We start from the raw sequence: 109820 nt of genomic DNA on the forward strand, positions 1-109820 counted from the left end.
AAAATAAACCCCCCCCCCCCCCGCGGCTTGCCTGGGGGCCCGGGCGGCCCCCCCCCCCCCCCCGGCGGGGGGGGGGGGGGGGGGGGGGGGGGCGGGGGGGGGGGGGGCGCCCCCCCGCGGCGAGTGCTGCGTTCTAATAGTCAGAGCTTGAGCATGAGGTCGCCCCCTCCACCACGCTGGCGCGTGGTCCCCCTCCCCCGCAGGCGGGGGAGGATTGATTTCAGCCGCCCGGTTTGAAAACCCCGCGCAGCCCGACGACCGGCGCAAACCCGCTGTCCAACCCCACCACCGTCTCCGCGCTGCCCAGCACCAAAGCGCCGTGCGGTTCCAGCGCCTGACCGATCTGGGTCAAGGCCGTCTGCTTCCGCTCGCGATCAAAATAGATCAGCACGTTGCGGCAGAAGATCAGATCGAAGCGCCCCAGACCCGCCGTCCCGGCCAGCAGGTTATGCGGCGCGAACCGCACCATCGACCGTACCTGCGGCGACAGCAGCCACTGATCGCCCGCCCGCGTGAACCAGCGCGCCAGCCGCGCCTCGCTCAGGCCGCGCCTCACCTCGAAGTCGCTGTAGAGGCCGATGCGGGCGCGCTCCAGAATGGGCTGCGACATGTCCGTGGCCAGAATCTCGATACGCCAGCCGGGCATCCGATGCTGTTCCTCCATCAGCAGCATGGCCAGGGAATAGGGCTCCTGTCCGCTGGAGCAGGCGGCGCTCCAGATGCGTAAGGATCGGCTCTGCACCCGCGCCGCCAGAAGGTCGGGCAGGATGACGTCGCGCAGCTGGTCGAAGGGCGTCGTGTCGCGAAAGAAGAAGGACTCATGCGTCGCCATGGCGTCGATACAGCGCTGGGCCAGGGCGCCCGACGGCTCGGCGCCGACGCGGGCCAGCATCTGATCCAGACCGGCAAACCCGTCCTTGCGCGCCAGCGGCTCCAGCCGGCTTTTCAGCAGATAGTCCTTGTCCGCCGTCAGAACGAGGCCGGAGCGGTCGAGCACCAGCTTGCGGAAGCTCTCATAGGCGGCGGTCATGCGCAGGCCCTCCGCACCCAGGGCGCGATCTGGTCGAGCGGCAGAACCGCCTCGGCCAGTCCTGTCTTCGCCGCGGCGCCAGGCATGCCCCAGACCACGCTGGTCGCCTCGTCCTGAACAATGAAGCGCCCCCCGGCCTCGGCCACGGCGCGGCAGCCCTCGGCGCCGTCCGACCCCATGCCGGTCAGGATCATCGCCAGCAGGCCGGGGCCATAGACCGCCGCCGCCGAGCGCAGCATGGGATCGACCGAAGGGCGGCAGAAGTGCTCGGGCGGCTCTTGATTCAGGCGGATGACCGGCACCTGTCCGCTCAGGCCCACCGTCATGTGCCAGCCGCCGGGCGCGACATAGATGCGGCCGGGCAGGATGGGCTCGCCGTCGCGCGCCTCGGCGGCGGGGCGTCCGCCCGCGCGCTCCAGCTGCTCGGCCAGCATGGCGGTGAAGGTCGGCGGCATGTGCTGGGTCAGCAGGACCGCCTGCTCCAGCTCGCCCTTGAGGTCGGCGAACAGGCTCATCAGGGCGGGCGGGGCGCCGGTCGAGCCGCCGATGGCCACGACCTGAGGCCGGACGGGCGGTGACAGGGCGGCGGGGCGAACGGCGGGAGCCACAACGGTCGGCGCGCTTACGGGCGAACCCTGCCGACCCAGAGCCTTCACCTTGGCGGTCAGTTCGCGTGCGAAGTCCTCGGCCCCGACCAGGCCGCCCGTCTCGGGCTTGGGCACATAGTCGGCGGCCCCGGCCTGCAGCGCCTGCAGGCTGATGCGGGCGTTGCGCCGCGTCAGGGTCGAGGCCATGACCACCCGCGCCTCGGGGTGCAGCTTCAGGATCAGGGGCAGGGCGGTCAGCCCGTCCATGACCGGCATCTCTATGTCCAGCACCACCACGTCGACGGCGGTGCGCGCCAGTTCGATCAGGGCCGCCTCGCCGTTGGCGGCGCGGGCCACGACGCGCAGCGCCGGGTCGCGTTCCAGCGTCTGCACGATCAGGCCGCGCACGATGGCGCTGTCGTCCACGACCATGACGCGAACGCGGGGATCCCGCGCGGGAGAGGAGGCGGCTTCCGGCAAGGCGAGCATCCTTCAGGTTGAACGCTCAATATAACTCATAGTTGTAAACAAGCTGTCGCCGTGACGCGCGGGGCTGCGGGGCCTATAGAGGCCGCTTCCTTTTCATCGCCGCCCGCCGGGACCTCCTTCGTGACGCCTGAAACCGCCTCGCCCGTCTGCGTCGCCGCCCTCTATCGCTTTGCCCCGATTGCGGATCGCGAAGCCGTGCAGGCGCATCTGCTGGACCTGTGCGGGACCGAGGTACGCGGCACGCTTCTGGTCGCCCACGAAGGTCTGAACGGCACCATCGCCGGGCCGGACGCCGCCGTCGCCCGCGTGGTGGACGGCATCCGCGCCCTGCCGGGCTTCGACCGGCTGGAGCTGAAATACTCGACCGCCGAGGTCACGCCCTTCCACCGCATGAAGGTGCGGCTGAAGGCCGAGATCGTCACCATGGGCGTGACCGACATCGACCCGGTCGACGGCGTCGGCGCCTATGTCTCGCCCCAGGACTGGAACGCCCTGATCGCCGATCCCGACACCATCGTGATCGACACCCGCAACGACTACGAGGTCGAGGTCGGGACCTTCGCGGGCGCGATCCAGCCCAACACGCGCACCTTCCGCGAGTTTCCCGACTGGTTCCGCACCGAGGGCCGCGCCCTGCTGGATCGGCCCAATCCGCCCAAGGTGGCCATGTACTGCACCGGCGGCATCCGCTGCGAGAAGGCCACCGCCTTTCTCAAGGCCGAGGGCGTCGAGCAGGTCTTCCATCTGGAAGGCGGCATCCTGAAGTACCTCGAGACCATCCCCGAGCCCGAGAGCCTGTGGCGCGGCGACTGCTTCGTCTTCGACGAGCGCGTCGCGGTCGGCCATGGCCTGAAGGAAGGCGATCACAGCCTGTGCCGCGGCTGCCGCATGCCGGTCAGCCCCGAGGCCCGCCTGTCGCCCTTGTATGTCGAGGGCGTCTGCTGCGAGCGGTGCCACGCTGCGCGCACCGACGAGCAGCGCGAGGGCTATGCCGAGCGCCACAGGCAGATGGAGATCGCGGCGCGGCTGGGGATCGAGCACGTCGGTGCGGCGCAGAAGCGGGCAGACTAACCCACCCCCGCTCATCCCCGCGGAGGCGGGGACCCAGTGCTTTGGCTATAGCAGCGGGGTTGGCTGGGTGGCTGCTTTCACCCTCAGTGCTTGAGGCTCTCACTGGGTCCCCGCCTCCGCGGGGATGAGCGGAAATAGGGGGCGGGTTTCACCTCTCGCCGCGCCCGTGCCATGCTGGCTCCGAGCCTGAACGGAGCCCGCCCATGTCGTCCTTCCGTCCCGTCACCGACCTCGACACCCACGACGTGACGAACCAGCCGCCGCCGCTGGAGGACGTCAACCTGTTCACCGGCGACCGGGCGCTGCTGGATGCGGTGCGCCGCGCGGGCGGGGGGCAGCACGAAGCCCGATTGACGGCCCTCGGCGCTCGTTGCGGCTCGGCCGAGGTCATCGACTGGGGCGTTCAGGCCAACCGCGTGCCGCCGGTGCTGGACACCCACGACCGCTACGGCCGCCGCATCGACGAGGTGACCTTTCATCCGGCCTATCATCAGTTGATGCAACTCGGGCTGGAGGCGGGGCTGGCCTCCGCCGCCTGGGACGGCACGGCGAACGGCCATGTCCTGCACGCCGCCGTCCTGTTCCTGACGGGGCAGGCGGACTCGGGGACCAGTTGTCCCATGACCATGACCTACGCCTCGGTTCCCGCCCTGGCGGTCGAGCCGGACGTGGGCGCGTCGTGGATCGAGAAGATCAGGGGCGGGCGCTACGACCCCGCCGTCCGTCCGGCCTCGGACAAAGCGGGCGTCACCATCGGCATGGCCATGACCGAGAAGCAGGGTGGGTCCGACGTGCGCGCCAACGCCACCCGCGCCGAGCCGACGGGCGAGGAGGGCTGGTATCGGCTGACGGGGCACAAGTGGTTCTGCTCGGCCCCCATGTCGGACGCCTTCCTGACGCTGGCCCAGGCGCCGGGCGGCCTGACCTGTTTCCTGCTGCCGCGCTGGCTGCCGGACGGAACGCGCAATGCGGGCTTCCGCGTCGTGCGGCTGAAGGACAAGATGGGCGACCGCTCCAACGCCTCGTCCGAGGTCGAGTATCACGGCGCCCTGGCCCAGAGGATCGGCGAGGAGGGGCGAGGCGTCGCCGCCATCATCCGCATGGTCCAGCATACCCGGCTGGACTGCGTGATCGGCTCGGCCCAGCAGATGCGCGGGGCCCTGGCCCAGGCGATCTGGCACGCCGCCCACCGCACCGCCTTTCAGAAACGGCTGATCGACCAGCCGATGATGGCGGCGGTCCTGGCCGATCTGGCGGTCGAAAGCGAGGCGGCCACGGCCCTGTCCCTGCACCTGGCGGGAACCTTCGACCGCGACGAGCCGGTCGGCCGGCTGCTGACGCCGATCGCCAAATACCAGGTCTGCAAGCGCGCGTCGGGGATGATCTATGAGGCGATGGAGAGTCTCGGCGGGGCGGGCTACGTGGAGACCGGCCCCATGCCGCGCCTGTTCCGCCAATCGCCGCTGAACGCCATCTGGGAGGGTTCGGGCAATGTCATCGCGCTCGATGTGCTGCGCGCGTTCGGACGCGAACCGGAGGCGGTCGAGGCCCTGCGCGGGTTTCTGGAGGCGGTCCGCGGACGGGACGGCGCCTATGACCGTTGGCTGGATGGGTTGGACCTCGCTCCGGCGTCGGAGGGCGCGGCGCGCCTGACGGTCGAACGGCTGGCGCTGGCGGCGCAGGCCGCGGTGCTGCTGATGAACGAAAGCCCCGTCGCCGGGTCCTTCTGTCGTCTGCGCCTTGAACCGCGCGGCGCGGCCTATGGCGCGTTTGACGCGAACATCAATGCGGACAAGATCCTGGGTCGGGCCTCACCCGCCTGAAACAACAGGCGGCGGCTCGCACGGGCAAGCCGCCGCCGCCGGTCAGCTGAGGACGATGATCGCCACGCGGCGATTTTGCGCCCGGCCTTCGCGGGTGTTGTTCGGCGCGACCGGCTTGGTCTCGCCATAGGAGATGGTGGCCATGCGGTTCAGGGCGATGCCCTGGCTGCTGAGGTAGCGGCGCACGGCTTCGGCGCGAGCCTGACCGAGCTGCTCGTTCATGCGCTCGTCCCCGGCCGAGTCGGTGTGTCCCTGGATTTCCAGGTAGACGTTGCGGTTTTCGGCCTTGAGGCGCTGCACCAGTTCGGAGAGGCGCTGTTCGGCCTCCGGCGACAGGGCGTCGCGGTTGACCGGGAACTTCACCGAGTCGTCGGACAGCACCATCTCGTACAGGAACTTGCCTTCGGCCAGCTTGTGCGCGGCGTTGGCCCGAGCGAGCGCTTCGCCGGCGGTGCCTTCGACCTGGGTCAGATGACTGTCGACCTGTGTGACGCGTTCGTCGACGACGGCGACGTTTTCACGCACGAAGCGATGGCTCGCACACCCGCTTGCGGTCAGCCCTACCAGCACCACCACTGCACTGGCCGCGACCGCCTTAGATGTCAGTTTGATCAAGTTGAGTCTCCTTCGTTCCGGGGCGCTACTCCGGGGATTGCGCGTTGCTGCACCCGCAGATGCAGGGAACGGCGCTGCAAAGACGCGCAACCGAAGACATGGTTTCAGCTTAACCATAGAAAAACTTTAGAAATCACCGATTTTGCAAAGTTGGGCGTATTCAAGGCGCGGCGCCATGATGCTGACGCGGATGAAGGGTTACCAGAGAGCGCCTCAATGTCCTGAGGTCGCGCGTCGGGATATTCATTTTGTTCAGTTTAGTCTTGTCAGCGGTGAAGCTTAGGGAAGCGACTGCTTGAGCGGCGCAAGATCAGACGGTTCCTTTTCGGTTCCGCGTCATGCGGCGTCGCCGGGGCGGCGCAAGGCGAGGCGGCGAGCCCTGACCATGGTCGCCAGCGTCGGCGCGCACCTGCTGGTGTTGGCCCTGATCCTGCTGGCCCCGGCCAAGACGCCCGTCTATCCGCCCGAGGCCGAACCGATCGAGGTGATGCTGGTCGATCCGCCGCCGCCGGCCCCTGTGCCGTCGCCGGATGAAGGCGGAGGGGGATCGCCCGCGCCCGCCCCGACGCCGGCCCCTGCGCCGGTTCCCACGCCTGCGCCCGAGAAAAAGCCGGCCAAGGCCCAGCGCGCCGCGCCGACGCGGCCTTCGCCCCGGCCCAGCCGGCCGGCGCCGCGCTCGCCGACGGTCGCCCCGGTGCCGATCACCGCCCCGGCGCCCAGCGTTTCCTATGTCTTTCTGGGCGACGCGGCCCTGGCCGGAGCCATGACGGCGGGCGGCGGGGCCGGAAACGGGGCCGGTTCGGGAACGGGCAGCGGGACCGGGGCCGGCAGCGGATCGGGCAGCGGCGACGGCTCGGGCTCCGGCCAAGGCGGGTCGTGCGACATGGTTCGACGCCTGCAGAACGCCCTGCGCGACGCGCCCGGCGTCCGCGCCGCCCTGAACGAAGCCTATCGCACCTCGGGGGCCAATGGTCGCGCCATCCTGGTGTGGAACGGCGACTGGGTGCTGAGCCCCGGTCAGGAAGGCAAGGGGCTGGCGGGCGTGCGTCAGGCCGTGGCGGTCACCGTCGGCTTCACGCCGCGCGCCTGCAAGACCGAGACGGTGCGGGGCTATGTCCTGCTGACCCTGGGCGACGGACCGGGCGCGGCGCGGCTGGCCCTGGGAACGGGCCAGTGGCGCTGGGGCGACCTGCTGCGCTGATTCCGGCCGTGACTCAGCTCAGGCCCAGCGGGCCGTAGAGCCAGGTCAGCCAGACGCCGATGGACAGGAAGACGCCGAACGGCAGGCGGTCGGTCGCCGACACGCGACGCCGCACGATCAGCATGGCCAGCACGACGCTGAGTCCAGCGGCCGAGGCCCACAGAAGGACGCTGGGCAGGCCCGTCCAGCCGACCCAGGCGCCGCTGGCGCCCAGCAGGAAGGGATCGCCGCCGCCCAGGCCCTCGCGCCCGCGCACGACTCTATAGAGGCGGGCCAGCAGCCACAGTCCGCCGAAGCCCGCCACGGCGCCGATCAGCGGCGAGATCAGGGCCGAGGGGAAGGCTGCGTTCAGTCCGCTTGGATAGAGCAGGACCGCCGCGATCAGGCCGCTGACGAACAGGGGCAGGGTCAACTGGTCGGGCAGCCAGAAGTGCTCGGCGTCGACCAGGGCGATGATCAGCAGGTTCCACCCCAGCACCCCGGTCATCAGGGCCATGGTGAAGTCGCCGGAAGACAGCCCGGCCCAGACCCCGATCAGGCCCGATCCCAGTTCAATCAGCGGATAGCGGAGGGGGATCTTCGAGCCGCAGTCGGAACAGCGTCCGCGCGACAGGGCCCAGCTGAGCAGCGGGATCATGCGCCAGGGCTTCAGCGTTCGGCCGCAGCCGCCGCACCGCGAACGGCCGAACACCACGTCCTCGCCGCGCGGCAGGCGCAGACTGACCAGGCCCAGGAAGCTGCCGACTATGAGGCCGACGCCCCCCAGGAAGGCGGCGTAAATCAACATGGGTCGCCTCCCCGGCGCGTGGTTGTCGCCCTCAACTAGCGGGCGCGGACGGATTGGGGGAGGCGGAATCGTCGCCAGGCATCGGCGGAATATGAAATCCACGCCGTGTCAGGACGGTCTTTCATGCAAGCGGCGCCACAGCTTCATGGAACGGCGTCTGATTTGTCGTGGTTCGGCGGCGGCGGTGTCACATCCGGCTTCTAGGGGAGGGGCCGGGCAGGCGGGCGCCGATCATCCAACTCCGGACAATCCGTCCGGACGTCCTCCTGCATGTCTCATTGGCTTGGACACGGTGGAGAACGATGACCGCTCTCAAGACGAAAACCCTGCTCGCGGTCGCCGCCAGCGCCCTGGCCCTGGCCGCCTGCGGCGGCGACGGCACCTCTGAACTGCAGAACCCCGGCAACACCGGCGGCAACCCGGGAACGGGCGGCGGCGGCAACAACGGCGGCGGCGGCACGGGCGGCTCGACCGGCGCCTGCCCGACCCACCCGAACGTGACCAAGGTCACCGTCGGCACCGAGGAGCACTGCCGCATCTCGGGCGAGATCACCACCAACCTGACCCTGACGGCCGGCCCGGCCTACCAGCTGAACGGCACGGTCAAGGTCGGCAAGGACGTCGGCTTCGACGGCCAGAAGGCCGGCGGCGTCACCGCCGTCCTGTCGATCGACCCGGGTGTGAAGATCTACGCCGGCACCCGCACCTCGCAACTGGCCATCCAGCGCGGCTCGCGCATCAACGCCCAGGGCACCGCCGCCCAGCCCATCATCTTCACCAGCGCCGACGCGCTCGGTTACGCCACGACCCTGGGTCTGGCCAACGCCCGTTCGCCCCTCGGCGCCGGCGTCCGCGACGACCCCTATTCGGGCGAATGGGGCGGCCTGTCGCTGCTCGGCCGCGGCGTGATCAACAACTGCCCGGCCGCTCCGGCCGTCTGTGAAGCCGAAGCCGAAGGCGGCTCGGGCCTGTACGGCGGCAATGTGCCGAACGACACCTCGGGCACCCTGCGCTACGTCCGCGTCGAATACGCCGGCGTGCGCTTCACCGAGACCAACGAGCTGAACGCCATCGCCTTCTGGGGCGTCGGTTCGGGCTCGACCGTCGACTATGTCCAGGCCCACAACGGCGGCGACGACACGGTCGAGTTCTTCGGCGGTTCGGTCAACGCCAAGCACCTGGTGCTGACGGGCGCCGACGACGACAGCCTGGACTGGACCTTCGGCTGGAACGGCAAGGTCCAGCACGTGGTCATCGCCCAGAACCCGCTGCAGCTGGCCGGCGACGCCGGTTACGAGGCCGACAACAACGAACTGGGCTTCGACATCCTGCCGCGTTCCGCTCCGACCATCTCGAACGTGACCCTGGTCGGCAACACCACGGCCGGCGCCGGTCTGCGCCTGCGCCGCGGCACCGCCGGCAAGCTCTACAACCACGTCGTGTCCGGCAACTTCCAGCGCGGCCTGCGCATCGACGACGCCGCCACCTACGCGCAAGCCGACGCCGGCAATCTGTCGCTGCGCTCCTTCTACATCTCGACGGCGACGCCCTTCCACAGCACCCAGGCCCAGGCCGTCTTCACCAAGGACGCCAACAACCGCACGGGCGCCTCGACCCTGTCGTCCTACGTCTCGGGCGGCAAGGCCTACATCAATGGCGTCAACGAGAACGGCGTGACCTCGGTCGATCCGCGCACGATCGACGCCTTCTTCGACGCCGCCCCCTATGTCGGCGCGGTCCGTGACTCGGCTTCCAACTGGACGCTGAACTGGACCCGCTGGCTGAACGACTAAGGGTCGCCTCGACCTTGAGCGGCGGGCGGCTGATCAGCCGCCCGCCGTCTCGCCTTTCCTCCTTCTTTCCGGCGCTCGCACCGAAGGACTTCTTGAGATGACGCCTACCCGCACGATCGGCCTCGCCGGCCTGCTCGCCAGCACCGTCCTGACCGCTCCGGCCCTGGCCTGGGGCCAGGACGCCGCGCCTTCGGCCCCCGCGCCGCAAGACCCCGAGGCCGTTTCGACGGTCGAGGACATCGTCGTGCGCGGCCGCTTCGTGCCGGACGTCAAGCGCGAGACCTCGGCGGTCGCCAACATCCTGACCGAAGAAGACATCAAGCGGTCGGGCGACTCGGAGATCGGCGAGGCCCTGGCCCGCGTCACCGGCCTGTCCATCGTCGGCGACGGCTATGTCTATGTGCGCGGCCTCGGCGATCGCTACTCCAGCATCGTGCTGGACGGCTCGACCCTGCCCAGCCCCGAGCCGCTGAAGCGCGTGGTGCCGCTGGACCTGTTCCCGACCTCGCTGGTCTCGAACGCCCAGATCCAGAAGACCTATTCGGCCCAGTATCCGGGCGAGTTCGGCGGCGGTCTGATCGCCCTGTCGACGCGCGCCATTCCCAATGAACGCTTCCTGTCCTTCGGCGCCTCGATCAGCGCCGAGACGGAATCGACCGGCAAGGAAGGTCTCTACTGGGATGCGGGCGGCAAGCTGTCGAACATCGGCATCGCCGACAACAGTCTGAACCTGCCCAAGTTCATCGCCATCGACCCCTCGCTGAAGTCCTTCGCCAACAACCCGACCATGCTGCAGGCGGCGGGCCGCTCGCTGCGCAACATCTGGTCGATCGACGGCGACAAGAACCTGCCGGACTTCGGCTTCAACCTCTCGGGCGCCGAGATCGTCGACCTGTCGAACGGCATCCGCCTGGGCGGCTTCGTGGCTGTCGACTACGACTATCAGGTCCGCAACCGCGAGGGCGTGCGCAACTCGTTCGAGGTGAACGGCGGCGTCAACGACCAGATCAGCCCCGAGGCCTGCGCCGGCGCGGGCGGCCTGTCGAACGCGACGGGCTGCGGCTTCCAGCGCACGGAACAGGAATACGCCCTCAACGCCCTGGGCGCCTTCGGCATCGAGTTCAACGAGAACCATGAGCTGAAGCTGACCACCCTGCTGCTGCGCAAGACGCGCCAGCAGGCCCTGATCGAGCGCGGCCTGTTCTCGGCCGACCCCGGCCTGATCCGCAGCTTCCAGCGCCTGAACTGGATTGAGCAGCAGATGAACTCGAACCAGCTGTCGGGTCGTCACGTCTTCATGCTGCCGATGGCGCTGGATCGGCTGCAGATCGACTGGCGCGCGGCCTATTCGACCGCCTCGCGCGACACGCCCTATCGTCGCGAATACTCCTATCGTCTGGAGCCGGACAACGTCTTCCGCCTGACGCCGGGGTCGGATTCCAACCGCACCTTCTTCAGCGCCCTGGAAGACGAGAACAAGGAGTTCGGTCTCGACTTCACCCTGAACGGCATGATCGCCGACCGCGAAATCACCCTGAAGGCCGGCGGCCTGCATCAGGAGCGCGAGCGCGACTTCGCCAGCCGCCGCTACTCCTTCCAGCCGGCGGCGGGCGTGATCATCACCCCGGCCCTGCGGTCCTATGTGCCCGAGATCATCTTCAGCCCCGACAACATCGGCGGCAACGCGGGCTACACCCTGCGCGACATCACCGATCCGTCTGACTTCTTCGACGCGACCATGGAGATCAACGCGGCCTACGCCTCGGCCGAGATCGAGGTGATCAAGGACCTGCGCGTCACGGCCGGCGTCCGCTACGAAGACTCCGAGCAGCAGGTGAACAGCTTCATCCCGCTGGGCGAGACCGGCGCGGGCGACCCCATTAACGCCGACCTGGCCCAGGACTTCTGGCTGCCCACGGCGACGGCGACCTGGGAGTTCGCCGACAACATGCAGCTGCGCTTCGGCTATTCGAAGACGATCAACCGTCCCGATCTGCGCGAACTGGCCAACGCCCTGTTCCTGGATGACGACTCCAACACCCTGGAGCGCGGCAATCCGAACCTGAAGATCGCCGAGATCCAGAACTACGACCTGCGCTGGGAATGGTATTTCGGCCAGCGTCAATCGGCCACCATCGGCCTGTTCTACAAGTCCTTCGACAACCCGATCGAGCGCACCTATCAGCCGATCGGCGAGGGCTTCGGCCGTTCGTTCCAGAACGCCCAGGAAGCCACCCTGAAGGGCGTCGAGGCCGAGATCGACTACACCCTGCCGATGGACGTCTGGGCCCCGAACCTGACCTGGTTCCAGGACAACGAGGTCTTCGTCGTCGCCAACGTCACCTGGTCGGATTCGGAAGTGACCGACGCGGCCTATACCCGCGCCCTGCAAGGTCAGTCGGAATGGTTGGGCAACCTGCAGCTCGGCTTCGAGAACCCGACCGCCCGTCGCCGCGCCACCCTGCTGGTCAACTATCAGGGCGAGCGGATTTCGGACGCCGGCATCATCACCGGATCGACCCGTCTGCCGGACGTGGTCGAGACCCCGCCCATCCTGCTGGACCTGGTCGCCAGCCAGACCTTCACCGTCGGCGGTCGCGACTATGACGTGGGCGCCAAGGTCGAGAACATCCTGGGCGAGGAATATGAGCGCAGCCAGTCCTTCGCCAATGGCGGCAAGGGCGTGGTCGAGGGCTACAAGCTGGGCACGACCTTCTCGCTCAGCCTGTCCACCACCTTCTGATCCGCATACGGCCACGTTGTCACGACAACGTCTCAAGGCCGTCATCGTGACGTGAGGCTTCGACCCCGGCTGCTGGAGTAAGCAGCCGGGGTTCCCGTTTTCGGGGGTGTTCGGAGCGTCGGGCGTGATCGCACGGGTCGGGGAATGGGGGCGTCAGGCGCGCACGGCGATCGCCGCGCGGCCGGGGCGTGTTCGCGCGGGCGTCGAGATCGCCCTGCTTGCCCTGCTGGCGGTTCAGGCCGGGCGTCTGGCCTGGATCTTCGTCGCGCCCCAGCCCGAAGCGGCGGTCGCCGCCCGCGTCGAGGCCGCCCCCGTGGACGCCTCCATCTTCCAGCGTTTCGACGCCTTCTTCCGCACCGGCGACAAGAGCAGTCTGGCCGAGGCGGCGGGCGCCGACAGCGACGCCTTGCGCCTGTTCGGGGTGCGCGCGGGCGGCCCTGACGGCGGTTCGGCCATCATCGGCCTGCCCGACGGACGCCAGGTCTCGGTCGGGGTGGGCGAGACCATTTCCGAGGGCCTGACCCTGGCCTCGGTCGGCGAGGATTTCGTCACTGTCTCGCGCGGCGGGTCGGTCAGCCGACTGGTCTTCACCGAGACGCCCGCAGGCGCCGCGACGCCGCCTCCGCCGCCATCGACCGCCCAGGTCATGACGCCGACGGGCGCGCCGGCCCCGGTATCGGCTGCGGCCCCCGCCGCCGCGCCCGCTGGCCCGGTCGTCGATCCGCAGCGGCTGATGGCCCAGGCCTCGCTGCGTCCGCGCATGGACGGGCTTCGCATCAAGGGCTTCACCCTGGCCGCGCGCGGCGACGGGGCGGCGCTGAGGGCGGCGGGCCTGCAGTCCGGCGACGTCATCCTGGCCGTCAACGGGGCCGAACTGAACAGTCTGGAACGTCTGTCCGAACTGGGCGGCGAGCTTTCCGGCAGCAGCGCCGCCGAGATCCGCTTCGAGCGGAACGGCCGGGTGCAGACCACCACCATAAGGACCGGCCAGTGATGCGCCTTCACCGCTCTTTCGCCGCCGTCGCCCTGTCGGCTCTAATCGCCGCGCCCATTCCTGTTTTGGGCCCCCTGCTGGCCTCGCCGGCTCTGGCTCAGGAGGGCGCGCGCCAGACCCTGAACGTCCAGGGCGCTGACATCCGCGCCTTCATTCAGGACGTGGCGCGGACCACGGGCCGCACCTTCATCGTCGACCCCGCCGTGACCGGCAACGTCACCGTCACCAGCCAGAGGGCGCTGAGCCGCACCGAGTTGTTCGAGGTCTTCCTGTCCACCCTGCGCGCCAACGGCCTGGTGGTGACGCCGACCTCCTCCGGCGCCTATCGCATCAGCCCGGCCCAGGGCGCGGCCCAGGGACCGGCCACCGTCGGGTCGGAACGCTTCTCGACCCAGGTTTTCCAGTTGCGCAACATCGACGCCGCCTCGGCCGCTGAGACCATCCGCCCTCTGGTCGGGGCTCAGGGCCAGGTCCTGGCCAACCCCAGCGGCAACAGCGTTGTGGTCGCCGACTTCGCCGACAACCTGAGCCGTATCCGCAGCCTGATCCAGCGCATCGACGTGGACCGCGCCGCCTTCGACGTGGTGACGCTGGAGAACTCCTCCGCCGCCGAGATCGCGGGGGTTCTGGCCCAGGTCCTGGCTCCGCCCGGCGGCCAGCCGGGGCAGGGGATGGTGTCGGTGACGCCGGTGGCCAGCTCCAACTCCGTCATCCTGCGCGGCGACCCCGCCGCCGTGGCTCGCGTGCGGCCTCTGGTCGAGGATCTGGACCGCCGCGCCCGCTCGGCCGACGATGTGAAGGTCGTCTTCCTGCAACACGCCAACGCCGAGCAGCTGCTGCCCGTGCTGCAACAGATCGTCGGCCAACCGGTCACGGCGGCCAGCGCCACCGCCACGCCGACCGCTACGCGCGGAACTGGCGAAGCCGCCACCGCGCCCCAGACCGTCGCCGCTCCGGCCGCGCCGGTCGCGGGCCAGAAGGCCAGCATCGCCCGCTTCCCCGGCGCTAACGCCCTGGTCATCTCGGCCTCGGCGGACACGCAACGGATGCTGGCCGAGGTCATCCGCCAGCTCGACAGCCGCCGCCAACAGGTCCTGATCGAGGCCATCGTGGTCGAGTTGGGCGACACCGCCGTGCGTGAACTGGGGGTCCAGTGGCTGCTGGCCGGATCGGACGGCAACCCCATCGGCCTGACCAACTATTCCGACCGCGCCGCGCCCCTGGTTCCGCTGGCCGGCGGGGTCGCCGCGGGTCAGCTCGAGAAGGATGATCCGCTGCGCAAGCAGCTTCAGGACCTGGCCCTGAACAGTCTGGTCGGCGCCAACGGCTTCATCGGCGGGGGCGGCGGCCGCATCGGCTCGGACGGCCTGTTTGGCTTCATCATCAATGCGGCCAAGTCGGACGAAGGCTCCAACCTGCTGCAGACCCCGTCGCTGATGACGCTGGACAACGAGGAAGCCACCATCCTGGTCGGGCAGGAGGTGCCGATCACCACCGGCGAGGCCCTACTGGACGGCAACTCCAACCCCTTCCGCACGACCCAGCGTCAGGACATCGGGGTCAAGCTGATCGTCAAGCCGCAGATCAATGCCGGCGGCTCCATCACCCTCTTCCTGCGGCAGGAGGTGTCCAGCATCAACGGGGTTCTGACCAATAACGCCTCTGATCTGGTGCTCAACAAGCGCGAGCTGGAGACGACGCTGGTGGTGGACGACGGCGAGATCGCCGTGGCCGGCGGCCTGCTAGATCAGAACGACCGCCTGTCGGTCGACAAGGTGCCGGGCCTGGGCGACGTGCCGGTGCTCGGCAACCTCTTCAAGTCGACCAGCCGCCAGCGCGGGCGCACCAATCTGATGGTCTTCATCCGCCCGACCATCATCCGCACCCCGGGCGACGCCCAGCAACTGAGCGCCGACCGCTGGGGCTATATGCGCGGCGAGCAGCTGCGGTCGCAGCCCGGCGTCGAGCCCAGCCTGGACGAGATGCTGCGCGACTATATGCGCACCCAGGCGCCCGTCGCGCCGCGCGCCATCGACAACCCGGCGCCGGGCGGGACCGCCCCCGTGGGCGAGGTGACCATCAGTCCGCTGGCCCCCGCCGCCAACGTCGTCTCGCCGCAGGGCTGAGGGCCATGATCACCCTGGTCAATCCGACCCTGCCCTATGGGTTCGCCAAGCGGAACGGCGTCATCCTGCTGGACGCGGGCGACATCGCCGTGGTCGGTTTGCGCGACGGCGCCGACCCCCTGGCCCTGGTCGAGACGCGCCGGGCGCTGGGGCGGCCGCTTCAGGTTCAGGCCATGGATCAGGCCGAGTTCGACCGCCGTCTGTCCGACGTCTATGCGGGCGATCTGAGCGCCGATGAGCCGATGGAGATGCCGTCGGGCCTCGACGGCCTGATCGAGGACCTGCCCGCCGCCGCCGACCTGCTGGACTCCGCCGACGACGCCCCCGTCATCCGCATGATCAACGGCATCATCGCCGAGGCCGTGCGCGCGGGCGCCTCGGACATCCACCTGGAGCCCTATGAGAGCGCCCTGATCGTGCGGATGCGGGTGGACGGGGTGCTGCGCGAAGCCTTGAGCCTCAACCCGCGCATCACCCCGCTGCTGGCATCCCGCATCAAGGTCATGGCCCGGCTGGACATCGCCGAGAAGCGCGTGCCGCAGGACGGACGCATCCCTCTGGCCCTGGGCGGCAAGACGCTGGACGTGCGCGTCTCGACCCTGCCGTCGCGGGCGGGCGAGCGGGTGGTGCTGCGCATCCTCGACAAGGATCAGGCGGGCCTGTCGCTGGACCAGCTGGGCATGGACGCCGAGGCGTATGACGCTTTCCGCACCGCCTTGCGCGAACCCAACGGCATCATCCTCGTCACCGGCCCGACCGGCTCGGGCAAGACGACCAGCCTCTATGCCGGGCTGTCGCTGCTGAACGACGCCACGCGCAACATCCTGACGGTCGAGGACCCGGTCGAATACGCCATCGACGGCGTCGGCCAGACCCAGGTCAACCCCAAGGTCGGCATGACCTTCGCGGCGGGCCTGCGCGCCATCCTGCGTCAGGACCCCGACGTGGTCATGGTCGGCGAAATCCGCGACGTGGAGACGGCGGGCGTCGCGGTTCAGGCCTCGCTGACCGGCCACCTGGTCCTGTCCACCGTCCACACCAACGACGCCGCCGGGGCCGTGACGCGCCTGCGTGACATGGGGGTGGAGCCCTTCCTGCTGGCCTCGACCTTGCGGCTGATCGTGGCCCAGCGTCTGGTCCGGCGCCTGTGCGGCGAGTGCCGCCAGTCCGAACCCGCCGACGCCGCCACGGCCCGTCTGTGCGGCGTGAGCGAAGGCGCGACCGTCTGGCGGGCGCAAGGCTGCGGCGCGTGCAACCACACCGGCTATGTCGGCCGCGTCGGCGTCTATGAGACGCTGAAGATCGACGACCGGGTCCGTCGCCTGATCGCCGCCGAGGCCGACGAGGAGGCTCTCATCAACGCCGCCTTCCCCCAGGGCGGGACACTTTCGGACCGGGCGCGCGGCCTGGTGCTGGCGGGCGTGACCTCGGTCGAGGAGGCGGTGCGCGTGACCCGGCAGGAGACACCCGAGGCCCATCCGCTCAACGAGGGCGCCGCCTGATGCCCGCCTTCGACTATAGCGCCGTGGACGTCTCGGGCCGCACCGTCGCGGGCGTGCTGACCGCGCCGGACGAGGCGGCGGCGAAGACGGCCCTGGCCCGTCGCCGCCTGATGCCCCTGTCGCTCAGCCGCGCCTCGGGCACCGCCGCGACGACCGAAAAGACCCCGCGCCGCAGCCGCAAGCTGTCGTCGCGGACCCTGGCTCTGACTACCCGCCAGCTGGCCACCCTGATCACCGTCGCCCCGGTGGACGAGGCCCTGCGCACCCTGATGTTGCAGGCCGAACGCCCCGACGTGCGCGCCGTCCTGTCGGGCGTCCATGCGGGCGTGGTCGAGGGCCAGCGCCTGTCCGAGGCCATGGCCCGTCAGGGCGCGGCCTTTCCGCCCCTCTATCGCGCCACCGTGGCGGCGGGCGAGGCCTCCGGCGCGCTCGGCCCCATCCTGGAGCGTCTGGCCGAGGGGCTGGAGCGCGACCAGCAGGTGCGCGGCAAGGTGATCACGGCGCTGGTCTATCCCGCCGTCCTGGCCCTGGTGGCGCTGGGGGTGGTGACGGCCCTGATGGTCTTCGTCGTGCCCAAGGTGGTCGATCAGTTCGACAGCATGAACCAGACCCTGCCCCTGCTGACGCGGGCGGTGATCGGCGTGTCGGACCTGATGCGCAACTGGGGTTGGCTGATCGCCCTGCTGCTGGCGGGCGTGATCGCCGGCTTCGTCGTCGGGATGAGGAACCCTGGCTTCCGGCTGGCGGTGGACCGGCGGATCTTGCGCCTGCCCGTCGTCGGGCGGCTGACGCGCGACCTGCACGGGGCGCGGATGGCGCGCACCCTGTCGACCATGATCGCGGCGGGCCTGCCGGTGCTGGAAGGTCTGACCATCACGGCGCGCACCGTGTCCAACCGGGCGTTGCGGGCCTCGACCGAGATGATGGCCGACGCCGTACGCGAAGGCGGGGGCCTGTCCGCCGCCATGCGTCGCGCCGACGTCTTCCCGCCCATCCTGGTGCACATGACCGCGTCCGGCGAGGCCAGCGGCCGGCTGGAGCCGATGATGGAGCGCGCCGCCGACTATCTGGAGCGCGAGTTCAGCGCCTTCACCGCCGTCATGCTCAGCTTCCTCGAACCGGCGATCATCGTCGTCATGGGCGGCGTGGTCGCCCTGATCGTCCTGTCGATCCTTCTGCCCATCCTTCAGATCAACACCCTGGCGATGGGGTGAGACCGGAACCCGCCATGACCGAAATCCAGCCGCATCACGCCTCCCTCGACAGCATTCCTTTTTGCGCTCAAGCAGCGACGCGCCGCGCGCGTCGCGGTAGCGCTCTTCGGCGTCAAGCCCGGCAGGGCTTTACGCTGGTCGAACTCATGGTGGTCATCGTCATCATCGGCCTGCTGGCGACGGTGGTGGCGATCAACGTCCTGCCGACGCAGGACAAGGCCATGGTCGGCAAGGCGCGGGCCGACATCTCGACCCTGGAGCAGGCCATCGAGACCTACCGCCTCGACAACCTGGTCTTCCCCGACGCCCAGAGCGGCCTGCAGGCCCTGACCGCGCCGCCCGCCGGTCTGGCCCGCCCCGAACGCTATCGCGAGGGCGGCTATATCCGCCGTCTGCCGCAAGACCCCTGGGGCAACGCCTACCAGTACCGCCGCCCGTCCGCCCACGGCGGTCAGTTCGACGTCTTCTCCTTCGGCGCCGACGGCAAGGAAGGGGGCGAGGGGAGCGATGCGGACATCGGCAACTGGCAGAGCTGAGGGGCGCGACCGCGCTCAAGCAGGAGCGCGCTGCGCGCGCTGCGATAGCGCCCAAAGAAATGGCTTTACGCTTGTGGAGCTGCTGATGGTGGTCGCCATCATGGGGTTGGCCGCCTCGGCCGTGGTTCTGGCCGTGCCGGACCCGCGTCCGCCTGTCGGCGACGAGGCCGAGCGGTTCGCCGCGCGGCTGGTGCGGGCGCGGGAAGAAGCCCTGCTGACCAACCGCGCCGTGGCGGTCGAGGCGACGGCGATGGGCTACGCCTTTTCCAGCTTCGACGGCGTCCAGTGGTCGCCCCTGACCGACGGCCCGTTCGGCGAGGAGCATTGGGCCGAGGACACAGTCGCGCGGCCCGAGGGTCAGTCGGCGGATGCGCCTCTGCGCGTCGTCTTCGACCCGACCGGCGTCGCCGACGCCGCCAGCCTGACCCTGTCGCGCGGCCCGCGCGCCGTGACCGTCGCCGTCGATGGGGCAGGCGAGGTGAAGGTGAAATGATCCGCCCTATCCGCTCATCCCGGCGAAGGCCGGGATCCAGATGCCAAAACGCGCGGATGAGAGGTTGTCCCTGCGCCCGTAAAGGCCAGCCTTTGCGCCATACAATCTGGGCCCCGGCCTTCGCCTGGGTGAGCGGGAAGGCAAGGGACGGCTTCACCCTGATCGAGCTGCTGGTGGCCTTGGCGGTCTTCAGCCTGGCGGCCCTGGCCCTGCTGAACCTCGGCGGCGAGAACACCCGCTCGGCCGCCCGCGCCGAGACGCGGACGCTGGGCGGGATCGTGGCCGAGAACCTGGCGGTCGAGGCCATGACGGCGCAGCCCGTCCCGGCACCCGGCGACAGCGACGGGACGGAAGCCCTGGCCGGTCGCGACTGGCGCTGGACCCGCTCGGTCACGGCCACCGACGATCCCGACATTCTGCGCATCGACATCCGCGTCTCCGACGACGAGGGACAGGCGGCCGAGCGCGTCCTGTTCCGGGCGGCCGGGTCATGACGCGGCGAACCGGCTTCACCCTGATCGAGGTGATGATCGCCCTTTTGATCTTCGCCCTGCTGGCGGCGGCGGGGGTGCTGGTGCTGAGCCAGAGCATCGACAACCGCTTCGTGGTGAAAGAGGCCACTGACCGCACGGCGCAACTGCAGCGCCTGCGCGCGACCCTGCGCGCCGATCTGGGTCAGGCCGCGCCGCGCCGCGTCCGCGCCGCCAACGGCCAGCCCGCGACCTCGCCCATCCTCGCCGCCGAGGCGCCGGGCGATCCCCTGCTGGTGCTGGTCCGCGCCGGATGGAGCAACCCCGACGGCCGCCCGCGCGCCTCCCTGCAACGGGTCGAATACCGGCTGGTCGAGGACCGGCTGGAACGCAGGGTCTATCCCTATCTGGACGGCGCCCGGCCGGGACCGCCGCAGGTCCTCTATCAAGGCGTCAGCGCCCCGACCCTGTCCTTCATCAGCGACGGCGCCGAGACGCACCGCTTCATCCCGTCGCCGGATCGGCCGCTGCCCGACGCGGTCCGTCTGGACCTGACGCTGGAGGGCTATGGCCCGGTGCGTCAGTTGTTCGTCGTCGGGGGCGGGCGATGAGGGCGCGTCTGCGAGACCGTGAAGGCATGGCTCTGCTGACCGTCCTGCTGCTGGTGGCGGTGATGGCGGCGGTGGCGGTGCTGGTGCTGGACGACATCCGCTTTTCCGTGCGCCGTACGATGAACGTCGAGACCCAGGCTCAGGCCCAGTGGTATGCGGCGGGGGCCGAGGCCCTGGCGCGGCGCCAGATTAACCGCCTGCGCGACCTTGATCCGGTGAAGACGCCGATCCAGCCGAACTGGAACGGGCGGGTGCTGAACCTCCCCATCGAGGACGGTTCGATCACCGCGCGGCTGCGCGACGGTCAGGCCTGTTTCAACCTGAACAGCGTGGTCGAGGGCCAGCTGGAGGTCTACGTCGCCCGGCCTCTGGGCATCCAGCAGTTCGTCGCCCTGGGCCGCGCGTTGAACCTGCCCGAGGGGCGGATGCGGGCGATCGCCGACGCCCTGACCGACTGGATCGACACGGATGCGACGCCGCGCGCCCAAGGGGGCGAGGACGCCGCCTATGCCGGGCAAAGCCAGCCCTATCGCACCGCCGGGACCCTGCTGGCCGAGGTCAGCGAACTGCGCGCGGTCAAGGGCGTGGACGCCGCGACCTATGCGACCCTGCGGCCCTATCTGTGCGCCCTGCCGACCACGGCCCTGTCGCCGATCAATCCCAACACCCTGACGCCGGATCAGGCGCCGCTGCTGGTCATGCTGGCGGACGGCAAGCTCAGCCTGGCCTCGGCCCGCGCCGCCATCGCCGCCCGGCCCGCCAGCGGCTGGAGCGACGCCAACGCCTTCCTGATGCAGGGGCCGATGGCGGGGGTGCCCCTGCCGATCCCGGCGCAGGACCAGCTGACGGTCCTGACCCGTTTCTTCAACCTGCGCGTGGACGTGGAGTTCGGCGGCAGCCGTGCCGTCCGTACCGCCCTGATCGAGCTGCCCCAAGCCGGTCCCGCGCGCACCGTCATCCAACGCTGGACCCTGGACGAATGAGCCGCATCCGACTGATCCTGATCCCGCCCTCGGCGGCCCTGCCGGCGTCCTGCCTGACGCTGGACGCGCAAGGAAACGTGCTGACGCGCGGCGTGGTCGAGCTGGGCGGCCCCGAATCTGGTTTGGCGCCCGAGCCGATGCGGACCGTGGCGGTGGCGCCCGGCGCCGACGTCCTGATCCGCTGGCTGGACCTGCCGTCGGGCAGTCCGGCTCAGGTGGCGGCGGCGGCCTTGCACCATCTGCGCGACGACCTGGCCGCGCCCGCCGAGCGGCTGAGCGCGGCGCTAGGGCCGGTCGCGGCGGGGGAACGACGGCTGGCCGCCGTGGTCGGGCGCGGCCTGCTGCAGGCCTGGGGCGACTACCTATCGAGTCTCGGCCTGAAGGCCGACGTCATGATCCCCGACAGCCTGATCCTGCCCGAACCGGCCGAGGAAGGGGCCTTGAGCGCCGCCGTCTTCGGCGCCGACCTGGCCCTGCGCGGGCGCGAACTGGCGCTCAGCGTCCAGCCCGATCTGGCCGAGGCCGTGGCCGCCGGGCGCACGCTGGAGCGGATTGGCCGCGCCGACGAGATCGAGCGGCTGCTGGCCGCCGCCGCGCTCAACCCGCCGATCAACTTGCTGGCCGGCGCCGGGCGTCGCGTAGAGGCCGACCGGCGTGGGTGGAAACGGGCAGGGGCGCTGGCGGCGGCCCTGGTCGTTTCGCCGCTGCTCCTGACCCTGGCCGCCGCCGGGCATGACGAGTGGCGCGCCCGCGACGCCGCGCATCGCGCCGAGGCCGCCGCGCGCCGGGCCTTCCCGGACATCGCTCCAACCGCCGACGCGGTGGCCGAGGCGACGCGTCGCCTGACCACGGCCCCGCCCCCGGGCGGGGCGACGGCCGCCGCCGCCGCCCTGTTCGCCGCCGTCGAGGGCGTCGAGGGCGCCGAACTGGACAGTCTCACATCCGACGAGAACGGCGTACGCGCCACCGTCACCTACGCCGCCTATCAGGACCTCGACGCCCTGCAGCAGGCCATGGCCGGGCATGGAATGTCGCTGACCGATGAAAGCACCGTCGACGACCAGGGCAAGGTCGTCAGCGAAGTCCGCGTGGGAGGCGCCTGATGAACCGGATGATCCAATCGGTCGGCCTGTGGTGGGACGGGCGTTCGGCGCGTGAGCAGAAGATGCTGGCGGTCATGGGGCTGCTGATCGCCGCCGTCCTGATCTGGTTGTCGGTCGTGCGGCCCGCCTTCGCTTGGCGCGAAGCGGCGGCGGAACGCCGGGTCGAGGCGACGGCCGGCCTGACCCGCATCGAGACCGGGCTGGCGGCGCGGGCGCCGATCAAGTCAGGGACGTCCATGCCGCTGGCCGAGGTCGAGCAGGCGGCCCGCAGCGCGGCCGAAGCCGCGGGCCTGACCGTCGCCCTGACGGTGGACGAAGCCGGCGGCATCGCCTTTGACGCCTCGGGCGCGACTTCGGCCGCCCTGTTCGGCTGGCTGGCGAGCCTGAAGACGGAGTACGGCGTCGAAACCCGCGATCTGACCGTCATTGAGAACGCCGACGCGACCCTGGACGCGAGCGGAAGTCTGAGCGGCTAGAGCGGCGGGCGACGATCGAGCAGGCCGTGTGGCGCTTTACCATCTGGACGTCACGCCCTCGGACTGGCTAACCCTTGCTTGTGGCAAACGATGTTCCAAACCCGAAATTGACGCCGCGTGAACTGGAGATCGTCCGGTTGGCGGGGCAGAGGCTGGGCGACAAGGAAATCGCGCAGCAGCTGAACCTGTCGCCGCGCACGGTCCAGAATCACCTGCATCGCGCTTACGAGAAGCTGGGGGTTTCAGACCGCCTGCAGGCGGCCCGTCGCCTGAGTGATCTCTACTCATGGGTATCAAACCCGCTATCCGATGCCGCTCCGTGTGCGCCAATGGAGCCAGTCTCTGCGGCGTCTGCGACGGCGCTTGGGGGCGGGAAGGCGCGGCGTTCGCTCTATGAGCGGTATGTGGCGCTGGACAGTTGGCGCCGACCCAGGAAGCTGGGGGGCTCCCTGCTGTGGCTGATCCTGGGCTGGTCTCTGGCCTGGCTTTTGATCGCCGCGGTCGGCGCCAGTCTCGCCAACCCCGTCCTCGAGTCCGTTCAGCGCCTGCGGTGATGCTCACTCAGGAGGCACGCGGGCGATGCCGATTCGAAACGAGAGGCGCTTCGCGCGGGGCGCCGTATCCGCCATCGGCGGGCGCGGGCCATGCGCGGGTTGATACGTAGCGGTGCATCCCTTCCACATCGTCATGCTGAGCGCCAACCTGCTCGGCCTGGGCCTGATCCTGTGGCGCGGGGAATGGGTGGATCGCGCTGCGACCCTGGCTCTGGTCGCCGTGGTCGCGGCGACCAGCGTGCTGCAACTGTTGAACGCGCCGGGCCTGATGGTCTGGGTCGCCGTTCTGGACGTCCTGCTGTTCTTCACGCTGTGGGCTCTGGCCGAGCGCGGCGAGCGCTGGTGGATTGTCGCCCTGGCGGGGTTCCAGTTCATCGCGGTCGTCGCCTATCTGGCGCCCTTCTTCGCCTGGAAGCGGCTGGAATGGGCCGTGATCAGCGTGAACTGGGCCGTCTGGGCGCTCGACAGTCTGTGCGTCTTCTTCGGCGTCTGGGAGGCGTCCTACGCCCGTCGCTTCGCGCGGGAGCGGGGTGATGGCGCGAGAATGGACGCTGGAAGCCGCGCGCGTTCTGCTGCTTCGATGGAGTAGCAAGACGATCGAGCGCGCGGTGCGCGACGGCGGGCCGTCGGTCGAGCTGGCAGGGCTGGAGGCCTGGTTGCTGGAGCAGCAGCCGGCCTGTCTGGCGGAGGCAGAACGTCTGCTGGACCTGATCACGGCGCACGAGGCGGGCGTGGACGGCGACCTGGCCGCCCTGTGCGGCATCGGCGGCGCGGTGCGCAACGATTTGGGCCGTCATCAAAGCCGCGTGGACGTCAGCTTCGCGCCCTGCGCCTCCGGGCCGATGGCCGGTCGAGCCTGAGAAGTCATCTCCTGCTGACGCGGGGCGAGGCTTTCAACCGGCCGGCCCGACTGCTAGAGCGCGGCCTCTGTCCGCGATCCGGCCGCGCGCCGTCGCGCCCCCAAGCGGTTCACCTCCATGACGACCCCATTCCGCGCCGCGCAGCTGGCGTCCGTCGCCCTGCCTCTGCTCGCTTTCGCCGCGCCGGTCCTGGCTGAGACGACGCCGGAAGGCCCGAGCCAGGTGTCCGACATCGTGGTGACGGCCCAGCGGCGCGAGGCCGCGCTGGCGTCGACGCCCCTGTCGCTGACGGTGACGGCCCAGCCCTTGCTGAACGACGTCGGCGTGCGCGACATCAAGGACCTTCAGATCCTGACGCCGGGCCTGGTGGTGGCCTCGACCTCGAACCAGACCTTCACCACGGCCCGCATCCGCGGAGTCGGCACGGTGGGCGACAATCCCGGGCTGGAAAGCTCGGTCGGCGTCATGATCGACGGCGTCTATCGCCCGCGCAACGGCGTGGCCCTGGGCGACCTCGGCGAGGTCGAGCGCATCGAGGTGCTGAAGGGCCCGCAGGCCACCCTGTTCGGCAAGAATGCCTCGGCGGGCGTCATCAACGTCGTCACCGCCGCCCCGTCCTTCACCCCGCGCATGGCGGGCGAGGCCACCTTCGGCGACTACGGGACCGCAGGCGGTTCGGCGTCCCTGACCGGCCCCCTCGTGGACGAGGTTCTGGCCGGGCGTCTGTACGTGGCCGCGCGCCGTCGTGACGGTCTCTATGACGTGCGCACCGGCGATGGCCCGCGCACCGAAACCGACGATCAGAACGAGCACTACGACACCGTGCGCGGCCAGCTTCTGTGGCGCGCCACGCCCGACCTGACCGCCCGCCTGACCGCCGACTGGACCGAGCGGGACGAGCGCTGCTGCGTCGGCGTGCAGCTTGTGACCGGCGGCACGGCGCCCCTGCTGGCGACCTTCGCCCCCGATGGCGGGGTGGCGGCGACGCCCAATCCCTGGGCGCGCACGGCCTGGTCGAACCGCGACACCAACACCCGCATCCGCGACAAGGGCCTGGCCCTGCACCTGACCGCCGACCTGGGCTGGGCCAGGCTGGACAGCACCACGGCGGTGCGCGACTGGCGCGGCGTCATCAGCCAGGACTGGGACTTCACCTCGGCCGACCTGGCCTATCGTCCCGACGACGGCAGCTGGTCCAACCGCTTCCGCACCTTGACGCAGGAGGTGCGCCTGTCGGGCCAGAGCGGGCGGCTCGACTGGTCGGCGGGCCTCTTCCTGTCGGACGAGAAGCTGACCCGTCGCGACAGCCTGCTCTACGGCGCGGACTACGAGGCCTATGTCAGCCGCCTGCTGTCGCGGACGGTGTCGAACCCGCTGGGCGATCCCAACCATGTCTCGACCCTGACCGGCTTGCCCGTCGGCCAGAGCTTCGTCGAGGGCGAGGGCCAGATGGACCGCTACTGGCAGACGACGCAGAGCGCGGCCCTGTTCGGCCAGGCCTCCTGGGCCGTGACCGACCGCCTGACCCTGACCGGGGGCCTGCGCCGCACCCACGAAACCAAGGATATGAGCGCGGCCTATGAGAACACCGACGGCGGCCGAGCTTGCGCCGCCTCCCTGGCCAAGGGCGTGGTCAACGGCACTCTGTGCCTGCCCTGGTCGAACCCGGCCTTCAACGGTCTGAGGTCGTCAGAAACGGTCAAGGACGAGGCCTGGACCGGTCTGGCCCGCGCCGAATATCAGGCGACCGAGGGCCTGCGCCTCTACGCCGGCTGGTCGCGCGGCCGCAAGAACGGCGGCTTCAACCTGGACCGGGGTCAGACCAACCGCGTCCCCGACACCTCGCGCGCCTTCGGGGCCGAGACCGCCGACGCCTGGGAGGCCGGGGTCAAGAGCGTGATGCTGGACCGTCGCCTGCTGGTTTCGGCCGCCGCCTTCCGCCAGACCTATGACGACTTCCAGCTCAACACCTTCCTGGGCACCACCTTCTTGGTGCGCTCCATCCCGCAGGTGCGCGCCAAGGGCGTCGAGGCGGACGTCATGTTCCTGCCGCTCGAGGGTCTGTCGCTGCAGGGCGGGCTGACCTACGCCCAGACGGAATACGGCCACGACCCGATCGCCGGTCTGCCGCTGCTGGCCGGTCGCCGCCTGAACTTCGCCCCGCTGTGGAGCGGCTCGCTGGCCGGGACCTATGAGCGTCCGGTGGGGGCGGGTCTGACGGGCCGCGTCACCCTCGCGGCCAAGTATTCCTCGGAATACAACACCGGCTCGGATCTGGACCCGGCCAAGAGCCAGCCCGGCTTCTGGCTGGTGGACGGCCGCGTGGCCCTGGCCAAGGACGAGGCCTGGAGCGTCGAACTGTGGGGCAAAAACCTGTTCGATCAGGACTACCGCCAGGTGGCCTTCGGCGCCCCGTTCCAGACGGGCACCCTCGGTGCTTTTCTCGGCGCGCCGCGCACCTTGGGCGTGACGCTGCGGGTCGTGCGCTAGGCCGGGTGGCGCCGGACGAGGAATGCCCTATGTCTGGCGCCGTCATTTCTTGGAGAGACAGTATGACCCAGACGCGTGATCAGGTTCTGAGCGGCGAAGTCGAGATCGACGGCGTGACCTTCGTGAACTGCGAGTTCAAGAACGCCCGGCTGGTCTACCGCGGCGGTCTGGCGCCCAACTTCAGCAATTGCCGCTTCACCCAGTCGAACTTCGCCTTCTTCGACAGTGCGGCGAATACCTTGAACTTCCTGCGCGCCATGGCGCCCAAGGAGACCAATATGAGGGGCGTGGTCGCCGGCCTGATGCCGGAACTCGGGATCTAGGGGCTCAGTCGGCCTTGCGCGCTTGCTCGCGGGCGGCGCGTTCGGCCTGGCCGCGCCAGCCATAGCCCTGGCCGTGCTTGCCGACGCTGACAAAGGTCGCTTCCTCGGCCTTGTGGAAATACTGCTCGGCCACCATCCAGCCCTTGAACGGCCGCAGCACGCCCAGGCACATCAGGGCCAGGATCGGCAGGGTGACGACGAAGTGCACCCAGACCGGCGGGTGGACGTTGAACTCGAAGATCATGAAGCCGATCATGCCGACGATCCCCACCGCCGACATGACGAAGAAGGCCGGGCCGTCCGCCGGGTCGGCGAACCCATAGTCCAGACCGCAGTTCGAACATTCCTTGCGGATGGTCAGATAGCCCTGGAACAGCGCACCCTCGCCGCAGCGCGGGCAGCGGCAGCGGATGCCGGTCTTCAGCGGGCTGAGGGGCGGATAGACGGGGTCGGACACGGCAACACCTGACGAAATACGGTGACGATAACGTCGATACCGTCGATGTCGGCCTTTCGTACGGGCGCTGCAAGCGGGTGATTTGTCCTACCCGCATGGCAAGGTTTTTTCAGCGGGGCTTTAACCGACGTTAACCGCGATTAAAGCCCTTCGCGCGAGGGTGCGCGCGTATGTCCGGGGCAACCGCCAGCAAGCGCGTTCTGAAGACGACCGTGGCGGCCGCCGCGGCGGGCGTCGTCGTCTTCGCGCCCCTGGCCCCGCACGCCGAGGGCGCAGGGCCCCGTTCGGGCGATCCGGTCGAGATCCGCGTCGGCGCCAACGCCGGCTTCACCAAGGTCGAATTCGCGGGGGCAGTGGGTTCCCGCGCCCGGGTGCGCCAGGACGGCCGCGCCGTCGTCATCCGCATCGGCACGACCGCGGCCCCCGACGTCAGCCGCCTGCGCGTCGATCCTCCCAAGGGGGTCGAGAAGGTCGAGACCCGCTCGGTCCAGGGCGCGACCGAGCTGGTTCTGACCCTGGCCGAGGGGGCGGGCGTCCGCTCCGGCGCCGCCGACGGCGCGGTCTGGATCAACCTCTACGCCCCCGGCGCGGCGCCGGAAGGGACCAAGCCCTCGGTCGTGCCCGCCGGCGGCGCCGTGCCCGTCACCGCCGAGGTCAAGGACGAGACGACCCGACTGACCTTCGCCTGGGCCGCGCCGGTCGGGGCCGCCGTCTTCCGCCGCGGCGACGCGGTCTGGGTGGTGTTCGACGCCGCCGCCCGCATGAACATGCCCGCCGCCGCCAAGGCCGGCGATGCGGCCAAGGCGCGCTGGGCCGCCGGGCCGGACTTCACCGCCATCCGCATTCCCGTCGCCGAGGGGCAGGGGGTGTCCGCCCGCGCCGACGGCGCCGCCTGGACCATCACCCTGGGCGGGCCGATCACCGCCGCCAGCGGGATCGACATCGGTCGCGACGACAGCGTCCAGACCGCCCTGACCGCGCGCATGGCCGGGGCCACCAGGACCGTCTGGCTGACCGATCCCATGGTCGGCGACCGCTTCGCCGCCGTCACCGCCCTGGCCCCCGGCAAGGGGCTGAGGACCGGACGGCGCACCGTCGACCTGGCCCTGCTGCCCACCGCCCACGGCCTGGCGGTCGAGACCCCGACCGACGATCTGACGGTCAAGGCCGAGGGCGACATCGTCACCCTGTCGCGGCCACGCGGCCTGCGCCTGTCCCCGCCGACCGTGGGGCTGGAAGCGGCCGCCGCTGAGGCCCATGCCCCGCGCGCCGCCGTCCGTCCGGCCCTGATCATTGCCGACTGGGCCGATCTGGGAAGCGACAGCTTCAACGACCGTCATCGTGCGCTGCAGGTCGCCGCCGAGCTGGAAAGCGGCCGCGCCGCCGAGGACCCCCGCGCTCCGATCGAGGGCCGTCTGGCCTACGCCCGTTTCCTGGTGGGGCAGGGGCTGGGCTATGAGGCGATCGGCGTGCTGAACGCCCTGGTCAAGCAGACCCCGGCCATGCAGGGCGTGGCCGAGGTGCGCGGCCTGCGCGGCGCCGCCCGCGCGGCCATCGGCCGCTACGCCGAGGCCGAGGCCGACTTCTCGTCCGGGGCTCTGGCCGGCGATCCCTCGACCCGCGTCTGGCAGGGCTATATCGCCGCCCAGCGCAGCGACTGGACCACGGCGCGTCAGGCCTTCGCCGCCGGCGCGGGCGTGGTCGACAACTTCACCCCCGAATGGCGCGCCCGCTTCGGCACGGCCCATGCCCTGGCCGCCGTCGAGACCGGCGATCTGGACGCCGCGCGCGAGCTTCTGGCCTATGTCTTCAGCCAGCCGGGCATCTCTGCGCCCGATCAGCTGACCGCCCGTCTGGTGCAGGCCCGGCTGTTCGAGCTGGAACAGAAGCCGGCCCAGGCGCTGGCCCTCTACAAGGCCGTCGCCCGCGCCCCGCTGGACGGCATCTCGACCCCCGCCCGCCTCGGCGTGGTGCGTCTGGAGATGGCCAAGGGGACGCTGAAGCCCGATCAGGCCGCCGCCCAGCTGGAGGCCCTGAAATGGCGCTGGCGCGGCGACGGCACCGAACTGGCGGTGATCCGCAGCCTGGGCGAACTCTACCTGTCGCAGGGCCGCTATCGCGAGGCCCTGACCACGCTGAAGGCGGCAGGCCGCAAGATCGTGGTCCTGCCCGGCGGCGACAAGCTGCAGTCCGATCTGGACAACGCCTTCCGCGCCCTCTTCCTCGACGGCGCCGCCGACGGGCTGCAGCCGGTGCAGGCGCTCGCCCTCTTCTTCGACTTCCGCGAACTGACCCCGGTCGGCGCCGACGGCGACGAGATGGTGCGGCGTCTGGCCCGGCGCCTGATCGACGTCGACCTGCTGGATCAGGCGGCCGAGCTGCTTAAGTATCAGGCCGACAACCGCCTGGACGGCGTGGCTAAGGCCCAGGTCTCGACCAACCTGGCCATGGTCTATCTGATGAACCGCCAGCCGGAGGAGGCCCTGCAGGCCCTCTGGAGCTCGCGCACCACCCTTCTGCCGACTGCCATGAACAGCGAGCGCCGTGCGCTGGAGGCCCGCGCCCTGATGGAGCTGGGCCGCTACGATCACGCGCTGGAAGTCCTGGCCAAGGACGCCTCGCCCGCCGCCCGCGACGTACGCGCCGAGATCTTCTGGAAGCAGCAGCAGTGGGGCCCGGCCGCCGCCATCTATGAGCAGCAACTGGGCAATCGCTATCGCGACGCCCTGATCCCGCTGACGGCGGACGAGGAGAACCGGCTGATCCGCGCCGGGGTCGGCTATTCGCTGGCGCGCGACGCAGGGGCGCTGAACCGCCTGTCGGCCAACTATTCGGGCTTCGCCGACAAGGCCCGTTCGCCGGGCGGCATCCGCATCGCCCTGGCCGGTCTGGACGGAGCCGACGGTTCGGGTCGTCCGCAGGACTTCGCCACCCTCAGCGCCGGGGCCGACACCTATGCCGGCTGGATCGCGGCCACCAAGGCCGAGTTCAGACAGAAAACGGGCGGAGACCGCCCTGCGACCCCCGCCCGTCCCCAGGCGGCCGGAGCCGCCTGACATTTTAGGCCCCTAGCGTCTCGCACGCGGTGCGAAACTGCTTGAGGGGATTGGCGCTCATACCAGCTGTCCGCGATGCGTGAGCCGGGTCAGAGCGCCGTGGACCCGTGCGGGTCCGAAGGCTTAGCCGTTGACGGCGTCCTTCAGCGGCTTCGACACGCGGAAGCGCACGGCCTTCGAGGCGGCGATCTTGATGGTCGCGCCGGTGGCCGGGTTGCGGCCTTCGCGCTCGGCGCGCTCGGCGGTGTCGAAGACGCCCAGGTTCGAGATGCGGACGTCCGAACCCGAAACCAGGCTCTTGTGGATGTTCTTGACGATCGCGTCGAGGACGCGGCCGGCGTCGGCCTGCGAAACACCTGCGTCCTTGGCGACGGCGGCGATCAGTTCGGCTTGAGTGGTCATAAGGGTTTTCCCAAAGGTGGTCGCCCGATTCCCGGGCGAAGACCGGAGGATCAACACGCGTTTGGCGCAGCTTGGCAAGCCCGCATGACGCTCAAAGCCCCTGAGACTGGGGACTTATCCCCCGCCGGTCGCTCTCTGGAAGCTCTCCACGAGGCTGCCCGCGACCAGCCGCCAGCCGTCCACCAGGACGAAGAAGATCAGCTTGAACGGCAGGGAAATGACCACCGGCGGCAGCATCATCATACCCATGGACATGAGCACGCTGGCGACCACCAGATCGATCACAAGGAACGGAACGAAAAGAAGAAATCCGATCTCGAAGGCCTTCTTCAACTCGCTGATCATGAAGGCCGGGGTGACCACCCGCAGGGGCAGTTCCTGCACGTCGCGCGGGGGCTCGATTTTCGACAGCCGTGTGAACAGGGCCAGGTCGTCGCGACCCACCTGGGCCAGCATGAAGGTTTTCACCGGTTCGGAGGCCGCATCGAAGGCCTGGGGCAGCTCCATCTGCTGATCCATCAGCGGCCGGATGCCCGAATCATAGGCGTCCTGCCAGGTCGGGGCCATGACGATGGCGCTCAGGAACAGGGCCAGGGAGACCAGGACGGCGTTGGGCGGCGACTGCTGCATGCCGAGCGCCGTGCGCAGCAGGCTCAGCACCACGATGATGCGCACGAAGCTGGTAGTCATGATGACAATGGACGGGGCCAGCGACAGGACGGTCATCAGCCCGACCAGCTGCACCACCCGCTGGGTCAGGCCCGCGCCCGTGCCCAGGTCGATGTTGATGGCCGATCCGCTCTGGGCCGCCTGGGCGGCTTCCTGCGCCAGAGCCCCAAGGGGCCAGACCAGGCACAGGGCGGTGGTGACCAGCGACAGCAGGGCGGCGCGCTTCAGCTCGGCGCGTGAGGGCAGGGCGAAAACACTCTCCCTCCCCTTCATGGGGAGGGTGGTCGCGGAGCGACCGGGTGGGGAGGGCTTGGCGATACGAGTGCGGCGCTTGATTTGCGAAAGCGCCCCCACCCGTCTGACGCTGCGCGTCAGCCACCCTCCCCATGAAGGGGAGGGAGAGGCGTTACGACGGCTCATTTCACTTCTCCCTGACCGCGCGGTTCGATCAGTTCGCGCCCTTCGCCCAGCAGGATCAGCCGCTCCTCGGCGTCCACCCGCACCAGGACCAGACGTCGGGCCGGGTCCAGCACCAGGGTCTCGATCACCTGCAACCGGCGCGCGCCGCGTTCGGCCTGCAGCCTGGCCAGCACCTGGGGCGCATAGCGACGCGCCGCCCAGGCGGCCAGACCGATCAGGCCCAGCGTGATCGCCAGGCCGAACACCGCCCGGAACAGGTCGAGGAAATTCATGCGGATTCGAGGCCCCAACAGCGCCCGTATGCGCGCCGCTTCGCCCGCACGTTTCGCGGCTCGTGGTTAACGCCGCGTTTAGAAACACGGAATATTAACCATGCAGGCGGCAAATTCTGCCGGTCCATCGTTCGAGGGTCCTTCGTGTCCGTCACCGACATTCCGCTGCTGAACCAGATCAAGGGCCGTCTCGGATGGCTCGACGATCGTCAGCGCGTGATCGCCCAGAACGTCGCCAACTCCGACACCCCTGGCTTCATGGCCCGCGACCTGAAGGCGCCGACCGACTTCGCCGAGGCGATGCGAACCGGCGGCGGGCTGAAGATGGTCGCCACCAACGCCCGTCACATCTCGTCGGCGGGGCAGACCGCCCGCTTCGAGTCGCTGAACGCGCCGGATTCGGAGACCACGCTGGACGGCAACTCGGTCGTGGTCGAGGAGCAGATGCTCAAGATGGCCGAGAGCCGCATGGCCTATGACGCGGCCATCGGCTTCTACCAGAAGTCCATGCAGATGATCCGCATGGCCGCCAAGAAGCCCGGCGTCTGAGGGAGACTGAACCATGCCTGATCCCGTCAACGGCCGCCCCGTCACCCCGCGCAACACCGCCATGGGCGTCGCCGCCGGCGCCCTGAAGGCGCAGCAGTCGCGCATGCGCATCATCGCCGAGAACATCGCCAACGCCCAGTCCACGGCCACGGTCGCGGGCGGCGAGCCCTATCGCCGCCAGACCCCGGTCTTCCAGGCCCGCAAGGTCGACGGCGCCACCGGCGTGGTCCTGGCCGAGGTCCGCCCGGACCAGAGCCCCTTCCGCATGGAATACGACCCCTCGCACCCGGCTGCGAACGCCGAGGGCTACGTCCAGCGGCCCAATGTCGACACCCTGGTCGAGGCCATGGACATGCGCGAGGCGCAGCGCGCCTACGAAGCCAACCTGAACGTCATCGAGACGGCGCGGAACATGGAGTCCCGCACCCTCGACATCATCAAGAAGTAAGGGCTAGGCCATGAACCCCATGATGGCGGCCAAGGCCTATGCAGCCGTCCAGGGCGGGGCCATGCCGACCGCGACGCCGCCCAGCGCCGCCTCGGCGGCCCAGGGACCGGGCTTCTCGGAACTGCTGCAGAACGTCATGACCCAGACGGCGCAACAGACGCGCGGCGCCGAAACCCAGATGGCCCAGATGGTCCAGGGCCAGGGCAGCCTGATCGACGTCGTCACCGCCGTCTCCTCCGCCGAAGCCTCGCTGGAAACCGTCATGGCGGTGCGCGATCAGGTCATCTCGGCCTATCAGGAAATCATGCGGATGCCGATCTGACGGCTCCTGCTTCCGTCATCCCGGGGCCGCGCAGCGGAACCCGGGATCCAGGCGGTTGTGCATCTGCAATCCTCGCCAGTTCTCGCTGAAACCTCTGGGTCCCGGATCGTCGCTACGCGCCGTCCGGGATGACGACAGATGGGGGCGGATCGAACTGCGCCCTCACCGGTTCTCTTCGCATCACGGAGAGACCTCATGCTCAAGAACAAGAACTCCTCGGCCATTGTGGCGGTGAAGGATCTGGATCGCGCCAAGACCTTCTATTCCGACGTGCTGGAGCTGAATCTGGCCGACACCTCGAACGAGGGGATGCTGGGCTATCGCACCGGCTCGACCTGGCTGACCGTCTACAAGTCCGACTTCGCCGGCACCAATCAGGCCAACGCCGTCAGCTGGGACGTCGGCGTCGAGCTGGACGACATCGTCGAGGGGCTGAAGACCAGGGGCGTGACCTTCGAACACTATGACGACATGGGACGCCAGGGCGACATCCATGTCTGCGGTTCGCTGCGTCTGGCCTGGTTCAAGGACCCCGACGGCAACATCCTGCATCTGGTCGGCTCAACGGGGTGAAACTGGCGATCCTCCCCTGCGAAGCGGGGGAGGGGACCATGCGCAGCATGGTGGAGGGGGCGGAGGCAGGACCGATGCTGAAAGATTAGACGGCGGCGCGCGACGCTCGCCCCCTCCACCGCCTTCGGCGGTCCCCCTCCCCCGTCGCTTCGCGACAAGGGAGGATCAAATCACCCCTCCAGCGAGATCACCGGCTCCTTGATCAACGCGCGGGCGTGTCCGCGCTTCTTCAGCCAGGCGCGGATGCGTTTCTGGATCGGGTTGTCGAGGCCGTAGTGGAACAGGAAGGCGAAGGCGAAGGCCGCGCCGACGCCCATGACCCACAGGGCCCAGCGCGCGGCCTCGCCCAGGTTCAGCCTGTTCGCCGTGGCCTCGGCCAGACCGAACCAGCCGATGCGGACCACCTCGTTCGAGATGAACATGGCGAAGGAGACGACCGCCGCCTGCTCCACCAGCTTCGACGGCCTGGTCACCGGCACGGCGCCCGCCGCCAGGATGATGATGGAGATGAGGGTCAGCGAGATCAGGGCGTGCTTGTCGAAATACTGCACGACAGCGAGCGCCACGGAGGCCAGCAGCAGGGCCCATCCGGCCAGACGCGGGTTGATCCAGACGCCCTGCGCGAACCAGGCCAGCCCCATGCCCAGCACGAACAGGGGCAGGGCGCGCCAGATGCCGAAGGCCAGCGGCATCTGATAGACGGGGTACTTCAGGATGGCCCAGCACAGCTCGTTGGCCGCCAGATAGCCGATCACCACCAGTCCCAGGGCCATCCACGGCCCGACCCGCGTCAGCCCGCGCAGCACCCAGGGGAAGGCCAGGTAGCAGCCCAGCAGGGCCGAGATCGACCAGCTGGGCGCGTTCCAGCCCAGACCGCCATGCACGCCGAACGACTGCACCAGCGCCACCTGCGCCGGCAACTGGTCCCAGGCGAACCACTCGGGATGGGTCGGCGGCATGCCGATGGCCGTGCCCAGCAGCACCATGGCCACCAGCAGGGCCAGCATGATCAGATGGGCCGGAAACACCCGCAGCGACCGTTTGAGGAAGAAGTCGGTCCTGGACATCCGCCCGCCGCCGACCGCCGCCCCATAGACGCGCATCAGCACATAGCCGCTGTCGATCAGGAAGAAGTTGGTCAGCAGGAAGCCGCCCCGCTCGAACACCGGGTGCACGGCCTCGGCCAGGGCGTGGGGCGCGGATGCCTGGAAGTGATGCAGGATGATCAGCGACGCCACGATGAAGCGCAGCGCGTCCAGCCACCCGCCGCGCATGATCGGCGGCGGCTCATTATGAGACGAAAACGCGGTCCAGCCCATGACGAGGCCTCCTTCGACGGCGGGACTCGCAAGAAAGGGGCCGCGCGGATTCGTGATCGGCGGGCCGGGCGCGACGAAGCCCGGGGCGTGCTAGGGTCCGTCGTGGGGCGACCTTCCCGGCCCCTTCAGTTCCCAGTTCCTGACCTGTCGCCCGGCCTTCATCCGTGGCGCAGGCGCGTGCGTGCTCCCTCCCTACGGGCCCGCGGGCCCATGGCCACAGGATGCTGAACCATGCCTTTCATCACGACCGACGACGGGACCGAGATCTTCTACAAGGACTGGGGAGCCGGGCAGCCGCTCGTCTTCCATCACGGCTGGCCGCTGAGCGCGGACGACTGGGACGCCCAGATGCTGTTCTTCCTGGGGCAGGGCTATCGCGTCATCGCTCATGACCGGCGCGGTCATGGGCGTTCGACCCAGACCGACAACGGTAATGAGATGAACACCTACGCCGCCGACGTGGCGGCGCTGGCCAAGCATCTGGACCTGCGCGACGCCGTCCACATCGGCCACTCGACCGGCGGGGGAGAGGTCGCGCGGTATGTCGCCCGCCACGGCGAGCCGGACGGCCGCGTGGTCAAGGCGGTGCTGATCGGCGCCGTGCCGCCCCTGATGCTGAAGACCGAGGCCAATCCCGGCGGCCTGCCGCTGGAGGTCTTCGACGGTTTCCGCGCCGCCCTGGCGGCCAACCGGGCCCAGTTCTATCGGGACGTGCCTTCCGGTCCCTTCTACGGCTTCAACCGCGACGGCGCGCAGGTGTCGCAAGGCGTCATCGACAACTGGTGGCGTCAGGGGATGCAGGGCGGGGCCAAGGCTCACTACGACTGCATCAAGGCCTTTTCGGAGACCGACTTCACCGAGGATCTGAAGGCCATCACCGTGCCGACCCTGGTCCTGCACGGCGACGACGATCAAATCGTGCCGATCGACGATTCGGCCCGGCTGTCGGCGCCCCTGCTGAAGAACGGGACGCTGAAGATCCATCCCGGCCTGCCGCACGGCATGTGCACCACCCACGCCGACGTCATCAACGCCGACCTGCTGGCCTTTATTCGCAGCTAGATCCGATCAGCCCCGGACGAGGCGCAGGAACTCCTCGCGCGTCCGGGGGTCTTCGCGGACGGTGCCCAGCAGGCAGCTGGTGGACAGGCTGGCGCCGGGCACGTCCACGCCGCGCATGGTCATGCAGCTATGCTCGGCCTCGATGACCACGCCGACGCCGTGCGGGCGCAGGACGTCCTGGATGGCGTTGGCGATGTCCGAGGTCATCTTTTCCTGGATCTGCAGGCGCCGCGCGAAGCCGCGCACCACGCGCGCCAGCTTGGAGATGCCGACAACGCGGTCCGTGGGCAGGTAGCCGACGTGGGCCACGCCGACGACCGGCAGCATGTGGTGTTCGCAGAAGCTGACGAAGCGGATGTTCTTCAGCACGACCAGTTCGTCGTAGCCGCCGACCTCCTCGAAGGTCTTTTCCAGATATTCGCGCGGTTCGACCTCATAGCCCTGAAACAGCTCGCGATAGGACTTGGCCACCCGCTTGGGCGTTTCCAGCAGGCCCTCACGGTCGGGATTGTCGCCCGCCCACTGGATCAGGGTGCGGACGGCGGCTTCGGCTTCGGCCTGCGAGACGGAGGGTTTGTGCGCGTGGTCGGTCATAGCGTGTCCATATAGCCGGGTGCGGCGATCAATCCAGCCGTCAGATCGCCATCGGCCCAAAACGAACTGTACGTACGGGCGTGCCGATCGGGTTTCCTAAACGGCCTGTTAACCATCCTGTCGGCATTTTCTGCCCAGTTCCCGGGAGTGGTGATGAGCGGCGCGGAAGTTCTGGATATTGGCCGTGACGCCATCTGGCTGACGATCCAGCTGTGCGCCCCCGTGCTCGTCGTCGGCCTGGTGGTCGGCGTGGTCATCGGTCTGTTTCAGGCCCTGACGCAGATTCAGGAGCAGACCCTGATCTATGCGCCCAAGATCATCGCCATCTTCGTTTCGCTGCTGCTGTTCCTGCCGCTGATGGGGGCGCTGCTGGGCGGCTTCATGCGCGAGATCGCCGCCCGCATCGCCGGCATGTAGGCCGTCGCATGGAGCCTTACGCCACCGCCGATCAGATCTGGGCCGGCGGGCTGATCTTCGCCCGGATCGGCGCGATCCTGATGACCATCCCCGGCATCGGCGAGAGCTATGTGCCGCCGCGCGTGCGCCTGTCGCTGGCGTTGCTGCTGTCGCTGGTGATGTGGCCGCTGGTGGCCGGGACCCTGCCGGCCTTGCCGCCGACCCTGGGCGGCATGGCAGGCTGGATTATCCGCGAGGTCCTGACCGGCCTAGCCATCGGCGTCATCCTGCGCAGCTTCATGACGGCCCTGGTCACGGCGGGTGAGATCATCTCGCAGCAGACCACGCTCGGTTTCGCCCAGACGGCCAACCCGCTGCAGGCCTCGCCGGGCTCGACCCTGTCGGCCTTCTTGATGCTGCTGGGGGTGACGCTGATCTTCGCCACCAACACCCATCACCTGTTCATCGCCGGCATCCTGGGCTCCTACGAGACCATCTCGCCCGCCAAGCCGATGATCGCCGCCGATTTCGCCGCCATGGCTGTCCGGACCCTGGGGCAGAGCTTCATGCTGGGGGTCCAACTGGCGGCGCCGGTCCTGGTCTTCGCCCTGATCTTCAACCTGGCGTCCGGCCTGGTGGCGCGGGTCATGCCGGCGTTTCAGGTCTATTTCGCCGCCGCTCCGCTCAGCGTCCTTCTGGGCCTTTCGATCTTCGCGCTGAGCCTCGGCGTGATGGGAACCATCTTCATCGACCGCTATCGCGTCCTGACGCGAGTGTTCACGGGAGGGAGCCTTGGCTGAAGGTTCCGATCCCGAGTCGAAAACCGAAGAGGCCACCCCGCGAAAACTTGAGGACGCGCGGAAGAAGGGCGACGTCGCCAAGTCGCCGGACGTGGCGGCGGCCATGTCCCTGGCCGGCGCCGTGGCGGTGCTGCTGATCGGCGGCGGCTATTTCTCGCAGCAGATGGCCGAGGACATGCTGCCCTTCCTGGCCGAGCCGCACGCCATGCTGGGCGGGCTGGAGGCGGGCGCCGGGGTCGAGATCGGCATGAGGGCGGTCTGGGCCGTGACGCCCTTCCTGGCGGCCCTGATGCTGGCGGTCATCATCGGCGGGGTGGGGGGCAATCTGGCCCAGTCGGGCTTTATGTTCACCGCCGAGAAGCTCAAGCCCAAGTGGTCGTCGGTCAGCCCCCTGTCCGGCTTCAAGCGCATCTACGGGCCGGACGGCATCGTCCAGTTCATCAAGACCTTTCTGAAGCTGATCGCCATCGGCGCGGTCTGCTGGTGGGTGCTGAAGCCCCACGCCCGCGAGTTCGAGAACCTGGCGGCCATGAGCCCGGCCGCGATCCTGCCCTTAGCGCGGGATCTTGCGGGATCGCTGATGATCGCCGCCCTGATCTTCCTGGCCTTCACCGCCGGGGCCGACTTCATCTGGCAGAAGTTCCGCTTCGCCAAGCGGATGCGGATGACCAAGGAGGAGATGAAGGAAGACTTCAAGCAGACCGAGGGCGACCCCCACGTGAAGGGCAAGCTGCGTCAGATCCGCATGCAGCGCAGTCGCCAGCGCATGATGCAGGCGGTGCCGGGCGCCACGGTGATCGTCACCAACCCGACCCACTATTCGGTGGCCCTGCGCTATGAGCCGGATCAGGGCGACGGCGCCCCCATCTGCGTCGCCAAGGGCGTCGATGCGGTGGCTCTGCGCATCCGCGAGCTGGCGAAGGAGAGCGGCGTGCCGATCGTCGAGAACGTGCCCCTGGCCCGCGCACTCTATGCGACGGTCGAGGTGGACGAGGTCATCCCGCGTGAACATTTCGAGGCGGCGGCCAAGGTGATCGGCTTCGTCATGCAGGGACGGAAGCGGCGGTGATAATGCAGCGCCGTGTTTCTCTCTCCCCTTCATGGGGAGGGTGGCTGACGCGCAGCGTCAGACGGGTGGGGGCGGCTTGGCTGATTAAGCGCTGCGCCCGTTTCACCCAGCCCTCCCCACCCGGTCGCTGCGCGACCACCCTCCCCATGAAGGGGAGGGAGAGGCGTCTCGTTAGGGCGCACGAACGAGCTTCGGTATGCTGATGGTTAATGATTCGCGCGGGCAGGACGCCATGACGATTTCCCGGCCGAAGGCGGCGATGACGCGCCGTCCGACCTTTGATCCCCTGTTGGTGGTGATGGCGCTGGGTTTCTCCCTGGCGGTCGCGGCCATGGTCTATCCGGCGTTTCGCGCCAACGCCTTCACGGCGCCCGGTCTGATCCTGATCTTCGCGGCGGGCGCCACGGCGGTGATCTGGCTGTTCGCCTTCGGCCGGGCCGAGGTGCGCCGGGCTCACGGCGACACGGCGGTCGAGATGCTGGACGCCATGGCCGAGCCAGCGGCGCTGGTGTGGCCGTCCGGTCAGGTGCTGGCCTACAACGCCGCCTGGGCCGAGGAGAACGGCGCCGTCACTTCGCTTCCGCGCGGCAAGTCTGCGCAAGCCCTCTACATGGCCTTCGCCCAGGCTCGCGAAGGCCATCAGGGCCGCGCCATCGTCCAGATCGGCGCGCGCGAGATCGAGGTCCTGATCGGTCAGGCGGGGCAGGGGCGTTTCCTGGTCCGCGCCGCGCCTGACGCTGTCCTGCCGGTGCCGCAGGCCGCCCCCGTCGCCGCCCCCGCCAAGGTCAGCGGCGAGGCCCGCGCCATGGCCGCCGGCGCGCCCTTCGGCTCGACGGTGATCGCCGGCGACGACCTGTTCGCGGGCAGGGCCGAGGATTCCAACGCGGCCCTGGCCGTCCTGACCGGCCCGGCCGCGTCCGGCGACGCGGCCTTCGGCCACCTGTTCGACCTGGCGGGCGTGACTGAGGCGAAAGCCAAGCTGGCCGCTGGGTCTTCGGGGCCGATCGAGCTGGTGGCCCGCGCCTATCCCGACCGTCACCTGCACCTCTATGTCGCGCCGGAAGGCGACAAGCGCCGCGTCTGGCTGTTCGACGTCTCGTCGCAGAAGTCGATGGAGCTGCAGCTGTCGCAGGCCCAGAAGATGCAGGCCGTGGGCCAGCTGGCCGGCGGCGTGGCCCACGACTTCAACAACCTGCTGACCGCCATCCAGATGCAGCTGTCCGAGCTGCTGGAGCGCCATCCGGTCGGCGACCCCTCCTATGACGGCCTGAACCAGATCCGCCAGACCGGCATCCGCGCCGCCGATCTGGTGCGCAAGCTGCTGGCCTTCTCGCGCAAGTCCACGGTGCGGCGCGAGCGTCTGGACCTGGGCGAACTGGTCGGCGAGTTCGCCGTCCTGCTGCGCCGTCTGCTGCGCGAGGACGTCCGTCTGGAGACCGACTACGGCCGCGACATGCCCCTGGTCCTGGCCGACAAGAGCCAGCTGGAAACCGCCGTCATGAACCTGGCGGTCAACGCCCGCGACGCCATGCGCGGCGTGGTCGAACCGGGCGCGGGCGTCGTCACCATCAAGACCCGCCGCCTGACCGAGGGGCAGGCTCGCGACATGGGCTGGCGCGAGGCCAAGGGCGAGATCGCCCTGATCGAGGTGTCCGACACCGGTCCCGGCGTGCCGCCGGAACTGCTGGACAAGATCTTCGAGCCCTTCTTCACCACCAAGGCGGTCAACGAAGGCACCGGCATGGGCCTGGCCACCGTCTATGGCATCGTCCAGCAGGCGGGCGGCCACATCAGCGTCTCGAACATCGAAGGCGCCGGCGCCGCCTTCCGCATCTTCCTGCCCGCCGCCTCGGCCGAGGAACTGGTCGCCGCCCCGGTGGTCGAGAAGGTGGTCAAGGCCGCGCCGCGCGACCTGTCGGGCGCCGGCCGCATCCTGTTCGTCGAGGACGAGGCCGCCGTGCGCGGCATCGCCGCGCGCCTGCTGCGCCAGCGCGGCTATGAGGTGATCGAGGCCGCCGACGGCGAGGAGGCCCTGATCCTGGCCGAGGAATGGGCCGGCCAGATCGACATGATGATCTCCGACGTCATCATGCCGGGGCTGGACGGTCCGTCCTTGCTGCGCAAGGCCCGACCCTTCCTCGGCGACGCCCCGGTCATGTTCATCTCGGGCTATGCCGAGAGCGACTTCTCGGACCTGCTGCAGGACGAAACCGGCGTCTCCTTCCTGCCCAAGCCGCTGGACATCAAGACCCTGGCCGAACGCGTGAAGCAGCAACTGCACGCGAGCTAAACCTTCACCGCCGTCATCCCGGGGCTGCGCAGCAGAACCCGGAACCCAGGCGGCGGATTTCAAGCCTCGCCCCCATCAGGTGCAGTCGCCTGAGCCCCGGCGCTTCGCTTCGCTACGGCCGGGAGGGCGGCGGAGTGACTGGGGCGCGCGAGTCTGCTTTCGGGCGGGACACCTATTTCACAAATCGACCAGTTGCGGACAGCCTTCAGACAGGCACAATGGTGCCTTCGGAGGCTGTTTTTATGTTGTCATTCTTCATCGCGGCCCTGATCCTGATAGCCCAGACTTTGCCGCACAGCGTAGCCCCCAGCGAAGTCCGTGGCAGCGTATCCGAAGCAATGAGAGATCTCGGAGAAGCGACAGGGTTGTGTTTGGCTCATCTACCAGCGGGAGCGAAGGATCGGCTTGATGCCGGTGCTTTAAAATCGCCCCCTAGGAACGACAAGGAACGCCTTCTCGCAAGTTTCCACAGTGGATTTTCGGCTGGCCAAGCCAATTCTGCCCGCGCCGCTATCTCTGCCCAGCAGTGCGCAGCAATGATGGAGGCCGCTCAGGATAGGGTGGAAGTTGCAATTGCCTCGGCAGTTGCGGCGGGCCTCTAACGTCCGCTTCCCACCCTTAGCGGACGTTCAGGGCCTCTGTTTCTTGGAACGAGGCGGCGTCCTCACCCGATCCCGTAGTGATCGGCCAGGGCCTGCAACCCCTGCTTCAGCACCGTCTTGCCCTGGCGACGACGCAGGGACAGGTCCTGTTCCGCCAGTTGCAGCGACGTGCCGTGGATACAGACGCGCTCGACTAGGGCGCGCAGGCGCGGGCCGCAGGCGCTCAACGCCGCCTCGACGCGGGCCGAGGCCGACAGGGCGCGGTCACTCGGCTCGACGCGCGCGGAACTGCCGCCGCCGGAGCGGGGCAGGGCGTCCCAGCGCATGGTCAGGGAGGGGCCGCTGAGGGCGATCTCGGCCTCATGGCGCAGCCGTTCGCCCGCCGCGACCTCGGCCGGGGTCAGCCAGGGGCGGCCCGAGGCGTCCTTGCGCCGGGCCAGCCAGGCGACGGGGCTTTCGCCCAGATTGGCGCGGCGCGTGGTCAGGCGTCCGTCGGCCTCCATGACCGGGCGCTCGCCCTCGATCAGGCCGGGGCGGCCGGGCGGCGAGGGCGACAGCGAGGTGTTGCGGGCGGGCGTCGGGCGCGGCAGCCAGCCGCCGCCGTCGCGTCGCCTCAGGCCTGGCCGTTCGATCAGGGCGCGAAACGCCGCCTCGTCCAGGGTCAGCACCACCCGCCCGCGCCGGTCGCCGCCGAGCCGCAAGGGGTAGGCCCCGTCCGACTGGTCCAGCCAGGCGCCGGGCCGGTCCAGCAGGGACCGGGCGCGTTCCAGCATCCGGCTCATCGGCCGCCTCCCGCCATCACGGCCAGGTCGACGGCGGGCAGTTCCGATATGGCGCGCAGGCCCGACTCCAGCCCATCCATCACCGCATCGTAGCGGTCGTCGTCGCGTGCGTCCTCGGCCCAGCGGCAGGCGGTCGAGGCGGTGGCCCGGTTCAGGCCGAAGGCGTGGCCGACCCGCTCCAGCGGCCAGCCGTAGGAGACATGGGCCAGGTACATGGCCGACCAGCGGGCGCGGCAGGCGCGCGGGCGCGTCCGTTCGCGCCGGAGCATCTCGCTAGCCGGAACCCCGAAGGCGTAGGCCGCCAGATGCAGGGCCGCGTCGGCCCGGATGCGGTCGCCCTCCGTCACCGGCACGCGATAGGGCTCGGCCCGATAGGATTCCATGTCGTCAGTTGCTCCCGAACCTATTTTTCTGTGGTCCCCATCATGTGTCGTGCAGAGGGGTGGGTTAGGAATCTTGTCCTAGACAACGTCAGAATCGGTCGTTTCGCCTTGTCCCGCGCGGGATCGGCTGTGGAGCAATGGATGCGCGACGGGGGATGTTGCGAACGTCAAGGGGGCAAGACGCGCGGCGTGGTTAATAAATTAACGAATCCTTGACTCGGGACTCTGGACGCCGATTCGCAAATCACCTTAGGCGTTCCATATCGGGACCCGTTAACCCTTCTTAAGGTTTTGACCCGTTAACGTTGGAACAAGGTTACCCGGCTGTCGCTCCCTTGGCGGCCGAACCAAAGCTTTGCCTGGAGGGGCATGAATGCGCGTCCTGCTGATTGAAGACGATCACGCCACGGCCCAGAGCATCGAACTGATGCTCAAGTCGGAAGGCTTTAATGTCTATACGACCGACCTGGGTGAAGAAGGCATCGATCTGGGCAAGATCTATGACTACGACCTCATTCTGCTGGACCTGAACCTGCCCGACATGAGCGGCCTTGAGGTTCTGCGTCAGCTGCGCGTCGGCAAGATCAATACGCCGGTCATGATCCTCTCGGGCAGCCACGAGATCGAGACCAAGGTCAAGACCTTCGGCGGCGGCGCCGACGACTACCTGACCAAGCCCTTCCACAAGGACGAGCTGATCGCGCGCACCCACGCCGTGGTCCGTCGCTCCAAGGGTCACGCCCAGGCCATCATCCACACCGGCGAGATCGCCGTGAACCTGGACGCCAAGACGGTCGAGGTGGACGGTCACCGCGTGCACCTGACCGGCAAGGAATACCAGATGCTGGAGCTGCTCTCGTTGCGCAAGGGCACCACCCTGACCAAGGAAATGTTCCTGAACCACCTGTACGGCGGCATGGACGAGCCCGAGCTGAAGATCATCGACGTCTTCATCTGCAAGCTGCGCAAGAAGCTGGCGACGGCCGCCGGCGGCAAGCACTACATCGAAACCGTCTGGGGCCGCGGCTACGTCCTGCGCGACCCGTCGGAAGGCGCGATCAACGTCGCCGCCTGAATGACGCCCTGAGCCTCCACTCAGGTCCGAAGATTGAAGCGCCCGCCGGGAAACCGGCGGGCGTTTTGCTGTTCTGGGCCCTTCTCCCCTTGAGGGAGAAGGTGGGCGCCGGAGGCGCTCGGATGAGGGGTGTAGGCGCCTGACTAGGCAATGAAAAGCGATGACGCCTGCCCGATCACCCAAGAGCGTCGCTCGCACCCCTCATCCGTCAGGCTCCGCCTGCCACCTTCTCCCACAAGGGGAGAAGGAAGATCAGCCCCGGACTGCGATCAGCGACTTGGTCAGGCCCAGCACCACCTCGTCGTGGTGTTCGGCGTCGGGCAGCAGAAAGCGGAACTGGGTCTTGTCAAGCAGGCGGGCGTGCTGGACGTCGCGCATGGCGGCGCCGACGTCGGGGGCCTTCTGCGAGAAGCCGTGGGCCTTGCGCATCAGGGCGCGCGCCCGGCTCTGCTCGCTGCGCCAGTGGAAGAAGGGCGCCGAGAAGTGGGGCTCGATCGGGAACCAGAAATAGGGGGTCTGGACGTAGTAGCGCGGGGCCAGGCGGCGGGCCTCGGCGGCGAAGGCCTCCATCCGCACCCAATCGCCGACGTGCTCGACGACCGAGTTGGAGTGGACCAGGTCGAAGCTGTTGTCCGCATACTGGGGCAGGGAGCAGGCGTCGCCGTCGACGTCGTCGAACAGGGTCTCGTCCACCGCCTCGAAGCCGCCGGGGTTCACCAGGGTGATGCGGACTTTCATCGCGTCAAGGAAGTCGCGCGGGAACAGGTTCCAGTATTCCGGCTCGCCGCCCAGATCGATGATCCGCACCGCGCCCTTCTCGGCGTGGATGGCCTCGATCAGGGCGGTGACGCGCCTGGCGCGGGCGCGGCGGAAACGGGACACCAGCGAGTTGGGGTCGGCGTTATCCTGAAGGGCGTGGATCAGCTTCATGACGCCGTTAGATCAGGTCGGCGTTGCCTTCCGGTAAACCTGCCGATCCTCCCCCGTGCAACGGGGGAGGGGGACCGCGGAGCGGTGGAGGGGGCGGCTTCAAGCTGGCGCTCAAGCGTTCGGAATCCGCCAGTCATCTTGGCTTGGCCCATTGCGCGTGATCTTGCCCCCTCCACCATGCTTCGCATGGTCCCCCTCCCCCGCTTCGCAGGGGAGGATCAAGGTCAGGCTTTGAACACCGCCTCCAGCGCCGCCGCCAGGGGCTTGGGTCGGCCCAGGGCGTCGAACAGCAGGGGTTGATCGCGCCCGTCGTCCTCGGGCGGGCGTCGCAGCCAGCTGTCGGTGTCGCGCAGGCCCCAGGCGGTGAAGGCGAAGCGTTGGGCCGGGGGCAGGGCCATGAAGGCCTCGGCCAGTTCGACCACGCGGGCCTTCTGCTGGGCCAGCTTCTCATCGCGCGAACGGGTGTCCAGGCGGCGGTCGGCCCGCAGCGAGGCGTCCAGCTCGGAGACATGAATGGGCAGGCCGAAGGCGGCCAGCTCGCGCATGAAGGACGTGATCTGACCGGCGGGGATCTCGATGTCGAGGTGCGACTGGGTGCCCAGACCGCCGATCGGCGCCCCGGCCTTCAGCAGGCGCTCGACGGTGCGCAGGAAGGTCGCGCCCTTCCTCGGATTGTTCTCGAGGTTGTAGTCGTTGATGAACAGGACGGCGTCGGGCGCGGCCAGCTTCGCCTGCTCGAAGGCGCGGATCATGTAGCCGTCCTGGCCCAGGCGCTGGCTCCACAGACAGTCGCGCAGGCCGTCGCCGTTCTCGGCCACCGGCTCGTTGACCACGTCCCAGCCCACGGCCTGGCCGCGATAGCGTCCGGCGACGGTGGCGATCCAGCGGTCGTAGTCGGCCTCGAACCGGGTCTGATCCAGGTCGTGGAAATGCGGGTGATCCTGAGCGTACCAGATCAGGGTGGTGCCATAGAGCCGCAGGCCATGGTCGCGGGCGAAGGCGGCGATGCGGTCGGCGGCCGAGAAGTCATAGCCGCCGGTCGGCGACAGGATCCGCTCCATCTTCATCTCCCACTCGGGGGTCAACTGATTGAAGTGGGTGCGGACCAGATCGACCCATTGCGGGTCGTCGAACTGACCCGTCATGGCGCTGAGGCCGACGGGGAAGGGGGCGGTCGCCTTGAGCGGGGCGATGGTCGGCGGCGGCGCCGGCGGTTCGGCCGAGCCGCAGGCGGCCAGGGCGAGCGGCGTCGCCAGGACGGCGCGGCGCGAAATCATCGGGCGTCAGCCCTCGGCCCGGCGGCGCAGGCCCATTTCGTCGAAGGCGGCGGTTTCGCGCTTGGCGGCGGCGATCAGCTTGTTCAGCCGGGTCGTCTCGGCGACGTGCTCGAACTTCTTCAGCTCCTCGAAGGCGCTGGTCAGGGCGTCGCGGGCGCCTTCCTCCTCGGCGGAGACGGCGGCGACCACGCCTTCGGCGTCGGCGCGCTTCAGCGCCCAGCCCTTCAGGTAGGCTTGCAGCATCATGCCCGACGACGGGTCCAGGCGGGCGTTCTGACGCTCGATCTCGACCTCGGCGTCGAGGACGGCGACGCGCATCTCGGCCTCGGCCTTGCGAGCCGCGACCTCGGCCAGGCGCTTCTGCAGCGTCTCGACCTCGTAATTGGAGATGCGGATCAGGGATTGGGCCCAGGCGGTCATGGCGTCACGATGCGGTTGCGGGGGTTAATACTTTGGAACGATGGTCTGTGAAGGCCCTAGGGGGCGACCATGCCCTGGTTGAGGATGGCCTCCAGCCGCACGAAGCTCTCGTCCAGACTGGTGTGGTCGTCCTTGTCCTGGCCCAGGAAGTCCTCGAGCGCCGGGTTCAGGGCGATGGCGCGGTCGACGATGGGGTCGGCCCCGCTGCGATAGGCGCCGATCTTGATCAGCTCTTCCATGTTGGCGTAGGCCGACAGGCACTGACGGGCGCGGCGGTTCAGCTCGCGCTCGGGCGGGGTCTGGCAGCCGGGCAGGGTCCGGCTGACCGACTTCAGCACGTCGATGGCGGGGAAGCGGCCGCGCTCGGCGATCTTGCGGTCCATGACGATGTGGCCGTCGAGGATGCCTCGCACGGCGTCGGCGATCGGCTCGTCATGATCGCCGCCATCGACCAGGACGGTGAACAGGGCGGTGATCGGCCCGGCCTCGGTGCCGTCGGGGCGGATCGGGCCGGGGCCGGCGCGCTCCAGCAGCTTGGGCAGTTCGGTGAAGACGGTGGGCGTATAGCCCTTGGTGGTCGGCGGCTCGCCCGCGGCCAGACCGATCTCGCGCTGGGCCATGGCGAAGCGGGTGACCGAGTCCATCAGGCACAGGACTTCCAGCCCCTGATCGCGGAAGTATTCGGAGACGGCGAGCGTCATATAGGCCGACTGGCGCCGTTTCAGCGCCGGTTCGTCCGAGGTGGCGACCACGACCACTGCGCGGCGCAGGCCCTCTTCGCCCAGGGTCTCCTCAATGAACTCGCGGACCTCGCGGCCCCGCTCGCCGATCAGGCCGACGACGACGACATCGCAGGTGGCCTGCTTGGCCAGCATGGACAGCAGCACCGACTTGCCCACGCCCGAACCGGCGAAGATGCCGAGGCGCTGACCCCGGCAGGTGGTGGTGAAGACGTCCATCGAGCGCACGCCCAGGTCCAGCCGCTCGCCCACCCGGCCGCGCGAATGGGCCGGCGGCGGCGAGGCGCGCAGGGGATAGGGTGCCGGCCCCTGCGGCAGGGGACCGAGGCCGTCGATGGGCTGGCCGAAGGCGTCGATGATGCGGCCCAGCCAGGCGGTGGTGGGGCGCACGCTGGCGGCGGTGTCGATGATGCGGATGTCGGCGCCGGGGGCCACGCCCTCGACCGGACCGAAGGGCATCAGCAGGGCCTTGGCGTCGCGGAAACCGACGACCTCCGCGGGCAGGGGGGGCTGGCCTCGCCGCTCGATCTCGGCGCGGGCGCCGACCGCCAGACGCGACAGGCCGCCCCGGGATTCGATCAGCAGGCCGCTGACGCCCGCCACCTTGCCGGTGACGACCAGCGGGTCGATCGCTTCAACGGCGGCGACGAGATTGCGCAAGCAGGGCCCCTCAGGCTGCGATCGGGTCGATCCGAACGCCGTGCCTTACCCATTAACGAATGGGCCATCGTGGTTAACGAGCGGTGAAGCCGGCCTACGGGAATGCCCTTATGCTGCACCGCAGAAAAACTAAGGTTTCAGATTTTACATTTCACGATCAGTGGCGTCATCAGCAAGTCATCGCCAGGGAGCGGGCTGGATGTTCGGCAAGGGTCGTCAGAAGCGTGACGTGGAGCAGAAGCTCCATGACCTCGACAGCAAGATGGCCGCGATCGGCCGATCCCAGGCGGTGATCGAGTTCGATCTGGACGGCCGCATTCTGGACGCCAACGACAACCTGCTGACGACGATGGGCTACAGCCTGGACGAGATCCGGGGTCAGCATCACCGCACCTTCATGGATCCGACGGAGGCGGCTGACCCCGCCTACGCCGCCTTCTGGCGCGACCTGAACGCCGGGCGGTTCGTGGCGACGAAGTTCCGGCGTCTGGCCAAGGGCGGGCGCGAGGTCTGGCTTCAGGCCAGCTACAACCCGGTCATGGGACCGGACGGGCGGCCCAGCAAGGTCATCAAGCTGGCGGTGGACATCACAGAAGCCGAACAGGAGTTCGCCCGCCGCGAAGCCGAACGTCTGAGCGCCGAGGCGGCCCAGAATGCCCTGGTCGAGGCCCTGGCCGGCAGTCTGGCGCGTCTGTCGGACGGCGACCTGACGGCGCGCATCGAGCAGGAGATGAGCGGCGCCCACGGCCAGGTGAAGAGTGATTTCAACAACGCCGTCGAGTGTCTGGGGCAGACCCTGGCCCAGGTGCTGCAATCGGTGTCGGGCCTGCGCGGCGGCTCGGATGAAATCTCCAGCGCCTCGGACGACCTGTCGCGGCGCACCGAACAGCAGGCCGCTTCGCTGGAAGAGACAGCCGCGGCTCTCGACGAAATCACCGCCACGGTGAAGCGCAGCGCCGAGGGCGCCCGTCAGGCCGCCGCCGTGGCGGGCGAGGCGCGCGGACAGGCCGACCGCTCGGGCGCTGTGGTCCGCGAAGCCGTCGCCGCCATGGACGGCATTCGCAAGAGCTCGGACCAGATCAGCGACATCATCGGCGTGATCGACGAGATCGCCTTCCAGACCAATCTTCTGGCCCTGAACGCCGGGGTCGAGGCGGCGCGGGCGGGCGACAGCGGGCGCGGCTTCGCCGTGGTGGCCTCCGAGGTCCGGGCCCTGGCCCAGCGCTCGGCCGAAGCGGCCAAGGAGATCAAGACCCTGATCTCGGCCTCGGCCGTGGAGGTGGCGCAAGGCGTGAAACTGGTCGGCGAAGCAGGGGCCTCGCTGGACGCCATCGCCGGCAAGGTAGGCGAGATGGACGCCCTGGTGGCCGAGATCGCGGCCTCGTCCCAGGAGCAGTCGTCGGGCCTCAGTCAGGTCAATGCGGCGGTGAACCAGATGGATCAGGTCACCCAGCAGAACGCGGCCATGGTCGAGCAGAGCACGGCGGCCGCGCTCAGCCTCAAGACCGAGGCGGAGGGTCTGGCGCGGCTGGTCGGGCGCTTCCGCACAGGGCAGGAAAACGGCGGCGTCGTGCGCGAACTGGCGGCTGCGCCTCGTCTTCAGTCCGGACCCCCACCCGCGCTGGACAGCCAGCGGGCGCGGCTGCGCGCCGTGGCCAACGGCGGCCTGTCCGAGGCCTGGACGGAGTTCTGATGCCTTAGAAGACGCGCTGGATCGCCAGCCGCATCACGACGGCGAGGATCAGGCCGAAGATCAGCCCGACGGCGATGTTGCCGACCGGCGTGCGCAGGCAGGCGAGCAGGGCTTTCATGGACGTCTGATCATCAGGCCGGAGCGGCGGGATCTTGCAGCGGCTGGTCCTCGCCCGCCGGCGAGGTCAGGACCGCGCCGATCGAGGCGGTGATGATGGCGGCGATAGCCAGCCATTGCAGACCGCTGAGGTGTTCGCCCAGGAACAGCAGGCCGGCCAGGGCGCCCACCGCCGGGTCGCCGCTCAGCATGACGCCGAAGGTGCGCTTGGGGATGCCCTTCAGGGCGATCATGTCCAGGGTGTAGGGCAGGGCGCTGGAGACCACGGCCACGATCAGGCCGAGCATCAGGATGGACGGGTCCAGCAGCTTCAGACCTGCCGTGGCGACGCCGAAGGGCACGACGGTCAGGGCCGCCATCGACATGCCGACCGCCACGGTCGGGCCGCTGGGCAGGTGGCTGACTCGCTTGCCGAAGACGATGTAGAGGGCCCAGAAAAGCGCCGCCGCCGCAGCGAAGGCGCAGCCGACCGGGTCCAGCGCCTTCACGTTACCGTCCAGGGGCAGCAGCAGGGTCAGACCCAGCACCGCGAAGCCGATCCAGACGAAGTGGATCAGCTTGCGCGAGTTGAGCAGGGCGATGGTCAGCGGCCCGGTGAACTCGATGGCCAGGGCCACGCCCAGCGGGATGGTGGCCAGCGACATGTAGAAGCACAGGTTCATCAGGCCCATGACCACGCCATAGATCGCCAGCCCCTGGAGGTCGGCGCGAGACAGGCGTGCGCGCCACGGCCGCCAGATCGCCAGCAGGATCAGGGCCGACAGGCCGACGCGCAGCGACGCCGTGCCTGCGGCGCCGACCATGGGATACAGCGACTTGGCGAAGGAGGTGCCCAGGGACAGGGAGACGATCCCGCCTATCAGGGCGAGATAGGGCAGGGCGGCTGAAAGTCGCGGCGAATTCAGGTGCAGGCTCAGGGAGGACATCGGCCGGGAACCTAATGAAAAGCCGTCTGTGTTTCTCGCTGAAATCTGCTGATAGAATGCCAGAAAACTGCGCCAGGATGAATGCAGATGCACGAAACCGTCACGCTCGATGATTTCGACCGCCGGCTGCTGGATCTGGTCCGGCGCGACAACCTGCAGCCCGCGCGGGTGCTGGCGGACAAGGTGGGGCTGTCGGAATCGGCGGTGTCGCGCCGCCTGCGCCGTCTGCGGGAGGAGGGCGTCATCATCGCCGACGTGGCGGTGATCGATGAAGGCCGGCTGGAGCGCGCCCTGACCATGCACGTCCTGGTCGAGATGGAGCGCGAGGGGACGGCGGTGCTGGACGCCCTGATCGAGAGCCTGACCGCCCGACCCGAGGTCCAGGCCGCGTGGTACGTGACCGGCGAGACTGACTTCGTCCTCTATGTCCGCGTGCCGACCATGGAGGCCTATGAGGTCTTTACCCGTGAGGTGCTGAACGATGACGCCCGGGTCCGGGCCTTCAAGACCCTGATCTCGATCCGCGAGGTTCTGCCCTTTGACCCGGCGCGGCGGGGGCTGGGTTGAGGGGCGCCGCGTGGCGGTTGAGGAAGGCGGCGCTGCGGTCCAGGGCGGCGCGGGCGTCGGCCAGGTCGAGGTTGAACTGATACTCGTGCGCCAGGGCGGGTTGATGATCGGCGGGATAGAAGAGGGCGTCGACGGCCACGCCCCTGTCCCTGGCGACTTCGGCCAGACGCGATGACTGGGGCGTCAGGGGGTCGGCGTTGCCGCCCGAGATGAAGATGGGCGGAAAGGCGGGGCTGAGGTGACGGATGACCGACATCTCGCCGACGCGCGGATCATCCTGAAAGTCGCGACGGCCCAGGTAGGCCCAGACCACGGTGCGGATGAAGCCGGCCATCGGCCCCTCCATGTCGACGAGCGCCGCATCATAAGCCCCGCAATGCAGGACGACGCCGCGCAACTGCTTCGGCGTCAGGCTGGGCTTGATTCCTGTCAGGCGAGCATAGGCCGGATCGACGGTCAGGTTGGCGACCTGGGCGGCGATCTGGGACCCGGCGGAATCTCCGGCCAGGAAGATGCGGTTGCGGTCTATGCCCAGGGTCTCGGCGTTGGCGTCCAGCCAGCCCAGGGCGGCGTTCACCTGACGCACCGGGGTCGGGTAACGCGCTTCGGGGGCGATGGTGTAGTCGACGCTGACCGTGGCGAAGCCGCGCGCGGCCAGGATCTTCAGGTAGTTGCCGATCTGACCCTTGTCGCCCGACACCCAGCCCCCGCCGTGGACCCAGACGACGACGGGCAAGGGGCCGTCCGGCGCGGCGCCTGCCGGGGGGAGGTAGAGGTCCAGCCGTCCGTTCCGGTCCGCCGGATCATAGGTCAGGTCCAGCTGCGAGCGGACCCCTGCCGGGACCCGTTCGGCCAGGGCGGCGTTGGTGCGAGCCGAATCCTTGTCGAAAGCCTGGCGCACCAGGAGCGCCGAGGGCCAGGGGCTGAAGCGGAAGGCTGCGGCTCCACCCGCCGCCAACAGTCCGAGGATTACAAGAATCGACAGAACCAGACGCTTCATGGCGGGCATCTCCGTGACACTCCATTCTAGCATCCGCGCTTCGTCTAAGGCAGGGCTTAGAATTCCTGTGCGGCGCGATCTTGCCTCGGGCGTATAAGGGCTGTCACTTAGGCTGAAACCGCCGAACGGAGCCCTCCCCATGTCCGACACCGCCTATGACGCCAGCCGCCACAAGAAGGCCGGGCGCGGCCGGGTCTATGACAGCATCATCGACACCATCGGCGACACGCCCCTGGTTCGGCTGCCCAACCTGACGGCGGAGCATCAGCCCAAGGCGACTGTTCTGGCCAAGCTGGAGTTCTTCAACCCGATCGCCTCGGTCAAGGACCGCATCGGCGTGGCCATGGTCGAGGCGCTGGAGCAGGCGGGCCAGATCAAGCCCGGCTCGGTGCTGATCGAGCCGACCAGCGGCAACACCGGCATCGCCCTGGCCTTCGTCGCCGCTTCCAAGGGCTACAAGCTGATCCTGGTCATGCCCGAAAGCATGTCGATCGAGCGCCGCAAGATGCTGGCCCTGCTGGGCGCAGAGCTGGTGCTGACCCCCGCCGAGCAGGGGATGAAGGGGGCCATCGCCATGGCTCAGGACCTGCTGGCCCGCACGCCCGGCGCCGTCAGCCCCTCGCAGTTCGAAAACCCCGCCAATCCGGTCATCCATGAGGTCACCACGGCCGAGGAGATCTGGAACGACACGGCGGGCGCGGTGGACATCGTCGTCGCCGGCGTCGGCACCGGCGGCACCATCACCGGCGTCGGCCATGCCCTGAAGGCCAAGAAGGCCTCGGTGCAGATGATCGCGGTCGAGCCGACCGCCTCGCCGGTGCTGTCGGGCGGCGCGCCGGGCCCGCACAAGATCCAGGGCATCGGCGCCGGCTTCATCCCGACCATCATCGACCGCGCCGTGATCGACGGCGTCGAGCAGGTTTCCAACGAGGACGCCTTCGACATGGCCCGCAAGGTGGCGCGCGTCGAAGGGGTTCCTGTCGGCATCAGTTCGGGCGCGGCCCTGACGGCGGCCTTCCGTCTGGCGGCGCGGGACGAGAACGCGGGCAAGACCATCGTCGCCATCATCCCCAGCTTCGCTGAGCGTTACCTGTCCACGGCCCTGTTCGAGGGGCTGTAAGGGCAGGCCGCTTTCTCCCTCCCCATGAAGGGGAGGGAGAGTTCTTGCCCCTCACGCGCGGTTAACCGGCTCGCCCTAGGGTAGAAGCCATGTCGATTCCGGCTGTCAGTTCCGACGCCGACGCCCCGACCGGGCCGTCGAAAGCGCGCCAGACGCTGCTGCGGCGGCTGGCCGACGTCGTCTGTCTGCCCGCCAGTCGGATCAACGCCTTTGAGCGGGCGGTGACGGGCGACCTGCTGGTCGAGATGCTGCGCCTGGCCCCGGTCGATGAGCGACGCCGCGTGGCCGTGCGCCTGGCGCCCCTGGCGGAGCTGCCGGACAGTCTGGCGCGGCTGCTGCTGCGCGACGAGCCGTCTGTGGCGGCCCCTCTGATCGAGCAGTGCGCCTCCCTGACCGACGTCGACCTGATCGGCTGCGCCCGCGACGCCGGCATCGAGCATCGGTTGCTGATCGCCGAGCGACGCGGCCTGTCGGAAGTGGTCACCGAAACCCTGCTGAGCTTCGGCGAAGACGCCGTCGTCGAGGCGGTGCTGAAGAACAATTCGGCCCGTCTGGCCCAGGTCGCCATCGAGGGCGTTGTCGCCCTGAGCCGTCAGAGCCGCGCCCTGTGTGCGTCGCTGTTGAAGCGCCCTGAACTGCGGCCGTCGGGGGCCTATGTCATGTTCTGGTGGTGCGGGGCCGAGGAACGCCGCATCGTGCTGCAGCGCTTCGCGGTGTCGCGCGAGGTCCTGCAGGACAGCGTCGAGGACCTGTTCGCCGTAGCCGCCGCCGAAGGCTGGTCCGACCCGGTGACGCGCAAGGCCCTGCAGTTCATCGAGCGGCGTCAGCGCAATCGCGCCGCCATCGACAAGAGCCCGTACAGCGGTCTGGAAGCCGCCGTCGCCGCCGCGGGGCAGGGCATGACGCGCGACCTGGTCGGAGAGATCGGCTATCTGTCGGGCGTCAAACCCCTGACCTCGGCCAAGATCATGGGCGACGCCGGGGGCGAGCCCCTGGCCATCCTGTGCAAGGCCACCGGCCTGTCGCGGCTGGACCTGCAGACCCTGTGGCGCGCCATGCGCCGGCCCGAACTGACGGCTGACGGCGAGGTCCATCCCGACTGGGAGCGGGTGCAGATCACCTATGAGATGCTGGCGGTCGACCGGGCCCAGACGGTGCTGCGTTACTGGAACTGGTCTTTGTCCTCGGCCCTGACGCCGGCCCTGCTTCGGGCGATCCGCGAGGGCGACGAAGAACTGATCGACGAATACTCCGCGCCCGAGCGCGCGGCCATGCTGGCGCTTGCAGATAACTTCGGTCGCTGAAGCGCGACGACTGAATTCAGTGCAGATGATTAGAAGAATGCGCCTGCAGGACGCGGTTCTATGCTTGCATTGCCATATTCGACAAACATACGTATGAAACCAACCTCCGACGGGTCGGGATTGATCAGTCGAACGTGTTTGGCTCCTGCAACAGGCGACCCCCATGGAAGAAAAACCCGAACTGCTGGAAATGACGGCGGACATCGTGTCGGCCTATGTCAGCAACAACACCGTCTCGGCTGACGCTGTGCCCGGCCTGATCGCCCAGATTCACGCGGCCTTGTCCGGCGTGTCTTCGGCGCCGGTGGAAGTCGAGCCCGAGCCCAAGGAACCGGCGGTTCCGGTGCGCAAGTCGATTACGCCCGACTTCCTGATCTGCCTGGAAGACGGCCGCAAGTTCAAGTCGCTGAAGCGCCACCTGCGCACCAAATACAACATGAGCCCCGAGGAATACCGGGCGAAGTGGGGCCTGGCCAAGGACTATCCCATGGTCGCCCCGAACTACGCCAAGGCCCGTTCGGACCTGGCCAAGCAGATGGGCCTGGGCCAGGGCGGCCGCAAACCGGCCCGCGCCACCCGCGCCAAGAAGTAAGACCGGCCTTTCAAGGCTGGATGCAGCGCCCGTCTTCCGAAAGGAGGGCGGGCGTTTTGTTTTGCGCCGTTTCTGCCTCCCACTTGGGGGAGGGTGGCTGACGCGAAGCGTCAGACGAGTGGGGGCGCTTCGGCAAGTCAGACCCTGCGTTCGGTATCGCCACGCCCTCCCCACCCGGTCGCTGCGCGACCACCCTCCCCATGAAGGGGAGGGAGAGGCGTTGCGCCTCTGGGTCTTTACGCCGCGTGCATGGCCTTGCGCATGCGCCAGAAGCGCAGGGTGCGCTGGGCGGCCTCGACGGTCAGGTCGTTGTACATGCCGGCGTAGGCGCGAGCCTTGCCCATGGCGTCGCCGTCGGTGTTGAGCAGGACCACGGCATAGGTCAGGAACAGGGCGCGATCCAGGTCGGCGGCCTTGCAGACCACGGCCAGGGCGTCCAGTTCGCGCCGCTCGACGATCTGGCGGGCGGTGTGGAAGTCGATGTCGGCCAGTTGCGACAGGGCGATCAGGAAGGAGGTCCGGCTGCCCGAGCGCAGGAAGCGGGCCAGGACCGGCGGGGTCAGCTGGCTGGCGACGTTCAGTTCCTCGACATAGGCCAGGCTCTCGGCGTAGTCGGGCGGCAGGGCGCCGTCGTCGGTGGCGACGCGGGTGCGTCCGGCGGCCAGGGCGCTTTCGAGCAGCGCCGGATCCATGCGGGCGTTCTGTTCCAGAATGCGCTGACGCAGGCGGGCCTCGACCTCGAAATACATCTCGTTGAGCAGGTCGGCGGGCAGGCTGGCGCGCTCGACCGTGGGGGCGTGCAGGGCCGGGTTGGCGCGGGCGCGCTCGACGGCGGCCTCGCAGGCGGCGCGCGACATCTGGGCGCCGTCGTTGCCCAGCAACACGCCCAGGGTCTCGTCGTCGCCGCGTTCGACAATGGCGTCGGACACAGCCTCGGACACCGAGGCGCGCTGGCTGACGGCGCGGATGTGGCCCTGGCCGCGCGAGCGGATGACGTGGATCAGGTCGGCCTCGGTCAGGACCGGCGAGGCGCGCAGCACCGGATGGGCCACGGACTCCGCCTCGTCGTTGGCGAGGCGGCGGATCAGTTGGCGCGGGGCGTCCGGAGCGGCGGCGAAACGCTCGGCCAGTTCGGCGCGGACCGCGACCTCCATGGCGTCGGTCAGGTCGCTGAACACCGCGCCATAGAGGGCGGTTTCGGCCTCGGTGCGCTCGGCGGCGCCGAAGAAGGTGTCGGTCAGTTCGCGCAGCAGGGCGCGTCGCTTCTCGCTGGAGGGCTCCTTGGCGAGGGCGATCAGGTCGGGCAGACGCGAGTCGGCGTCAGTAGCCGGGGGCAGGGCGGCGCCGTCGCTCATGGCAGGATCGGGTCTTCGTTGGCGGGCAGGGCCTGGAGACGGCCGTTCGCGTTGCGGATCAGATTGGGGGCGGCGGGCGGTTCGGCCAGGTCGGTCGAGGCGGGCGTGGAGCTCAGTTCCACCGGCAGGGCGTCCAGATAGACCGGCGCGGGCAGGGGGGTGGCGTCGGGCTGGCGCCCGGCCTGGCGGTGGACCGAATAATAGCGGGCGCCGCCGTCCGCGGCAGGCGCGGCAGGCGCGGCTGCCTGGGCCTGCGGTTGGGCCTGCGGTTGGGCCTGCTCGGACGGGGCCGGTCTTTGCAGTCGGAAGATCGGTGCGTCGCGACGCGGCGCCATGGGGTCGGCGGCGGCCTCGGGCGCGGGCGCCTCCGGGAGCGGGGCCTCGACGATCGGCGCGGCGGCGACCGGGGCCGGCGCGGGCGTCGGCTCCGCGCGCGGCGCAGGGGCGGCAGGCATCGGCCGTGAGGGCGCGGGGCGAGAGATCGCTACCGGCGGCGAAGGCGGCGCCGCCTCGGCGGTCTCCGCGAAGTAGCCGGTCGGGGTCCCGGAAGCGGGGGCTGGTGCGGGAGGCGGCGCGGGCGCGATGGCGCGCGTGCGGCTCCAGGGGGCGGGGGCGGGCGCGACGACCGGCGCGGGCTGGGCCGCCGGGGCCTCGACGGTCGGGGCGGGCTGCGGCGCATAGGCAGGGGCCTGGGAGCCGATCCAGGCGCTGGCGGGCGTCAGGCCCTGACGCGAAGCGGCGCTCAAGGCGGGCGCGGCGGCGGGGGCGGGATGGCCTCCGTGGGGGATGATGGGCGGACGGCCGGGCGAGGATGCGGCGACGACGGGCGCGGCTTCGTCGACCCCCGCGGCCTCGGGCGCCGGGGCGGAGGGGACGGGGCGGTAGGCGCGACCCGGCCAGGACAGGTAACGCAGGCCGGCGGCGTTGGCGCTGGAGGGTGCAGTCGACTGGGGCGCAGCAGACTGGGGCGCAGGCGTCTGGGCCGCGGCGGGCGCGGCCAGGCCCAGGGCGCAGGCCCCGGCGGTCAGGATGGCGGTGATCGGCGGGCGTCGCACGGACGGCCTCCTGCTGCGGTCGGCGTTCAGTCGGCAGACTAGGCGCGCACGACTTAATCCGCTGCTAACGCGCCTAGCCGCGACCGGGCAGGTACTGGGTGGTGAAGGCCTCGCGCCAGTCGGGGGGCGAGGGATAGGAGGCCTCGGTCTGTTCGGCGAAGGCCTGCCAGCGGTCGGGGGTCATGGTCCCCAGGCCGTAGAGGGCCGCGTCGCCGCCGTCGACCACGGCCTCGGTGCGCAGGCTGTCGCGCACGGCGTTGAGTAGCCGCTGGTTCAGCTCGGGGTTGGCGCGGCGGATCAGGGCGTCGCCCTTGGACCCGTCGCCGTGGACATAGTCGCGCCAGCCCTCGACCGAGGCGGCGATGAAGTCGCGCAGGGCCCGGGCGTTGTCGCGGGCGAAGGCATTGGGGGCCAGAACCAGGCCGGCGTAGGAGGGATAGCCGTCGTCGGCCGGGACCAGGACGCGCGGCTGGAACCCGGTCTCGCGCGCGATCATGGAGGGATCGCCCGTCGTCAGTCGGCCGACCAGAACTGATTTCGGGTCGTCGCGGAAGGCCTTGAGGTTGTCCTCCGGCGTGCCGGGGCGGACCTGATCGGACGCCAGTTCGAAGCGGGTCCGCAGCCAGTTCCAGAATCCGGCCTGGTCGGCGGGGCTCATCAGGATGGGGCGGTCGCGCAGGGCCGACAGGGTCTCCAGCGGCTGGTTGGGCCGGGCCATCAGGACCACGGGGTCCTTTTGCAGGAAGGCGGCGACGGCCTTGACCGGGGCGCGGTCGGCGATCAGCCGCATGGGGGCGAAGCTGTCGACGCCGAGGGCCAGTTCCACCGCGCTGGCGGCCAGCAGGGCGGGGACGTCGGCCCCGGCGGCGCCGGTCAGGATTTCGACGTTCAGGCCGCGCCGCTCATAGGCCCCGGTGGCGATGGCCTGATAGAAGCCGCCGTGAGCGGCGGTGACCGGCCCCCCGGCGGCCACGCGCAGGCGAACCCGGCCGGATTCGTCGACCGGGGCCTCGGCGCGACCACAGGCGGACAGGGTGCTGACGGCGGTCAGGCCGGCGGCGCCCAGCAGCAGATTGCGGCGGGAGAGTCGGTCGAAGGTCATTGAGGGATGGTTTAGGCGGCGGCGGCGGACTTGGAAAGGTCGGCGGCGCCGCACTGCACACTGGAACCAGGCCAGGGGATTTTCAGCGAGCGGAATTGAGCGAGGGGACGCGACCCTGGCCGAAGCCCGATCACGTCCCCTCGCCAAGTCCGGGTTGGACCTGGCCGTTCGGGTCAGGGCCTGGCCTTTTCTCCGAAGCGAATACCCGCATAGGGACGCGAGCGTCCGAACCGATTTCGCTGCGGCGCTTTCGGGCGAACCCGGCGGCGTCGGCTGGTCTCCTGGCGGCCCCTGGTCGTGTCGGGCGCGTCGTCGGGACGCGTCGTCTTCGATCCCGGCCTGGTTCTCCGTGATCCCCGCGCCGAGGCGCTGAAGGATCGGGAGCCTGTGGCCCTGCCTCGGTGTCTCCGCGTCCTCCGAAGAGGCTTTGGGACCCTGGGTCAGAGAGCCGGACCGGTTCGCTTGAAACCCTCTAACCCATTGCTGGATCTTGGATTTCCGCGCCGCCGTGTCCCGTTGGCCTGTTGACGTTCTCGCGGAATCCGCTATTCGGCAAGCGCCCGAATTCGGCTGGCTGTGCGGAATCGTCCCGGCCCCGGTGGGCAAGTCTGTGGATATCTGTGGACGGACGGAATTCGCATTCGCGGATCAAGGGTTTGCGACTGTCCACAGGAAAGCCACCCTTGGCGTTAATGAGCGGGATTTAACGGGGCGGCGGACCGGATTCGCTTTAATGGCTGCGCTTGCGTCGTCGACGGCGCGTCGATCCCTCAAGGCTGTTCCCGTGATTTCCATCCGTTCTTCCGCCGGTCTTCTGGCGCTCGGCGTCGCCCTCGCTCTGACGGGGACGGCCGCCGCCCAGACCTATCGTCCCGCCTTCCAGCCGGATCAACTGAAGGGGCCGCCCGCGGGGCCGGTCAATCAGGTGCTGGTGGTGGGCTCGCCCCACCTGGCCCAGATGGGCGGCGCGGTGAAGGCCGAGATGCTGACGCCCTTGCTGGATCGTCTGGCGGCCTGGGCGCCGGAGGTGATCGCCGTCGAGAACGTCTCGGGCCTGCAATGCGACGCCATGCGCCGCTATCCGCAGCGCTACGCCATCTCGATCAGCGACTATTGCCCGGACGTCAGCCACGCCGGCCAGCAGGCGGGGCTGGACGTCCCGGCGGCCAACGCCGAGGCCGAGCGCCTGCTGGCGGAATGGCCCGCGGCGCCGAGCCCCGAGCAGCGTCGCCGTCTGGCGGCGGTCTTCCTGGCGGCGGGCGAGCCGACCTCGGCCTTCGTTCAGTGGCTGCGCCTCAGCCCGGCCGAGCGCCGCGAGGGCGAGGGGCTGGACGCGGTCCTGGTCGCGCAGCTGAACACGCAGATCGACAGCATCAACGAGAGCGATTCCGTCGCCGCCGTCCTGGCCGCGCGGCTGGGGCTGGAGCGGGTGTGGAGCGTCGACGACCACTCGGCCGATCGCTATCCGGCGGACATCAAGGGCTTCGTCCGGGCCATCCGCCAGGTCTGGAACAATCCGGCGAGCGAAGAGCGCAAGACGGCCGAGGCGCCGTTGGACGCCGGGCTGTCGCAACCCGACGGCCTGATGAACCTCTACCGCTATTACAACAGCCCCGAGGCGATGCGCCGGGCCTATGAGAGCGACTTCGGCGCGGCCCAGAAGGACCCCTCGCCCGAGGGTTTCGGCCGCATGTATCTGGCGTCCTATGAGACGCGGAACCTGCGCATGGTCGCCAATATGCGCGACGTGATGGGTGTGAAGCCGGGCGTGAAGATGCTGACCCTCGTGGGCGCCTCGCACAAGGGCTACTACGAGGCCTATCTGAACCAGATGCACGACGTGGTCCTGGCGGACGCGGAGCAGGTGCTGCGCTGATAGAGGCGTGACGCAAGGGGGCGGCCGACCGACCGTCGGGCCGTCCTCGCGTCTCCCGGCAGACAGGACGGACGAGTCTGCTATCGTGGCCCCGCACGGGGGTGGCGCATGAACGTCCTGACCATTCTGCGATCGGTGGAGGAGCTTCTGTATGAAGTCATCTCCTGGCTGCTCTTCTATCCGCGCGCCCTCTGGATGACCGTGATGCGGCCGCTACGGACGATGCGGTATTCCGACAGCGAGCAGCGCGACCGGCCCGAGCAGCAGTATCTGGAGACCCTGAGCCCGCCGCTGTTTCTGGTGCTCAGCATCCTGCTGGCCCACGGCGCCGAGCTGGCCTTCGGGCTGGGCGTCGAACAGGGAACCTCGGCCCTCGGGCGGCTGGTGACGGGCAATGAGCAGGCGCTGCTGGCGTTCCGGGCCCTGTTGTTCAGCCTCTATGCCGTGATCTTCGCCTGGCTGGCGCTCAGGCTGACGGGCAAGCGGATCGACCGGGAGAGCCTGCGCGCCCCCTTCTTCGCCCAGTGCTATCTGGCCGGGGCGACCGCCATCCTGATCAGTATGGGCAGCATCGGGCTGCGTGCGAACAGCGATCTGACCGTCGCGGCGGGGGGCCTGGTCATTGCGGCGACAACGGTCTGGTACATCGCGGTCGAGGCGGTCTGGCTGCGCCGCGAGTGCGGCCGTGGCCCGGTCACAGCGGGCGTCATCGCCCTGGCCGCCTATGCCGGGGCCTCGGCTCTGGTGTTCAGCCTGGGGCTGATCGTGGCCTGGCGGTAGGGGCCGCTTTCGGGGCGCAGGATGGGGTCTGCTTTCGACCCATTGCGAACCTAAAGAGCATAGGTGTGAAGAGCATCATCGCTCAAGACAGTTTGGCGATTGTTTAGCCTAGTTTCAGGCTGACTCACGCCACGCACATTTTGACGTTGACTTATTATAGAACGTTGATTGTCGATTGACCTCTATGGTGAAGGTTGCCAGAGGGTAACCTTCATTTCTGGGGGAGTCTCTAATGTTCCGCAACCTGTTCGCTGCCCTGTGTGCAGTTCTTGTCACGCTAGCCGCAGGGACCGCTCGGCCCAAGTGATTTCACAGCCGAATGGAGTCGGACCCGTTGGATCAGCGGGATTGGGCCAGAACTTTACGGCGACGGCCACGGGGACGGTGACTGAAATCCAAGTACGCTCGCGTACCAATATCGCTACGACAGTCTACTTCTTCAACGGCGCCGGCAGCGGCGCAACCGGCAGCAATGCAAGCGCGGTTTCGTCGCAGGCTGTCACCCTCGTTGATCAGGGAAGCGATGCCGCCGGGTTTCAGACCATAGTTCTCGCAACCCCGCTGCCCGTCGTAGCGGGCCATGTGTACACCTTTGCATTTGATGCATACGTGGAGATGTCAGCGAATATTGATTCCTACGCAGGGGGTACTATGCTAAGCAATTACAACAATTCTGACATAAACGTCGATCTGGCCTTTACCGTCACTCAGGTCGCAGCACCTCCTGCCGCCGTGCCCACGATGACGGAATGGGCCATGATCCTGTTCGGCACGATCCTGGCCGGCGGAGCCGCGCTCTATATCCAGCGACGTCGCCAATTCGCCTAAGCGTTTTCTGCCGTCTATCTTACGGCCCCGTCGGCAACGGCGGGGCCGTTTGCACGTCCGCTAACCACCCTTAGCGGCCTTCTGAATTGTCTGCTGCGGACCGCTGCCCTAACCCGCCAGGGCTGCCTTCTTCTCTTCCAACTCCAGCCAGTCCAGTTCGGCGGCTTCGAGGTCGGCGCGGGCCTTGTCGGCGGCCTTCATGGCGCGGTCGAAGGCGGCGGGGTCGCGGGTGTAGAGGCTCTGGTCGGCGAGGATGGCGTCCTGCCTGGCGATCTCGACCGGCAGGGTCTCCATCACCTTTTCGACCTCTTCCAGACGGCGGGCGTCCTTGTACGAGAGTTTGGCAGTCTTCTTGGGGGCGCGGTCAGAAGGCTCCGCCTTCTCGACCCGACGCGCCCCTGGGGCCGTTTCCGCGTGGGTCGGGGGCGGGGCGAGGAAGGTGGGGTTCTGGCGCAGGAAGTCCTGCCAGCCGCCGGGGGTTTCGACGATGTCGCCGCGTCCGTTCATGGCGATGGTCGAGGTGGCCAGGCGGTCGACGAAGTCGCGGTCGTGGCTGACCAGGATCAGGGTGCCGTCATAGCCCTCGAGCAGCTCTTCCAGTTTGTCGAGGGTGTCCATGTCGAGGTCGTTGGTCGGTTCGTCGAGGACCAGCATGTTGGCGGGCTTGGCCAGGGCGCGCGCCAGCAGCAGGCGGTTGCGCTCGCCGCCCGAGAGGGTCGAGATCGGCTGGCGCAGCTGGCTTTCCTGGAACAGGAAGTCCTTGGCGTAGGCGGCGACGTGCTTGGAGAAGCCGCGCACGATGATGCTGTCGCCGCCGCCGGGCGTCAGGGCGTCCCACAGGGTCATGTCCGACTTCAGCCCCTCGCGCGACTGATCCAGATAGACGGGCTCCAGATTGGCGCCGAGGCGGATGGTCCCCTCGTCGGGCGCCAGCTCGCCCAGCAGGGTCTTGACCAGGGTGGTCTTGCCCGCGCCGTTCGGGCCGACGATGGCCAGACGGTCGCCGCGCATGACGCGGGTGGTCAGGTTCTTGAAGATAACGCGGTCGCCGAAGACCTTGGTCACGCCCTTCAGCTCGGCCACCAGCTTGCCCGACACCGCGCCGGAATCGACCCCCAGATAGAGGTCGCGCGGGACGTCCTTCATCTTCTCGGCGCGTTCGGCGCGCAGGGCGGCCAGATTGCGGGCGCGGCCTTCGTTGCGGGTGCGTCGCGCGGTGATGGAGCGGTAGAAGGTCTCGGTCTCGCGCTCGATGGTCTTGGTCAGTTTCTCGAGGGCGAGGGCCTCTTCTTCCTGAACCTTGGCGGCCCAGTCGTCGAAGGCGTCGAAGCCCTTGTTCAGGGTGCGGACGCGGCGGTTGTCCAGCCAGTGGACGGTGTTGGTCACCTTGTTCAGGAAGGCGCGGTCGTGGCTGACGACCAGAACGGCGAAGCGGGCCTGGACCAGCTCGTTCTCCAGCAGTTCGATGGCCAGGATGTCGAGGTGGTTGGTCGGCTCGTCCAGCAGCAGGACGTCGGGCTCCTCGGCGAAGGCCTTGGCGAGGGCGGCGCGGCGGGTCTCGCCGCCGGAGAGGCCCTGGGTCGACTTGGACGGCGACAGGCCGAAGGTTTCAAGCCAGCTCTCGGCGGTCCAGCGCTCGGCCCCGCCTGAAGCGGCGTAGTCCAGCACGGTCTCGCCGGTGATGTCGGGCTCCTGGGGCACATAGGCGAAGCGGGCGCCGGCCTGAACGGCGCGGTCGCCGCTGTCGGCCTCGATCAGGCCGATGACGATCTTCATCAGGGTCGACTTGCCGGCCCCGTTGCGGCCGACGACGGCGGCGCGGCTGCGCGGCTCGACCGCCAGATCGACCCCGTCGAACAGCGGGCGCTGACCATCCTGCAGACGGACGTCCTTGAGGGCGACGAGAGGGGGGCGAGCAGCCATGAAGACGATGCGACCGATAAAGCGGGAAGGAGGGCCGTCCCTATAGACCGAAGGGGGTGTGACAGGCCATCGCTTGATTACATACCAACTGGACGGTATTGAGTGCGATATGGACATCCCGACCCGCCGCCGCGCGCCGGAAGCCACCCGCGCCGAGATCATCGACATGGCCATCGAGGCCGCCGCCGAGGAGGGGGCGACCGGGCTGAAGCTGGACGCCGTGGTGGCGCGCCTGCCCTTCAGCAAGGGCGCCCTGCTGCATCATTTCCCGACCAAGCTGGCCTTGCTGGAGGGGGTGATCGACCACCTGGCGTCGGAGATGACGGCGGCCATCCTGGCCGAGGCGGCGCGCGATCCCAATCCCTATGGCCGCAATGCGCGGGCCTATCTGCGGGCCACGGTCAACGAGCCGGTGACCGAGCGCGACGTCAGCATCGGCCGGGCGGCGCTGGTGGCCTGTGCGGTGGAGCCGAGCCTGATCGCACGCTGGCGGGCGGCGATGCAGGCTCTGGCCGAGGACGATCCGGTCGATCCGGCGGGCAAGGACGACGCCCTGATGCTGCGGCTGATCGCCGACGGCCTGTGGATGAGCGACCTGTTCGGCACCCATGAGGTGTCGCCGGAACAGCGCAAGGCCCTGCTGTCCCTGCTGACGCCGGGCAGCATCCTGACCGAGGCCCAGAACGAGCTTGAAGGCGGCGAATGAACCCCGTCACCTGGGCCGCCCTGCTGGGCGCCATCGGCTTTGAAGTCATGGGCACGACCCTGTTGCAGCAGTCGCAGCAGTTCACCCGGCTCTGGCCGACGGTCGGGCTGGCGCTGTGCTACGGCCTGGCCTTCTACCTGCTGACCATTGCGTTGAAGCAGATGCCGGTGGGCCTGGCCTACGCCATCTGGAGCGGGCTGGGGGTGGTGCTGATCTCGGTGATCGGCCTGTTCCTGTTCAAGCAGAAGCTGGACCTGCCGGCGGTGATCGGTCTGGTGATGATCGTGGGCGGGGTGGTGGTGATCAACCTGTTCTCGAAGAGCGTGACGCACTGAAGGGCGACAGGGGCGTGCGGGGGGCGTATAGGCCCCGCCCATGAAACCCTTCTGGGAAACAACACCGCTGACGGAGATGTCGGCCGCCGAGTGGGAGAGCCTGTGCGACGGGTGCGGCCTGTGCTGCGTCATTCGCTTCGAGGACGAGAACACCGGCGAGATCGTGCCGACGCGGGTGCACTGCAAGCTGTTCGACCCGGACAGGTGCACCTGCTCGGACTACGCCAACCGGCAGGAGCACGTGCCGGACTGCATCAAGCTGACGCCCGGAAAGATCGGGGGGCTGCGCTGGCTGCCGCCGTCGTGCGGCTATCGCCGGGTGCATGAGGGGCGGGGACTGGCCTGGTGGCATCCGCTGGTCTCGGGCGATCCCGAGACGGTGCATACCGCCGGGGTCTCGATCCGCCGCCAGACGATTTCCGAGACGGCCCTGGTCACCGAGGAGGACGCCCTGGACTTCGAAGCGCCGGAATGGATGGTCGAACGCGGGTCGAAAAACCCAGGCTGATAACGTTTCGTTCGCCCGTATCGGCGAGAAGGAAGGCTACGGGAGGGGTCGCCTTTGTCATTCACCACCAAGAGCATCGAGGCGCTCGACGCGCCGGCCGGGCCGTTCCACCGGCTGGTCGATCTGGCGGCGACGATGTTCGACTGCCGGGCGGCGGTGGTGACCCTGCTGACGCCGACCGAGGCCGTCATCCGTTCCAACGCCGGTCTTTGCTCCTCGCGGACGCCGCGGGAGAATAGCCTGGCGCCCCTGGTGACCGCGATGGGACGCGGGGCGGTGCTGGTGATCCCCGACACGACCCTGGACCCGCGCGTCAACGGCCACCCCATCGTCACGGGGCACGCCAATCTGAGGTTCTTCGCCGCCGCGACCGTGTGCGGGCCGGACGGCGCGCCGATCGGCGCCCTGAGCGTACTGCACGACCACAGCCTGCCGATGCCGAGCGATCGGGAGCAGGAGCAACTCAGGCTGCTGGCCGGCATGGCCGAAGACATCATCGCCGGCATCGAGGCCGCGCGCATCCGCGACGAGCGTCTGGAGACCCTGCGGCTGGTCGAGCAGATGTCGGGCGTCGGTCACTGGCGGCTGGAGCGCAATACCGGCGTCGTCGAGTGGTCGGACGAGGTCTATCGCATCCACGGGGTCGAGCGGGACAGCTTCGATCCCAATCTGGACAGCGCGCTGGACTTCTATGTCGAAGGCGATCGTCAGGCCCTGACCGAGATGATCCAGCGGGGGCTGGAGGACGGCGAGGGCTATATGGCCAAGCTGCAGATCGTGCGGCCGGACGGCGAAGAGCGGCGGGTCCTGACCCACGCCGAGACCGAGGTCGACGAGACGGGGCGGGTCGTCGCCATGTTCGGCGTCTTCCAGGACGTCACCGAGCAGGAAAAGGTCCTGGCGCGCTCCCGGCGCGACGAAGGCCGCTATCGCCTGCTGGCCGAAAACATCGGCGACGTCATCACCCGCGTGAAGATGGACGGGTCGAGCAAATATATCTCGCCGGCCATCCAGCAACTGCTGGGCTGGACCTTCGAGGAGATGAGCGGGCAGTCGACGGACTATGTTCACCCGGAGGACCGCCATCTGGTGCTGAAGGCCATCGGCGAGGCGGTGAAGACAGGGACGCCGACACGGCTGGAGCACCGCGCCGTGCACCGCAAGGGTCACACCATCTGGGTCGAGTGCACCTTCAAGGCCTTGAAGGACGAGAACGGCCATGTCGACGACGTGGTGGTGGTGATCCGCGATATGACCCAGCGGCGGGTGCTGGAAGATCAGGTCATCGAGGCCAAGGAGCGGGCCGAGAAGGCCGCCCAGGCCAAGAGCGAATTCCTGGCCAACATGAGCCACGAACTGCGCACGCCCCTGACCAGCGTGATCGGCTTTTCGGGCCTGTTGCAGGGATCGGAGGCCCTGCCTCCCGAAGAGCGGACCTATGTGGAGCGCATCGCCACGGCGTCGGAGGCCCTGCTGGGGGTGATCAACGACATCCTCGACTATTCCAAGCTGGAAGCGAACGCGATCGAGATGGATCCCGAGCCCTTCCAGGTCGCGGCCCTGGTCGATGGGGCGGCGGCCATCGTCGAGGGCCAGTGCGTCGCCAAGGGCTTGAGCCTGAAGGTGGTGGCTGACGCCGCCATGCCCGAGGTGCTGACCGGCGACGCCGGACGGTTGCGTCAGGTGATGCTGAACTTCCTGTCCAATGCGGTGAAGTTCACCGGCAAGGGCGGGGTGACGCTGCGGGTCGGCGGAGCGCCAGACCCCGACGGGCGCTGGCGGCTGCGGGTGGCGGTGACGGACACCGGCATCGGCATCCCGGCCGAGAAGATCGAGGTCCTGTTCGAACGGTTCTCACAGGCCGACGCTTCGACCACACGGGTCTATGGCGGCACGGGTCTGGGGCTGGCGATTTCGCGGCGGCTGATCGAGATCATGGGCGGCGAGATCGGCGTCGATAGCAAGCCGGGCGAGGGGGCGACCTTCTGGTTCGAGACGCCTCTGATCCAGGGCGGGTCGGCTGCGGGTCTGACCGGCGGCAATGACGAGATGGCGGCGTCGGGCGGTCTGGCCGGCGGGCGCATCCTGATGGCCGACGACGCGCCGGGGAACCGGGAACTGGTCAGCGCCATCCTGCGCGGTCTGGGACTGGAGATCGACACGGTCTGCGACGGCGCCGAGGCGGTGCAGGCCATGCAGTCGGGCAGCTATGACCTGGTGCTGATGGACGTGCACATGCCGGTCATGGACGGGCTGGCGGCGACGCGGGAAATCCGACGGATGCAGGCGGGGAGCGGGCATCGCACGCCGATCCTGGCGCTGACAGCCAACGTCCAGGCGGACCAGGTGGCGCGCTGCCTGGACTCGGGCATGGACGGGCATCTGGCCAAGCCGATCCAGATACCCGAACTGGCCGGGGCGCTGGCCCATTGGCTGGCCGGCGGCGATCCGGCGGCGCTGGCGAGCTAAAATCCTGATCCTCCCTTGTCGCGCAGCGACGGGGGAGGGGGACCGCGTAGCGGTGGAGGGGGCGAGCGACAGGCTCCGCCTCTGATCCTTCAAGCGCGAGCTTGCACCCGCCCCCTCCGCCATCCTGCGGATGGTCCCCCTCCCCCGCTCCTCAGGGGAGGATCGAAGGTGATCCCGTCACGGCTGTCGCAGCTGAGCCGCACAAACCCTGAAAAATCCCGGGATTGATCTGTGCTGGCGGCTGTTCGCCAGCCTGAGGACGCTGCTCGGCTATGGTTCAGGCATGGCGGGAAAAAGGGACGAGACGGGGTGGCTGGAGGCGGTGTTCGACCGGCTCAAGGCCCTGACCGACGACGCGATCGCGGTGGTCGCGGCCGCCGAGGCGCCGCTCGACGTGGCGGAGGCCGAGAAGCGGGCGCGGGCCGTCGGCGTTCTGGCGCGGACGGCCAAGGCGGTGGCGGCCCTGCGGTCGCGACCCGCCCGCAAGACCCCCGAAGAGGATGAAATGAGCGAAGACGATCGTGATGTCAGCGACGCCGAACTGGCCGGGCTCCAGGCCGAATTCTTCGCCCGTGTCGATCATCTCGTCGCAGCTTTCGAGCGCAAGTCCCTTGCTGCGGGACTGGATCGAGGCGCTGCCGCGCGAGGAGAAGATCCGAGTGTTGCGGGCATGGATCCGGGCGACGCCGAGGCTGAACGACGAACAGATCGCGCCGCGTGACGTCGATTGGCGCACCTGGATCCTGCTGGGCGGGCGGGGGTCGGGCAAGACCTTCGCCGGGGGGTTCTGGCTGAATGAACTGGCGCGGGAGAAGGACTGGACCTTCGCCCTGGTCGGGCCGGCGCTGCACGACGTGCGCGAGGTCATGGTCGAGGGGCCGTCAGGGCTGAAAGCCCAGGCCGCGAGGGACAACCGGCCGCGCTGGGAGGCGGGGCGACGAAGGCTGATCTGGCCGTCAGGGTCGGCGGCCTACGCCTTCTCGGCGGAGGACCCGGACAGTCTGCGTGGGCCGCAGTTTCATGCGGCCTGGGCGGACGAGTTCTGCGCCTGGCGGCACGCGGAGGCGACGCTGGCGAACCTGAGGTTCGGGCTGCGGCTGGGGAGCGATCCCAAGCTGGCGATCACCACGACGCCGCGGCCGATCGCGGCGCTGCGGCGGTTGCTGTCCGAGCCGGGGGTGGTCAAGGCGCGGCTGGCGACGGCGGCCAATACCGACAATTTGGCGCCGGGGTTTCTGAGCCATCTGAAGGCCCTCTACGCCGGGACGCGGCTGGAGGCGCAGGAGATGGAGGGGCTGATCGTCGAGGCCGACGGCGCCCTGTTCCGGGCCGAGGATCTGGCGCGGGCGCGGGGGAGCCGCCCGGCGAAGTTCGAGCGGGTGGTGGTGGCGGTGGACCCGCCGGCCAGCGCCCACGGCGACGCCTGCGGGATCGTTGTCGCGGGGAAGAAGGACAAGACGGGATACGTGCTGGCCGACCGTTCGGCGCGGGGTCTGTCGCCCGCCGGATGGGCGCGGCGCGTGGCCGAGACGGCAGCGGAGTTCGAGGCCGACCTGGTGCTGGCCGAGGCCAATCAGGGCGGGGAGATGGTGCGAACCCTGCTGGGGCAGGCCGACTGTCCGGCGCAGGTGAAGCTGGTCCACGCCAGCCGGTCGAAGAAGGCGCGGGCGGAGCCGGTGGCGGCCTTGTACGAGCAGGGGCGGGTGGTTCACTGCGGCGCATTTCCGGCGCTGGAGGAAGAGATGATGGCGCTGGGCAGCGAGACGCCGGGGGCGAAAAGCCCCGACCGCGCGGACGCCCTGGTGTGGGCGCTGACCCACCTGTTGCTGGCCGGGAAGACGCAGCCGAGGCTGCGGGCGTTGTGATCTGATCCTTCTCCCCTTGAGGGAGAAGGTGGCTTGCGAAGCAAGACGGATGAGGGGTGCGTGGAAGCTGGCGCATGGCTTCCGATCAACCCTCGCGCCGACACCCCTCATCCGGCCCTGACGGGCCACCTTCTCCCTCAAGGGGAGAAGGAAGATGGAAATGGAGAACCACATGGATTGGCGACGACCGTTCGGTCGGCGGCGCGTGTCTGCGCCTGAAACCAAGGACAGCCGGTCGGGGCCGCTGATCGCCCTGACCGGCGCGGGCCGGGCGCGGTGGACGCCCCGGGACTACGCCCATCTGGCCGAGGAGGGGTTTGCGAAGAACGCCGTGGCCTATCGCTGCGTGCGGATGATCGCGGAGGCGGCGGCTTCGACGCCGCTGATGGTCATGGTCGCGGGCGTGCGGACGACGGAGCATCCGCTGGCGCCGCTGCTGGCCAAGCCCAATCCCGAGCAGTCGGGCGGGGAGTTGATGGAGGCCGTCTATGGCGCGCTGCAGACGGCGGGCAACGCCTATGTCGAGGCGTCCGGGGACGCCGATGGAGACGGCGTTCCGGATGAACTGTGGGCGCTGCGGCCGGACCGGGTGAAGGTGGTTCCGGGGCGGGCGGGCTGGCCCGAGGCCTATGAATACGCAGTCGGCGGGAAGGCGGTGCGGATCGCGCGGCACGCAGACGGCTGGTCGCCGGTCATGCATTTGAAGCTGTTCCACCCGACGGACGATCACTACGGCTTCTCGCCGCTGGAGGCGGCGGCCTTCGCCATCGACGTGCACAACGCCTCGGGGGCCTGGAACAAGGCGCTGCTGGACAATGCGGCGCGGCCGTCGGGGGCGCTGGTTTACGGCGCCAAGGACGGCGAGCGGCTGACGGGCGAGCAGTTCGAGGCGCTGAAGGCCGAACTGGGCGAGGCCCATGCGGGGGCGCGCAACGCCGGGCGGCCTCTGTTGCTGGAAGGCGGGCTGGACTGGAAGCCGATGAGCCTGACGCCGCACGACATGGACTTCATCGCCGGCAAGCACGCGGCGGCGCGGGAGATCGCCCTGGCCTTCGGGGTGCCGCCGCAGCTGCTGGGGATACCGGGCGATGCGACCTACGCCAACTATCGCGAGGCCAACGCCGCCTTCTGGCGCGGGACGGTGATCCCGCTGGTGAGGAAGGCGGCGGGGGCGATGACGGGCTGGCTGGGCGGGCGGTTCAGCAACTGCCGGATCGAGCCGGATCTGGATGCGGTCCCGGCCTTGCAGGTCGAGCGCGATGCGCTGTGGGCGCGACTGAACGCGGCGAGTTTCCTGACGGACGAAGAACGGCGGCGCATGGCGGGGGTGGGCGCGTGATGGAACAGGTGAAGAAGGTCCCGGTCGCCCTGATCGCGGCCCTGCTGGTGCAGACCATCGGCGGGCTGGTCTGGGCTGGCGGCGCGGCGGCGCGGATCGCGACTCTGGAGCAGAGGGTCGGCGAGCAGAGGCTGGTGGCCGAGCGGCTGGCGCGGGTGGAGGCCCAGGGCGAGGCGGTGCGGGCGACGGTCGATCGGATCGAACGGCGGCTGGAGGAGAAATGATGCAGCGCAGTTTTCTCCCTCCCCTTCATGGGGAGGGTGGTCGACGCGAAGCGGAGACCGGGTGGGGAGGGCTGGAAGTGAAGGGGGCGGCGCCTGGCTCGCCGCAGCGCCCCCACCCGACCTCGCCAGACGGCTCGGCCACCCTCCCCATGAAGGGGAGGGAGAAGGGCGTCATGATGATCGAAGGCTATGCCTCGCTTTGGGGCGCAGCCGACCTGAACGGGGACGTCGTGGCGAAGGGCGCCTTCGCCGACAGCCTGGCCAGGACCGGCGCGGGCGGGGTGCGGATGCTGCATCAGCATGAGAGCCGATCCGTGGTCGGCGTCTGGGACGAGATGGTCGAGGACCATCGTGGATTGAGGGTGCGAGGGCGCATCTGCGACTGGTCGGGCGAGGCGCGCTACGCCGCCGCCCTGACGCGGGCGGGGGCGCTGGACGGGCTGTCGATCGGATTTCGGGCCGCCAAGGCGCGGCGCGACGGGCGCTTGCGGGTGCTGAGCCAAGTGGAGCTGTGGGAGGTGTCGCTGGTGACCTTTCCCATGTTGCCGGGGGCGAGATTCAGGGCCGGTTGAGCCAGCGATTGTGGGCGAAGAAGCAGGCAAGCTGGATCGCGCACAAGGTCAGCAGGGATTCCCACGCGGAGATCGAAGCGACGCCCAGGCCCGCGAGGAGGCGGCGGAAGATGTCGAAATCCATGAGAACCTGTAGGCCGCCCGCGAAGAAGGCTGCGGCGCCCAGCAAGCTCCAGGGGCTGGTGTAGGATTTGTCCTCTCGGATGGGCTGCGTCCAGGCCTTGATCTGCTGCTCAAACGCGCCGGGCCTGTCTCGCGACCAAAGCCACACGCCGACAACCAGAAGACCGGCGAGGACGGTGATGCCGGTCAGTATCGCATCGGCGAAGGAAGCGAGCGGGTGAGGGGCATGATCCGAGGTGGCGATAAGCAACAGCCAACTGGGCAGAAAGGCAGCTGTTAGAAGCTGACCAGCCCAGTGCCGGGAAAGAAAATCGCGAACTCGTGCGGAACGGGTCATGGGAGGCTTACCCTCTGGGCGGCGACGAGGCGCGGCGCAGCAGGATGAAGAGGACGGCCAGGGTCGGGAGCAGGATGGCGAGCCCGGCGGCGACGCCGATCAGAATCGGGTGCTCCGATCCGGAGGCGACGGCGCCGCGCTGGAAGGCGGATTTCACGACGGAGGCTGGAACGCTGGCGGTCAGGGTCAGAAGGAAGACGACGGCCGTGAACCGCCAGCGGGGCGTTGCGAGGGCCTTCTCATGGGAAAAGGTTCCGGGCGGAAAGAGGCTGAGAAAGAAGGCCAGGACTAGTGGCTGGGTCAGGCTGGAAAAGAGGTCCGCGAGCGCGAAAACGGGCGTCGGCATGGCGGTCTAGCGCCTCTGCGACGTGTCGACCTCGCGGATCAGGGCGCCTTGGACGCCCCACAGCTTGTCGCCCGCTGCGACATAGATCGGCAGGCGGTTCAGCAGGGACAGGAAGACGTGGATCTCGAGCGGCTGGGGCGCGACGATGACGTTGGTGACCAGGCCGACGGGCTGGCCGTTCTGGCCTGACTGACGGCGGTCCAGGTCGAGGCAGCCGCCGGAGAGCTGTTCGCGCTTTTCGACGGTGCGGCCGTCGGCGCTGATATGGAAGCGGTAGTGGCCGCCCATCGGCACCTTGTTCGCGTCGGTGGTCGAGGCCAGCAGCCAGACCAGCCAGCCGTCGCCGTCGGGATCGTCCAGAACCACGGCGTTGTAGCGGGCGGCGCAGCGCAGTTGGCCTATGCCTGACGCGGCGGTGTTGCGCGCGTAATAGCGCACGGCCTGATCGTCAGGCAGGGCGGCGCCGGTCGCCTCGATGACGGCGCCGGCGCGGCCGTTCTTGTCGACCAGGATGTCGTAGCCGGGGAGCGGGGCGGACGGGTCGCCGATGAGGAAGCGGACCAGTTGATCCTCGCCGTTCGGGACCACGATCCAGCCGATCAGACCCTCGGGCGGCTTGCCGTCGAAACGGGCGAGCAGGGCGTCGGTGGCGCGGGCGGCCGCGCGGTCCTGAAAGAAGATGGACGTGCCGACGGCGCCGGTCTGTTGCAGAGGCCAGGCCTCGACCTGGGGCGGGGGCGCGTTGTCGGCGGCCTGAGCCGCGGAGCCGACGCTCAGTGACAAGGCGGCGAACAGAGAGACCAACGGCAACCGCATGGGCGATCCTTCTCGGGAGCGTCCTGCGCGGCGGCAGGGACAGGGCGCGACTCGATGCGGGTCGCGCGCCAAGCGTAACCGCGAACAGCGGTTCTTCAACCGGAGAGAGCATGAAAGAGACCAAGACCGCCTCGGCATCGCCCGAGGCGCGCGCCGCCATGCATGAGATGATGGCGGCGTTCGAGGCGTTCAAAGGGGCCAACGACGCCCGTCTGGACGAGATCGAGAAGAAGGCGTCGGCGGATGCGCTGCTGGAGGAGAAGGTGGCGCGCATCGATCAGGCGGTGGCGGGGGCGCAGGCGCGTCTGGACCGCGCGCTGAGCGAGAGCCGTCGTCCGATGCTGGGGGGCGAGCCGCCTGCTGTTGTGGCGGCGCCGGAGGCCAAGGCGGCGTGGGACGGCTATATGAAGTCGGGTCAGGCGCCCCAGACTCATATGGGGCTGGAACTGAAGGCGGGGCTGTCGTCGGCGTCGAACTCGGCGGGCTATGTCGTGCCGCCGGAGACGGAGCGGGCCATCGAGCGCCGCCTGATGGCGGGCTCGCCCATGCGCGAGATCGCCACCGTGCGCACGGTCGGTTCGGGCGTGTTCAGGAAGCCGGTCTCGACGGCGGGCGTGACGGCGGGCTGGGTGGCCGAGACGGCGGCGCGGCCTGAGACGGACCCGGCGACCCTGGCGCTGCTGGAGTTCTCGTCGGCGGACCTCTACGCCTGTCCGGCGGCGACGCAGAGCCTGCTGGACGACGCCCTGATCGATCTGGACGAATGGCTGGCGGCCGAGGTCGAGGACGCCTTTGCGGCGCAGGAAACGGCTGCCTTCGTCAGCGGCGACGGGGTGAACAAGCCAAAGGGCTTCCTGGCCTATGCGACGGCGAGCGAAGGCAGCCAGACCTGGGGCCAGATCGGCACGGTGGCCTCGGGCGCGGCGGGCGCCTTCGCCAGCACGAACCCGGCGGACAAGCTGATCGACCTGATCTATGCGCCCAAGGCCCAGTATCGGCCGAACGGGCGCTTTGTGATGAACCGCCGCACGGTCTCGGCGGTGCGCAAGTTCAAGGACGCGGACGGCAACTATATCTGGTCGCCGGCGACGCGGCCGGGCGAGACGGCCAGCTTGCTGGGTTATCCGGTCACCGAGATCGAGACCATGCCGGATGTGGCGGCCAACAGCCTGTCGATCGCGTTCGGCGACTTCTCGCGCGGCTATCTGATCGTGGATCGCGCGGGGGTGCGGGTGCTGCGCGACCCCTATTCGGCCAAGCCCTATGTGCTGTTCTACACGACCAAGCGCGTGGGCGGCGGGGTGCAGAACTTCGACGCGATCAAGCTGATGAAGTTCGCGGCGAGCTGAATGAACTGACCCCTCTCCCCTTGTGGGAGAGGGAGTGACCCGCCGCGTGAGCGGTGGGAGGGTGAGGGGCTTTGCAGCGGTGGGACCCCTCATCCGTCCGCCTTCGGCGGCCACCTTCTCCCACAAGGGGAGAAGGAAGAGGGAAATAGGAGATTTTAGTATGAGCGCACCCGTGACCCTCACGGAGGCGAAGCTTTTCCTGCGCGTCGATCATGAGGCGGAGGACGGGCTGATCCAGACCCTGATCGACGCCGCCAGAGCGCGGGTGGAGGGGGAGGTGGGGCTGAGCCTGACCTCGACCTCGGCGGCGCCGTTGCGGCTGGCGGTGATGATGCTGGTGCTGCGGGCCTATGAGCGCGGCGAGAGCGAGATGTCGGCGGCGCCGGTCGAGGGGTGGATCGCGCCCTATCGCGTGGTGCGGCTGTGAAGGTGATCGCGAGCCTGGTGCGGGCGGTGGAGGCGGAGACGCCCTATGGCGGGCGCGTCGTCAGCTATGAGCCCGTGGGGTCGCTGTGGCTGAGCCTCGGCGCACGGCGTCGGCGCGAGCGGACGGAGGGCGGGGTGACGCGGGGCGTGGAGACGCTGAGCGCGACCGTGCGGGCCGATCCGAGGCTGGCCGAGGGGCTGATGGTGCGCTTCGGTGGGGCGGACTGGGGTGTCGTCGGGATTGAGGCTGATCCGAAGGCGGCGGGGCGGGTGCGGCTGAACCTGGAGCGGGCGCGATGAGGGATCATGAGGGGGCGCTGGTGAAGGCGCTGATCGAATGGCTGAAGGGAGACGCGGCGTTGCAGGCGTTGCTGGGAGATCCGGTGAGGGTCTGGGACCAGCCGCCGGAGGAGCCCGCATTTCCGCACCTGCTGATCGGCAAGGGCGAGAGCCGAGGGGTGAACGCCGACGGGGGCGGGGTCGAGCATCGGCTGACCCTGACCTGCGCCAGTCGGTTTGCGGGGATGGAGGAGGCGCGGGCGGTGGCGGCGGCGGTGCGGGCGCGGGTCGCTGATGCGCCGGTCGAGGCCGACGGGGTGAAGGCGGTCAGCCTGGGCGTGACCTTCACCGACGTGTTTCGCAGCACGGACCTGAAACGGGCCTGGGCGGTGATGCGGCTGCGGGCCGTGACGGAAGAGGTTTGAGAACTGATCCTCCCCTGCGCAGCGGGGGAGGGGGACCATGCGCAGCATGGTGGAGGGGGCGGAAGCGGGCAGTGCGTGGGGCTTGCCCCCTCCACCGCTTCGCGGTCCCCCTCCCCCGTCGCTGCGCGACAAGGGAGGATTGAAGGCATGACGGCGCAACGCGGCAAGGACATCTTGCTGAAGATCGAGGGCGCGGGCGGCGTCTTCACCACGGTGGCGGGCCTGAGGGCGCGGACGATTTCACTGAACGCCAGGACGGTGGACGCCACCGACGGCGACAGCGCCGGGCGGTGGCGCGAGCTGCTGGCCGGGGCAGGGGTCAAGTCGGCGGCGGTGTCGGGGCAGGGGATTTTCCGCGACGCGGCGTCCGACGCCCTGATCCGCGAGGCCTTCTTCGAGCAGGCGGCCAGGACCTGGCGGCTGATCGTGCCGGACTTCGGCGTGCTGGAGGGACCGTTCATCGTGGCGGCGCTGGAGTACGCCGGCGAGCACGAAGGGGAGGCGAGCTTTGCGTTGAACCTGGCCAGCGCGGGTGAAGTGACGTTCAGCGCCCTGTGATCAGGGCGCGAGGTAGCCGGTGAGAACGGAGGTGTCGGGCGTCTGGGCGCTGCCGCCGCGACCGTGGCGGTTGGGGCTAATATCTCCGGGCCTGGTCCCGGCCCAGATCAGGAAACCGATCTGAGCAAGGAGCGCCAGCGCGCCGAGTATGGTCACTGCGGGCTCTGGATCCCATTTGAAGATGAAGGTGGCCGCGAAGACGGCGAAGAAAACGAGCATCCAGCCGCCGACCCAGCCCAGATAGAGGGGCGTCACGTCCAGGCCGAAGTCGTGAAGGCGACGCGTCACGATGACGAAGCTGGACCAGGCGGCAAGTAGGCTGATGACGCCCAGCAAGACCTGCCCAAAGAAGGGGGCTGTGAGGCTGCCGGCGGCTTCGAGCAGGAGCCTGACGACCAACAGCGTCGGTAGAGCCAGCCAGTATCCCCTGCGGCTGAGACGCCCGAAGGGACTGAAGGCGAAGGCGAGAAGGTTGGGCTTCATGGCTGAGCAGCCTAGCGGCTTCATTTAAGAGAACAAGGGTGTGCGATGGGGCGACGTGGAGCGAACGGCGTGCGGGGCGAGGCGGTCGCGGTGCTGGCGGGGGCGGAGCGGAGGCTGTGTCTGACGCTGGGGGCGCTGGCGGAGATCGAGACGGGGCTGGGCGTCGCCGGGATGGCGGCGCTGGCCGAGCGGATGCGGTCGCTGTCGGCGCGGGATCTGATGGTGGTTCTGGCGGCCCTGCTGCGCGGCGGCGGCGAGGGCGCGCTGGCGGACGGGCTGGCGAGGGCGCCGGTCGATCCGCGCGAGGCGGCGGAGGCGGTGTCGAAGGCGTTTGCGGCGGCCGCATGACTGCGTGGGGCGAGATGATGCAGGCGGCGGCGCGGATGGGCGTGGGGCCTGAGGGGTTCTGGCGGCTGTCGCTGAAGGAGTGGCGGATGCTGACGGCGGGGCCGGTTCAGGCGGCGCCGCTGGGGCGAAGCGAACTGGAGCGGATGGCGGCGGCGTGGCCGGATTGAGCGCGAGGCTTCTCCCTCCCCTTCATGGGGAGGGTGGTCGCGCTAGCGACCGGGTGGGGAGGGCGGCGCGACAAGGGCGCTGCGTCTGATTGCGAAGCCGCCCCCACCCAGCCTCGCCTGCGGCTCAGCCACCCTCCCCATGAAGGGGAGGGAGAAAGGAAAGTTGAGATGACGGACAGTTTCAGGCCGGACGGGATCGACGCCGTGCCGGTGAAAGCGGCGGAGGCGGCGGCGGCGCTGGAGGCGCTGCGGGAACCGGCGGAGCGGGCGGCGGCCTCGATCGAGGAGGCGTTCGGACGGGCGGGCGAGAGCCTGACGCGGTCGCTGACACGGGCGGCGGCGGACGGGGAGGTCACCCTGGCCGAGCTGGCGCGGGCGGTGCTGAACGCGGTCAATGCGGCGGCGGGTTCGGGCCGGGGCGGGGGTCTGTCGGACGCGATCTCGGCGGTGATGAGCGGGTTCGGAGGGGCGCGGGCCGAGGGCGGGCCGGTGCTGGGCGGCGGCGCCTATCTGGTCGGCGAGCGGGGACCGGAGGTGTTCCGGCCGGCCGGGGCGGGGAGCATCGAACCGATGAGCGGCGGAGCGGGTGTGACGGTCAATGTCAGCGTGGACGGCGGGGCGCAGGGCCTGCTGCGGTCCGAGGCGCAGATCGTACGGATGCTGGCGCGGGCGACGGCGTTGGGCGCGCGAAGGATGTAGCCGCGGTCAGGCAGCGAAGGCGCCGCGCGTCGCGCGATAGCGAGAGAAGAATGAGCCTCAAGCAGCCAGCCGCCGCGCGGCGCGCGGTAGCTTGAACGAAAAAGGGCGCTCCGAAGAGCGCCCTTCAGGTCGATTACTCGCCCTTGGGATTGGGGCCGAACTTGTTGTCGCCACGCTGGCTGTCGGTGATGCCGATCCAGAGCAGGAAGGCCAGGCCGACCAGACCCATGATGGCGAAGCCGCCAAACATGGAGCCGAACATGGACATGAGGACGGCCGGATCTTCGTTTTCGAGGGCCTGGGGATTGGTGAAGATGGCCAGGCCGACGGCGCTGATGATCATGATGAAGCCGATGATCATGGCGACATAGGGAATGACGACGAACCAGCCGGACTTGCCCATGTCGTGCAGGCGCTTCACCGAGATGGCCAGGTTGGGCCAGATCAGGACCAGGCCGATCAGGCCGCCGATGATCGGCAGCCAGCCGGTGACGATGCTGACGCCGAACAGGATCAGCCAGCTGATCCAGAAGTGCTGGCGGCGCAGGCGTCCGTTGAACGAGAACATGGCGCTGGCGAAGTCGTAACCGCCGCCGGTGTCGCGGGCGACGTAGGCCGAACTGGCGGCCTGGCCGAAGGCGGCGGCGGGGTCGCCGGCCAGGACCATGATCTGGGTCGCTTCCAGGCCTTCCGGCACGAAATCGACGCGGGCGCCGGCGCGGATGACGCCGCCGGCCTGGATGGCCGAACGGGCGAAGCCGTAACGGATGCTGTCGTCGCCGCTGATCAGGCCCGTGCCCGATACATCGTCGTAGCTGAGAATTTCACCGCGCACGCGCAAGTCTCCTGAGTTCTGAACGGCCCCCGGCCGCATGAGTCAGAACATGACCGAGCGACGGTTTTCAGACAACCCGAAGCGTGACCTTAAGTCAGGTTTTTAAGAACGAGTCTCAGTTTGGGTCAGAATCGTTTCGGCGTGAGGCCGTAGCGATTGGGGTGGGGCTGGGAGGGAATGCAGGCCACGACCAGCATGAAGAGGCCGCCGACATAGGGGACGAAGCTGATCAGATAGAGCCAGCCCGACAGGCCGACGTCGTGCAGACGCCGCGAAGCCAGGGCGATGCCGGGAAACATCAGGAACAGTCCCCACAGGGCGGGCGCCAGCATGGCCAGAACGGTGACGGCGGAAAGTGAATCGCTGTCGTCGTTCAGGCCCACGAGGAAGAAGAAGGGCAGGAAGGCCGCCATCATCGTCAGCCAGGCGAAGAGGACAAAGGACCAGTATTCCAGCCGTCGCGCGCGGCCGTCGCCGTCGACGAACTTCTGGCGGATGCAACGGACAAAATAGGCCCACATCCCGAGCGCGGGCTCGGCCGGACCGAAGGCCGTCGGCGACAGCCCTCCGGCCTGGATGAGCAGGGGGATGATCTGGCTGGCGCGATCCTCCAACGGCACGAAATCGACGCGCAGGCCCGGAGCGGGCTCCTGGGCGCAGCCGACGTCGATCCGTGAGAAGCGATAGCGCATCAGATCGTCGCCGCTGATCAGGCCTTCGCCGCTGACCGCGTCGTAGCTGAGAATTTCACCGCGCATGAAGGTCCCCCGACCGCGGTCGAAGGGACCGCCCCCGGGTCACTGGACGGGGCGTCGCGGAAAAGCAAGATAACAGGAGTCTTTGATGGCCTTTCATGAGGTGCGTCTGCCCGCGCGGCTGGCATTCGGGTCGACCGGCGGAGTGGAGCGAAGGACGGAGATTACGACGCTGGGCTCCGGATTCGAGCGGCGCTCGACGCCGTGGGCCGAGGGGCGCAGGCGCTATCTGATCGGGGCGGGGCTGAAATCGCTGGACGACATGGCCGCGCTGACGGCGTTTTTCGAGGCGCGACGTGGGCGGCTGTACGGCTTCCGGTTCCGCGACTTCGCTGACTTCAAGAGTTGTGCGCCCGGCGAGGCCGTGGCGGCGATGGACCAGAGGATCGGGACCGGGGACGGGGTGCGACGGATGTTCCGCCTGGGCAAGACCTATGGCGACCATGTGCGGCGGATTGCGAAGCCGGTTGAAGGTTCGGCGCGCGTGGCGGTGAACGGCGTCGAGACGACGGCCTTCGCGCTGGATCACCTGACAGGGGAGATGACCCTGGCCACGCCGCCGATGTCGGGCGCCGTGGTGACGGCGGGCTTCGTCTTCGACACGCCGGTGCGTTTCGACGCCGACCGGATCGAGGTGACGCTGGAGAGCTTCGGGGCCGGACGGATGGTCGCCATGCCGCTGATCGAGGTGCGGGTCTAGCCATGCGCGATCTACCGGAGGAGATGGCCGCCCGCATCGAGAGCGGGGCGGCGATGCTGTGCCATGCCTGGGTGCTGCGGCGGACGGACGGGGAGACCCTGGGGTTCACCGACCATGATCGCGACCTGGAGTTGGAGGGCGTGGTCTGCCGGGCGGGCAGCGGCTGGACGGCGGGGGCGGGCGAGGGCGCGGTCGGCCTGGCGGCGGGCGGGCTGTCGGCGTCCGGCGGGCTGGATGACGCCGCGATCACCGAAGACGACATTTCGACGGGCCTCTATGATCAGGCTCGGGTCGAGTTGTGGCGCGTGGACTGGATGAAGCCCGCGCTGAGGGTGAGGCTTTGGGCCGGAACCCTGGCGCGGATCCGGCGCGCGAACGGGGCCTTTGTCGCCGATCTGGACGGGCCGATGGCGGCGCTGGAGCGGGTCGTCGGGCGGACATATGGCCGAACCTGCGACGCGGTTCTGGGCGAGGCGCGGTGCGGGTTGAGCGTCGAGGCGATCGCCGGGCGTCGATGCGACAAGCGCTGGAGCAGCTGCACCGGACGGTTCGGCAACGGCGTCAACTTCCAGGGCTTTCCCGACATCCCGGGCGATGACTTCATCGCCGCGCGACCGGCGGACGGCGGCCGCCACGACGGCGGGAGCCGCCGATGAGGGGACAGGTGATCGCCGCCGCGCGCGACTGGCTGGGGACTCCCTATCGGCATCAGGCCAGCGTGAGGGGCGAGGGCGCGGACTGTCTGGGCCTGGTGCGCGGGGTGTGGCGTGAGGTGATGGGCGAGGAGCCGGAGAGCCCGCCGCCGTATCGTCCCGACTGGGCCGAGGTGGGCGGCGAGGAGACGCTGCTGCACGCGGCGCGGCGCTGGCTGATCGAGATTGCGCCGGAGGCGGCGCGAGCCGGCGACGTGTTGCTGTTCCGCATGAGCGCTGGGTGTCCGGCCAAGCACTGCGCAATCCTGTCGGCCGATGACGGGCCGGAATGGAAGATGATCCACGCCTACTGGGGGCGGTCGGTGGTCGAGAACTGGATGGGGCCGTGGTGGCGGCGAAGACTGGTCGCGGCCTTCCGCTGGCCGACGATCAAGGAGGCTTGAATGGCGCAGGTGGTTCTGGCGGCGGCGGGCGGGTCCATCGGCGGGCCGATCGGCGCCTTTGTCGGCGCGACCATCGGACGGGCCGTCGACAATCGGCTGGTCGCCGGTCTGTCGCCGACGCGGCAGAAGGGGCCGAGACTGGAGGCGCTGACCCTGCAGTCTTCGGCGGACGGCGCGCCGATGGCTTGCGTATTCGGACGCGCGCGCGTGGCGGGGCAGGTGATCTGGGCCGCGCGGTTTCTGGAGAGCAAGACCAGGCGTTCGGGCGGCAAGGGCGGGCAGAAGACGGTCGAGTATGACTACTCGCTGAGCTTCGCCGTGGCCCTGGGCGAGGGGCCGATCGACGGGGTGGGGCGGGTCTGGGCCGACGGCCAGCCGCTGGATCTGACCGGGGTGACGATGCGGGTGCATCGCGGGACGCAGGATCAGACGCCGGACCCGCTGATCGAGGCGGTCGAAGGGACGGCGCCCGCGTTTCGCGGCACGGCCTATGTGGTGTTCGAGGATCTGCCGCTGGGTCCGTTCGGCAACCGGGCGCCGCAGCTGGCCTTCGAGGTGTTCCGCCGGGCGCCGGGCGAGGGGCGGCTGGAGGATCTGCTGGAAGGCGTCTGCCTGATCCCCGGCGCCGGGGAGTTCTGTCTGGCGAGCGAGGCGGTGATGCGCCGCGAGGGGCTGACGAAGACCGCGCCCGAGAACGTGCATCACGCCGAGGGACGGGCGGACCTGCTGGTGTCGCTGGATCAGTTGATGATCCAGGCCCCGAAGCTGAAGCGGGTCAGCCTGATCGTCGGCTGGTTCGGCGACGACGTGCGCGCGGGCGAATGCCGCATCCGGCCGGGGGTGGAGAACCGCTCCAAGGCGACCGAGCCGCTGACCTGGAAGGTGGCGGGTCTGGAACGGGGCGAGGCGCACCTGATCTCAGAGGTCGAGGACGCCGAGGGCGGCGTGGGGCCGGCCTATGGCGGGACGCCGTCGGACGAGACCGTGCGGCAGGCGATCCGGGCCTTGAAGGCGCGGGGGCTGGAGGTGACGCTCTATCCCTTCGTCTTCATGGACTGCGTCGGCTATCCGTGGCGGGGGCGGATCAAGGGGAGCGACGGGGCGAGCGCGGAAGCCGAGGTGGCGGCGATGTTCGGCGAGGCCGAGGGCTGGGGCCTGAGGCGGCTGGCGCTGCACTATGCCGGCATCGTGGCTGAGGAAGGCGCGGATGGTCTGCTGATCGGCTCGGAGATGCGGGGGCTGACCTGGACGCGCGACGCCGAGGGCGGCTTTCCGGCGGTGGCGCAGTTGCGGACGCTGGCGGCGGAGTGCCGGGCGGTGGTCGGGGCGGGGGTGAAGCTGTCCTACGCCGCCGACTGGTCGGAGTATTTCGGGCGGCAGGCGGACGGCGAGGTTCGGTTCCATCTGGACCCGCTGTGGGCCGACGCCAACATCGATTACGTCGGGATCGACTGGTATCCGCCGCTGGGCGACTGGCGGGCGGGCGACTGGCGGGCGGGCGACTGGCGCGACGGGGGCGGCGGTCTGGACGCCCAGGCCGGGTTCCGGGCACCGTCCTCGGCCGTCTATCTGGCCGAGCAGGTGGCGGGCGGCGAGGGCTACGACTGGTATTACGCCTCGGACGCCGACCGGGCGGCGCAGGCGCGGACGCCCATCCTTGATACGGCCCACGGCGAAGACTGGGTGTTCCGGCCCAAGGACCTGAAGGGGTGGTGGTCGAACCTGCACCATGAGCGCGTGGAGGGCGTGCGCAGCGCGACTCCGACGGAATGGATTCCGAAGATGAAGCCGATCCGGCTGACGGAGTTCGGCTGTGCGGCGGTGGATAGGGGCGGCAATGCGCCCAACCTGTTCCAGGACCCCAAGAGCACGGAGAACGCCCTGCCGCCCTTTTCGACGGGCGCGCGGGACGACCGGATGCAGCGGCGGGCGCTGGAGGCGGTGCTGAAGCACTATGCCGACCCGCAGAACAATCCGGTCTCGTCGGTCTATGGCGGGGCGATGCTGGACGGGGCCGACGCCTGGTGCTGGGACGCACGGCCTTATCCTGCATTTCCGGCGCTGAGGGAGGTCTGGGCAGACCCCGGGGCCTGGCGCGCCGGACACTGGCTGAACGGGCGGATGAGCGGGGAGGCGGTCGATCTGATCGCGGCCGTGCTGAGGCGCGGGGGGCTGGAAGAGGATGAGTTCGCCGTCGGGGCCCTGGAAGGCGAGGCGGCGGGCTATGTGATCGACCGGCCGATGCGGACGCGCGATGCGTTGGAGCCGCTGCTGGCCACCTTCGGCGCGACGGCGGCGGAGCGTGACGGGCGGGTGGCGGTGTCGGGGGACGAGGCGGCGGTCCTGACCCTGACGCCGACGGCCCTGGCCCTGCCGGAAGAGGGTGGAGGCCTGGGGGCGGAGCGGTCGCTGGAACAGAGGCCGAGCGCGGCGCGGGTGCGCTTCATCGACGAGACGGCGGACTATCAGACCGGATCGGTCACGGCGCGGGCCGAACAGGGCGGCGACGGCGGCGGGGTGGACGCCGACCTGCCGGTGGTGTGCGACGCCGCACTGGCGACGAGCGCGGCGCGGCGGGCCTTGGCGACGGGCGGGCAGGGCGAGCGGTTGACCGTGCGTCTTGGGCCGTTGCAGGCGCTGAAGCTCGAGCCGGGCGACGTCGTCGAGGTCGAAGGCCGAGCGGGCGAATGGCGCGCGGTAAGGCTGGACTGGGACGAGCAGCCGACGGCGACGCTGGAGCCGGTCGTGCGAATCGCGTCCGCCGAGGCCACGCCCGACTGGCGGCCGGGCGAGCCGCCGATCGTGGTCGGGGCGCCCTTCCTGCGGTTACTGGACCTGCCGCCCATTCCGGTGTTTGGGCCGGGCGCGGAGGACGACGGCCGGCCTGTTGCCGTGATCGCCGCCGAGCCGTGGCGGCCGATGACGCTGCACGGCGGGCAGGACGCCGCGACGCTGACGCCGCGCGCGAGCGTGACGCAGCCGGCGACGGTCGGGATGTTGATGACGCCGCTGACGCGGGGCGTGCTCGGGCGTTGGGACGAGACCAATGCGATCACGGTGCGGATCGAGGGGACGGCGCCGCAGAGCCTGCCTGCCGCAGCCGTGCTGGGGGGAAGCAACGCCGTGGCGGTCGAGACGGCGGCGGGCTGGGAGGTGGTGCAGTATCGGCGCGCGGATCTGGTCGGCGGAGAGATCTGGCGGCTCAGCGGCCTGCTGCGCGGGCAGCAGGGGAGCGAAGCGGCGACGGCGGCCGGGGCGTCAATCGGCGCTTTGATGGTGATGCTGGATCGGACCCTGCCGCGCGTGGACATGAGCGCCGACGAACGCGGCCTGCCGCGTCTGTGGCGTGCGGGGCCGACGGGGGCGCCGCCGGGCGGGGCGGGGTTCGCCGAGGCCGCCTTCACATGGGAGGCGCGGTCGGCGCGGCCCTGGCGGCCGGCGCATCTGCGCGCGGTGGTCGAGGGCGGCGGGCGACGGCTGTCGTGGACGCCGCGCGTGCGGATCGGGGGCGATCGCTGGGACCTGGAGCCCCTTGAGGTCGATCCACGTCGATTCCGGGTGCGGGTGCTGGACGACGGCGAGGAGAAGCGCGTCTGGGAGGTCGAGGGCCTGGAGACGGTCTATGCGGCGGGGCCGATGGCGGCGGACTTCCCCGGCGGGCCGGGCGCGGGCGCGCGGGCGGCGGTGGCGCAGTGGGGCGAGGGCTATGGCTGGGGAGCGGAGGCGGCGGTGGGGCTGTGACGACACTAGCCGTCATCCCGGCCGTAGGCTCGCTTGCGAGCCGGAGAGCCGGGACCCAGGCGGGGGCGGCTTGACGGGGCGTCGATAGGCGTGAGGCCGCCGCCTGGGTCCCGGATCGGCCTGACGGCCGTCCGGGATGACGGAAGTCTAAAGGCGACTGCCCTAGGGTTTGTGCTGTCGCCCCTTCCAGCGGGGGGGCGCATGGCTTAACTGACGCTCTGGCTTTTCTGATCTCGGAGCAAACTCGACGTGGCTGGCGATCCCTACAAGGAACTGGGCGTTTCCAAGGGCGCGAGCGCGGACGAGATCAAGAAGGCGTTCCGCAAGCTGGCCAAGGAACTGCACCCGGACAAGAATCCGGGCGACAAGGCCGCCGAGGAGCGGTTCAAGCGCATCACCGCCGCCTTCGACCTGCTGGGCGACGCCGAGAAGCGCGCCAAGTACGACAGAGGCGAGATCGACGCGGACGGGCGCGAGCAGTTTCGCGGCTTCGGCGGCGGCCAACCGGGCGGTGGCGGACGCCAGGGTGGTTTTGGCGGCTTTGGCGGCTCGGGCGGACGCGGCGGGTTCGAGGACATCGACCTGGAGGAGCTGTTCGGCGCCTTCGGCGGGGGCGGACGGGCCAAGAGCGGCTTCGGCGGCGGGTTCGGCGGCAAGGGCCAGGACGTGCGCGCAACGCTGGAGGTCAGTCTGGAGGACGCCATCGCCGGAACGACGCGCCGTATCCAGTTCTCGGACGGGCGGATGCTGGACGTGGCCATTCCCAAGGGGGCGTCCGAGGGCCAGGTGATCCGGCTGAAGGGGCAGGGCGCGCCGGGACGCGGCGGTCAGGCGGGCGACGCCCTGATCGAGCTGAAGATCGCGCCGCATCCGGTGTTCAAGCGCGAGGGGGCGGACCTGACCATGGACCTGCCGGTGTCGGTTCCCGACGCGGTGCTGGGCGGCAAGATTCAGGTGCCGACGCCCGAGGGCGCGGTGATGATGACCATTCCCAAGGGCTCGAACAGCGGCAAGGTGCTGCGGCTGAAGGGGCGGGGCGCCTATGCCGGCGGCAAGCGCGGCGACCTGCTGGCCAAGCTGGCGGTGACCCTGCCGGAGACGCCGGACGACGAGCTGATCCGGTTCGCGACCGAGTGGCGCGACAAGCGCCCCTACAAGCCCGGACGCTGAGCCGACCTACTATCCTTCTCCCCGAGGAACGACGCCTATGACTGCCAAGCCTGACGCCAAGCCGGCTCGCCCGTGGTTTTCCGCCGGTCCGACGGCCAAGCGTCCGGGGTGGTCGCTGGCGGGGCTGCCCACCAATCTGTTGGGACGCGGCATCCGCGCGCCGGAGGTGGTGGAGCGGTTCGCCTATGGCTTGCGGCTGACGCGCGAGGTGTTGAGCCCGCCCGAGGATTACGTGCTGCTCTACACGCCGGGGTCGGACACGGGCGCGGTCGAGGCGGCGCTGTGGGGGATGCTGGGCGAGCGGCCGGTGCAGGTCGTGGCCTATGAGAATTTCGGCCAGGTCTGGGCGACCGACGTGCGCGACCACCTGAAGCTGGAGCCCGAGGTGCTGACGGCGCCCTGGGGCCAGCTGCCGGACATGACCCAGGTCGATCCGAAGAAGGACGTGGTCTTCCCGTGGAACGGCACGACCTCGGGCGTGCGGGTCGACAACGCCGACTGGATTTCCGACGACCGCGAGGGGCTGACCATCTGCGACGCGACCTCGGCGGCCTTTGCGATGGACCTGCCGTGGGACAAGCTGGACGTGACCACCTTCAGCTTCCAGAAGGCGCTGGGCGGCGAGGCGGGCATCGGCGTCATGGTGTTGTCGCCGCGCGCCGTGGCGCGGCTGGACACCTATCGGCCCGAGCGATCGATCCCCAAGGTGCTGCGTCTGACGGACAAGAAGGGTTTCGACCGGACGCTGGCCGAGGGGGTGGTGATCAACACCTTCTCGATCCTGACCATCGAGGACTGGATCGACGCCCTGGAGTGGGCCAAGGGCGCGGGCGGCTTGCCGGAGTTGATCCGGCGCACGGACCGGAACTATGCGGCGCTGGCCGAATGGGTGGAGCGGACCGATTGGATCGCCTTCCTGCCCGACCGGCCGGAAATCCGCTCGACCACCTCGGTCTGCCTGAAGTTCACCGACCCGCGCATCGCGGCGATGGACGAGGCGAGGCAGAAGGCGTTCGTGAAGCGCTTCAAGGCCTTGCTGGAAGATGAGGGGGCGGTGTTCGACATGGAACCGCACCGCTACGCCCCGCCGGGCCTGCGTCTGTGGTGCGGGTGCACGGTCGAGACGGCGGACGTGGTCGATGCAACGCCGTGGCTGGAATGGGCGTTCCAGACGGCGGTCAGCGAGCTTGCTGGATAATTCTGCGCGTTCGGGGCGACTCCGGACGATTCAGGGGTTATAGGCTCCCACCGCATTCTGGATTGCGGAGAAACGGTCTTGGCTAACGTCGCAGTGGTCGGCGCCCAATGGGGCGACGAGGGCAAGGGCAAGATTGTGGACTGGCTGTCCAATCGCGCCGACATGGTCGTGCGGTTCCAGGGCGGCCATAACGCCGGACATACGCTGGTCGTCGACGGCAAGGTCTACAAGCTGGCGTTGCTGCCTTCGGGCGTGGTGCAGGGCAAGCCTTCGATCATCGGCAACGGCGTCGTCGTGGACCCCTGGCACCTGGTCGGCGAGATCGAGAAGATCCAGGCCCAGGGCGTGGCCATCACCCCCGACATTCTGACCATCGCCGACAACGCCTGCCTGATCCTGCCGATCCACCCGGCCCTGGACGTGGCGCGCGAGGCCGCCGCCAGCGCGCCGGGCGCCAAGATCGGCACGACTGGGCGCGGCATCGGTCCGGCCTATGAGGACAAGGTGGGGCGGCGCGCCATCCGCGTCTGCGATCTGGCCAATGAAGACGACCTGAAGATCAAGATCGACCGTCTGCGCTCGCACCATGATCCGCTGCGCGCGGGCCTGGGGCTGGAGCCGATCGATCCGGCGGCCCTGCTGGCGCAACTGCTGGAGATCGCGCCGAAGATCCTGCCCTATGTGAAGCCGGCCTGGCGCGTGCTGGATCAGGCCCAGAAGGACGGCAAGCGCGTGCTGTTCGAGGGGGCGCAGGGCGCCTTCCTGGACGTGGATCACGGCACCTATCCCTATGTGACCAGCTCCAACACGGTAGCCGGACAGGCGGCGGCGGGATCGGGCATCGGTCCGCGCGGCGTCGGCTATGTGCTGGGCATCGTCAAGGCCTATACGACTCGGGTCGGCGAGGGCCCCTTCGCCTGTGAGCTGAACGACGAGGTTGGCGAGCATCTGGCGGTCGTGGGCCGCGAGGTCGGCGTCAATACGGGCCGGGCGCGTCGCTGCGGCTGGTTCGACGCGGTGCTGGTGCGCCAGTCGGTGGCCATCAACGGCATCGACGGCATCGCCCTGACCAAGCTGGACGTGCTGGACGGTCTGAAGACGCTGAAGATCTGCGTCGGCTATCGCATAAACGGCGAGGTGCTGGACTATCTGCCGTCGAGCCTGAAGGATCAGGCCTCGGCCGAGCCGGTGTTCGAGGAGTTGGAAGGCTGGACCGAGAGCACGGGCGGGGTGCGGACCTTCAAGGACCTGAACGCCCACGCGCTGAAATATGTGCGCCGGATCGAGGAGCTGATCGGCGCGCCGGTGGCCCTGCTGTCGACCAGCCCCGAGCGGGACGACACCATCCTGATGCGCGATCCGTTCCAGGGCTGAGGCCGAGGTCAGGGGGCTGCGTCCCGAAAAGGGAAACGGCCCCTTAACCCCCTGAGTTTACTTTCTTGGCTCCAGATGGAGCCGAGCCGTGTTCGCTTTAGACGCCAAGACGATGCAGAGGATCGCCCCGGTCGTGCGCCGGGTGCTCATCGTCGATCCCAATCCCGCCGCCGCGCGGCTGCTGTCCGACCTGCTGAAGGGCTTCGGCTCGCGCGATGTCGCGGTTGAGAGCGATGAGGCGCGGGTGATCGATCTGGCGCGCGAGATGGAGCCGGGCCTGATCCTGACGGAACGGGCGGGGCCGCGTCTGGACGGCGAGGCCCTGGCGCGACGCATCCGGCGCTCCAGCCTGTCGTGCCGGCGCGTGCCGATCATCATGGTTACGGCCGAGGCGACCGCCAGCAGCATCAAGGGTGCGCGCGACGCCGGGGTGCACGAGTTCCTGAGGAAGCCCTTTACCAGCGGCGACCTCTTCCGCCGGGTCGAGAACCTGGCCACCAAGCCGCGCGACTGGGTCGAGGCGGTGGGCTACATCGGGCCGGACCGTCGTCGGTTCAACTCGGACGACTACGCCGGACCGGGCAAGCGCAAGGCGGACAAGCCGGCGTCGGCGGCGGAAGCCGTGGTGGCGGTCAAGGACCAGGCGATGCGGATCCTGAACTCGGCCATGGCGCAGTTCGACAGCGACCCCATGCAGGCCGTGCGCGCGATCAAGCAGCAGGCCGAAACGTTGAAGGCTCTGGCCATCAAGACCGGCGACGCCTCGTTGGCCATTGCTGCGGCGGGGCTCGAGACGACGCTGGCGGGCGGTGCGCTGACCAAGGCGACGCTGGGCGGGCCGGTCGGCGCGGTTCTGGCCCTGGCCTCGCCCGAGAGCCTGTCCCGGGCGGGCTGAGACGTTTCGTTTTGAAGCGCCGTCATCCTCGGGCTTGACCCGAGGATCGGGCTGTCGGCTCCGCGCGATGGTTTGAGGTAGCGCTGACACCCCTCATCCGGCCCTGACGGGCCACCTTCTCCCTCAAGGGGAGAAGGGGTTTTGATGTCAAGCGTCGACCAGGTTCCGCTCTTCGGCGGCGGCGCGCATGGCCTTCTGCAGCTTCTCGAAGGCGCGGACCTCGATCTGACGCACGCGTTCGCGCGACACGCCGTACTGGCTGGCGAGTTCTTCCAAGGTGACCGGATCGTCCTTGAGGCGGCGTTCGGTCAGGATGTGTTTCTCGCGGTCGGTCAGTTCCTCCATGGCCTCTTGCAGGAGGCTCATGCGGATCGACTTTTCTTCGCTCTCGGCCAGCTGGGTTTCCTGGCTGACGGCGTCGTCGTCGGCCAGCCAGTCCTGCCACTCGCTTTCGCCGTCGGCGCGCAGCGGCGCGTTCAGCGAGGCGTCGCCGCCGAGGCGACGGTTCATGTTGGTGACCTCTTCCTCGGTCACGCCCAGCTTGGTGGCGATGGCGGCCAGGTGCTCGGGATGCAGGTCGCCTTCCTCGAAGGCCGAGATCTGGCTCTTGGCCTTGCGAAGGTTGAAGAAGAGCTTCTTCTGCGCGGCGGTGGTGCCCATCTTCACGAGCGACCAGCTGCGCAGGATGTATTCCTGAATGGACGCGCGGATCCACCACATGGCGTAGGTGGCCAGGCGGAAGCCCTTATCGGGATCGAATTTCTTGACGGCCTGCATCAGGCCGACATTGCCCTCTGAGATCACTTCGCCGATCGGCAGGCCGTAGCCGCGATACCCCATGGCGATCTTGGCCACGAGACGAAGGTGAGAGGTGACGAGGCGGTGAGCCGCTTCGGGGTCCTGATGCTCGCTCCAGCGTTTGGCGAGCATGAACTCCTCGTCCTTGGTGAGCATCGGAAACTTACGGATTTCCGTGAGATAGCGCGACAGTCCCTGTTCAGGCGACATTACCGCGAGCGTCGAGTTAGCCATGAGACGTGGTCCCTCCGACCAAAAGCAAGAGCAGGCGTCGCGGCCATGACCACATGCGTGCGCCATCGCCTCACCCCTCAACCGATCCAGATGGGTATGGGTTGCCGCCTTGTGTAGGGGCGGATCGTCACACGAAGGCGTGACTGTGGCTCCCAAGCCACCGTTTCGGCGAGCTCTATATAGAACACTTGCTGTTGCTGATCAAGCGTTAGGGCGCGGCAGGCTGACGCGCTTGCCAGCGTGGGGCCGCCTTTCGTATGACACCGGTGGACAATTGCTTCTGGGGAGGGGTGAATGACGCAGGACATGACGCGCAGGGGCGCGATCATCAGCGCGGCGGCTCTGGGACTGGCGGGCGCGGCGAAGGCCGAGGCCTCGTCAGCCCGGGTGGAACGCTGGGGCCTGTTCGAGGTCGCCCTGCAAGCGACGGCGACGGGCAATCCCTTCGGCGTCGAGGTGGTCGGGGTCTTCACCGACGGGCGGACGACGGTGCGCGCGCCGGGCTTCTATGACGGCGAGGGCGTGTGGCGCATCCGCTTTTCACCGCCCGAGACCGGCGTGTGGCGCTGGACCAGCGAGAGCGCGCTGGCGGCTCTGAATGGAAAGCAGGGGCGGTTCGAGGTCGTGGCCCCCGGCGCCGGCAACCACGGCCCGGTCGGGGTGGTCGACACCTATCACTTCGCCCATGCGGACGGCACGCCCTACCGCCAGATCGGCACCACGGCCTATGGCTGGACCCATCAGCCGCAGGCGAAACGAGCGCAGACGCTGGAGACGCTGAAAGCGGCGCCCTTCAACAAGATGCGGATGCTGGTCTTTCCCAACGCCTCGGTGAAGACCAACGAGGCCCTGTTCCCGTTCGAGAAGACCGGGCCGGGTGATCGGGACTGGGATCTGACGCGGTTCAACCCGGCCTACTTCCAGCGGCTGGAGGCCTGCGTCGCCGCACTGGGCGCGCTGGGCGTTCAGGCGGACGTCATCCTCTTCCATCCCTATGACGGTCGGTACGGCTTCGATGAAATGCCGGCCGAGGCGGATGACCGGTATCTCCGCTATGTCGTGGCGCGGTTGGCGGCCTATCGGAATGTCTGGTGGTCGATGGCCAATGAGTTCGACATCCTGAAGACCAAGACGGATGCGGCCTGGGACCGTCTGTTCCAGGTGGTGCAGGCCAGCGATCCCTATGGCCGGCTGCGGTCGATCCACAACTGGCGCCGCCTGTACGACAACGGCAAGCCCTGGGTGACCCATTCCAGCATCCAGAACGGGTCGGCCGTGCTGGACGACGCGCGGGCCGAGACCTATCGCAGCGTCTGGCGGAAGGCGGTGATCTTCGACGAGGTCTGTTACGAGGGCTCGCTGAGCGAGCGCTGGGGCAACCTGACCGGACCGCAGATGGTGCGGGCCTTCTGGCACGGCCTGATCGCCGGCACCTATGTCGGCCATTCGGAGTGCTTCCCCGTCGATGGCGGCGAGTTCTGGCTAGGCGAGGGCGGCGAACTGCGCGGCGAGAGCGCGCCGCGGCTGGCCTTCCTGAAGACGATCATGGAGGCGGGGCCGCGTCCTGGGATCGAGCCGATCGACAAGTGGTGGGAGCAGCACCTCGGCGGCGTGCCGGGGCAATACTACCTGCGATACTTCGGCGACGACGCCCCGACCGAATGGGCGGTGGACGTGCCGCGCGACGAGATCACCGGCGGGGAGCGCTTCCGGGCCGACGTCATCGACACCTGGAACATGACGGTCGAGGCCGTGCCCGGCGTGTTCACCCTGGCGCAGAAGGACACGAAGTACTTCTTCCACGATCCGGCGCGGCCGACGCTGGCCCTGCCGGGGCGCAAGTGGATGGCGGTGCGGCTGACGCGGGTGGCCTAGAGCTCGGCGAGAAGGGCTTCCAGCCGGCGCATGTCCTCGGGCGGGGCGGTTTCGAAGCGCAGGGCCCGGCCGGTCACCGGGTGGACGAAGCCGAGGACGGCGGCGTGCAGGGCCTGACGCGTCAGGCCGACCTCGGTGACGGCGGCGCGGACGGGGGCGGCGGGGCTGCCCGAACCATAGACGGGGTCGCCGAGCAGGGGCGCGCCTTTCGACGCCATATGGACGCGGATCTGGTGGGTGCGGCCGGTGTGCAGGGTGCAGGCCACGCGGGCGGCCATGGGCGCGCCAGACGCCTTGGCGGGTTGGCCGAAGGTCTGCTGCACCACATAGTCAGTGACGGCCTCGCGTGCGCCGCCCTTGAGCACGGCCATCTTCTTGCGGTCATGGGGGGAGCGGCCGATCAGGGTCTGGATGCGGCCCTTTTCCGGCGAGGGGGCGCCGCGCGTGAGGGCGATATAGGTGCGCTCAATGTCGTGGGCGGCGAACAGGGCGGACAGGCCCTGGTGGGCGCGGTCGGTCTTGGCGGCGACCATGACGCCGGAGGTGTCCTTGTCCAGGCGGTGGACGATGCCGGGACGGGCCACGCCGCCGATGCCGGACAGGCCAGCGCCGCAATGGGCCAGCAGGGCGTTGACCAGGGTGCCGGTCTCGCAGCCGGGCGCCGGGTGGGCGGCCATGCCGGGCGCCTTGTCGATGACGATCAGGTCGGCGTCCTCGAAAAGGACGGTCAGGGGGATGGCCTCGGGCAGGGGCGTGGCCGGGGCGACGGGCGGCAGGATGACGGCGTAGAGGCCCGCTTGCGCCTTGGCCGAGCCGCTGGTGATCGGCTGGCCGTCGCGGGTGACGGCGCCCTCGGCCAGCAGGGCTTGCAGCCGGGCGCGCGACAGGGTGGGGAAGGCGGAGGCCAGGGCCTTGTCCAGACGGACGCCGGGGGCGTCGATCCGCGCCTCGAGCATTTCCGCGTCGTCGTCTTCCGTCAGCAAAGGTTCATCGGCCATAGGGCGAGATAGCATGGCTTGCGGGGCGGGTCGTCATGTCGTCCTTTGCCGCAGTTCAGCTTTGGGGAGAGGGACATGAGGTTTGTGATCGCCGCCGCCGTCGCCGCAACGGGCGTCGCGCTTCTGGCCGGCTGCACCACCATGACCAAGGAACAGTGCCTCGCCGGGGCATGGGGCGAGAAGGGCTATCAGGATGGGCTGTCGGGCTATCAGCCCAGCCGGCTGGACGATCATGCCCAGGCCTGCGCCAAGTATGGGGCGGCGCCCAACCCCAGCGCCTATCTGTCGGCGCGCGAGGACGGGCTGCGGACCTACTGCACCTGGGAGAGCGGCTTCCGTCAGGGGCGGCAGGGGAACAGCTACGGCGGGGTCTGTTCGCCGGCCGAGGAGCGCGACTTCCTGCCCGCCTATGAGGACGGGCGGCGGATCTATGTGGTGGAGCAGGCGGTGTCCTCGGCGCAAAGCGCGCTGAACTCGGCCATCAGCCGCATCGAGAGCCGCGAGGACAAGCTGGAGGCCAAGCAGCGCGAACTGCGTCAGGACGGCCTGACGGACGAGGATCGTGACCGCATCCGCGACCGTATCCGCGAGGTGCGCGGCGAACTTCAGGAAGCGCGCCGCGATGCGCGCCGTGCGGAGGAAGAGCTGCGCTATGCCGAGATCGAGGCGCGGCTGGTGATCGGGGTGATCGGCGGGCGTTACGGCGTCTGGTGACGAACTGAGAGCAGGCTGATCCTCCCCCATGCAGCGTAGCGGAATGGGGGAGGGGGACCATGCGCAGCATGGTGGAGGGGGCGAGATCTGGCCTCGCCGTCTTCCATTGAAACGCTGCGGTTGTGGCCGCCCCCTCCACCACTACGTGGTCCCCCTCCCCCGCAAGCGGGGGAGGATCAAGAGCGGGCGGCAATCAGCCGATCAGCCGATGCGCGGGTCCAGTTCGCCGGCGGCGTAGCGCTTGGCCATCTGGGCGGTCGACAGGGGCTTGATCTTGGACGCCTGGCCTTCGCAGCCGAACTGCTGGTAGCGCTCGATGCACAGCTTCTTCATGGCTTCCTTGGCGGGCTTCAGGTAGGCGCGCGGGTCGAACTCGCTGGGCTTCTCGGCCAGGATCTTGCGGATGGCGCCGGTGATGGCCATGCGGTTGTCGGTGTCGATGTTGATCTTGCGCACGCCGTGCTTGATGCCGCGCTGGATTTCCTCGACCGGCACGCCCCAGGTCTGGGGCATCTGGCCGCCGTAGGCGTTGATGATGTCCTGCAGGTCCTGCGGCACCGAGGACGAGCCGTGCATCACCAGGTGGGTGTTGGGCAGGCGGCGGTGGATTTCCTCGATCACGTTCATGGCCAGGACGTCGCCGTCCGGCTGGCGCGTGAACTTGTAGGCGCCGTGCGAGGTGCCCATGGCGATCGCCAGGGCGTCGACCTTGGTGGCCTTGACGAAGTCGACGGCTTGATCCGGGTCGGTCAGCAGTTGCGAGTGGTCCAGCTTGCCCTCGAAGCCGTGGCCGTCTTCGGCCTCGCCCATGCCGGTCTCCAGCGAGCCGAGCACGCCCAGTTCACCCTCGACCGAGACGCCGCACGAGTGGGCCATCTCGGTGACGCGACGGGTGACGTCGACGTTGTATTCGTAGGAGGCGGGGGTCTTGGCGTCTTCTTCCAGCGAGCCGTCCATCATCACCGAGGTGAAGCCGTACTGGATGGCGGTGGCGCAGGTGGCCGGGCCGTTGCCGTGGTCCTGGTGCATGCAGACCGGGATGTGCGGATAGAGCTCGGCCAGGCCGTCGATCAGCTTGGCCAGGATGATGTCGTTGGCGTAGGAGCGGGCGCCGCGCGAGGCCTGGATGATGACCGGGGCGTTGACCTCATGGGCCGCCTCCATGATCGCCAGACCCTGCTCCATGTTGTTGATGTTGTAGGCCGGCAGGCCGTAGTCGTGCTCCGCCGCGTGGTCGAGCAGTTGTCGCAGCGTGATGCGCGCCATGGGTATTCTCCTGAGCCGGTATTGTTTTGCCGAGGCTTTAGCCCGAAGGGGCGGGGAAGTCACGCCGGGTCACCAGACCAACCCGGCGTTCGCTGAAGCGGAAGGTAAGGAAAACCCCGCCTCTGCAAGGAGGCGGGGGCCAGAAGTCTGACAAAGGTCAGGTCAGGCGCGCAGGGCCTCGACGCCCGGAAGCACCTTGCCCTCCATCCATTCCAGGAAGGCGCCGCCGGCGGTGGAGACGAAGGTCATGTCGTCGGCCGTGCCGGCATGGTTCAGGGCCGCGACGGTGTCGCCGCCCCCGGCCACGGCGACCAGCTTGCCGGCATGGGCCAGTTCGGCGGCGTGTTTTGCGGCGGCCACGGTGGCCTTGTCGAAGGGCGGGACCTCGAACACGCCCAGCGGGCCGTTCCAGATCAGGGTCTTGGACAGGTCCATGGCTCGGGCCAGACGGGCGACGGTCTCAGGCCCGGCGTCCAGGATCAGGTCGTCGGCGGCGATGCGGTCCAGGGCGCGCACGCCCGACTCGATGCCCGGCTTCACGCCCTTGGCGACCACGACATCGACCGGCAGCAGGAGTTCGCAGCCCTTCTGACGGGCTTCCTCGATGATCTCGAGCGCGGTCTCGGCCAGGTCCTTCTCGCACAGCGAACCGCCGACATCGACGCCTTGCGCGTGCAGGAAGGTGTTGGCCATGCCGCCGCCGATGGCCAGGTAGTCCAGCTTGGCCACCAGGTTCTTCAGCAGGTCCAGCTTGGTCGAGACCTTGGCGCCGCCGACGATGCCGATGACCGGCTTATGCGGGCTGCCGAGAGCGGCGTCGAGCGCTGAGAGTTCGCGAGCCATGGCGCAACCGGCGTAGGCGGGCAGCAGGCGGGCCAGACCCTCGGTCGAGGCGTGGGCGCGGTGCGCGGCCGAGAAGGCGTCGTTGACGTAGAGGTCGCCCAGTTCCGCCAGCTGGGCGGCGAAGGCCGGGTCGTTCTTTTCCTCGCCCTTGTGGAAGCGGACGTTCTCCAGCAGCAGCACGCCGCCGGCGTCGAGGTCGGCCACGGCGGCCCTGGCTTCATCGCCCACGCAGTCGTCGGCGAAGCGCACGGGGCCATGCAGCAACAGCTCCAGCGGTTCGACCACGGGGCGCAGGCTCATCGCGGCCACGCGCTCGCCCTTGGGGCGGTCGAAGTGGGCCAGCAGCACCACCTTGGCGCCGGCTTCACGCAGGCGGTGGATGGTCGGCAGGGCGGCCTTCAGACGGGTGTCGTCGGTGACCTTGCCGCCCTCCATCGGCACGTTGAAGTCCACGCGGACCAGAGCGGTCTGGCCGGACAGGTCAGCGGCGTCGTCGAGAGTGCGGAAGGTCATGAGTTTTCCTGCGGCTCGTGCCGCTGATAGATTGTGTGCGTTAGGTTTTTTGGCGCGACTTTTCCGGCGCTAACGAAGAAACGCTCGTCCAGCATTTCGTCATGGAAACTGGCGAGGATTTCAGTCGTCGCGATCTGGATCAGTTCACGTTCTTCATCGGTCGGCTCAGTTTCAAAAACAGCCTGACACGTAATTGTTCCTGCCGACAAATCGACAGAAAACGATCTGAGATTGGGCGTTACTGCGCCAAGCAAGGCGTTTTGGGCGGACAGCCTCAACAGGATGTCCGCCCTATTCGTCATCAGAGGAACTTGGCCATCACCAGGGCGCTGTCGGCCATGCGGGTCGCGAAGCCCCACTCGTTGTCGTACCAGCTCAGGACGCGGGCCAGCTTGCCGTCGACGACTTGCGTCTGCGGCAGGGCGGCGGTCGACGAGGCGGCGATGTGGTTCAGGTCCGACGAGACCAGCGGGTCGGTCGTGGTGAACAGGACGCCGTTCATCGGGCCGTCGGCGGCGGCTTGCAGGGCGGCGTTGATTTCCTCGACGGTCACGTCGCGGGCGGCGACGACCTTCAGGTCCACGACCGAGACGTTCGGGGTCGGGACGCGGATCGACGAGCCGTCCAGCTTGCCCTTCAGTTCCGGCAGGACCAGGCCCAGGGCCTTGGCGGCGCCGGTCGAGGTCGGGATCATGCTGAGGGCGGCGGCGCGGCCGCGGTACAGGTCCTTGTGCATCGTATCCAGCGTCGGCTGGTCGCCGGTGTAGGCGTGGATGGTGGTCATGTAGCCGCGCTCGATGCCGAACAGGTCGTTCAGCACCTTGGCCACCGGGGCCAAGGCGTTGGTGGTGCACGAGCCGTTCGACACGACGATGTCGTCGGCGGTCAGGGTCTCATGGTTGACTTTGAAGACGATGGTCTTGTCGGCGTTGTCGGCGGGGGCCGAGACCAGGACGCGCTTGGCGCCGGCCTTCAGGTGGGCCGAGGCCTTGTCCTTGGAGGTGAAGATGCCGGTGCACTCGAAGGCGATGTCCACCTTCAGCTCGGCGTGCGGCAGGTTGGCCGGGTCGCGCTCGGCGGTGACCTTGATCTTGCCGGTGCCGACGTCGATCCAGTCCTCGCCCGAGGTCACGGTGCCGGGGAAGCGGCCGTGCACCGAGTCATAGCGCAGCAGGTGAGCATTGGTCTCGACCGGACCCAGGTCGTTGATCGCCACGACCTCGATGTCCTTGCGGCCATGCTCGACGATCGAGCGAAGCACGAGGCGGCCGATGCGGCCGAAGCCGTTGATGGCGACGCGAACGGTCATGGGGAGGTCTCCTGAGCAAGGACGGTTTTTAGTTGGATGCCTTCTCGGACTATCGGCGTCACGATTCAACCCCGCGCCCGTAACAAGGTGTGATCGGGTGTAACCGAACCCAAACCTAGGCGGAGCGGCGCAGCAGACGGGTGACGCCGGTCTGGCTGTCGAGAACCTCCAGCGCGGTGACGCGGCCGGTCTCGTCGCGCACGAAGCGGATGCGGCGATAGGGTTCGTCCACGTCGAAGAAGAGGTCGCGCGAAAGCGCGCGCAGCCGCCAGGCCGGGCGGCGCTCGTTCTTCCAGGTCAGGCCGTCGGCGCTGGCCTGAACCACGGAGCCGCCATAGGCGCCGAGGTAGGCGGCGGGGTCGAACCCGGCGGGCTTGGCGTCCAGGGCTTCTCGCACCCATACAGCCTCTGTCGCGGCGGCGGGCGCGGCGCCGGACTGACCGGCCAGCGCGGTCTTCCAGGCCGCATCCAACGCCTCCTCGGCAGGCACGGCCACGTCGGGGCGGACGCCGACCTTCTCCCAGTTGCCGCCGGTCAGGGGATTGGTCGGCGAGCCGGTCGAGATGAAGATGCGATAGCCCGAGGGCGTGAAGACGGGACCGCCGGGATTGGCCGCGCCGCCCGAGGTCTCGCCGACGATGACGGCGCGTTTGGCCGCCTGCATCGTATAGGCGAAGGCTTCGGCCGCCGAGCCGGTGCGACCGCTGATCAGGACATAGACCGGCACGTCCACGCGCGGCGTGGCATAGGGCTGGGCCGGGGCCTCGCGGCTTTCGCCTTCGCGGGAATGGAAGCGGTTATAGACGTCGGCGTCCGGCCCGACGAAGGCGCTGACCAGATAGCCGACCATGGCGGGCGAGCCGCCGCCGTTGTTGCGCAGATCGATGATGACGGCGTCGGCGCTGGAAACCAGCTGCAGCGCGGCGTCGACCTGTTTGCGGGCGGGATCGTCGGGCCCCTCGAAATTCCCGAAGAAGCGCATCTCGATCAGGCCGACATTGCCCGGCAGGACCTGAACCGAGCGGAAGCCCTGGCCCTGACGGGCGGCGACCACGGGGAAGGGCACGGGGACGAGACCCGACGAAGCCGTCGTCGATCGGGCGGGAACAGGGCCCGACGGCGCCGGTTTGCCGACGCTGAAATGCTGGTCGTAGGGTTCCAGCCGCGCGGTCAGGGCTGTTTCCAGATCGCGGGGATCGGTCAGGCTGTCGTACCGGCCCTGGGCGGCTTCAGCTTCCAGCGCCGCGGCGATGACCTCGGCCTTGGCGGGATCGAAATAGGCGTCGCGGATGGCGGCGGCGATCTCGCCGACGACGACGCGGGGCGCGGCGGGGGCCTCGCTCTGTCGCGCCAGGGCGGGCGAGGCGGCGAGGAGCAGGGCGACGAGGAGCGCGGGCGTTTTCATGCCCCTCAGCTTATGCCGCCGCCCCGTCTTGGCGAGTGAACTCGCCGTAAGGTCGTCTCAGCAGCAGCGGAAGGCGCCGCCCGCCCCGAACCTGCGCGCTTCGTGCAGGCGGAAGAAGGCCGTGCGGTCCAGCGGCGGCTGCTCGGGGTGGGTGGCCTCGGCGTGGGCGACATAGACCTCATAGTCGGGCTGGCCGACCATGAGGCTGGCGGTGCGGCGAGCGTCCTTGCCCCACCGCACCAGAGTGTCGCGGCAAACGCAGAGCAGGTCGGCGCCGCCAGCCGGTTCAGAGGGCCTAGGCACGGGCCGTATCCATGGCTTCGTCCTCCAGCGTCAGCTCGTGGGCGGCCGGCTGCTCGACCACGGTCGGGTGGTTGATCTTCCGGGCCTTGAGGCAGGCGCGGACGCCATAGACCACCATGGTCAGGACCACGAACAGGAAGCCCGCGGTCAGGGCCGAGTTGACGTAGTCGTTGATGATGATGCGGTGCATGTCGCCCGCCGTCTTGGCCGGGGCCAAAATGTCGCCGGCGGTCAGGGCGTCCTGATACTTCCGGGCGTGGGCCAGGAAGCCGATCTTGACGTCGGGGTGCAGCAGCTTCTGGAAGCCCGCCGTCAGGGTGCAGATCAGCAGCCAGACCGCCGGAACCGCCGTGGCCCAGGCGAAGCGCTCGCGCTTCATCTTGAACAGAACCACGGTGCCCAGGATCAGGGCGACGGCGGCCAGCATCTGGTTGGCGATGCCGAACAGCGGCCACAGGCTGTTGATGCCGCCCAGGGGATCAACCACGCCGGTATAGAGGAAATAGCCCCACAGGCCGACCGTCAGGGCCGTGGCCACGACGTTGGCGGTCCAGGACCTGGTCTCGCGCATCCTGGGTACGGCCACGCCCAGCAGGTCCTGGATCATGAATCGGCAGACGCGGGTGCCGGCGTCGACCGTGGTCAGGATGAACAGGGCCTCGAACAGGATGGCGAAGTGGTACCAGAAGGCCATCATGGCCTTGCCGCCGATGATGCCCGACAGGATGTGGGCCATGCCGACGGCCAGGGTCGGGGCGCCGCCCGCGCGCGACAGGATGGAATGCTCGCCCACGTCGCGGGCCAGTTGCTCCAGTTCGGCCGGGGTGATGTGGAAGCCCCACTGGGCCACGGCGGCGGCGGCGGAGGCGGCGTTGTCGCCGATGATGCTGACCGGGCTGTTCATGGCGAAGTAGACGGCCGGATCCAGAACCGTGGCGGCGATCAGGGCCATGATGGCCACGAAGCTCTCGCAGAGCATGGCGCCATAGCCGATCAGCGGGATCTGGTTCTCGTTCTCCAGCAGCTTGGGCGTGGTGCCGGACGAGATCAGGGCGTGGAAGCCCGACACCGCGCCACAGGCGATGGTGATGAACAGGAAGGGGAAGAGGGCGCCGGAGAATACCGGGCCGCTGCCGTCGATGAAGGGGGTGATGGCGGGCATCTGCACGTGCGGGCGCACGATCAGGATGCCGACGGCGAGGGCCAGGATGGCGCCGATCTTCAGGAAGGTGGACAGGTAGTCACGCGGCGCCAGCAGCAGCCAGACCGGAATGACCGAGGCGATGAAGCCATAGGCCATCATGGCCAGGGCCAGGGTCGTGCCCGACAGGGTGAAGGCGGGGCCCCAGAACGGGTCGGCCGCGATATGGCCGCCGCCGATGATGGCGAGGATCAGCAGGACCACGCCGATGATCGAGACCTCGCCCACGCGACCGGGTCGCAGATAGCGGGTGTAGAGGCCCATGAAGACGGCGATGGGGATAGTGGCCGCGACCGTGAAGGTGCCCCACGGGCTTTCAGCCAGCGCCTTGACCACCACCAGAGCCAGAACCGCCAGAATGATGACCATGATCATCAGCACGCCGATCTGGGCGATGATCCCGGGGATGGGACCCATCTCGGTGCGGACCATGTCGCCCAGCGATCGACCGTCGCGGCGCGTGGACATGAACAGGACTATCATGTCCTGCACCGCGCCGGCCAGAACCGCGCCGACCAGAATCCACAGCACGCCGGGCAGATAGCCCATCTGCGCCGCCAGCACCGGCCCGACCAGAGGCCCTGCGCCCGCGATAGCCGCGAAATGGTGGCCGAACAGGACGTTGCGGGGCGTCGGCACATAGTCCAGCCCGTCGTTATGGCGCACCGCCGGCGTGGGCCGTTTCGCGTTCAGGCCCATGACCTTTCCGGCCAGATAGCGGGCATAAAAACGGTAGGCGATGGCGTAGACGCAGAGCGCCGCCACCACGATCCACACGGCGCTGATGCTCTCGCCCTGGTGCAGGGCGATGACAGCGAGGGCGATGGCCCCCAGTAAGGCGATGGCGCCGAAAATCAGCGCGGTCCTGAGCTTGCCCATGACGAACGGTCCTCCGGGTCGACTGAGGTGCGACCTTTCGTCATTTCTGGACCCTTTAGGGCCTCGGCGCCAACCGACTAAAGTCGAAGATCGACGCCTTTATTTTACCGTCAGGGCAAGCTTTGCCGCGATTATTCAGGGTTTGACGACGCGGACCTTGCTCGCCGCCTCTGTCGCGCGCTGGCGGGCCTGATCCGTGTCGGCGCCGCGGGCCAGGGCGACGCCCATGCGCCGACGCTCGAAGGCTTCGGGCTTGCCGAACAGGCGCAGGTCGGCGGTCGGCACCGACAGGGCCTCGGCCACGCCCTCGAACACCACGCCCTCGGCCTCCAGACCGCCGTAGATGACGGCGCTGGCGCCCGGCTCGCGCAGGGTGACGTCCACCGGCAGGCCGAGGATAGCGCGGGCGTGCAGGGCGAACTCGCTCATGGTCTGGGTGGCCAGAGTCACCAGTCCGGTGTCGTGCGGACGCGGCGAGACCTCCGAGAACCAGACCTTGTCGCCGGTGACGAACAGCTCGACGCCGAAGACGCCGAGACCGCCCAGGGCCTCCGTCACCTTGGCCGCGATGTCCTGCGCCGCCTGCAAGGCGACCTCGCTCATGATCTGCGGCTGCCAGCTTTCGACATAGTCGCCCTTCTGCTGGCGATGGCCTATGGGGGCGCAGAAGTCGGTGCGGACGGCGCCGTCGCGCAGCGACCGCACGGTCAGCAGGGTGATCTCGTAATCGAAGTCGATCTTGCCCTCGACGATGACCCGGCCGCCGGCGACCCGGCCCGAAGCCTCCGCGTAGGTCCAGGCGTCAGCGACCTGATCGGCGCTCTCGACATAGGACTGGCCCTTGCCCGAGGACGACATGACCGGCTTGACGAAGCAGGGGAAGCCCACGGTCTCGGCGCCCGCCGCCAGTTCCTCGGCGGAACCGGCGAAGGCGTAGGGGCTGGTCGGCAGGCACAGGTCCTCGGCGGCCAGACGGCGGATGCCCTCGCGGTTCATGGTCAGCCGGGTGGCGCGGGCGGTCGGGATGACGCGGGCCAGACCCGCCGCCTCGATGGCCGCCAGGGCGTCGGTGGCGATGGCCTCGATCTCCGGCACGATGATGTGCGGGGCCTCGGCCATGATGATGCCGTTCAGCACCTGGGGGTCGGTCATGGGGATGACGTGGCTGCGGTGCGCCACCTGCATGGCCGGGGCGTTGGGATAGCGGTCCACCGCGATCACCTCGGCGCCCAGACGCTGCAGCTCGATGGCCACCTCCTTGCCCAGCTCGCCGGAGCCCAGCAGCATGACGCGGGTGGCGGTGTCGGTAAGCGGCGTGCCGATCTTCATGGCTCAGGCTCCGGTGGCGGGTTCGATCAGGTCCCAGGCGTTGCCGTAGAGGTCTTCGAAGACCACCACCTTGCCATAGGCTTCGTGACGGGGCGTTTCGCGGAAGACGACGCCGGCTTCGAGCCAGGCGGCGTGGTCGCGCATCAGGTCGTCGGTGTAGAGGAAGAGCCAGACGCGGCCTCCGGCCTGATCGCCGATCCGGGCGACCTGCTTGGGCGTCGCTGCGCGGGCCAGCAGCAGGGAGGTCTGGCCGCCTTTGGGGGTGACGCGAACCCAGCGTTTGCCGCCGCCCATGTCGGTGTCTTCGCCGAGGTCGAAGCCCAGCTTGCCGACGTAGAAGGCGATGGCCTCGTCATAGTCGCGGACCAGCAGGCTGACGGCCCCGAGATGGCTCATGGGGTCGGAACCGCATAGAGGCGGCGGAAGGCGTCCAGCGCGGCGCCGTGATAGATGGTGGCGTGGCTCTCGGTCGGGCGCGGGGTGAAGTCCCATTTGACGCCGGGCAGGGCATGGTCGCGCAGGCTGGCGGTCAGGACGTCCATCGGCGCCTGCATCTCCTCGCCCTCGTCGCCGAGGGTCAGGATCAGGGTGCGCGGGTCGTTGGAGTGGTCGCGCAGATGGGCGCCGGACTGCCGCGCCAGCTGACCGCCGTCCCACCACAGGCTGGGGCTGACGGCGACATAGGCGTCGAACATCTGCGGCTCTTTCAGGAAAGTCTCGACCACGAAGAGTCCGGCCAGGGACTCGCCCATCAGGGCTGTCTCGCCGCTGGTGCGATAGCGGGCTTCGATGAAGGGCTGGACTTCATCGCCGATGAAGCGGCGGAAGCGGTCGGACTGGCCCTGCGTCGGATAGCGGGCGATCAGCTCGGCGTCCTCGGTCGGCAGGGCCAGCTCGTTGCGGCGGTCGACCGAGGCGACGCCCACGACGATGACGTCGCGCGTCGTGCCGACGATGGTCCCCAGCTGGGCGATGCCCGAGATGTGGTGGAAGTCCTGATCCTGTCCGCCGTCCAGCACATAGAGGACCGGATAGGTCTGGCCGCTTTCAGCATAGCCGGGCGGCAGCCAGACGTTGATCTCGCGTGTCCTGTCATAGACGGTCGATGGTACGGCCCATGATGAACCAATGAAGATCGGCGTGGCCCGGATGCCCATATCGAGAGCGTGAGATGGCGCCGTCGCGAACAGCGCCAGTCCCAGGGCGAGGCCCGCAAGCGAGCCCCGAAGGATCAAAGCCGGGCCTTGGCGGCTTCGACCACGGCCTCGGCGGTGATGCCGAACTCGCGGTAGAGGACTTCGGCCGGGGCCGAGGCGCCGAAGCCGGTCATGCCGACAAAGCCGCCGTCTTCGCCGATGAAGCGTTCCCAGCCCTGTTTGATCGCGGCCTCGACGGCGACGCGAACGGTGCCGCGGCCGATGACGGCGTCCTGATAGGTCTTGGGCTGCTGCTCGAACAGGGCGAAGCAGGGGACCGAGACCACGCGGGTCGGCACGCCTTCGGCCTCAAGCGTCTCGGCGGCCTTCAGGGCCAGGGCGACCTCGGTGCCGGTGCCGAACAGGGTGACTTTCGCTGCGCCGCTGGCGGCCTTCAGCTCATAGGCGCCCTTGCGCGACAGGTTCTCGCCTGCGTCGGTCATGCGGACGGCGGGGGTCTTCTGGCGCGACAGGCACATGGCGGTCGGCGTGGTCTTGTTCTGCAGGGCGACCTGCCAGCACTCCAGCGCCTCGACCGTGTCGGCGGGGCGCATGGTCAGCAGGTTGGGAATGGCGCGCAGGGCCGCCAGATGCTCGACCGGCTGGTGGGTCGGGCCGTCTTCGCCCAGGCCGATGCTGTCGTGCGTCAGGACGTGAACCACGCGCACGCCCATCAGGGCGCCCAGACGGATCGCCGGACGGCTGTAGTCCGCGAAGGCCATGAAGGTGCCGCCGTAGGGGATGACTCCGCCGTGCAGGGCCAGGCCGTTCATCGCCGCGGCCATGCCGAACTCGCGGATGCCGTAGTTCAGGTAGCGGCCGGCGTAGTCCGGCGCGTCGAGAATCTGGGTGTTCTTGACGAAGGTGTTGTTCGAGCCGGTCAGGTCGGCCGAGCCGCCGACCATTTCGGGGATGGCGTTGAACACCGTCTCCAGCGCCTCGCCCGAGGACTGGCGCGTGGCCAGGGCGGGCTTGTCGACGACCAGCGATTTCAGCTTCGCTTCAAGCGTCTCGAAGGCGCCGGTCGGCAGGTCGCCGGCCATGGCGCGGGTGAAGTCGTCGCGCTGGGCGTGGTTCAGCAGGCGGGCTTCCCAGCTCTTGCGGGTCTTGGCGCCCTGCTTGCCGACCTTGGCCCAGGCCTTCTGGACGCCTTCGGGCAGTTCGAACGGCTCGAACGGCCAGTGCAGGGCCTGACGGGTGGCGGCGATCTCGGTGGCGCCCAGGGCGGCGCCGTGGGTCTTGTGGCTGCCTTCCATGGTGGCGGCGCCCTTGCCGATCTTCGTCTTGCAGGCGATCAGCGTCGGCTTGTCCTGCTTGGTCGCCCAGGCCAGGGCCTTCTGGATCTGCTTGTAGTCGTGGCCGTCGATGGCCTTGACCGCCCAGCCCGAGGCCTTGAAGCGGGCCAGCTGGTCGGTGGCGTCCGACAGGGACACCTTGCCGTCGATGGTGATCTCGTTGTCGTCCCACAGGACGCACAGCTTGTTCAGCTTCAGGCGACCGGCAAGGGCGATGGCCTCCTGCGACACGCCTTCCATCAGGCAGCCGTCGCCGGCGACGACCCAGGTGCGGTGGTCCACCAGATCCTTGCCGAAGCGGGCGGCCAGATGGCGCTCGGCCAGGGCGAAGCCGACCGAGGTGGCCAGACCCTGACCCAGCGGGCCGGTGGTCGTCTCGATCCCGGCCATGTGCCCGTATTCCGGGTGGCCCGCGGTCTTGAAGCCCCACTGGCGGAAGTTTTCCAGCTGTTCCCGGGTCGCGTCCTTGTAGCCCGTGAGGTGCAACAGGCTGTAGATCAGCATCGAGCCGTGGCCCGCCGACAGGATGAAGCGGTCGCGGTCGGCCCAGTCGGGGCGGCTGGCGTCGAACTTCAGGAATTTCGAGTAGAGGACGGTGGCGACGTCGGCCATGCCCATGGGCATGCCGGGGTGGCCGCTCTTGGCCTTTTCAACGCCGTCCATGGACAGGACGCGGATGGCGTCCGCCATCTGCTTGGGCGAAGGCTTGGCGAATGCGGCTTGGGCGTCGGTCACGGCGAGACCTTTCCTCAGGAACAGGATAAAGCGGGGGCGCGCCGCCTTTACCCCGACGCGCGCACAGGTTCTATACGGAATCTGGACGAAAGGACCCCAATGGACGCCGTTACGGCCGCAAAGACACGCATCGACAAGGCCCTGGCCCTGCTGGAACGCAGGGTGCTGGAGCTGAAGGCGCGTCCGGCCACCGCCCCCGCCATCACCGACGACGACCTGTTCGCGCCGCGCCCGTCGAACGCCGCCGACCTGGTGCGGATCACCGAACTGGAAGCCGCAGGCCGCGACGCCGCCGAGGCCCTGGGCCGCGCCGCCGAGGCCGTGCGCGAGGTTCTGGCCGAGCAGGAGGCGCGCTGATGGCGACCGTCACGGTAGAGGTCAACGGCCGTTCCTATGCGGTGGGCTGCGCCGACGGCCAGGAAGAGCGTGTCGGCATCCTGGCTCGCCAGTTCGACACCCATGTGCGTCAGATCGCTGGCGACGTCGGCCATGTCGGCGACCTGCGTCTGTTCCTGATGGCCTCGCTGATGCTGGCCGACGAACTGCACGAGGCGCGTCAGCGTCTGGAGAACGGGCAGGGCCCGGTAGTTGAGGACGGCCCGAAGAAGGCCCCGCCGCCGCCGCCCGGCGACGGCGTGGCCGAGGCCCTGAACGCGGTCGCGGCCCGCATCGAGAAGATCTGCCAGACGATCTGACGACTCTGATCTTTCCTCCCTGTTCGCGGAGCGAATGGGGAGGTGGATCGGCGGCGTAGCCGACGAGACGGAGGGGGCGACTTCACGTCCGCCGTCTGTGCCGCCCCCTCCACCGCTACGCGGTCCCCCTCCCCACAAAGTGGGGAGGAAAGAGTGAGCGTTCGCCATTGTTGAATCCCACCGGACCGCCTATCTTGCTCGACGGCGGGTCCTGCTGCGGCTCACGTCGAAGACAACATATCCTTCTGACCTTAATTCACTCATAGGGATCTGTCCCTGTCCGGGCTCGAGGGCCTGGGCATACGGAGCCCACCTGGCTACCCAGGTCGAGAGGATTTAAACCGTCCTCACGGTTCACGCGGCGCCGCCACCCCATCTCATTTTGTGCGCTATGCTCGCGACGCGGTCGCTCGCGGCTTGAGCGCGTTTTGTGCGCTATGGACGGGACATGACCTCCAAACACGAACTCCGCGCCTCCATGCGCGCCCTGCGCAAGCGGCTGGCTGAGGTCGATAGCGAGGCCGCAGAGCGCGCCGCCGGTCATGCCGAGGCTTTGCCGTCGGGCGACACGGTGGCCCTTTACCGCGCCATGGGGTCGGAGCTGGACACGGACGCGTTGGCTGTCGCCCTGCATCAGGCGGGGCGTCGTCTGTGTCTGCCGGTGGTCATCGAGCGCGACGCGGCCATGATCTTCCGCGCCTGGGCGCCGGGCGAGCCGCTGGAGCTGGACGCCGCCGGATGTCCCGCGCCCCTGCCGCTGAGCGAGGTGGTGCGGCCGGGCCTGATCCTGACGCCCCTGTTGGCCTTCGATGCTCACGGCGGACGGTTGGGCCAGGGCGGCGGCTATTACGACCGGACCTTCGCGATGCTGCCCGACGCGCGCCGGGTCGGCTTCGCCTATGCCGGGCAGGCGATCGATCGCCTCGATCTAGAGCCGCACGACATCCGCCTGCATGGCGTTTTGACCGAGACCGGCTATAGAGCCTTCCCATGAGATTGGCGTTTTTCGGTGACGTGGTCGGCAAGTCCGGGCGCGAGGGACTTTCGGACCATCTTCCGGGGCTGAGGCGCGACCTCAGGCTCGATTTCGTGGTGGTCAACGCCGAGAACGCGGCGGGCGGTTTCGGCATCACCGAGAACACCGCCAACGACATCTTCAACGCCGGGGCCGACGTCCTGACGCTGGGCAACCACAGCTGGGACCAGCGCGAGGCCCTGACCTATATCGTACGCGAGCCGCGCCTGATCCGCCCGGCCAACTATCCGCGCCTGATGGATGCGCCAGGGCGCGGCGCGGACGTCTTCGTCACGTCGGACGGCCGCCGGGTGCTGGTCATCAATGTGCTGGGCCGCGTCCACATGGACCCGATGGATGACCCCTTCAGCGCCGTGGAGCGTGAGTTGGAGGCGGCGCC

At 69.0% G+C, this 109820-nt stretch carries 112 protein-coding genes and 1 other RNA gene (1 of these 113 running past the window's edge); 72 read left to right on the forward strand and 41 right to left on the reverse strand.

Annotation, left to right across the window (positions count from 1 at the left end; genetic code table 11):
* Positions 1-220: 220 nt before the first annotated feature.
* Both ACFYLW_RS01945 and ACFYLW_RS01950 read right to left on the reverse strand, forming a co-directional pair.
* Complete coding sequence (locus ACFYLW_RS01945) at positions 221-1030, reverse strand: CheR family methyltransferase (protein ID WP_390182625.1); 810 nt, start codon at positions 1028-1030, stop codon at positions 221-223.
* Positions 1027-2097: a chemotaxis response regulator protein-glutamate methylesterase gene (locus ACFYLW_RS01950; RefSeq protein ID WP_390182626.1), complete on the reverse strand. Its 1071-nt coding sequence runs from the start codon at positions 2095-2097 to the stop codon at positions 1027-1029. Before ACFYLW_RS01950 ends, ACFYLW_RS01945 begins: the two co-directional genes overlap by 4 nt.
* Before the next feature lie 129 nt (positions 2098-2226).
* Between ACFYLW_RS01950 and ACFYLW_RS01955 the strand changes: the two genes are divergently transcribed.
* Positions 2227-3177 (forward strand): rhodanese-related sulfurtransferase, encoded by a 951-nt coding sequence (locus ACFYLW_RS01955; protein WP_390182628.1) that lies wholly within the window; start codon positions 2227-2229, stop codon positions 3175-3177.
* Positions 3178-3380: 203 nt separating this feature from the next.
* Positions 3381-5000: an acyl-CoA dehydrogenase family protein gene (locus tag ACFYLW_RS01960; RefSeq protein WP_390182629.1), complete on the forward strand. Its 1620-nt coding sequence runs from the start codon at positions 3381-3383 to the stop codon at positions 4998-5000.
* Between the two features lie 42 nt (positions 5001-5042).
* Here the strand turns inward: ACFYLW_RS01960 and ACFYLW_RS01965 are convergent, their stop codons facing one another.
* Entirely contained in the window at positions 5043-5615 is a 573-nt protein-coding gene (locus ACFYLW_RS01965) for an OmpA family protein (RefSeq protein WP_390182630.1), read from the reverse strand.
* Between the two features lie 385 nt (positions 5616-6000).
* Between ACFYLW_RS01965 and ACFYLW_RS01970 the strand changes: the two genes are divergently transcribed.
* A complete protein-coding gene (locus tag ACFYLW_RS01970; protein WP_292084232.1) occupies positions 6001-6816 on the forward strand; it encodes a hypothetical protein in 816 nt (271 codons plus the stop codon).
* A 13-nt stretch (positions 6817-6829) separates the two neighbouring features.
* On the opposite strand, the gene ACFYLW_RS01975 is transcribed toward ACFYLW_RS01970, so the two are convergent.
* On the reverse strand, positions 6830-7603 hold the full coding sequence (locus tag ACFYLW_RS01975; protein ID WP_390182632.1) for a prepilin peptidase: 774 nt from the start codon (positions 7601-7603) through the stop codon (positions 6830-6832).
* A 302-nt stretch (positions 7604-7905) separates the two neighbouring features.
* Between ACFYLW_RS01975 and ACFYLW_RS01980 the strand changes: the two genes are divergently transcribed.
* The 18 genes from ACFYLW_RS01980 to ACFYLW_RS02065 all read left to right on the forward strand — a co-directional run bounded on the left by ACFYLW_RS01980 (position 7906) and on the right by ACFYLW_RS02065 (position 26874).
* Positions 7906-9396 (forward strand): hypothetical protein, encoded by a 1491-nt coding sequence (locus ACFYLW_RS01980; RefSeq protein ID WP_292084229.1) that lies wholly within the window; start codon positions 7906-7908, stop codon positions 9394-9396.
* Positions 9397-9493: 97 nt separating this feature from the next.
* A complete protein-coding gene (locus ACFYLW_RS01985; protein ID WP_390182634.1) occupies positions 9494-12139 on the forward strand; it encodes a TonB-dependent receptor domain-containing protein in 2646 nt (881 codons plus the stop codon).
* 124 nt (positions 12140-12263) lie between these two features.
* Complete coding sequence (locus ACFYLW_RS01990; RefSeq protein ID WP_390182635.1) at positions 12264-13133, forward strand: type II secretion system protein N; 870 nt, start codon at positions 12264-12266, stop codon at positions 13131-13133.
* Entirely contained in the window at positions 13133-15259 is a 2127-nt protein-coding gene (gene gspD / locus ACFYLW_RS01995; RefSeq protein ID WP_390182636.1) for a type II secretion system secretin GspD, read from the forward strand. The genes ACFYLW_RS01990 and gspD overlap by 1 nt, the downstream gene beginning before the upstream one ends.
* 5 nt (positions 15260-15264) lie before the next feature.
* On the forward strand, positions 15265-16761 hold the full coding sequence (gene gspE, locus ACFYLW_RS02000) for a type II secretion system ATPase GspE (protein WP_390182638.1): 1497 nt from the start codon (positions 15265-15267) through the stop codon (positions 16759-16761).
* A complete protein-coding gene (gene gspF / locus ACFYLW_RS02005; RefSeq protein ID WP_313102406.1) occupies positions 16761-17975 on the forward strand; it encodes a type II secretion system inner membrane protein GspF in 1215 nt (404 codons plus the stop codon). Before gspE ends, gspF begins: the two co-directional genes overlap by 1 nt.
* A 14-nt stretch (positions 17976-17989) precedes the next feature.
* Positions 17990-18511 carry a type II secretion system major pseudopilin GspG gene (gspG, locus tag ACFYLW_RS02010; RefSeq protein ID WP_313102407.1) on the forward strand — a complete coding sequence of 174 codons (522 nt, stop codon included), beginning with the start codon at positions 17990-17992 and terminating at the stop codon, positions 18509-18511.
* 85 nt (positions 18512-18596) lie between these two features.
* Positions 18597-19004: a GspH/FimT family pseudopilin gene (locus ACFYLW_RS02015; RefSeq protein WP_390182639.1), complete on the forward strand. Its 408-nt coding sequence runs from the start codon at positions 18597-18599 to the stop codon at positions 19002-19004.
* A 92-nt stretch (positions 19005-19096) separates the two neighbouring features.
* Positions 19097-19498 carry a type II secretion system minor pseudopilin GspI gene (gene gspI / locus ACFYLW_RS02020; RefSeq protein ID WP_313102409.1) on the forward strand — a complete coding sequence of 134 codons (402 nt, stop codon included), beginning with the start codon at positions 19097-19099 and terminating at the stop codon, positions 19496-19498.
* Positions 19495-20085 (forward strand): type II secretion system minor pseudopilin GspJ, encoded by a 591-nt coding sequence (gene gspJ / locus ACFYLW_RS02025; RefSeq protein ID WP_390182641.1) that lies wholly within the window; start codon positions 19495-19497, stop codon positions 20083-20085. The genes gspI and gspJ overlap by 4 nt, the downstream gene beginning before the upstream one ends.
* Positions 20086-20111: 26 nt before the next feature.
* Positions 20112-21068: a type II secretion system minor pseudopilin GspK gene (gspK, locus tag ACFYLW_RS02030; RefSeq protein WP_390182643.1), complete on the forward strand. Its 957-nt coding sequence runs from the start codon at positions 20112-20114 to the stop codon at positions 21066-21068.
* Positions 21065-22171: a type II secretion system protein GspL gene (gspL, locus tag ACFYLW_RS02035; protein ID WP_390182644.1), complete on the forward strand. Its 1107-nt coding sequence runs from the start codon at positions 21065-21067 to the stop codon at positions 22169-22171. Before gspK ends, gspL begins: the two co-directional genes overlap by 4 nt.
* The gene (gspM, locus tag ACFYLW_RS02040) at positions 22171-22647 is read left to right on the forward strand and encodes a type II secretion system protein GspM (RefSeq protein WP_390182645.1); all 477 of its coding nucleotides are present in this window, start codon (positions 22171-22173) and stop codon (positions 22645-22647) included. The genes gspL and gspM overlap by 1 nt, the downstream gene beginning before the upstream one ends.
* Before the next feature lie 107 nt (positions 22648-22754).
* On the forward strand, positions 22755-23201 hold the full coding sequence (locus ACFYLW_RS02045) for a helix-turn-helix transcriptional regulator (protein WP_312065953.1): 447 nt from the start codon (positions 22755-22757) through the stop codon (positions 23199-23201).
* A gap of 112 nt (positions 23202-23313) precedes the next feature.
* Positions 23314-23790 carry a hypothetical protein gene (locus ACFYLW_RS02050; RefSeq protein ID WP_390182646.1) on the forward strand — a complete coding sequence of 159 codons (477 nt, stop codon included), beginning with the start codon at positions 23314-23316 and terminating at the stop codon, positions 23788-23790.
* On the forward strand, positions 23735-24061 hold the full coding sequence (locus ACFYLW_RS02055) for a hypothetical protein (protein WP_292084212.1): 327 nt from the start codon (positions 23735-23737) through the stop codon (positions 24059-24061). Before ACFYLW_RS02050 ends, ACFYLW_RS02055 begins: the two co-directional genes overlap by 56 nt.
* A gap of 117 nt (positions 24062-24178) precedes the next feature.
* A complete protein-coding gene (locus ACFYLW_RS02060; protein WP_390182647.1) occupies positions 24179-26551 on the forward strand; it encodes a TonB-dependent receptor in 2373 nt (790 codons plus the stop codon).
* A 62-nt stretch (positions 26552-26613) separates the two neighbouring features.
* On the forward strand, positions 26614-26874 hold the full coding sequence (locus ACFYLW_RS02065) for a hypothetical protein (protein WP_292084210.1): 261 nt from the start codon (positions 26614-26616) through the stop codon (positions 26872-26874).
* A gap of 4 nt (positions 26875-26878) precedes the next feature.
* Here the strand turns inward: ACFYLW_RS02065 and ACFYLW_RS02070 are convergent, their stop codons facing one another.
* A complete protein-coding gene (locus ACFYLW_RS02070) occupies positions 26879-27331 on the reverse strand; it encodes a DUF983 domain-containing protein (RefSeq protein WP_292084209.1) in 453 nt (150 codons plus the stop codon).
* A gap of 170 nt (positions 27332-27501) precedes the next feature.
* Here ACFYLW_RS02070 and ACFYLW_RS02075 point away from each other — a divergent pair, with 170 nt between their 5' ends.
* Positions 27502-30387: a hypothetical protein gene (locus ACFYLW_RS02075; RefSeq protein WP_390182648.1), complete on the forward strand. Its 2886-nt coding sequence runs from the start codon at positions 27502-27504 to the stop codon at positions 30385-30387.
* Between the two features lie 123 nt (positions 30388-30510).
* On the opposite strand, the gene ACFYLW_RS02080 is transcribed toward ACFYLW_RS02075, so the two are convergent.
* The 3 genes from ACFYLW_RS02080 to ACFYLW_RS02090 all read right to left on the reverse strand — a co-directional run bounded on the left by ACFYLW_RS02080 (position 30511) and on the right by ACFYLW_RS02090 (position 32150).
* The gene (locus ACFYLW_RS02080) at positions 30511-30789 is read right to left on the reverse strand and encodes an HU family DNA-binding protein (RefSeq protein WP_105564062.1); all 279 of its coding nucleotides are present in this window, start codon (positions 30787-30789) and stop codon (positions 30511-30513) included.
* A gap of 114 nt (positions 30790-30903) precedes the next feature.
* A complete protein-coding gene (gene fliP / locus ACFYLW_RS02085; RefSeq protein WP_390182650.1) occupies positions 30904-31731 on the reverse strand; it encodes a flagellar type III secretion system pore protein FliP in 828 nt (275 codons plus the stop codon).
* Between the two features lie 143 nt (positions 31732-31874).
* Positions 31875-32150 carry a flagellar biosynthetic protein FliO gene (locus ACFYLW_RS02090; protein ID WP_390182651.1) on the reverse strand — a complete coding sequence of 92 codons (276 nt, stop codon included), beginning with the start codon at positions 32148-32150 and terminating at the stop codon, positions 31875-31877.
* Positions 32151-32294: 144 nt separating this feature from the next.
* On the opposite strand from ACFYLW_RS02090, the gene flgB reads away from it, so the two are divergent.
* From flgB to ACFYLW_RS02110, 4 genes are all read left to right on the forward strand, one after another.
* On the forward strand, positions 32295-32699 hold the full coding sequence (flgB, locus tag ACFYLW_RS02095) for a flagellar basal body rod protein FlgB (protein ID WP_390182652.1): 405 nt from the start codon (positions 32295-32297) through the stop codon (positions 32697-32699).
* Between the two features lie 13 nt (positions 32700-32712).
* Positions 32713-33147, forward strand: coding sequence for a flagellar basal body rod protein FlgC (flgC, locus tag ACFYLW_RS02100; RefSeq protein WP_292084202.1), 435 nt, complete (start codon positions 32713-32715; stop codon positions 33145-33147).
* Positions 33148-33157: 10 nt separating this feature from the next.
* On the forward strand, positions 33158-33469 hold the full coding sequence (fliE, locus tag ACFYLW_RS02105) for a flagellar hook-basal body complex protein FliE (RefSeq protein WP_184265730.1): 312 nt from the start codon (positions 33158-33160) through the stop codon (positions 33467-33469).
* 195 nt (positions 33470-33664) lie between these two features.
* Positions 33665-34042 carry a VOC family protein gene (locus ACFYLW_RS02110; RefSeq protein WP_292084200.1) on the forward strand — a complete coding sequence of 126 codons (378 nt, stop codon included), beginning with the start codon at positions 33665-33667 and terminating at the stop codon, positions 34040-34042.
* A gap of 170 nt (positions 34043-34212) precedes the next feature.
* On the opposite strand, the gene ACFYLW_RS02115 is transcribed toward ACFYLW_RS02110, so the two are convergent.
* Positions 34213-35361, reverse strand: a complete 1149-nt coding sequence (locus ACFYLW_RS02115) for an acyltransferase family protein (protein WP_390182653.1) — start codon at positions 35359-35361, stop codon at positions 34213-34215.
* Between the two features lie 231 nt (positions 35362-35592).
* Between ACFYLW_RS02115 and ACFYLW_RS02120 the strand changes: the two genes are divergently transcribed.
* Positions 35593-36423 carry an alpha/beta fold hydrolase gene (locus ACFYLW_RS02120; protein ID WP_390182654.1) on the forward strand — a complete coding sequence of 277 codons (831 nt, stop codon included), beginning with the start codon at positions 35593-35595 and terminating at the stop codon, positions 36421-36423.
* Positions 36424-36429: 6 nt separating this feature from the next.
* Here ACFYLW_RS02120 and folE read toward each other — a convergent pair whose 3' ends face one another.
* The gene (gene folE / locus ACFYLW_RS02125) at positions 36430-37017 is read right to left on the reverse strand and encodes a GTP cyclohydrolase I FolE (RefSeq protein WP_292084198.1); all 588 of its coding nucleotides are present in this window, start codon (positions 37015-37017) and stop codon (positions 36430-36432) included.
* A gap of 150 nt (positions 37018-37167) precedes the next feature.
* Here folE and fliQ point away from each other — a divergent pair, with 150 nt between their 5' ends.
* From fliQ to cckA, 4 genes are all read left to right on the forward strand, one after another.
* On the forward strand, positions 37168-37434 hold the full coding sequence (gene fliQ, locus ACFYLW_RS02130; RefSeq protein WP_199183609.1) for a flagellar biosynthesis protein FliQ: 267 nt from the start codon (positions 37168-37170) through the stop codon (positions 37432-37434).
* Between the two features lie 8 nt (positions 37435-37442).
* Positions 37443-38213 carry a flagellar biosynthetic protein FliR gene (gene fliR / locus ACFYLW_RS02135; protein WP_390182655.1) on the forward strand — a complete coding sequence of 257 codons (771 nt, stop codon included), beginning with the start codon at positions 37443-37445 and terminating at the stop codon, positions 38211-38213.
* A complete protein-coding gene (flhB, locus tag ACFYLW_RS02140; protein WP_390182656.1) occupies positions 38206-39282 on the forward strand; it encodes a flagellar biosynthesis protein FlhB in 1077 nt (358 codons plus the stop codon). Before fliR ends, flhB begins: the two co-directional genes overlap by 8 nt.
* 259 nt (positions 39283-39541) lie before the next feature.
* On the forward strand, positions 39542-41572 hold the full coding sequence (gene cckA, locus ACFYLW_RS02145; RefSeq protein WP_390182868.1) for a cell cycle histidine kinase CckA: 2031 nt from the start codon (positions 39542-39544) through the stop codon (positions 41570-41572).
* Positions 41573-42236: 664 nt separating this feature from the next.
* Here cckA and ACFYLW_RS02150 read toward each other — a convergent pair.
* Both ACFYLW_RS02150 and ACFYLW_RS02155 read right to left on the reverse strand, forming a co-directional pair.
* Positions 42237-42956, reverse strand: coding sequence for a DUF6456 domain-containing protein (locus ACFYLW_RS02150; RefSeq protein WP_390182657.1), 720 nt, complete (start codon positions 42954-42956; stop codon positions 42237-42239).
* Complete coding sequence (locus ACFYLW_RS02155; RefSeq protein ID WP_390182658.1) at positions 42953-43339, reverse strand: chromosomal replication initiator DnaA; 387 nt, start codon at positions 43337-43339, stop codon at positions 42953-42955. Before ACFYLW_RS02155 ends, ACFYLW_RS02150 begins: the two co-directional genes overlap by 4 nt.
* A 373-nt stretch (positions 43340-43712) precedes the next feature.
* Here ACFYLW_RS02155 and ctrA point away from each other — a divergent pair, with 373 nt between their 5' ends.
* A complete protein-coding gene (gene ctrA / locus ACFYLW_RS02160; RefSeq protein ID WP_207825828.1) occupies positions 43713-44414 on the forward strand; it encodes a response regulator transcription factor CtrA in 702 nt (233 codons plus the stop codon).
* 252 nt (positions 44415-44666) lie between these two features.
* Here the strand turns inward: ctrA and ACFYLW_RS02165 are convergent, their stop codons facing one another.
* From ACFYLW_RS02165 to fliI, 4 genes are all read right to left on the reverse strand, one after another.
* Positions 44667-45344: a methyltransferase domain-containing protein gene (locus ACFYLW_RS02165; RefSeq protein WP_390182659.1), complete on the reverse strand. Its 678-nt coding sequence runs from the start codon at positions 45342-45344 to the stop codon at positions 44667-44669.
* Positions 45345-45568: 224 nt separating this feature from the next.
* On the reverse strand, positions 45569-46621 hold the full coding sequence (locus ACFYLW_RS02170) for an endo-1,4-beta-xylanase (protein WP_390182660.1): 1053 nt from the start codon (positions 46619-46621) through the stop codon (positions 45569-45571).
* Between the two features lie 6 nt (positions 46622-46627).
* A complete protein-coding gene (locus ACFYLW_RS02175) occupies positions 46628-47041 on the reverse strand; it encodes a flagellar export protein FliJ (RefSeq protein WP_312066109.1) in 414 nt (137 codons plus the stop codon).
* A 56-nt stretch (positions 47042-47097) separates the two neighbouring features.
* Positions 47098-48441: a flagellar protein export ATPase FliI gene (fliI, locus tag ACFYLW_RS02180; protein ID WP_390182661.1), complete on the reverse strand. Its 1344-nt coding sequence runs from the start codon at positions 48439-48441 to the stop codon at positions 47098-47100.
* Positions 48442-48640: 199 nt separating this feature from the next.
* On the opposite strand from fliI, the gene ACFYLW_RS02185 reads away from it, so the two are divergent.
* Entirely contained in the window at positions 48641-50134 is a 1494-nt protein-coding gene (locus ACFYLW_RS02185) for a methyl-accepting chemotaxis protein (protein ID WP_390182662.1), read from the forward strand.
* A 131-nt stretch (positions 50135-50265) separates the two neighbouring features.
* Here ACFYLW_RS02185 and ACFYLW_RS02190 read toward each other — a convergent pair whose 3' ends face one another.
* The gene (locus tag ACFYLW_RS02190) at positions 50266-51177 is read right to left on the reverse strand and encodes a DMT family transporter (RefSeq protein WP_390182663.1); all 912 of its coding nucleotides are present in this window, start codon (positions 51175-51177) and stop codon (positions 50266-50268) included.
* Positions 51178-51264: 87 nt separating this feature from the next.
* Here ACFYLW_RS02190 and ACFYLW_RS02195 point away from each other — a divergent pair, with 87 nt between their 5' ends.
* A complete protein-coding gene (locus ACFYLW_RS02195; protein WP_390182664.1) occupies positions 51265-51744 on the forward strand; it encodes an Lrp/AsnC family transcriptional regulator in 480 nt (159 codons plus the stop codon).
* Here the strand turns inward: ACFYLW_RS02195 and ACFYLW_RS02200 are convergent.
* Positions 51680-52744: an alpha/beta hydrolase gene (locus tag ACFYLW_RS02200; protein ID WP_390182665.1), complete on the reverse strand. Its 1065-nt coding sequence runs from the start codon at positions 52742-52744 to the stop codon at positions 51680-51682. The genes ACFYLW_RS02195 and ACFYLW_RS02200 overlap by 65 nt on opposite strands.
* Positions 52745-52883: 139 nt before the next feature.
* Between ACFYLW_RS02200 and cysK the strand changes: the two genes are divergently transcribed.
* From cysK to ACFYLW_RS02215, 3 genes are all read left to right on the forward strand, one after another.
* Positions 52884-53864, forward strand: a complete 981-nt coding sequence (gene cysK, locus ACFYLW_RS02205; RefSeq protein WP_390182666.1) for a cysteine synthase A — start codon at positions 52884-52886, stop codon at positions 53862-53864.
* 89 nt (positions 53865-53953) lie between these two features.
* Positions 53954-55168, forward strand: a complete 1215-nt coding sequence (locus ACFYLW_RS02210) for a DUF2336 domain-containing protein (protein WP_390182667.1) — start codon at positions 53954-53956, stop codon at positions 55166-55168.
* 163 nt (positions 55169-55331) lie between these two features.
* Complete coding sequence (locus ACFYLW_RS02215) at positions 55332-55760, forward strand: MucR family transcriptional regulator (RefSeq protein ID WP_292084178.1); 429 nt, start codon at positions 55332-55334, stop codon at positions 55758-55760.
* A 236-nt stretch (positions 55761-55996) separates the two neighbouring features.
* Here the strand turns inward: ACFYLW_RS02215 and ACFYLW_RS02220 are convergent, their stop codons facing one another.
* The 3 genes from ACFYLW_RS02220 to ACFYLW_RS02230 all read right to left on the reverse strand — a co-directional run bounded on the left by ACFYLW_RS02220 (position 55997) and on the right by ACFYLW_RS02230 (position 59272).
* Positions 55997-57115, reverse strand: coding sequence for a DUF2336 domain-containing protein (locus ACFYLW_RS02220; protein ID WP_292084177.1), 1119 nt, complete (start codon positions 57113-57115; stop codon positions 55997-55999).
* Complete coding sequence (locus ACFYLW_RS02225) at positions 57112-58170, reverse strand: hypothetical protein (protein WP_390182668.1); 1059 nt, start codon at positions 58168-58170, stop codon at positions 57112-57114. The genes ACFYLW_RS02220 and ACFYLW_RS02225 overlap by 4 nt, the downstream gene beginning before the upstream one ends.
* Positions 58171-58243: 73 nt before the next feature.
* Complete coding sequence (locus tag ACFYLW_RS02230) at positions 58244-59272, reverse strand: ABC transporter substrate-binding protein (RefSeq protein ID WP_390182669.1); 1029 nt, start codon at positions 59270-59272, stop codon at positions 58244-58246.
* A gap of 784 nt (positions 59273-60056) precedes the next feature.
* Between ACFYLW_RS02230 and ACFYLW_RS02235 the strand changes: the two genes are divergently transcribed.
* The 3 genes from ACFYLW_RS02235 (at position 60057) to ACFYLW_RS02245 (ending at position 62756) form a co-directional block, all read left to right on the forward strand.
* On the forward strand, positions 60057-61148 hold the full coding sequence (locus ACFYLW_RS02235) for a DUF5694 domain-containing protein (RefSeq protein ID WP_390182671.1): 1092 nt from the start codon (positions 60057-60059) through the stop codon (positions 61146-61148).
* Between the two features lie 108 nt (positions 61149-61256).
* The gene (locus ACFYLW_RS02240) at positions 61257-61928 is read left to right on the forward strand and encodes a hypothetical protein (protein ID WP_390182672.1); all 672 of its coding nucleotides are present in this window, start codon (positions 61257-61259) and stop codon (positions 61926-61928) included.
* A gap of 348 nt (positions 61929-62276) precedes the next feature.
* On the forward strand, positions 62277-62756 hold the full coding sequence (locus ACFYLW_RS02245; protein WP_390182673.1) for an IPTL-CTERM sorting domain-containing protein: 480 nt from the start codon (positions 62277-62279) through the stop codon (positions 62754-62756).
* Between the two features lie 108 nt (positions 62757-62864).
* Here ACFYLW_RS02245 and ACFYLW_RS02250 read toward each other — a convergent pair whose 3' ends face one another.
* Positions 62865-64679 (reverse strand): ABC-F family ATP-binding cassette domain-containing protein, encoded by a 1815-nt coding sequence (locus ACFYLW_RS02250; RefSeq protein WP_390182674.1) that lies wholly within the window; start codon positions 64677-64679, stop codon positions 62865-62867.
* Between the two features lie 109 nt (positions 64680-64788).
* Here ACFYLW_RS02250 and ACFYLW_RS02255 point away from each other — a divergent pair, with 109 nt between their 5' ends.
* The 9 genes from ACFYLW_RS02255 to ACFYLW_RS02295 all read left to right on the forward strand — a co-directional run bounded on the left by ACFYLW_RS02255 (position 64789) and on the right by ACFYLW_RS02295 (position 72697).
* Entirely contained in the window at positions 64789-65385 is a 597-nt protein-coding gene (locus tag ACFYLW_RS02255) for a TetR family transcriptional regulator (RefSeq protein ID WP_390182675.1), read from the forward strand.
* Positions 65382-65720: an SMR family transporter gene (locus ACFYLW_RS02260; RefSeq protein WP_292084168.1), complete on the forward strand. Its 339-nt coding sequence runs from the start codon at positions 65382-65384 to the stop codon at positions 65718-65720. The genes ACFYLW_RS02255 and ACFYLW_RS02260 overlap by 4 nt, the downstream gene beginning before the upstream one ends.
* A 40-nt stretch (positions 65721-65760) precedes the next feature.
* Positions 65761-66228 carry a YcgN family cysteine cluster protein gene (locus ACFYLW_RS02265; protein ID WP_390182676.1) on the forward strand — a complete coding sequence of 156 codons (468 nt, stop codon included), beginning with the start codon at positions 65761-65763 and terminating at the stop codon, positions 66226-66228.
* 54 nt (positions 66229-66282) lie between these two features.
* Complete coding sequence (locus ACFYLW_RS02270) at positions 66283-68697, forward strand: PAS domain-containing protein (RefSeq protein ID WP_313103857.1); 2415 nt, start codon at positions 66283-66285, stop codon at positions 68695-68697.
* Between the two features lie 283 nt (positions 68698-68980).
* Positions 68981-69418 carry a hypothetical protein gene (locus ACFYLW_RS02275; RefSeq protein WP_313103858.1) on the forward strand — a complete coding sequence of 146 codons (438 nt, stop codon included), beginning with the start codon at positions 68981-68983 and terminating at the stop codon, positions 69416-69418.
* Complete coding sequence (locus ACFYLW_RS02280) at positions 69357-70562, forward strand: DNA-packaging protein (RefSeq protein WP_390182677.1); 1206 nt, start codon at positions 69357-69359, stop codon at positions 70560-70562. Before ACFYLW_RS02275 ends, ACFYLW_RS02280 begins: the two co-directional genes overlap by 62 nt.
* A 160-nt stretch (positions 70563-70722) precedes the next feature.
* The gene (locus tag ACFYLW_RS02285; protein ID WP_390182869.1) at positions 70723-71901 is read left to right on the forward strand and encodes a phage portal protein; all 1179 of its coding nucleotides are present in this window, start codon (positions 70723-70725) and stop codon (positions 71899-71901) included.
* On the forward strand, positions 71901-72125 hold the full coding sequence (locus ACFYLW_RS02290) for a hypothetical protein (protein WP_313472226.1): 225 nt from the start codon (positions 71901-71903) through the stop codon (positions 72123-72125). The genes ACFYLW_RS02285 and ACFYLW_RS02290 overlap by 1 nt, the downstream gene beginning before the upstream one ends.
* 149 nt (positions 72126-72274) lie before the next feature.
* Complete coding sequence (locus ACFYLW_RS02295; protein WP_390182678.1) at positions 72275-72697, forward strand: HK97 family phage prohead protease; 423 nt, start codon at positions 72275-72277, stop codon at positions 72695-72697.
* On the opposite strand, the gene ACFYLW_RS02300 is transcribed toward ACFYLW_RS02295, so the two are convergent.
* Genes ACFYLW_RS02300 through ACFYLW_RS02310 form a run of 3 tightly spaced genes read right to left on the reverse strand, consistent with a single transcriptional unit; the run spans position 72684 to position 74319 of the window.
* A complete protein-coding gene (locus tag ACFYLW_RS02300; RefSeq protein WP_390182679.1) occupies positions 72684-73157 on the reverse strand; it encodes a hypothetical protein in 474 nt (157 codons plus the stop codon). The genes ACFYLW_RS02295 and ACFYLW_RS02300 overlap by 14 nt on opposite strands.
* Before the next feature lie 7 nt (positions 73158-73164).
* Positions 73165-73503, reverse strand: a complete 339-nt coding sequence (locus tag ACFYLW_RS02305) for a hypothetical protein (protein ID WP_390182680.1) — start codon at positions 73501-73503, stop codon at positions 73165-73167.
* A 6-nt stretch (positions 73504-73509) separates the two neighbouring features.
* The gene (locus ACFYLW_RS02310) at positions 73510-74319 is read right to left on the reverse strand and encodes a hypothetical protein (protein WP_390182681.1); all 810 of its coding nucleotides are present in this window, start codon (positions 74317-74319) and stop codon (positions 73510-73512) included.
* 110 nt (positions 74320-74429) lie between these two features.
* Between ACFYLW_RS02310 and ACFYLW_RS02315 the strand changes: the two genes are divergently transcribed.
* The 5 genes from ACFYLW_RS02315 (at position 74430) to ACFYLW_RS02335 (ending at position 77356) form a co-directional block, all read left to right on the forward strand.
* Positions 74430-75668, forward strand: a complete 1239-nt coding sequence (locus ACFYLW_RS02315) for a phage major capsid protein (RefSeq protein ID WP_313472222.1) — start codon at positions 74430-74432, stop codon at positions 75666-75668.
* A gap of 160 nt (positions 75669-75828) precedes the next feature.
* A complete protein-coding gene (locus tag ACFYLW_RS02320; RefSeq protein ID WP_390182682.1) occupies positions 75829-76095 on the forward strand; it encodes a head-tail connector protein in 267 nt (88 codons plus the stop codon).
* Positions 76092-76394, forward strand: a complete 303-nt coding sequence (locus tag ACFYLW_RS02325; RefSeq protein ID WP_313103869.1) for a head-tail adaptor protein — start codon at positions 76092-76094, stop codon at positions 76392-76394. Before ACFYLW_RS02320 ends, ACFYLW_RS02325 begins: the two co-directional genes overlap by 4 nt.
* A complete protein-coding gene (locus ACFYLW_RS02330) occupies positions 76391-76798 on the forward strand; it encodes a DUF3168 domain-containing protein (RefSeq protein ID WP_390182684.1) in 408 nt (135 codons plus the stop codon). Before ACFYLW_RS02325 ends, ACFYLW_RS02330 begins: the two co-directional genes overlap by 4 nt.
* Positions 76799-76945: 147 nt before the next feature.
* The gene (locus ACFYLW_RS02335) at positions 76946-77356 is read left to right on the forward strand and encodes a phage major tail protein, TP901-1 family (RefSeq protein WP_390182685.1); all 411 of its coding nucleotides are present in this window, start codon (positions 76946-76948) and stop codon (positions 77354-77356) included.
* Here ACFYLW_RS02335 and ACFYLW_RS02340 read toward each other — a convergent pair whose 3' ends face one another.
* Positions 77357-77839 carry a DUF805 domain-containing protein gene (locus ACFYLW_RS02340; protein WP_313103111.1) on the reverse strand — a complete coding sequence of 161 codons (483 nt, stop codon included), beginning with the start codon at positions 77837-77839 and terminating at the stop codon, positions 77357-77359.
* A 45-nt stretch (positions 77840-77884) separates the two neighbouring features.
* Here ACFYLW_RS02340 and ACFYLW_RS02345 point away from each other — a divergent pair, with 45 nt between their 5' ends.
* The 3 genes from ACFYLW_RS02345 to ACFYLW_RS02355 all read left to right on the forward strand — a co-directional run bounded on the left by ACFYLW_RS02345 (position 77885) and on the right by ACFYLW_RS02355 (position 79053).
* Positions 77885-78187 carry a GTA-gp10 family protein gene (locus ACFYLW_RS02345; protein ID WP_390182686.1) on the forward strand — a complete coding sequence of 101 codons (303 nt, stop codon included), beginning with the start codon at positions 77885-77887 and terminating at the stop codon, positions 78185-78187.
* Positions 78184-78354, forward strand: coding sequence for a phage tail assembly chaperone (locus ACFYLW_RS02350; protein ID WP_390182687.1), 171 nt, complete (start codon positions 78184-78186; stop codon positions 78352-78354). Before ACFYLW_RS02345 ends, ACFYLW_RS02350 begins: the two co-directional genes overlap by 4 nt.
* A gap of 168 nt (positions 78355-78522) precedes the next feature.
* Complete coding sequence (locus ACFYLW_RS02355) at positions 78523-79053, forward strand: phage tail tape measure protein (protein WP_390182688.1); 531 nt, start codon at positions 78523-78525, stop codon at positions 79051-79053.
* A gap of 133 nt (positions 79054-79186) precedes the next feature.
* On the opposite strand, the gene ACFYLW_RS02360 is transcribed toward ACFYLW_RS02355, so the two are convergent.
* Positions 79187-79888: a DUF805 domain-containing protein gene (locus tag ACFYLW_RS02360; RefSeq protein ID WP_292084141.1), complete on the reverse strand. Its 702-nt coding sequence runs from the start codon at positions 79886-79888 to the stop codon at positions 79187-79189.
* A gap of 125 nt (positions 79889-80013) precedes the next feature.
* The gene (locus ACFYLW_RS02365) at positions 80014-80646 is read right to left on the reverse strand and encodes a DUF805 domain-containing protein (RefSeq protein WP_390182689.1); all 633 of its coding nucleotides are present in this window, start codon (positions 80644-80646) and stop codon (positions 80014-80016) included.
* Positions 80647-80731: 85 nt separating this feature from the next.
* Between ACFYLW_RS02365 and ACFYLW_RS02370 the strand changes: the two genes are divergently transcribed.
* The 8 genes from ACFYLW_RS02370 (at position 80732) to ACFYLW_RS02405 (ending at position 90817) form a co-directional block, all read left to right on the forward strand.
* Entirely contained in the window at positions 80732-81343 is a 612-nt protein-coding gene (locus ACFYLW_RS02370) for a DUF2460 domain-containing protein (RefSeq protein WP_292084137.1), read from the forward strand.
* A gap of 2 nt (positions 81344-81345) precedes the next feature.
* Complete coding sequence (locus tag ACFYLW_RS02375; RefSeq protein ID WP_390182690.1) at positions 81346-81999, forward strand: DUF2163 domain-containing protein; 654 nt, start codon at positions 81346-81348, stop codon at positions 81997-81999.
* Positions 81996-82439 (forward strand): NlpC/P60 family protein, encoded by a 444-nt coding sequence (locus ACFYLW_RS02380; protein WP_390182692.1) that lies wholly within the window; start codon positions 81996-81998, stop codon positions 82437-82439. Before ACFYLW_RS02375 ends, ACFYLW_RS02380 begins: the two co-directional genes overlap by 4 nt.
* Positions 82440-86180 carry a glycoside hydrolase TIM-barrel-like domain-containing protein gene (locus ACFYLW_RS02385; RefSeq protein ID WP_390182693.1) on the forward strand — a complete coding sequence of 1247 codons (3741 nt, stop codon included), beginning with the start codon at positions 82440-82442 and terminating at the stop codon, positions 86178-86180.
* A gap of 249 nt (positions 86181-86429) precedes the next feature.
* Positions 86430-87350, forward strand: a complete 921-nt coding sequence (locus tag ACFYLW_RS02390) for a DnaJ C-terminal domain-containing protein (RefSeq protein ID WP_390182694.1) — start codon at positions 86430-86432, stop codon at positions 87348-87350.
* A 37-nt stretch (positions 87351-87387) separates the two neighbouring features.
* Entirely contained in the window at positions 87388-88548 is a 1161-nt protein-coding gene (locus ACFYLW_RS02395; RefSeq protein ID WP_390182695.1) for a phosphoserine transaminase, read from the forward strand.
* Between the two features lie 78 nt (positions 88549-88626).
* Positions 88627-89922, forward strand: a complete 1296-nt coding sequence (locus ACFYLW_RS02400) for an adenylosuccinate synthase (RefSeq protein WP_313103141.1) — start codon at positions 88627-88629, stop codon at positions 89920-89922.
* Positions 89923-90010: 88 nt separating this feature from the next.
* Positions 90011-90817, forward strand: a complete 807-nt coding sequence (locus tag ACFYLW_RS02405; protein ID WP_292084128.1) for a two-component system response regulator — start codon at positions 90011-90013, stop codon at positions 90815-90817.
* A 147-nt stretch (positions 90818-90964) separates the two neighbouring features.
* On the opposite strand, the gene rpoH is transcribed toward ACFYLW_RS02405, so the two are convergent.
* Positions 90965-91849, reverse strand: a complete 885-nt coding sequence (gene rpoH / locus ACFYLW_RS02410; protein WP_292084127.1) for an RNA polymerase sigma factor RpoH — start codon at positions 91847-91849, stop codon at positions 90965-90967.
* A 294-nt stretch (positions 91850-92143) separates the two neighbouring features.
* Here rpoH and ACFYLW_RS02415 point away from each other — a divergent pair, with 294 nt between their 5' ends.
* Positions 92144-93724 carry a DUF5605 domain-containing protein gene (locus tag ACFYLW_RS02415; RefSeq protein WP_390182696.1) on the forward strand — a complete coding sequence of 527 codons (1581 nt, stop codon included), beginning with the start codon at positions 92144-92146 and terminating at the stop codon, positions 93722-93724.
* On the opposite strand, the gene ACFYLW_RS02420 is transcribed toward ACFYLW_RS02415, so the two are convergent.
* Complete coding sequence (locus tag ACFYLW_RS02420) at positions 93721-94722, reverse strand: RluA family pseudouridine synthase (RefSeq protein WP_390182697.1); 1002 nt, start codon at positions 94720-94722, stop codon at positions 93721-93723. The genes ACFYLW_RS02415 and ACFYLW_RS02420 overlap by 4 nt on opposite strands.
* 75 nt (positions 94723-94797) lie before the next feature.
* Here ACFYLW_RS02420 and ACFYLW_RS02425 point away from each other — a divergent pair, with 75 nt between their 5' ends.
* Complete coding sequence (locus tag ACFYLW_RS02425; protein WP_390182698.1) at positions 94798-95436, forward strand: DUF2799 domain-containing protein; 639 nt, start codon at positions 94798-94800, stop codon at positions 95434-95436.
* A 201-nt stretch (positions 95437-95637) separates the two neighbouring features.
* Here ACFYLW_RS02425 and fba read toward each other — a convergent pair whose 3' ends face one another.
* The 11 genes from fba to tkt form a co-directional block, all read right to left on the reverse strand.
* Positions 95638-96702 carry a class II fructose-bisphosphate aldolase gene (gene fba, locus ACFYLW_RS02430; RefSeq protein ID WP_390182699.1) on the reverse strand — a complete coding sequence of 355 codons (1065 nt, stop codon included), beginning with the start codon at positions 96700-96702 and terminating at the stop codon, positions 95638-95640.
* 162 nt (positions 96703-96864) lie between these two features.
* Entirely contained in the window at positions 96865-98058 is a 1194-nt protein-coding gene (locus tag ACFYLW_RS02435) for a phosphoglycerate kinase (RefSeq protein WP_390182700.1), read from the reverse strand.
* A complete protein-coding gene (locus ACFYLW_RS02440; RefSeq protein WP_313472203.1) occupies positions 98055-98336 on the reverse strand; it encodes a hypothetical protein in 282 nt (93 codons plus the stop codon). Before ACFYLW_RS02440 ends, ACFYLW_RS02435 begins: the two co-directional genes overlap by 4 nt.
* A 23-nt stretch (positions 98337-98359) precedes the next feature.
* Positions 98360-99367, reverse strand: a complete 1008-nt coding sequence (gene gap / locus ACFYLW_RS02445) for a type I glyceraldehyde-3-phosphate dehydrogenase (protein ID WP_390182701.1) — start codon at positions 99365-99367, stop codon at positions 98360-98362.
* A 115-nt stretch (positions 99368-99482) separates the two neighbouring features.
* Positions 99483-100772: a S41 family peptidase gene (locus tag ACFYLW_RS02450; protein ID WP_390182702.1), complete on the reverse strand. Its 1290-nt coding sequence runs from the start codon at positions 100770-100772 to the stop codon at positions 99483-99485.
* Between the two features lie 57 nt (positions 100773-100829).
* The gene (locus ACFYLW_RS02455) at positions 100830-101075 is read right to left on the reverse strand and encodes a YbdD/YjiX family protein (protein WP_313472200.1); all 246 of its coding nucleotides are present in this window, start codon (positions 101073-101075) and stop codon (positions 100830-100832) included.
* Positions 101068-103155 (reverse strand): carbon starvation CstA family protein, encoded by a 2088-nt coding sequence (locus tag ACFYLW_RS02460; protein WP_390182703.1) that lies wholly within the window; start codon positions 103153-103155, stop codon positions 101068-101070. Before ACFYLW_RS02460 ends, ACFYLW_RS02455 begins: the two co-directional genes overlap by 8 nt.
* Positions 103156-103290: 135 nt before the next feature.
* On the reverse strand, positions 103291-104484 hold the full coding sequence (gene purT, locus ACFYLW_RS02465; RefSeq protein WP_390182704.1) for a formate-dependent phosphoribosylglycinamide formyltransferase: 1194 nt from the start codon (positions 104482-104484) through the stop codon (positions 103291-103293).
* A 3-nt stretch (positions 104485-104487) separates the two neighbouring features.
* On the reverse strand, positions 104488-104880 hold the full coding sequence (locus ACFYLW_RS02470) for a VOC family protein (RefSeq protein WP_390182705.1): 393 nt from the start codon (positions 104878-104880) through the stop codon (positions 104488-104490).
* Complete coding sequence (locus ACFYLW_RS02475) at positions 104877-105641, reverse strand: alpha/beta hydrolase (RefSeq protein WP_390182706.1); 765 nt, start codon at positions 105639-105641, stop codon at positions 104877-104879. Before ACFYLW_RS02475 ends, ACFYLW_RS02470 begins: the two co-directional genes overlap by 4 nt.
* Before the next feature lie 74 nt (positions 105642-105715).
* Complete coding sequence (gene tkt, locus ACFYLW_RS02480) at positions 105716-107665, reverse strand: transketolase (RefSeq protein ID WP_390182870.1); 1950 nt, start codon at positions 107663-107665, stop codon at positions 105716-105718.
* A 144-nt stretch (positions 107666-107809) separates the two neighbouring features.
* Here tkt and ACFYLW_RS02485 point away from each other — a divergent pair, with 144 nt between their 5' ends.
* The 5 genes from ACFYLW_RS02485 to ACFYLW_RS02505 form a co-directional block, all read left to right on the forward strand.
* Positions 107810-108067, forward strand: a complete 258-nt coding sequence (locus ACFYLW_RS02485) for a hypothetical protein (RefSeq protein ID WP_105563939.1) — start codon at positions 107810-107812, stop codon at positions 108065-108067.
* A complete protein-coding gene (locus ACFYLW_RS02490) occupies positions 108067-108405 on the forward strand; it encodes a cell division protein ZapA (protein ID WP_292084112.1) in 339 nt (112 codons plus the stop codon). Before ACFYLW_RS02485 ends, ACFYLW_RS02490 begins: the two co-directional genes overlap by 1 nt.
* Before the next feature lie 208 nt (positions 108406-108613).
* A non-coding RNA gene (gene ssrS / locus ACFYLW_RS02495) (6S RNA) lies at positions 108614-108774 on the forward strand.
* Between the two features lie 79 nt (positions 108775-108853).
* The gene (locus tag ACFYLW_RS02500) at positions 108854-109399 is read left to right on the forward strand and encodes a 5-formyltetrahydrofolate cyclo-ligase (RefSeq protein ID WP_390182707.1); all 546 of its coding nucleotides are present in this window, start codon (positions 108854-108856) and stop codon (positions 109397-109399) included.
* Positions 109396-109820 carry the 5' portion of a YmdB family metallophosphoesterase gene (locus tag ACFYLW_RS02505; protein WP_390182708.1) on the forward strand. The gene runs 400 nt beyond the window's last position, so the window shows 425 of its 825 coding nt (coding positions 1-425); the start codon lies at positions 109396-109398; its stop codon lies off the right edge, out of view. Before ACFYLW_RS02500 ends, ACFYLW_RS02505 begins: the two co-directional genes overlap by 4 nt.

This window comes from Brevundimonas sp. NPDC007368 (genome assembly GCF_042869015.1).
GTDB lineage: Bacteria > Pseudomonadota > Alphaproteobacteria > Caulobacterales > Caulobacteraceae > Brevundimonas.

Coding starts and splice junctions, on each gene's coding strand:
- ACFYLW_RS02195 (WP_390182664.1), top strand. CDS start 51,265: ATGCACGAAACCGTCACGCTCGATGATTTCGACCGCCGGCTGCTGGAT.
- ACFYLW_RS02365 (WP_390182689.1), bottom strand. CDS start 80,646: ATGCGCGGTGAAATTCTCAGCTACGACGCGGTCAGCGGCGAAGGCCTG.
- ACFYLW_RS02435 (WP_390182700.1), bottom strand. CDS start 98,058: ATGACCTTCCGCACTCTCGACGACGCCGCTGACCTGTCCGGCCAGACC.
- ACFYLW_RS02300 (WP_390182679.1), bottom strand. CDS start 73,157: ATGACCCGTTCCGCACGAGTTCGCGATTTTCTTTCCCGGCACTGGGCT.
- ACFYLW_RS02330 (WP_390182684.1), top strand. CDS start 76,391: ATGAGGGATCATGAGGGGGCGCTGGTGAAGGCGCTGATCGAATGGCTG.
- ctrA (WP_207825828.1), top strand. CDS start 43,713: ATGCGCGTCCTGCTGATTGAAGACGATCACGCCACGGCCCAGAGCATC.
- ACFYLW_RS02370 (WP_292084137.1), top strand. CDS start 80,732: ATGGCCTTTCATGAGGTGCGTCTGCCCGCGCGGCTGGCATTCGGGTCG.
- ACFYLW_RS02475 (WP_390182706.1), bottom strand. CDS start 105,641: ATGGGCATCCGGGCCACGCCGATCTTCATTGGTTCATCATGGGCCGTA.
- ACFYLW_RS02265 (WP_390182676.1), top strand. CDS start 65,761: ATGAAACCCTTCTGGGAAACAACACCGCTGACGGAGATGTCGGCCGCC.
- ACFYLW_RS02275 (WP_313103858.1), top strand. CDS start 68,981: ATGGCGGGAAAAAGGGACGAGACGGGGTGGCTGGAGGCGGTGTTCGAC.
- ACFYLW_RS02335 (WP_390182685.1), top strand. CDS start 76,946: ATGACGGCGCAACGCGGCAAGGACATCTTGCTGAAGATCGAGGGCGCG.
- gspL (WP_390182644.1), top strand. CDS start 21,065: ATGAGCCGCATCCGACTGATCCTGATCCCGCCCTCGGCGGCCCTGCCG.
- gspE (WP_390182638.1), top strand. CDS start 15,265: ATGATCACCCTGGTCAATCCGACCCTGCCCTATGGGTTCGCCAAGCGG.
- ACFYLW_RS02260 (WP_292084168.1), top strand. CDS start 65,382: ATGAACCCCGTCACCTGGGCCGCCCTGCTGGGCGCCATCGGCTTTGAA.
- fliE (WP_184265730.1), top strand. CDS start 33,158: ATGAACCCCATGATGGCGGCCAAGGCCTATGCAGCCGTCCAGGGCGGG.
- ACFYLW_RS02115 (WP_390182653.1), bottom strand. CDS start 35,361: ATGGGCTGGACCGCGTTTTCGTCTCATAATGAGCCGCCGCCGATCATG.
- ACFYLW_RS02075 (WP_390182648.1), top strand. CDS start 27,502: ATGTCCGGGGCAACCGCCAGCAAGCGCGTTCTGAAGACGACCGTGGCG.
- fliP (WP_390182650.1), bottom strand. CDS start 31,731: ATGAAGGGGAGGGAGAGTGTTTTCGCCCTGCCCTCACGCGCCGAGCTG.
- ACFYLW_RS02485 (WP_105563939.1), top strand. CDS start 107,810: ATGGACGCCGTTACGGCCGCAAAGACACGCATCGACAAGGCCCTGGCC.
- tkt (WP_390182870.1), bottom strand. CDS start 107,665: ATGGCGGACGCCATCCGCGTCCTGTCCATGGACGGCGTTGAAAAGGCC.
- ACFYLW_RS02380 (WP_390182692.1), top strand. CDS start 81,996: ATGAGGGGACAGGTGATCGCCGCCGCGCGCGACTGGCTGGGGACTCCC.
- ACFYLW_RS02015 (WP_390182639.1), top strand. CDS start 18,597: ATGGTGGTCGCCATCATGGGGTTGGCCGCCTCGGCCGTGGTTCTGGCC.
- ACFYLW_RS02355 (WP_390182688.1), top strand. CDS start 78,523: ATGACGGACAGTTTCAGGCCGGACGGGATCGACGCCGTGCCGGTGAAA.
- ACFYLW_RS02450 (WP_390182702.1), bottom strand. CDS start 100,772: ATGAAAACGCCCGCGCTCCTCGTCGCCCTGCTCCTCGCCGCCTCGCCC.
- ACFYLW_RS02230 (WP_390182669.1), bottom strand. CDS start 59,272: ATGACCTTCGACCGACTCTCCCGCCGCAATCTGCTGCTGGGCGCCGCC.
- ACFYLW_RS02060 (WP_390182647.1), top strand. CDS start 24,179: ATGACGACCCCATTCCGCGCCGCGCAGCTGGCGTCCGTCGCCCTGCCT.
- ACFYLW_RS01980 (WP_292084229.1), top strand. CDS start 7,906: ATGACCGCTCTCAAGACGAAAACCCTGCTCGCGGTCGCCGCCAGCGCC.
- ACFYLW_RS02200 (WP_390182665.1), bottom strand. CDS start 52,744: ATGAAGCGTCTGGTTCTGTCGATTCTTGTAATCCTCGGACTGTTGGCG.
- ACFYLW_RS02315 (WP_313472222.1), top strand. CDS start 74,430: ATGAAAGAGACCAAGACCGCCTCGGCATCGCCCGAGGCGCGCGCCGCC.
- ACFYLW_RS02470 (WP_390182705.1), bottom strand. CDS start 104,880: ATGAGCCATCTCGGGGCCGTCAGCCTGCTGGTCCGCGACTATGACGAG.
- ACFYLW_RS02190 (WP_390182663.1), bottom strand. CDS start 51,177: ATGTCCTCCCTGAGCCTGCACCTGAATTCGCCGCGACTTTCAGCCGCC.
- gspF (WP_313102406.1), top strand. CDS start 16,761: ATGCCCGCCTTCGACTATAGCGCCGTGGACGTCTCGGGCCGCACCGTC.
- ACFYLW_RS01945 (WP_390182625.1), bottom strand. CDS start 1,030: ATGACCGCCGCCTATGAGAGCTTCCGCAAGCTGGTGCTCGACCGCTCC.
- gspM (WP_390182645.1), top strand. CDS start 22,171: ATGAACCGGATGATCCAATCGGTCGGCCTGTGGTGGGACGGGCGTTCG.
- ACFYLW_RS02120 (WP_390182654.1), top strand. CDS start 35,593: ATGCCTTTCATCACGACCGACGACGGGACCGAGATCTTCTACAAGGAC.
- ACFYLW_RS02215 (WP_292084178.1), top strand. CDS start 55,332: ATGGAAGAAAAACCCGAACTGCTGGAAATGACGGCGGACATCGTGTCG.
- cysK (WP_390182666.1), top strand. CDS start 52,884: ATGTCCGACACCGCCTATGACGCCAGCCGCCACAAGAAGGCCGGGCGC.
- fba (WP_390182699.1), bottom strand. CDS start 96,702: ATGGCGCGCATCACGCTGCGACAACTGCTCGACCACGCGGCGGAGCAC.
- rpoH (WP_292084127.1), bottom strand. CDS start 91,849: ATGGCTAACTCGACGCTCGCGGTAATGTCGCCTGAACAGGGACTGTCG.
- fliR (WP_390182655.1), top strand. CDS start 37,443: ATGGAGCCTTACGCCACCGCCGATCAGATCTGGGCCGGCGGGCTGATC.
- gspG (WP_313102407.1), top strand. CDS start 17,990: ATGACCGAAATCCAGCCGCATCACGCCTCCCTCGACAGCATTCCTTTT.
- ACFYLW_RS02175 (WP_312066109.1), bottom strand. CDS start 47,041: ATGACCGCCTGGGCCCAATCCCTGATCCGCATCTCCAATTACGAGGTC.
- ACFYLW_RS02055 (WP_292084212.1), top strand. CDS start 23,735: ATGGCGCGAGAATGGACGCTGGAAGCCGCGCGCGTTCTGCTGCTTCGA.
- ACFYLW_RS01970 (WP_292084232.1), top strand. CDS start 6,001: ATGGTCGCCAGCGTCGGCGCGCACCTGCTGGTGTTGGCCCTGATCCTG.
- gspD (WP_390182636.1), top strand. CDS start 13,133: ATGCGCCTTCACCGCTCTTTCGCCGCCGTCGCCCTGTCGGCTCTAATC.
- ACFYLW_RS02240 (WP_390182672.1), top strand. CDS start 61,257: ATGAACGTCCTGACCATTCTGCGATCGGTGGAGGAGCTTCTGTATGAA.
- ACFYLW_RS02500 (WP_390182707.1), top strand. CDS start 108,854: ATGACCTCCAAACACGAACTCCGCGCCTCCATGCGCGCCCTGCGCAAG.
- ACFYLW_RS01975 (WP_390182632.1), bottom strand. CDS start 7,603: ATGTTGATTTACGCCGCCTTCCTGGGGGGCGTCGGCCTCATAGTCGGC.
- ACFYLW_RS02165 (WP_390182659.1), bottom strand. CDS start 45,344: ATGAAGCTGATCCACGCCCTTCAGGATAACGCCGACCCCAACTCGCTG.
- gspK (WP_390182643.1), top strand. CDS start 20,112: ATGGCTCTGCTGACCGTCCTGCTGCTGGTGGCGGTGATGGCGGCGGTG.
- ACFYLW_RS02345 (WP_390182686.1), top strand. CDS start 77,885: ATGGGGCGACGTGGAGCGAACGGCGTGCGGGGCGAGGCGGTCGCGGTG.
- gspJ (WP_390182641.1), top strand. CDS start 19,495: ATGACGCGGCGAACCGGCTTCACCCTGATCGAGGTGATGATCGCCCTT.
- ACFYLW_RS02415 (WP_390182696.1), top strand. CDS start 92,144: ATGACGCAGGACATGACGCGCAGGGGCGCGATCATCAGCGCGGCGGCT.
- ACFYLW_RS02285 (WP_390182869.1), top strand. CDS start 70,723: ATGGAGAACCACATGGATTGGCGACGACCGTTCGGTCGGCGGCGCGTG.
- ACFYLW_RS02420 (WP_390182697.1), bottom strand. CDS start 94,722: ATGGCCGATGAACCTTTGCTGACGGAAGACGACGACGCGGAAATGCTC.
- ACFYLW_RS02155 (WP_390182658.1), bottom strand. CDS start 43,339: ATGGAATCCTATCGGGCCGAGCCCTATCGCGTGCCGGTGACGGAGGGC.
- ACFYLW_RS02305 (WP_390182680.1), bottom strand. CDS start 73,503: ATGCCGACGCCCGTTTTCGCGCTCGCGGACCTCTTTTCCAGCCTGACC.
- ACFYLW_RS02490 (WP_292084112.1), top strand. CDS start 108,067: ATGGCGACCGTCACGGTAGAGGTCAACGGCCGTTCCTATGCGGTGGGC.
- flgC (WP_292084202.1), top strand. CDS start 32,713: ATGCCTGATCCCGTCAACGGCCGCCCCGTCACCCCGCGCAACACCGCC.
- ACFYLW_RS02090 (WP_390182651.1), bottom strand. CDS start 32,150: ATGAATTTCCTCGACCTGTTCCGGGCGGTGTTCGGCCTGGCGATCACG.
- gap (WP_390182701.1), bottom strand. CDS start 99,367: ATGACCGTTCGCGTCGCCATCAACGGCTTCGGCCGCATCGGCCGCCTC.
- ACFYLW_RS02385 (WP_390182693.1), top strand. CDS start 82,440: ATGGCGCAGGTGGTTCTGGCGGCGGCGGGCGGGTCCATCGGCGGGCCG.
- ACFYLW_RS02320 (WP_390182682.1), top strand. CDS start 75,829: ATGAGCGCACCCGTGACCCTCACGGAGGCGAAGCTTTTCCTGCGCGTC.
- ACFYLW_RS02340 (WP_313103111.1), bottom strand. CDS start 77,839: ATGAAGCCCAACCTTCTCGCCTTCGCCTTCAGTCCCTTCGGGCGTCTC.
- ACFYLW_RS02210 (WP_390182667.1), top strand. CDS start 53,954: ATGTCGATTCCGGCTGTCAGTTCCGACGCCGACGCCCCGACCGGGCCG.
- folE (WP_292084198.1), bottom strand. CDS start 37,017: ATGACCGACCACGCGCACAAACCCTCCGTCTCGCAGGCCGAAGCCGAA.
- ACFYLW_RS02110 (WP_292084200.1), top strand. CDS start 33,665: ATGCTCAAGAACAAGAACTCCTCGGCCATTGTGGCGGTGAAGGATCTG.
- ACFYLW_RS02375 (WP_390182690.1), top strand. CDS start 81,346: ATGCGCGATCTACCGGAGGAGATGGCCGCCCGCATCGAGAGCGGGGCG.
- ACFYLW_RS02295 (WP_390182678.1), top strand. CDS start 72,275: ATGAAGGGGAGGGAGAAGGGCGTCATGATGATCGAAGGCTATGCCTCG.
- ACFYLW_RS02350 (WP_390182687.1), top strand. CDS start 78,184: ATGACTGCGTGGGGCGAGATGATGCAGGCGGCGGCGCGGATGGGCGTG.
- ACFYLW_RS01985 (WP_390182634.1), top strand. CDS start 9,494: ATGACGCCTACCCGCACGATCGGCCTCGCCGGCCTGCTCGCCAGCACC.
- ACFYLW_RS02395 (WP_390182695.1), top strand. CDS start 87,388: ATGACTGCCAAGCCTGACGCCAAGCCGGCTCGCCCGTGGTTTTCCGCC.
- ACFYLW_RS02290 (WP_313472226.1), top strand. CDS start 71,901: ATGGAACAGGTGAAGAAGGTCCCGGTCGCCCTGATCGCGGCCCTGCTG.
- cckA (WP_390182868.1), top strand. CDS start 39,542: ATGACGCGCCGTCCGACCTTTGATCCCCTGTTGGTGGTGATGGCGCTG.
- ACFYLW_RS02065 (WP_292084210.1), top strand. CDS start 26,614: ATGACCCAGACGCGTGATCAGGTTCTGAGCGGCGAAGTCGAGATCGAC.
- ACFYLW_RS02255 (WP_390182675.1), top strand. CDS start 64,789: ATGGACATCCCGACCCGCCGCCGCGCGCCGGAAGCCACCCGCGCCGAG.
- ACFYLW_RS02220 (WP_292084177.1), bottom strand. CDS start 57,115: ATGAGCGACGGCGCCGCCCTGCCCCCGGCTACTGACGCCGACTCGCGT.
- ACFYLW_RS02185 (WP_390182662.1), top strand. CDS start 48,641: ATGTTCGGCAAGGGTCGTCAGAAGCGTGACGTGGAGCAGAAGCTCCAT.
- purT (WP_390182704.1), bottom strand. CDS start 104,484: ATGAAGATCGGCACGCCGCTTACCGACACCGCCACCCGCGTCATGCTG.
- ACFYLW_RS02170 (WP_390182660.1), bottom strand. CDS start 46,621: ATGATTTCGCGCCGCGCCGTCCTGGCGACGCCGCTCGCCCTGGCCGCC.
- ACFYLW_RS02080 (WP_105564062.1), bottom strand. CDS start 30,789: ATGACCACTCAAGCCGAACTGATCGCCGCCGTCGCCAAGGACGCAGGT.
- ACFYLW_RS02425 (WP_390182698.1), top strand. CDS start 94,798: ATGAGGTTTGTGATCGCCGCCGCCGTCGCCGCAACGGGCGTCGCGCTT.
- ACFYLW_RS02460 (WP_390182703.1), bottom strand. CDS start 103,155: ATGGGCAAGCTCAGGACCGCGCTGATTTTCGGCGCCATCGCCTTACTG.
- ACFYLW_RS02150 (WP_390182657.1), bottom strand. CDS start 42,956: ATGAGCCGGATGCTGGAACGCGCCCGGTCCCTGCTGGACCGGCCCGGC.
- ACFYLW_RS02250 (WP_390182674.1), bottom strand. CDS start 64,679: ATGGCTGCTCGCCCCCCTCTCGTCGCCCTCAAGGACGTCCGTCTGCAG.
- ACFYLW_RS01960 (WP_390182629.1), top strand. CDS start 3,381: ATGTCGTCCTTCCGTCCCGTCACCGACCTCGACACCCACGACGTGACG.
- ACFYLW_RS02310 (WP_390182681.1), bottom strand. CDS start 74,319: ATGCGGTTGCCGTTGGTCTCTCTGTTCGCCGCCTTGTCACTGAGCGTC.